Genomic DNA, 115,343 nt, shown 5'->3' with positions numbered 1-115,343 from the left:
TTGTTGTAAAAAATTGCTTATGTCACTTTGTAAGGCTGAACGTGCTTGCTTTAGATCGGCGATGGCATTATGGGTGTGAATATCGAGGTGTTTACTGTTCGATAACTGGCTACTCTTAGAACCTAATTGGCTTTGAAGTTGATGCGCCTTTTCTAAAGTGGGGGTATTGAGAAAGTCTTGATGCAAGTCTTTTAATTTAGCATCATAAGCCGACAAGCTGTCTTTCTTATTCCATTTCTCATAGTGATTTATTTGATTCGTATTTATTTTTTCCTGTCCGAAATGATCTAAAACAGAAGCATAGTATTTTTTGGCTTCTGCTTTACTGTTTTCATAAGCACCTTTAATAGACGCTGCTAATTTATTGGTAAAATGTTGAGGATTAATAAATTCTGCTGCGTGATGAATGCCTTTTAGGGCTAAAGGAATTGATTCACCTGCGCCTGCTAATAAAGCCCCGTTTTCAGCGCCTTGCATTCTATCGTTAGGCTTTTCTAAAGCGCCACCTAATGCTGTTCCAGATAACCTTCTGGCTATTCCCGCGGAACCTTCACCACTTAATGTCTTAGCTAATCGACCCATCAGAGGCAAGCTTTCACTCATCCCTCGTGCAGTATTGAGTACTTCACCACCACCTAAAAAACCTAATAGATTACCTGCAACATCACCTAATTGTCCTGACAGCCCTTGTGCTTCAGGCGCAGAAGGAATCGGGCTATAAGGTAAATTCGCTAAATTATTTTGTAGTGCACCACCGGCTCCTGCTAAAAAATTAAAGAGTGGATTGTGATGATTCATTACAGCATTTTGATTAAGTGGCTCACTTTCTAATTGTTTTAAAATTTCTGGATCAATGACGACTTTCATGATTCCACCCACTGTCCTTGAATTTTATGATAGGTTTTGCCATTGATGCTTTTAGTGGCTTCTGGGATAGCACTAAAATCCTTAATTCGATTTATCGAAGTTAATGGAGAAGCAGAGGATTGTACTGATCGCGCCACAAGATTTAAGGTTTTTCCTAATGCATTCAGTTGAATAATGAATTGCTGCGGATTAGACGTTAAGGCATTCGCTGTTTTACCGAGCATATTTTCTAATAATTGACGTTGCGTATCAGTCGCACCCATTTGGTCTAGCGTTTTAATTCGACTTTCTAATAAGGGCATGTTCTGATATTTAAACGCTAAATAATCTTCATAGGCTTTAGGATTGGTTTGCGAGAGTGCGGTTGAAGCCGCTTTACCTTTTCCTAATACCCCTGCATAAACAGCCGCATTTTGTGCTTGTAATTGGAAGCCTTTATCATTAAAAATGCTTTCTACTTGCAGTGCGCCTTCGTATTGACGTCGAGTGGCTGTCGTGGTTAACGCATTATTCGCTGAAATTTGATTGGCTAATTGGGTTTGTTGCACATGATCCGATGTTGGAGAATTAAAATGTGCTTTTTGATTTAATGCAGAACCCAATGTGTACAGCTCTCTGTTAGATGGCATTTGTTCAGGACTTGGTTCAAGTTGTGGGAAGTATTTTTTTAAAATTTCAGGTGTTACAAAGTTAGCTCTTGTTTGATTGCCCAAATCCGCGATCATTTGATTGTATTGAGATTGATTTTGTGCAACCCAGAGTTGACGCGCTGCTGGTGACATGGCTTGTAATGCGCGCGCCATTTGATAGGCACCTCCAAAACGAGATCCTACCTGTGCAGCTTGTTGGGCTTTTATCAGTGCATCTAACGGAGCTAATTGTGTTGCTTGTTTGGTTTTTTCTGTTTGAGCTTGCACATAAGGTATTTGTGCTTGTTTATAGGCCATCGATGTTTGCATATTTTCTGGGGCAAACTGCAATTGAATGTGTGCCAAAGCATTGGCCAGTTGTTTTTTTTGTAGATGTTCTTGTTCATTGTTCTTTAAAAAATGATTTTGAATAAACTGTTGTACTAAATTTCCCCCAGCGGCTAACCCCGCTCCTAAGGGATTGGCTTGTTGCGGCGATAAGATGGGAAATTGTTGGACGGGTATGGCCATGTTTATTCCTATAAAAATCCACCCGCCAATCCCAATAACATGCCGAGCAATTGTTGATTGGATTGGTTTTGATTGTTTGCATTGGAATAAGCTAAGTTACCTTGAGACATCAATGCATTAGATAAGTTTTCGCCTAAGCTATGAGAGGCATTAGCACCATTGTTATAAATCCCTTGTTCGTTATTTAAACCTTGGCCATACAACCCAAGTACGTGACTTAAATATTGATTAAAGTCTTGCTGCGCTAATCCATTAGCGGTGCCTGCCATTTGTTGTTGTTGCATAGGACTGCCTAGCATCCCTTTTGATGCTGAAGCACGATTCGATGCTTGTTGTGCTTGATTAACTTGGAACTGATAACCAGGAGATTGCTGATAACCTTGACTTAAGTGATTTAATAATCCGCCGGGATCATTGAGTAGTTGATCGGTATGTTGCTGTAATGAGGGATAAACCGCATTGCCTCTGTCCGCATAAGGTTTTAAATATTGCTTTAAAATATCCGGTATTTGATTGTAGTAATCCATCGCTTGGTTACCAGCATTATTGCCGCCAAACAAATCACCGATACCACTTAAAAAACTCATGCGAACTTAATCCAGTTGAAATACCTTAAAGGTGCCATTCACATTTCCCTTAAATTGTTGTGTATCAGAATCATAAATAATGCTTCCTGTGTTATTTGTCTTATTTAATTGCGTAATAATATTTGTTGTTTGCTGAGGTATTCGCAAACCCTGATCAGACAGCTGTTTTTGTAATATTCCGTTCAGTTCTTGGAGCCACAAACTCCAGGCGGCTGTCCATTGGCCATTATCATCAATTGGTTTTTCATGCGGTAAGTTAGAGATCTTCATGCAGTTAGGCTTAAACATCCATTGCCAACAACAAAACGATCGAAGCTCCATAAGCGAAGTTGTAAGGTTAAATGGTTAGCACGACCTAATTGCCACCAGATCAAACGATTTTGTCGATGGGCTAAAGGATTTAAGATTTTAGGGATATTGGAGCCAAAACTAACCCCACCATCTTTTGATAAGGATAAATCGACGCGTTGTAAGGACGAACTATGGCCTTGTTCAATGGGAATCACTAATTTTTGTGTAATAAAAAAATCTGTATCCGGTGATCTAATCGGTGCCGTTATTCTAATACGAGGGATTTCTTTTTCATCACCGTCTGTATAGCGAGAATTCAATTCATAAATATGACCATCCATAAAGCTAATGAAATAATAACTGTTATGGTAAAACACCGCGCGTTTGGCAATATGCGCGCCCAATTGATGATTCGTTAATGTAAAAAAATGTTGGGTTGCAAAATCATACGCATAGGTAAGCTCGTCATCCGGAAAACTAAGCACATAGAGTAAATGCCCATCTTGCTTAAATAAAAAACCATAAGCATTATTTGGGTTCTTTAGCTGGGATAACTTAAAATTAATGCCTTCGGTAGAGATTTGCTTTGCTGATCCCCCATCGCTGAGCATAATGACAGGGCCTGATTTTTCGTTCGCGGCAAGCCAGACGATAAATTCATCACTACTTGCAATCGTGGCTGGATTTAAACAGCCATAATCGATGTTGAAGCTAGAAGCACGCTGATACGGAAATAAATTCATTCCGATATCCGTCCAACATTCAGTGACACTCGATCCCATCACAAAAAGACTGTTACCTCTTCCAGGCAAGGGAATAACCGCTAAGGGATTATCTGCTTTGGTTTGAAACTCTCCGACATGAGATGCATCCGCAGGCCAGACTAAACTGTTCTCTTCATTACATAATCGCCATTCGGCACGTTCACTATCACAAGAAAGAAATCGACCATTGTGGTAACTGACGTAACTCGGAATAAAATCTAAAACGGCTTTTTTAAAAGTCGATTCACGATAATTAAAAATAAAAATATCTTTATGATCGCAAATAGCGATTTCTTCTTTTTCATTTTCAGCAATGAGCACATCACCTTCAAAGGTTTCTAAGCTACCAATGCGTTGTGCATGCAAAGTCGATCCAATGATATAAACACCGTTATCTATGACTGCAATCAGATTACCAAAACGCACACTGTTAAATAATCCGCGGCCTGATCCTTTTTCTGAAATGGCTAAAACTTTCTTATAACCTGCAAACGGTACTAAAAAATCATCACTCACTATCATATTAAACGTTTCTTCTCGCGAGATAATCGGATAACGACCAAAACCATTGCCACCTACGATAGCGACAGGCAGCTGCTTCATATTGATCTTCCTAAATTGAACAGAGAGATTTTTCCCATACTAAGATCGAGGGGTGATTGATCACGCAGTTTAGTTTCTATTTCTTTTAATTTTCCTTTAGCTGAAAAGGGATGGTTATAGAAGTCACAAAGCGTGTCGGCTAAACCATAACGGAGGTAGAGAAGATAGTCGCGATCGTAAAATAGGCTTAAATCATCGTTATAGCTCACTTCGGTTAAGCCAAATTTTCCAACCAGTTTAAGTGGATAGGCTTTATCGGGTGTTGGGTTTAAAAACAGTAAGCTACCCCCTTTGATTTTTTCTAAATGATAAAACCGTGGCCGTAAAAAAAAAGGATAATCGTGCGTAAAATATTCTTTTCTTCCTAATAAAGGTAACGTTTGTAAAGCATAACTGCGTGGCTCTTCTACCCTCAGCGTCAATGCATCTATGTTAAGCAAATGTTTAACAAACAATTCTTCAGAATTAGGTATACAGGTTAGGTTTCCAACACGTATATAAGGGATCATTCGGGAATTAGCATTTTGCAAGGCAAGAAAATCATTCAGATGTTCAAGACCATCTTTTAATTGATCACCACTGACTGTCTCTGCTTGGGCTGCGACGATACCGGATAAAGTCCAAGCTTTAATAATTAATTCAGTTACCGTGGAAGGCATGCAGGATCCTTTTTATTATTTTTTAAACTGGAAACACAATTCTCATGGCATATTCATCCACTAAGGTGGATCCCCAAATCACATCATGCACAAAACCTCGTTGATTTTGACCGAACAGAGAGCCGTAATACATGCGAATGGATACACCTGTATCACTGTCTGACTTATTAGCCGTAGGAAAAGGAACTTCTTCTGGTAAACGGGGCATGCCCACATATAAGGCATTGCTGCCGACAATTAAACCTGCCCTGTGATTAGGTAAGGCTTTGATTTGCATACCTTTGACAATGTTAGTGGAGATATTTTGATGCGCAGTACTCGAGTCAGCCACTAAAGCAGGGAAAATATTAATGGTCACATTGCCTTTATCATCGGAAGCAGCATCTTTAATCACTCGACACTGCACAGGTTGTGCCGAAGGTTGATGGCCAATGAATGTTAAGTAACGCAGTTTAAATAAATCAGTATCTTGAAATTGAATCAGATCATTGGCTTTAAAGGCATTCACTGATTTTTTATCAACACCACTTAACGTTAACTGCGTGATATTTTTACCACTCGGATCATTGGTACTTTCTACCGTTAATATCGTACCGGCATTACCGCAATCTCCCGCTAAATGAATGGGTAATAAATTGGACTGATAAAATTGCGCACGTGCAAAATTACCGAGTTCCCAAGAATTTGCCGCTTCTTTATTTCGATCTAACACAAATTGGCTTAATCCACTATTAATAATTGAGGGTATTGCCATATCGGGTAAATAAACCTTTGGAGAGTCTTGTGACGCTCCGTAATTACGATAATTCGCTAACATCTGCGCCAAATCACCATAACTATTAAGCGCTTTTTTTCCATCACCATAAAAACGATAGGTATGGGTTAAGGCATTACAGGCAACATCGGCTTCTACTTTGGCTGATAATTCTGCAATGGCAGCTTTACCAAATTTTTCCATATAATCTCTGACATTAAAAATAAACTGCTGCACATTAAAGGCATATGCGGTATTGGCGGCTTTATCAACAGTCAGTGTATGTTCACGATGTTCAGAGTCTTGAAATTTTGCAATCAAAGAATCGTTGGTGACATAGCGAGGCGGTTTATCAAAACTAATCGTATCGCCTAAATTTGCCTCAACCTTTTCAAAGTTTTTAAATTGAGTATTTGCGGTTGAAACAAAGCAATTTAGATTTAATAAATACGCTAAACTCGACGCTTGATAGGTAACAACTTGTTCTAGATTGTTATTGGGCAATGTCATGAAAAATAATCTCCGTACATTCGTATTATTATTGTGGAGATAATGGTTAAGTGAATCAGCAGTTAAGCGCGTAACCAAGCTTGATTACGATAATCACTGACGGTAACTGGACCATTATCTATTTTTGTTAATGAGGGTGAGAGTTGAGAAAGAGGTGGATGTGCGATTGGCCCTTGTTTTGCAGCTTGATTTTGTTTAATGGAATCCGATAAGCGCTGTATTTCTAAAGCACCCATTTTAGGATTCAATTGAGCTAATTGTTTTAATATCACCGCTTTACTAGGATTTTTACCTAATTCATACATAATATCCGCGGTATTATCGTAATTATTAGCTAATTGCACGACTTCAGGAAATTTGTGTACTTCGAGATTCGCTATTGTTTCTTCAAAATCAGGATATTTATCTTTAGCTGCCGTTAATTTACCTAAAAACTGCTGTGCGATTTGTTGAGCTTGCCATTCATTCGCTTGCTGCACCGTATGGTTTGCAATCAAATTTTGTACATCTTCGGTTGTTAATGACGTTGAAGCCTGTGTAGCAGGAGGATTAATTGGCTGTGGAGCTAGTTTATCTTGTTCATAGGTTTGATATTTTGTTTTTTCAACAACATTCTCAATGACTGGCGGTATTGTTTTTTCAATCGGTATTGAAGAATTACTTTCAATACTTTTTTCAGGTTTTGGATTGTTTTCTATTATTAGATTTTCACTCATTATTTTTATCTTTTTTGACTTATTAATCCTATAACTCTGTGATGTAGAGACTCTCAATAAATACTTTGTATTGATAGAGTTATTATCTAAACAATGAATAAAAATAGCGAGTCCATTATGTAGGGGTTGCTCGATAAAATTCATTTTTGGAGCAAACTGAAATTTTTTTTCATCAAAAAAATAGTAAGAACCTGTCTTTATGATTTGAATAAAAATCAAACTAGGTTATAAAGACAAGCTATGAAATAAAGGATAAGAAAAAGATGTTGTATCCAAGCGACGTAACAGACAAGCAATGGAAACTCATTAAAGGATATTTTGAAAACGGAAACTATGGAAATCATAGCAAGCATGAGAAAAGAGAACTTGTAAATGCAGTTTTTTACTTAACCAGAACGGGTTGTCAATGGCGCCAATTACCCAATAATTTCCCCCCCTGGAAAACGGTATATAGCTTTTTTAAACGCGCAAAAGACAAAGGGATTTGGGAAAGGATAATGGATAGTTTAGTGAAGAGGAGCCGAGTTGCTATGGGGAAACAAGCTAAACCAAGCTATAGTTTAATTGATTCACAAAGTGTTAAAACAACTTATGCTGCAAAAGAACGCGGGATAGATGGTGGAAAAAAAAGTGAAGGGACGAAAAAGGCATATTGTCACTGATACTCAAGGGCACATTTTACAGGTGACTGTGCATGCCGCTAATACACATGATACCGTAGCGGGATGTAAAGTTTTTGAAAAAGCGGTTCAAAAATATCCTAGTTTACTCGGTGTTTGTGCGGATGCAGGTTATCGAAAAACAATGGAAATTTTTGTTATAAATGTGCTAAAGAAAACTATTAAAATTTCAAAACGGATAGTAAAACAATGGTCTCTTTTACCAAAAAGATGGGTAGTAGAAAGAACTTTCTCATGGCTCAACCATCCTGCTATTTTTATCTTTTACTAATTGCTTTTCCTGTTCCTTCCTTCGTAGTCTCTTTCGGTAACCTATGACTCGTTGTAGTAATTTTTTTATGAACATACTCTTTATCTCCTTTTTTATTAATTCCAGACCAAATTATTATTTACTAAGCACCATTGGCAACAAAAGGTGTTATCAGGACGACCAGGCCAAGTTTGTATTTCGCCACACTGACGACAATTAACCGTTTTAGTGTAAGTAGGTGAAGGTATTGTGGGGTCTAATCCTTTTAGCATGAGATAGGTTTCTACCATGGCTTTTAACATGCTTGGATTATTTTCCACTTCATCCCAATCATCAGCCACTAGCGTTTTTAATTGTACAACCTCTAAACCAAAATAAGGTTGCTCAGGTCGCAACTTTTTGGGTGGTTTTTTTGGGGTTAAAGTTGCATTATTTATCCACAGCTTTGCAGAAAAAGTATCAGATGAGTTACGCTCTAAAGCCTTATAAGCTAAAGCTTTAACCGATATCAGTTGCATTTCTTGTTTCATGTTATTCTCCAAAATGAAAAGGAAATTGCGAGTTGCATTCCTTAAGAGGTGCAACCCGCAATTTTTTGCCTGATCTCATCGCGTTAAGCATGAGCAATACATCCCTGTTCTTTTGCTTTTTTAAAATAGCGACAAGCTTTTGATTTGCTAATGCCTAACTCAAGGACAATTTCGTGTTGTCTAAATCCTTGCTTAGCGAGTTCAACCACTTTCTCGAAAGTCGATTTCTCTAACGTTTTTAGCTCCCAAACTTGTTGATTATGTTCAGTATGTAGTTTGACCAATAAAGGTTGTGCGGAATCACCACAAAACGAACGTGCCTTTTCAAAATGAACTTCAAAACACGCCCCATCACTTGGGTCATAATCACTCGGGTGTTTTAAAACAATGACAGTATCTAATACATCTTCACGTTTGCTCGTTCCACGTGCATTACCATTTTTTGATGCGTGATGGACAAATAGAACAGAGCGACCTTCTGATCGCATGCGTAATGCCCAGGCTTGCACTAATATCCAACCCTCTGCTTCATTTTCCTTTCCACTACGACACAGTGTAGAAATGTTATCAACGACAATGAGTTCGACATCTTTTAGAAAGGGTTCAAGCGCGTGTTGTCCTTCTAGTGTAGATAAATCAGGCATACCACGATTTTGAATATCTGGTGTGAGAATAGTAAAAGGAGCTTTGGCTTCTTCGGTATGAGACATCACAATAGAGGCTAGTCTCTCTTGCATAGTCGCAGCGGGCATTTCTCCATCAAGATATAAAACCGAACAAGATTTATCTGCTTTCCAACCTAAAAAAGAACCTCCACTGGCCACTGCATATGCGATGTTCAAAGCCACATGAGTTTTACCTACGCCTCGTTTAGCATAGAGCATGGCTAATCCCTGCTTTGGCAGCCAAGGTGATAAAATAAGTTCACGTTGGGCAATATTCAGCGTTAGAAAGTCAATTAATGTTATTAATTGCAATTTACTTTCATGTGAAAGATTGTCATTTAATTGACGTAGTTTATTTTCTAACCAAACTAATGTTTCTTTCGTATTTTGATGAGTAGCATAATGATTTAATAAGTGGCCTATTTCAATTAACTGGCGACGATTCGAATGTTCCTTTATGATATCAACATAAGCTGCGATATTCGATGTGCCGGGTGTTTTTTTGATGAGTTCAAGTACATACATATCGCCTTTTATTTCTTTTAATTCCGGTATTTCTTTAACAGTCTCGCTTAAAGTTAAGGCATCAATTTTTTCTCCTTTCTTTAGTTTCTTTGAAATTTTATCAAATAAAATTTGGTGTTCTAATTGATAGAAATCCTTAGATACTAAATGATCACTAATACCTGACCAAGTTATGTTATCAAGTAGCAAACCACCTAAAACAGCTTGTTCTGCTTGTAAAGAAAAAATATTGCAATTATTCATATTTTTCTCCTTCTACCATTACTTTGAGAACGATGATCAATAGTAGCTTCAAAAAACATAGTGATTCTCCTTATTATTAATTATTAAAGTCAATTAGATGGTTATCTAAATGTCGGAATGCAGATTGCCGCAGCAGATATTGTTATCTGTTTAGCTCTTACTTTTTCAATGAGCTCATCACTACAGTGAAGAATTATTTTTTTAAGTTGTCGATATTGAGTTCTTGTTAAACCTAATAGATCAGCAATTATTTGATCGGTTCTTCCGGTAACTTCGTCCAATTTGAGACGAAGTTCATATTCAGATTGGTCTTTATTTCTAAATAAATCCGTTCTTCGCCCTTGGCGATTACCAATAAAATTACCTAAAGCTATTCCTATAGATCCTCGTTCAATCACGTCAAAAACATTGATTAAATCTGAAGTTTCATATTTATTGTTAAGCAAATCGAAAAAAGAAATTTGCCAAACAAGTATCTTCATTTTTTGATTTTGTATATGAAGAAAATAAGTAATAGGATTAGCGATGAGTTGATTATTCTGATCAATAATAATGTGTCTTGATTTATCTAAATCAGAAAGTTCATCGGATATCCAATCAGTTTTTGTATGGTGTTTCACATCATTTAAGAACATCTTTTTCAACTTAAAAGGTAAATAACTAAACCCTAATGGAACTCGTTTTAGTTTGTTTTTTTTCTCTGGAGAAAGAAATTCTGAAAAATGTACTTTTATATTAATATTTTGATTCATGTATTCAGCTATCTGTATCGCATAATCAGTTTTCATTTCAATGCGATCATTTCGAATTGCACTTAATGTTCCCCGCGGTATATCTATTAACATTGCTGCTTTTTCAATAGAACCGCAATGTTTAAAAAAAACTTCAAGTAAATCTCTTTCCATTTTTATTTCCTGTTTATTATTCTTTTTGTTCAATTATTTTACCTAAAACATTTGCTAAAAATTTACCGAAAAAAATTAGTAAAATTATTAATAGGAATAATTAATTATTTAAATAAGAAGAATAAATATGAATCAATTTAAACGATTACATTTTGTTTTAGATAATTGGAGGTTACAAAAATGAAAACTTTCAATTTGGAAGAAGCAGCTTTGTTTTTAAAGATGAGTTCGGGAGGCCTTAGAAGATTGGCAGCCAACAAAAAAATATCTGCTGCTAAGCCTGGAAGAAGTTGGTGCTTTCTAGAAGAAGACCTTGTTAATTATCTCAGATCACTTTACGATTCTCCCTGCAACCAAGTATCGCAGGGTGTCTCTAACAATAGGAGAAAAACAAAATGGCACTCTACGCGAGAAACAAAGTTTGGTGGATTGACCTTACCCACAACGGTAAGAGAATACAAAAATCGACTGGGACTACCCATAAAATAGCGGCGCAAGAACTACATGATCAACTAAAAGCTGATCTCTGGCGCCAAAATAAGTTAAACGAAAAACCAGAGCGTTTATGGCATGAGGCCGTAATCAAATGGTTAGGCGTTTTGCAAACGTAGAAGCAAACGCAGTATGGAAGAAGCTGAATTTCATCTTAGGTGGCTGGATCTTTACCTAAGCAACAAAAGATTAAGTGAAATCGATGACACACTAATAGATGAAATTATTGAAGCGAAAAAAGAAATAGGGGTAACTGCTGCTACTGTAAATAGAATGTTAGAAGTACTAAGAGCCGTTCTTAATAAGGCCACTAAGTGGGGTTGGATTGACAAAATTCATTCCATATCTTTGCTGGATGAAGGACATGAGCGTGAACGCTGGCTAACAAAAGAAGAGGCATGCCGATTGCTGAAGGAGTTACCTCCTCATTTATCGGATATGGCAGCTTTTGCTTTGTTAACAGGCTTAAGAAAAGCGAATGTTTTAGGATTAAAATGGAGAAATGTCGATTTAGTAAGACGACATGCCTTTGTGAGTGCATCACAATCAAAAACTAGAACGGCAATACCTGTACCTCTTAATGATGAAGCAGTCGATCTTATCCGAAAACAGATGGGTAAACACATTGAGTTTGTGTTCACTTATGAAGGTAAACCAGTTAAGCAATGTAATACGGCTGCTTGGCGCAAAGCACTGAAAAGAGCTGAAATAGAAAATTTTCATTGGCATGATTTGCGTCATACTTGGGCGTCTTGGCATGTGCAAAATGGGACGTCATTACAAGAGTTACAACAACTGGGTGGATGGTCTTCTTTTGAAATGGTTCTGCGCTATGCGCATTTAAATAGTGATCATCTTCAGAAAGCAGCAGGGAGAATTGTTACAAATTCCCTACATCACTATCAAATTGCTTAAGCAGGAGACTAGCTGGATGAAGGATAAACTGTTAGAATGCCGGGCTCTTTGGGAACATGCGCCCGTAGCTCAGCTGGATAGAGTACCAGGCTTCGAACCTGGGTGTCGGGGGTTCGAGTCCCTCCGGGCGCACCAAAATAATCAAACATTGACATCATTTCTTAATAAAGTGTAAATAGTCTTTACAGGAGTTTTCTGCGACCTAAAATACGCGACTCTTCTAAATACCGTAATTCCCCTAATACCTTTAACACAAGCTTACGACTACCGGAATTATAAATTTTACTCGCAGCACGTAAACAACACCAGCTGCACTTTCTTTAATCGACGTTGGGTGTGGATTGAAAACCTCATCAACTCCAAATCGCTGAACAAAGGACCTTAATTGAATAAGATGTGTCGTCAATTAAATAAAAGGTTTTTGATTAAAAAAAAGAGTGCCTAAAAAGCACTCTTAAAATTAAATAGATTAAATTTTTTAAGTATTATTTATTTTTTAGATTTTCCAGGCATATTAAATTCTTTACCTTTATTATATAGAGGGTCCATAGAAAAATTTTCCTTAATGACCTTATAGCCCATACCTTCTCTGCAAGCATTGGCTAATAACCCATCATCTTGATCGGCAGACCAACTAAAACAACCTGCTAAACCATGCTTTTTAACATAATCCCCTTTGTTCTTTGCTGTTCGGGGTGTATCAAGGGATATGTAATGTTTAGTATTAGGATTATATAAAACATCGGCATCGGCATCAGTATCGGTCATAAGATGGAAGTCATTCTTACCTTGAGCAGCTTTTCCTTCTAAATCAAAAACGTTTTTGATTAAATCAAAGAATTCATAAGCACCGTTTTCAAAACTTCCCAAAGCTTTACCTTGTATATTATATTTTAATGAACTCAAATCAGCTTCTGCTGCAGCACGAGCATAGTTTGCCACACCTAAATGAATCATATTGGTTGGAATGCCTTCACTTTCCAAATAATTCAATGCTTTGACCCCAGCAAAAGCAGAGAGTAGTGATTCCTGTAAATTGCTATGATGCGCTAAGCTGGGTGCCCAACCAGTACCAAAAAAGTCATAACTCATCAAAAAAATAAAATCTAGACCCGCATTTTTTAAACCTGCTATGTTACTAAACTTCATTTTTTCAGGATCAGCACTCATCGCAATCGTGATGGTTTTTGTTTTTTTACCAAATGTAACATCCAATGCCGAGCGTAATTCTTTAATTAGTAAGGCATAATTATTACCGTCGTTTTCGGGATCTACATGATTTCCTGCATTTCCTTCGGCGCCTGGATATTCCCAGTCGATATCAATACCATCAAACATCGGAAATCTTTTCATGAAATCAATGGCACTATCGATAAACTCTTTGCGCATGTTTTGATTTTTTACCATATCAGAGAAAAATCCTGATAAGGTCCAACCTCCTACGCTAAAAGAGTATTTTAAATCGGGATTTTTTTTCTTAAGCTCTCTCATTCCACCTAATAAACCTGCTGCTTTTTCTTGTTGATAAAAGTTGAGGTAATTGTCATAAGTTAAGTCCATATGTCCTTGGCTTAAACCTACATTGGTATAAGTTGCGAGATCCCCCCACGGATCCATTAGTACAATGTGTCCCTCTTTCATTGCAGTGGGTGCTTGCTTATTCCAGCCGTCAATTGATTTCTGCATTACTGGAGCTTTTTCTCCAAAATCTCCACAGATACCCATGAAAGAAAAGATAATTCGATCAAATGCATTTGGGTCGATTTTGTTTAGATCAAAACCACGTCCAGCTTGCGTAGGATCCGTTTCATTTTGCAATCTTGCATCATATTGACACCAGTCAGTGATATAAGCAGATAACTTAGGTTTTGTTTCAGACTTTTCGTAAATATTGTAAACAGACTTCGCGACACGCGCTGAAGTATACGAAAGATGGGTACCCGATCCATCTGCTTTATAACCTACTTGCTGATAGGTGGCTTCTGTTTTAGGATCCCTGCAGATTAATTTGCTGCAATCTTCGGTACTATCACAACTTGTTGGATTTCCTAAGGCTATTTCTTCGCTCGTTGCTGGGCGATCGCTACGCCAAGGATTATGATTCGGGTCTTCTTGCCATTTGCCTGGGCAATGTTCGGCTTCTACCCACCAACCATTTTTCCAAATCTGACTAGCAAAAACCACATAAAAAGGTCCAGCACCACTTTGATGATCCCAGGGGACTACTTGATCGTTATTCATACTCATAAACTTCCTTATAATTAAAATATTAAATGCACGCAAATTAGTTTACTCAGAAGCGTGGTGCATTCAATTGCTTTATATAGTAAGGTTGAACATAAGGTAAAAGGATGTAACGCCATAGTTTCGAGCTGCTAGCTACAGGACAATTACACTTCATTTGAATGGAACATATGGCTTAATGAAATGAAATTAGCCCTGCTGTTGGTAGGATATAATTAGAGACGATGCTAACCTTTGTCGGAATGTTGCTGTATTAGTTTTCCCGAATATTTATTTCAATACCATTAACTAATACTAAAATTATTGGAAGGATAACAAGATGAATCGGTTAAGTTATTTAATGTAGCATTCGAATTAGCTGGATTAATTGCAAATAACTGTGAATTATTATAAGTGTTATTGGTTATCCCCATACTTTTACTTTGATTTTGCTCAATTACTTGTTGTAAATTATTTGATGTAATCCCATTTCTCTGATTTGTATTTCTAATTTCTTCAAAAATATCGTTTTGCTTTTCCTCATAAATTTTTTGGCGTACTTCAGAACTATTTAATATAGATTCAGTCAAATTATTACAAATTAATTGCAGTCGCTGCAGACCTTCTTTGAAGAAACGGTTGGATTTGAAAAAATTAGAAGTACCATTGCATAAAAGATTTTTATCCTCTTCATCTATTTTTTTAGTATAAATTTCACATAAATCTATTTGTAAAGACTCATTTTTTTCTTGTCTTTTTTTGGCAAAACAAGTTTCATCTAATAATATATTTAACGGTTTACCTTTTGCATATGGATCATTATCTCGCTGCAAAGAAGTACAAGCTATTTTCTCTATGCGTCTATAATGCAATAATTTTACAAATAGAATAGAATCTCTGTTTAAAGAATAATTTCTTTGCAGACTTAATATTTTATAAAGGGTGTTTTGAGGAGATGCTCCATTTGAGTTAGCTATACTTAGTGGAAAATAATTATTTAGGTTCACTTGCAGAGTCGAAGCATCTGAACTCAATGCTTTTAAAATATTGTCACATAATTTTATCTTTTCACCAATGGGAAGATTATTAATTTTTTCAATACATATTGCCAAATTTTCTGGTTTTTCTAAATTAGCTCTCCTGCCATCTGGTAAACAAGCTCTTAATTCATTAATAAATTGGAGTTTTAATGATGATCCGCAACTATTTTTCTTCACCGACTCAAGACCCTGATTAATAGAGACTTCTAAAATTATTTCTTCAGAATCAATTGATTGGCAAGATTTTCTTTGTATAAAATGAATAAAATTAACGATTAATTGAGTTGCCAAATCACAACTTAGTTCATTAAAAGCTTTTTTTTTAAAAAAATTTTCGCCTAAGGTAAATATATTTTTTTCATTTAATAGCGCAGATAATGGATTTAAATAGCTTGTTACATAGAAACACGCAAGCTCGCTAAGGTTGATTCTACAGGGTGAGTTGGTAGTGTTTCTCCTGAAAAAAAAACCATTCATTTCCTCTAAAAAACGCCTTATAACTTGTCTTTTTAAGTCAACAGTTTCAGTTGTATTTTTCAAAAATAAAAATTCCTTTATTTAAATTTAATTTTCCAAATATTTTCTTAGTTTACATTAAAAAATATCAATTACAGACAACTCTTTTCCAGGAAAAAAATTTAAGAACAGAAAACGTCGTATATCGTCAACTGAAACGGGAAAATGATCTGTTGCGCCGTGAATGGGATAGCTTAAAAAGTTGTTTTAATTATCTACGTTGCAATCATCTAACTTCAAACCTGAGCGTGGGAGATTTGAGTACCTCCGGGGGCGCACCAGTAAAATCTCGACAGTCTTGTTATCTTGTTTTGCTCATAGGATTTTCCAAGCCAAAAACTACTTCAACTTGATCCTTAAAGTGGATGCTTTGTTGTTGATAAGTTTGCGATGGGGTGCTTATAGAGGCGTTTTCAGCGCGTAGAAACATAATCGGTAGTGGCGATTGGTCATTGTCTCCTCGATAATGAATGCTATAAATGGGCCCCAGTTTAACTTTAAACCCATCCGCTAATGACGTGGCGAGAAAGATTGCATTTTGAATGGCTTTTTTACGTACTTGCTCACGATAGTTACTAGGTTTTGCTACGCCTAATTTTATCGCTTGAATCTCATTTAAACCTAACTTGAGTGCTCCATCCAATAGTTGATTAAGTTTCCCGATCTCACGCACTGTAACTTGAACCTGACGTACTGCCCGAAATCCTTTTAGTTCGGATGAGCCATTCTGATAATCATATTCTGCTTGCGTGCTTAAATTAGCCGCATTAATATCTTTTTGCTCAATCCCATTTTTACGTAAAAAATCAAAATACTGCGTGACACGTTTATCAACCTTCTGTTTAGCATCAACTGCACGTTTAGCCGAATAGTTTACTTCAATTGTTATCGTTGCAATATCTGGGGTTGCATCAATACTGGCAGTGCCTATCGTGCTTAGATATGGAGCTGCTGGGAGCTCGTCAGCGTGGGTCAAAGACAAAACAGATGTTGTTATTCCTATGCTAATTGCTAAAATCAGCGTCTTTAATTTCATTGCGCCTCCAATAACGAAAGTACTTTTAAAATTTGATTTAGAAATTCTATGCATTGTCAGTAAGGAATAATAGCAATGAGACCCTTAAGTTAAAAGGTTCTGCGCCCTTGTGTTTGTCTAGAGAGATTTTTAAATTCTGAAACAAGGCGTAAACAAACTAAACTTTGATATCCTTGCAAACTAATCCAACTCTTCATTCTCCGCATCCTTAAATTATGCTTATTTCTGGCGCAAAATCAGTGCTTTCCACAGTCCAATTTTTCTATTTTATCACCCGAAGGTCTCAGGCGATTATTAGTAGGCATGAAGTTATCTCCTGATCATAGACTGTTACTTGAGTTTTGAAAAATCTATATATGCTTTTTATGGTATTAGCAACATTTTTCTGACGATATCAAAAGGCAAGTAGTTTTTTTCAACAAAAGATGCAAGGTAAGCTGCAAATTTTTTTCCCCAGGTTGCACCAACAACACTACATGACAAACTGTTTAAGGAAGCGTAGTGGATCCAGCTAAACCATTGTAATCAATGTTCATGGCACAGGAATATCGAGAGGGGTCCCCCATAGGCACATTTACTCCATTATGTGAGATAGGCGCTGTTACATATTGGCAGACCACATTGATTCCTTGCAAATATTGCTTACTCATTCCTGCATCGGGATGTACTTTAGGACCCGTCAGATAAGCAAATAATTTTTTAGCTTCCACACCTAGTATGACAACGTTCATTACATTAGGGAGTGCTAAGCAGTTATGAAACATGCATGTCAGCAATAAGAATGAAGCTGACATATGGATCATTCTAACTTTGCTTTTTGCTTGCATAATGTTTCCTCAAACGAGAAATTTTAAAAATAGTCGACAATTTTTAAAATTTCCAGTTAGTATTAAAGTGATTTAAAAGCTTTAATTGTTGCCATACGTGAGTCTTTAAAGTCAATGATTGGTTTGGGGTAACCACTTTTTAAAGCCAATGCGGGTGCACGCTGATGGGGATCATGAATTGTTCGCGCATTAAATGAACGCAATTCAGGGCAATACTGGCGAATAAAATCTCCATGTGGATCAAAACGTTCGCTTTGTCGTAATGGATTAAATATTCGAAAATAAGGTGCAGCATCGGTCCCCGTAGACGCGCTCCATTGCCAGCCGCCATTATTCGCCGCTAAATCTCCATCAATCAAATGGCGAATAAAAAAATCCTCGCCTATGCGCCAATCAAAAAATAAGTTTTTGGTTAAAAACATTGCAACTATCATGCGTAAGCGATTATGCATCCACCCGATTTGTTTTAATTGTCGCATCCCGGCATCAACAATAGGATAACCGGTATTACCCTGTTGCCAAGCGTGTAATTGTTTTTCATTATAATGCCAATTTAATTTTTCAGTTTCCAATCGGTAAGGCTGATGCATCGACAGACGCGGTACCGCATCTAATAAATGTTTGTAAAAATCTCTCCAGATTAATTCATTGATCCATGTCGTTGCGCCTTTATTTCTGCCATCATATTCACCTTCGTTGGCCATTAAGGCGGCCAGTAAACATTGACGCGGTGAAATCATTCCCGCTGCCAAATAGGGAGATAATAAACTTGTACCTTCCAATGCGGGAAAATCACGAGTTTTGTGATAGTTAAACAAATCATTTTTTATAAATTTTTTAAAACGGCGCTGCGCTTCTTTCTCGCCCGACGGCCAAACGATAGTTGTATAAAAATTAGGTAGCTTGAGTGGAACTTTACTGGATCGAATATCTAATGTGTGTTGTGATTTAGGTAGTGAGTAATGCGGAACGATATTTTGATTATTCAATAGCAATTGCAGATAGGCTCGTTTATAGGGTGTAAAGATACCAAAAGTTTTTCCTTGCTTAGTTTGCACAGTGCCCGGTGGTAATATAACTTGATCATCATATGTATTACATTTAATAGCATATTGACTTAAATAATTACAAACAATTTTATCGCGTTGCTTTTCATCTACTTCATATTGTTTATTAAAAAATAACTCTTTCAGTTTATATTTTTTCATGGACTGATATATTATTTTAGGAATATCTACAGTTTTCTTTACCTGTTTGATTAATAGGGCAATACCTCGTAATTGCAGACTTTGACTTAATTCAAATAGTCCAGTGAGTAAAAACTGAACTCGGCAGGCCGCCATATGATGTTTTTTCCAAAAATGAGTATCGATGATATAAATACCTAGAATCCCATCTTTACATTGCTGAGCAGCATGATACAGCGCTGTATTATCATGCAAGCGTAGATCTTCACGAAACCAGACCAGACCTTTCATAAAGAAATTTCCAAGTTGTTGATACTTATAGTGTATGATATGGTTTTATTATAAGTATAATAAATAAGGTGGGTTATGCCAAAAACTGATTTTTGTTTAATTTTTTCTGAAAATTCTTATGCTATTTTCGACAATCAATCCATCCAAATTTTAAATGTCACCGATTCAAAGGATAAAAATTTTCAATTGCAATTTAGATGTATCCATGAAAAATCCAAAAAAATTGATTTTTCAATACTAAAAGACTATTTAGAAGAAAACGTCAAAAATATATCTCAAACACGAATATTGCAGTATCCAGGCTATAAGCCAACGCAGATGGATAAAATTACACGTGCCCAAGAACTTTTTAAGTTATTTCCAGAAATTCAACATGCAGAATTCATTTATAATAAAGTTCTTTTTAGAAAAGATGGAGAAGAAATAAAAGATAAAAACATTATAAATTTTTTTAAAATTTTTTCTTATCAAACAAATACTAAAAACACTCAATTGGGTTATGAAATTCCTGAAACTTATACTGAAAACGTCATCCCTAATTGCTGTATCTATTCTATTAATAATGAAAAAACACTTAGTAATAAAATCTATCTTTTTCCTTATAGATCTACATCCATCCAAAATCTAGCTAGTGAAAAAGCTCTGAAAGAATTCCCAGATAATGCTCAGAAATTAAAAATTCTACATTTTGAAGGAGATACACACCCTTATCGCGATATCTATCTAATACTACAACAAAGCATTGGTGAAGTCTTTGAGCATTTAGAAAGGCCAAAATTTTTTGGGAAAACTGCCACTGATAAAATCGAAATATTCTTAGAGCTCTCTAAAATGATTAGTAACAAGGAATCATTGGAAAGTATTAAAGATTTTTTGAATAGATATGATAAAGTTGAAATCCTTTCAAAACACAGAGATCCCTGGGGATTTTTTGCTTTCTTTAAAGGTGAAACTTATTCAGCCTGCAGGTGGAAAGAATTAGGAAAAATGCTTCAAAATCCAGATCAAATAACAGAAACTCCTTTATCACGCCCATCCAGATAAAATTATTTGACAACACTATTAGGTTTTTAGAAATTTTTTAAAGCCTAATAGTATTCTATAGTTACTAGTCGCATTATTCTTTTGCTTTACCAATTAAATTTATCCAGCTACACTTTTAATAGGAGCTGTGAACTTTGATCTTCTCACATAAGTAAAGCTTTATGAATAACTATAAATTACTTATTCTCGATTTTGATGGCACACTTTGCGCTACACACAATGCCATACTTTTCTGCATTAAGCGTACCTATGAAACATTACATATGACGATACCAAATCATGATTTCATCGATGAAACCATCCGTGCAGGTTTAGGTATGGAAAAAAGCTTAGAGACTCTTAGCCCCGATCTTACCCAGCAACAAATCCATCACTTATTAAGTACCTACGAAACCATTTATTTAGCTGAAGGTGAAGAAAAAAGTGCGCCATTTCCTAAAACCGCCGAAGTATTAGCCAAACTTTTTGCAGCGGGTTACATTCTAATTGTGGTCAGCAACAAAGCAGTTGCCGCAGTGAACACGGCACTCGAACGTTTTCAATTAAAGCAATATATTGTCATGGTCATTGGCGACACTAAAACACTGAGAAAAAAACCCGATCCTATGGCATATATCGATTTTATTAAACCCAAATATGCAAATATAAGCCCGAGACAGATCTTAATGATAGGCGATACACCAGCCGATTTACTATTTGCGCAAAATATTGGCGCTGACTCTTGTTGGGCTGAATATGGATATGGTGATAAAAAATCCTGCTTAGCCATTCATCCAACTTATACAATTAAACAATTAACTGATATTTTGGCTATTTTATTTTAAATTTAATGCCTGCTTGTTAAGAAATGCTCTAACTTTTTTTCTATCGCTGTTAATCGGTCATCAATATTGGAAAAATAATGTTGCACGGTTTCAACCAGCAACATAGTTTTCATATCAGGTTCGATATTAACCTTATCCCCAATATTTTTATTGCCAAAATTGGTCTTACGTAAGGTTTCGGGAATCAAATGCACTTCAAAACTATGTTGTTTTTTATCCGTCAAACCTACAGTTAAACTGGAACCATCCACTGCTATATAAACTTTCGGCTTGATAAAGGCAAAACACGTTTCAGAAGTTTGAATAGATAAACATACGCTCTCACCATTGATTTTTTTATCGATTATCGTCCCTGTCTCAAAAATATGACCGCTCAGTTCATGTCCTCCAATTTCATCACCAAAACCTATGCTTCTTTCCACACTGACTTTTCTCCCAATAAAAAGTTCATTCAACGTGGTTTTGGCTAAAGTTTCTTGCATCGCATCAAAGCTGACTTCATATCCACGTATCGCAACTACGGTTTGACAAACACCATCAATAGAAACACTAGAACCTATTTTTAAATCTTTTGCCAACTCTTCATTTAAAGCGACACTATAATGGAATAATCCAGGTCGCTTGATAAGTGACTTGACAACAAATAAACCTTGTGTAATTCCAGAGTACATAAAAAAATCAACTTAAATCAATAAATTTTCAATTAATTGCATTTGCTTTAACACAGAACCTTTATTCTCTGCCACAAACTTTTTAGCTTCATGAGACATTTGCTGGCGTCGCTCTGGATCAGATAATAAAGCAATAACTTGCTCTGCCAACTCTTTAGCATTAGTCACCTGAATTTCCACATGTCGCAGTTTCAGCTGTTCAGTAATCGTTGCAAAATTAAAAGTATAAGGACCGGTTAATATAGGTAAGCCAATGGCAGCGGGCTCAAGAGGGTTTTGCCCGCCTTTTTCCACTAAACTTCCACCTACAAAAGCAAGATCGGCTGCTGCATAAAAAATAAGTAATTCTCCCATGGTATCGCCGATAAAAATATCAACATCACTCATCTTAGACTGATTATGATCGCTGCGTTTGATAATCTTATAAGTTTGGCTATTATATAGCTGTTCCAATTGAGGAACACGATCCACATGTCGTGGTATAGAAACTAATAGTAAGTCAGGAAAAAAACGACGCGCTTCGGTAAAAGCTTGAAGAATAAGCTCTTCCTCACCAGGATGAGTGCTTGCAGCAATCCAAACTGGCCGGTTTTCTCCCCAGATTTTCCGCCAGTGCTGTGCCTGTTCAGTCAGATTTAGGGGAAGTGTCAAATCAAATTTAAGACTTCCCGTAACCCGCATCTTTTCAGCTGGAAAACCTAAAGCGATAAAGCGATCGGCATCCGCTTGAAACTGTGCAGCAATGATATTAATGCTGTTTAACATCTTATGCATGAGCGGTAAAATACGTCGATAGGATTTAGCGGAACGCTCAGATAATCGAGCATTGACAAGGACTACTGGCACTTGGTACAACTGGCAGCTTACTAGAAGGTTAGGCCAAAGTTCTGTTTCTATTAGAATCAGCAATTTTGGTTGCAGGGCCTTAAAGAACCTCCTTAAGACCAGGGGTAAATCATAAGGAAAATAAAGCTGCGTGACGCTATCGCCTAATTCAACGCGAATACGTTCAGCCCCAGTTTTAGTTTCATTAGTCACAATAATGGGAGTAACTGGATAACGTTGCTGTAAAAGCTTGATTAGTGGTATCGCAGCCAAGGATTCACCTACTGAAACGGCATGTACCCAAATCCCACCTGGTAAGAAAGGACGTAAACCGAACCCTAAACGTTCATGCCAAAATTGTAAACCATTGGGAATTTGACGATTTTTTATCCATAAACGCAATAAAATAAATGGCAACAATAAATAAAAAATTATTGTATATAAGAATCGCATGACTTAATAAAATTATAATTAAATATTCTCACGGCGAGCTTATCGTTTATTCAACTTTAAGACAAGATAATATCCTGTTAATCTTATACGCAAAATTTTATGAATTTAGGTTTTAGCATGAATATATGGGGCAAGCTCATCGGCGGGTTTTTTGGTTTCCTTCTTGGAGGGCCATTTGGGCTTATATTGGGCGTCATCATTGGGCACCTCTTTGATCGTGGCCTTAATCAAAACCAGGGTTGGACTTTCTCTTCTGTCAACCCAAGCGCAGCACAACAAGTTTTTTTTGATAGCACGTTCTTAGTAATGGGGCATATCGCAAAACTAGATGGTCGAGTTTCGGAGGCAGAAATTCAAGCTGCCAGGGCCATAATGAACCGCCTAGGTCTTACTGAAACCATGCGCCAAAAGGCTATCGACCTTTTTAATCAGGGTAAACAAGCTTCCTTTAATTTAGAAGAAACCTTAAAAAAACTGGTCCAAGCTTGTCATCGCAATAAGGTGTTACTTAAGCTTTTCGTAGAAATACAAATGCAAACCGCCTTGGCTGAAGGTCATCTCACAACGGATAAACAAAGAGTATTGCAGAAAATCTGCCAATATTTAGGTTTTGCACCACTCAATTTCAGCTTTTTTGAACATCTATTCAATTTTGAGCAAGCTTTCCGGCAGCAGTCTTCTGGTCAGAGGCAACAAGGCTATTACCAATCCTCGCATTCTTCTCATCAGCTGAATCTAAGAGACGCCTATGCTATCTTAGGCATCTCTGAACAAGCATCGCCGGCCGAAATTAAAAAAGCCTATCGAAAACAAATGAGTCAACATCATCCTGATAAATTATTAGCTAAGGGTTTACCTGAAGAAATGATAAAAATAGCGACTGAGAAAACTCAAAATATCAAGGCTGCTTACGATCGTATTTGTGCTGCTAAGGGGATATAATGCACGATTTAACTATTTCCGCCTCTATTTTATCTGCAGATATGGGGTGCTTAGCAAAGGAATCGGTTGCGGTATTGCAAGCAGGTGCAAATAGTTTGCATATCGATGTTATGGATAATCATTTTGTACCCAACTTAACCTTCGGTCCATTAGTCTGTAGTGCTTTACGCAAGCATCTCCCTCAGGCTTTTCTAGATGTGCATTTAATGGTAAATCCGGTCGATCATTTAATTAACGCTTTTGCTGCAGCCGGTGCTAATCAAATTATTTTTCATCCTGAAGCCAGTACCGATGTCGTAAAAAACTTGAAACAAATTTGTCGCTTAGGTTGTAAAGCCGGTTTAGCTATTAATCCACAAACTTCATTAAATTGTTTAGATGATAAATGGGAAAATTTAGATTCGATATTGATGATGTCTGTTAATCCTGGTTTCGCTGAACAACATTTTATTCCAGAAGTTTTAAACAAAATTTCATCCGCCAAAGAATTAATTTCAACTCACAAACCTACTATTCGATTAGGTGTAGATGGAGGAATTAAAAAAAATAATATTGCTGAAATCGCCAAAGCCGGTGCAGATACTTTTATTTTAGGCTCTGGTATTTTTAATACTGAAAATTATACCTTCGCCTTAACTGAGCTACGATCAGAATTGAATTTATAAGGAAAAATAATATGCGTTACTTCTTAGCCTCTTGCGTACTCTTTTTTTTGTTAAGTGCTTGTGCTAGTACAGCAAACTATCAAAAGCAAATCGATAAATGGCAAGGGAAAAATATTCAAAGTCTTATGTCCAAATGGGGTGCGCCGGATGCAGGGATCCAATTACCAAATGGTCATAAAATCTATCAGTACACTCAAAAAACAATGTATTCTATCCCTGATCCTAAACGCTCTCCTTTGCGTACCAATAATGGAAACCTTTTCTCTAGCTATGATGAGCCTTGGAATACACACCAAACGATCGTTCGCTCTTGTCGAACTTCATTTGAAACAACCCCTGACGGCCGTATTATCCATATAAGTTTTAAAGGAGATAATTGTGTCTCAAGCAATTTTCTCCCTTAAAACTCTCGGCTAAGTTCGATCCAGGGAGCTAAAAAAAATAAATGAACAATAGGAAAAAAAGGAAGCTGACTCCTCAAAAAGAAGATTCCATAACCCTTCAATGGCTATTTTATTTTGCTTTTTTTTGTTTTGCCTCACCTGGTTTGACGGCAGAATTGACTATGTCACAACAACTGGGTTGGATACCTAGTAAACTAGGTATTTGCAAAGGGCAATACTTAGATCCCTTGCAGGCTTATGCGAAAACACCTTTAAGTAAAGTCCAGCAAGCTCTTACGCATATTGATGCCGCACAATCCCATTTTTCATTTGAAGGAACTTCTACATTAAGTGGGAATGTTATTATCACGCAACCAGGCCGTTTATTATATGCCGATCAAGTTTATTTTTATCGTGATCCAAAAACAGGGAAGATTACGAATATGGATCTACTCGGTGAAATTAAACTTCAAGAACCTAATCTTTTAATCAAAGCTAAAAAAGCCCATTTAAATTTAAATAACCAAAGTGGTTATCTTACTGATATTATTTATCGAATTTTATTAAGAAATACCACTATATTAATGGGTACCAACGAAGGTATGCCGATTAATGCTTGGGGCTCGGCAAGTAGCGTGGAGCAAACCTATCCTGGATTAATAATATTACATAATAGTACTTATTCAACGTGTTCACCCATTAATCCAACTTGGAAACTGTCCGCTAAAAAAATAATATTGAATCGTGATACTGGTCGCGGCAAAGCTTATAATACCTGGTTAGATATTCGGGGGACGCCTATTTTATATAGTCCCTATCTTGCTTTTCCAATTGATGACAGACGTGAATCTGGCTTCTTATTTCCAAATTTTGGAACTTCTTCGCAATCAGGAATAGGAGTTGGTTTCCCTTATTATTGGAATATGGCAAGTAATTATGACTTTTTATTTACACCCACTGTTTTAAGCAAGCGTGGAGTACAATTAGTCGGTCAATTTCGTTACCTCACCCATCAGAGTCGCGGGAATATCATTGCCAATTATCTTCCCTATGACCGAGCTGCGGCTCGGCTTGCAGACCAGATCCCTTTACTTTATCCCAACACCAACCCCCTGATCTATCCAAGTACCGCTAGAAAGTCTTTTACATGGCAAGAACAACGTTCATGGACACCCCGTTGGACAAGTACGGTAAACTTTAATTGGGTCGGGGATGATTATTATTTACAGGACTTTAACCAGCCACCGAGTATCGCTATTAATCAACTTGCACAACAGGCACAATTAAATTATACCGGCGATATTTGGAATTTTACGACGAGTATTAACCGTTATCAAACATTACACCCTTTAAATCAATCGCCCGTTAACAACCCTTATAATAGTTTACCTGAGATCGATTTAAATAGTATCACGCAAAATGTTCATGGGTTTAATGTTCAAATTAGCAATCAACTTACTTATTTTCAACGTTTAAATGATCCAGGTGAGTTAATTAAACCGCCGCAAGCACTCCGTCTTAATCTTTTTCCTTCCATCAGTTATCCAATGCGAAGTAAAGATGCTTATCTTATTCCACGCGTTCAATTGAGTCTGACTCACTATAATATAATGAATCAAGTTACAGGCTATAAAAGCGAAATCCAACGCACAACGCCTCTATTTAGTGTAGATAGTGGTTTGTATTTTGATCGCAAGACTCATTGGGGCGAACTTTCTTATTTACAAACATTAGAACCTCGTCTTTTTTATCTAAATGTTCCTTATCGTGATCAAAATAATATTCCTATTTTTGATAGCGCACTTATTCCATTTAGTTATGACAGCCTTTTCATGACAAATCGTTTCAGTGGTTATGATCGTATCGGTGATGCTAACCAAATTAGTTATGCACTCACTACTCGATTATTGGATCAATACACGGGTGAAGAAAAACTAAGAGCCAGTATCGGTCAAATATATTATTTTAAAGACAGGCGCGTTTTTTTATGTAGTCCCTTAGAAAGACAATTAAGCGTACCTGGAACTTTATGTGCTAATCCTATTGCAGTTCCTGGCGCCACTTCACCTACCGAAAAATTTTCTCCTATTGCAGGCCAGATCAATTACAATGTCAATCCACAATGGAGCACTACCGCCAATGTTGCCTGGGATCCAACCAGTCATGACATTATTAATGCTGCCGCTAACGTACAGTATCATCCTCGTCCTAATCAGTTATTTAATATAAATTATGGGCGTATCCGTTATGGCGATTTGTTTGTCACTACACCGCCAACACCCCCGAATAGTCATCAAAATGATTTTAATAGATTGGGTTTTTCTTTCTCAACACCACTTAAACGTCAGTGGAGCACGGTCGGCGGGTGGAACTATAATTTTAGTCATAAATATTCGCAAAGCTTTTTCTATGGATTACAATATGATAGTTGTTGTTGGGCATTTCGAATTGTCGCTGGCCGAACTTTTTTTGCCCTAAATCAAAATAGCAGTCCAATATTTAATAATGTTGTTTATTTCCAATTTCAGCTCAAAGGCTTGAGTACCGTAGGCATCAGTGATATAACCAGCTTTTTAACTAGTAATATCCCCGGCTATACTGATAATTTTCAGTCTAGTGCAACCCACTTTTAGTAATGAGCGATTATGGACTTCCTTAAAAAAATTTTTCCATTCATTATCTTACTCAGTAGTGTGTTTTCTCCTAAGCCTTTATATGCCATTGAACCCTTAGATCGTATCGTCGCGGTTGTTAACAACCATGTCATCACGCAGCAGCAGCTAAGTGAACAAATTGAAATGACACGACAACAATGGCTATCTGAAAATAAACCCATCCCAAATTCTGCAAGCTTTCGCAAGCAAGTACTCAATCAAATGATAGACAATGAATTACAATTGCAATTAGCCGCTAGTTCAGGATTAAAAATTAATGAAGCTGCGTTAGATAAAACCATTATGGATATTGCGCAACGCAATGGTTTTACGCTGCAACAATTACGAGAAAAGTTGCAACAAGAAAATATACCTTATGCCAAATACCGACAACAAATCCGTCAACAACTTATTATTAGTCGGCTGCAACAAGATGAAGTCGCTGCGAAGATTACCGTTACGGATCAAGAAATCAAAGACATGTTAATGCATATGCCAAAATCAACTCCGCAAAAAGCAGCTTACCATGTTGAAGATTTGCTTGTTCCGTTTCCCACCAAGCCCTCCACCGCTGAAATAACTCGCATAAAAACAACTGCTTTATCTCTACTGCAACAAGCAAAAAACGGGACTTCCTTTCAAGAATTGATAGAAAAAGCTAAGCAATTTAATCCTCCATTAACCGGGGGAGATTTAGGTTGGCGCCTGCTTAATGATTTACCTGATATTTTTCAAACACCAGTGCAAAAACTTAAACCTGGCGAAATAACTGGCCCCATCCAAGCTGACAATGGCTTTCATCTCGTTCGCCTATTAGAAATGCGAGGCGATAATTCAACCCCCCATTATGTGACTTCCACACATTCTCGACATATTTTAATTAAAACCTCTCCATTAGTTAACAATCAGCAAGCAGAATTACGCCTTAAAGAAATTCGTGCAGACATTTTGCGCGGTGGTAGTTTTGCTGAGCTGGCAAAAAAATACTCACAAGATCCAGGATCTGCCTACAAAGGTGGTGATTTAGGTTGGACTTTACCGGGTCTATTCGATCCTACTTTTGAAGCACAAATCAATAAATTGGCTATCAATCAGATTAGTTTACCTTTTCAAACACAGTTTGGTTGGCATATCGTACAAGTCTTAGGTAGAGCGCAAAAATTACAAACATCACAGAACGTTACACGTGAGCAAGCTGCACAGTTAGTTTATCAACGTAAATTTCAGCAAGCTTTAAAAAACTGGTTCCGCCAAATACGTAACCAATCTTATGTGAAAATTATCTAAATTTAGCTATATATAATTATTGGTAACGCGGTGTAAGGTGAAATTGGCAGACATCTGCTTTAGTAATTTCATCATCCCCGCAAACGTAGGAACCAGAATTTCGAAATGTTCGCCAATTATTGTTGACATCGTTTATAATCGTTCCCTTCTTAACACGTTTTACTTCTTCTTTTTCCATAGCCAAAAGAAAATATCTGTTGCCTTTCTTTTTATAAGTACACGTTAAAGAGCCTGATTTTTTTTTACTAGACGGATAGTAATATGCTCCTATAAATTCATCTACTGTACTATTTTCATCGTAAAATCTTTCTATTTTATTATTCTTAGGAGTTCTATAAAGAAAAAAAGTTTCCTTCCCCGTATGAACATCTTCTTCGCCGAGCGGAAATATCATTGTGCCATTTTCAGCAATTCTTGCATTAATAGTTGAGACATTTGGACAAGAATATCCTGCCACCGCTTGCAAAATGGTCGTAAATAATAGGCTCAAGGTTGAATACTTAAATATTTTCATAAATCTAAAAATCCTTTTAAATTGTTTCTGTGATTCTATCAATACAGTAAAAAACAGATTAAGCCGCAAACTCTAAACTTTACAGAATAATATTTTAAAATTTCATGGCTTATCTTTTTAAAAAAAGCCAAGGAAATTTACCATATTAAAAAAATATTTACATAAATTTTTTTAATAAATTGTAAAGATTTTTTATTCTTAATTCAGGCAAGGATTGCTCGAAATTAAAGCGTAGGTGCGTGGGCCCATCCAGTTTATACAAGGTTGGATAATTTTGAATTAATTGGATGATATCTTGGGGATTGATATTAGGGTTTTCATTGAATTCGATGCGTCCTCCCTGAGGTCCGGACACAATCTTTTTAATGCCAATTTTGTTGGCGATTAATTTCAACTCGCTTAGTTGAAATAGATTTTTCAACGCTTTTGGGAATAAACCAAAGCGATCAATCATTTCAACTTGGAGCTGCTCTAATTCTTGTACATCTTTTGCATGAGCGATACGTTTATACAGCACTAAACGCGTATGAACGTCCGGCAAATAATTTTCTGGGATTAATGCGGAAATTTGTAAATCAATTTCTACTGCATGATTAGTTGGTTTTAGCGCAAGCTCGTTACCTGATTTTAGTGCAGCTACTGTTTGTTCGAGTAATTCCATATACAGCGAAAAACCTATGGATTGCATATTTCCACTTTGCTGTTCACCTAAAACTTCACCTGCACCTCGAATTTCTAAATCATGCATGGCTAAAGTAAACCCGGCGCCAAGATCTTCTAAAGAGGTGAAAGCTTCTAAACGTTTTTTCGCATCGGCTGTCACCATTTCTTTAGGGGGTGTCATTAAATAGGCATAAGCTTGATGATGAGAGCGACCTACCCGACCACGTAATTGATGAAGTTGTGCTAAACCAAATTTGTCCGCACGATCAATGATAATGGTATTAGCAGACGGGACATCAATTCCGGTTTCGATGATCGTTGTACAAACCAATACATTAAAACGTTGATGATAAAAATCGGCCATCACGCGCTCAAGTTGAGTTTCACGTAATTGACCATGTGCCACTTGAATGCGTGCTTCTGGGACTAATGCTTCTAATTCTCTGGCTGTTTTTTCAATACTGTCTACTTGATTATGTAAAAAATAGACTTGGCCTCCTCGAAGCAATTCGCGCAATATGGCTTCACGGATCAAACTGGTATTACGCATCTGTACAAAGGTTTTAATCGACAAACGTCGCGCTGGCGGCGTAGCAATAATTGATAACTCTCGCAAACCGGATAAAGCCATATTTAAAGTACGCGGTATAGGTGTTGCGGTTAAGCTTAAAATATCTACTTCTGCGCGTAAGGCTTTTAAGCGCTCTTTCTGTTGCACGCCAAAACGATGTTCTTCATCAATGATCAATAGACCTAAGCGTGGAAACTGTAATTCTTTACTTAATAATTTGTGTGTACCTATCAAAATATCAATTTTTCCCATTTGCAAACGTTCTAGAATTTTTTTCTGTAACGTAGCACTACGAAAACGCGAAATCATTTCAATCTGTACTGGCCACTCAGCAAAACGATCACTAAAGTTTTGATAGTGTTGTTGGGCTAATAATGTGGTCGGGACAAGTATGGCGACCTGCTTATTGGATTGTACCGCTAAAAATGCAGCACGCATCGCAACTTCTGTTTTGCCAAAACCGACATCACCGCAAATTAATCTATCCATAGTTCGTTCTGAAGTCATATCATTGATAACTTGTTGAATAGCTTGCTCCTGATCCAGTGTTTCAGTAAAAGGAAATTGAGCGGTAAATGCTTGATAATCATGCTCTGGTAGGTGAAAAGCATAACCCTTATGCGCAGCGCGATGGGCATAGATATCGAGTAATTCAGCAGCAACGTCGCGCATTTGTTCAACAGCTTTACGTTTTGCTTTTTCCCATTGGTCAGAACCTAATGGATGCAAAGGAGCATGCTCACTATCATTTCCACCGTACCGACTAATCAAATTAAGCGACGATACAGGAACATATAATTTTGCTTTAGCAGCATATTCTACTATCAAAAATTCATTTTCTTGACCATCTATTTTTAAATGCTGTAATCCTCGATAACGTCCCACACCATGATCAACATGAACCACTGGATTACCCTCGGCTAACTCCGCTAAATTTCGAATAATCGTGCGAGCATCTAAACCTTTAGTTTTAATTTGCCGTTTTTGGATAATCTGATTACCAAATAATTGAGCTTCACTAATTAATACCAAAGGCGGTTTTTCTAAATAGAATCCTTCTTCTAATGGGGCAATAATGATATAAATACGTTCAGAAGCCTGCAGAAATTCTTGCCAAGTTTCGCAACGATGGACTTCAATAGAAAATTTATTGAGTAAATCCAACAACACTTCTCTGCGACCTGCGCTTTCCACGCAAAATAAAACTCGAGCTTGTGGATCTTTTAAAAATTCATTTAAAAAGACATTTAAATGTTGTAAAGGGTATTCAAGCTTATGATCAACCGATAAATTAGGAAAGTTTTTAACGCGGGAATGATAAGTATCATCAGCTGCTGCTGAAGCTTGCTGTAGCAAAATCCTCGGAAACTCTTTTAAGCGCGTAAATAATGTATCCACGTCTAGATATAATTGTTTAGGCGCTAATATTGGTCGTTCTATATCATACCTAAGTTGTTCATAGCGCTCATTAACTTCCTTCCAAAAATTTTCTGCCGCTAACTGGACATTATTAACTTGCAAAATTAACGCTTTTTTTGGAAGATAATCAATCAATAATTGTGTTTGTGGAAAAAATAACGGTAGATAATATTCTATTCCGGCTGGCGCGCGCCCTTCACTCACTGCTTCATATAGGGGGCAGTTTAGAGGATTACCGACAAAATTTTCGCGCCATTGTTGACGAAAAAAATTGATTGCAGATTCGGATAAAGGAAACTCACGTGCCGGAAGCAAATTTATTTTTTCTATTTTTTCTATAGAACGCTGTGTGTCGGGATCAAAATAACGAATACTATCAATTTCATCATCAGCAAAGTCTATACGAAAAGGCAAATCGCTGCCCATAGGAAAAACATCTAAAATGGATCCCCGCACAGCAAATTCACCACGCGTTAAAACTTGTGATACACAATGGTAACCACCTAACTGTAAATTTTTTCTTATAACCTCGATAGATCTTTTTTCACCACTTGAAACATTCAGGCTGGTTGCTAGTATGTAACTAAGTGGAGCAATACGTTGTAATAAGGTGGTGATTGGAACCAACAATAAACCCTGCTTTATTTGATGCAATTGAGCTAAGGTCGAAAGTCGTTGCGAAATTATATCCTGATGCGGCGAGAAATGATCATAAGGTAAAGTTTCCCAGTCAGGGAAATTCATGATGGTTAAATACGGTGAAAAAAACTTTAACGCAGCTTCTAGTCGATTTGCCATTAGATTATCTGGCGTAACCACTAAAATTGCGCCTTCATAGCTATTCGCTAGCTGGTTTAAAGCTAATGCAAGACTATCTTGTTGTAGGTTGCTTAAACGTAAACGCTGCCCTGCTATTGTGGGAATGGATAAATTTAAAAAGTCAGAAATAGGCATAGTTGCTTAGTTTATTTTACTTTTTTATAGAGACCAACAACAAGGAAATTGCTGCAGGTGTAATCCCAGGAATACGTGAAGCCTGGCCTAAAGTTAGTGGTTTATGTTGAATCAACTTTTCTCTCACTTCATTAGAAAGGCCTTTCACTGCGTTATAGTCTAAACTCAGTGGTAGCGTAATATTTTCATAACGCGCTTGGCGTTGAATTTCCACTATTTGACGATCAATATATCCTTGATATTTAGCTTGAATTTCGATTTGCTCTGCAATCGCTAAATCGGCAATTCCTGGCCCTAAACCTTCCAGTTTCATTAAACTCTTGTAATTTAACTCTGGTCGAGTCAATAATTCAGAAACTCGATAATCTCGCGTTAAAGCTTGTCCTAGATGAGCTTCTATAGCTGTACTTAAAGATGTATTAGGTTTGATTGAAAGTTGTTTTAAACGTTGTTGTTCTTGTTCTAAGGTGTAGCGCTTAACATTGACACTTTGCCAACGAGCTTCATTGATGAGCCCTAATCGATACGCCGATTCACTTAAACGTAGATCCGCATTATCTTCACGCAATAGCAAACGATATTCAGCACGACTAGTAAACATCCGATAAGGCTCGAGCGTACCCTGCGTAATCAAATCATCAATTAATACACCGATATAAGCCTCATCACGACGCGGGCACCACGCTGATTTTTCTTGCGCTTTTAAAGCGGCATTTAAACCTGCAATGATTCCTTGCGCAGCCGCTTCCTCATACCCCGTTGTCCCATTTATCTGCCCCGCAAGAAATAAATTTTCTAGCAATCTCGATTCTAAAGAGGGAAAAAGATCGCGTGGATCAAAAAAATCATATTCGATTGCATAACCCGGACGTGTAATATGCGCTTGTTCTAATCCTTTAATACTATGAATCAAATCAGACTGTACATCGAAAGGCAGGCTTGTTGAAATGCCATTAGGATAAACTTCATGAGTATTGAGTCCTTCAGGTTCAAGAAAAATCTGATGGGATAATTTATCCGCAAAGCGTACTACTTTATCTTCAATAGAAGGACAATAACGAGGGCCTATTCCATCTATGACACCACTATAAATAGGCGAACGATCTAATCCTGAACGAATAATCGCATGGGTTTTTTCATTAGTATAAGTAATAAAACAACTTATTTGTGTGGGATGTTGCTCTATCTTTCCTAAATACGAAAATACCGGTAAAGGATTATCACTGGGCTGCTCCAATAAAACTTTAAAATTGATGCTACGGCCATCTAAACGCGGAGGTGTTCCTGTTTTTAAACGTTTAATCCGCAGCGGTAATTGACGCAACTTTTCAGCTAAGAAATTAGCCGCCGGATCACCTGCGCGTCCTCCTTGTGCTTGTTGCAAACCTATATGAATTTTTCCTGCTAAAAAAGTACCGGCAGTCAATACCACGGCCTTTGCATAGAAACGTAATCCCATTTGCGTTACCACACCCACAATACGATTAGACTGCAGGATTACATCATCGACACCTTGTTGAAAAATAAATAAATTAGCTTGATTTTCTAGAGTTTTACGAATTGCTTGTTTATATAAACTACGATCCATTTGCGCTCTTGTTGCACGCACTGCCGGCCCTTTACTGGCATTCAATGTACGCCATTGTATTCCTGCCAGATCAGCAGCATGAGCCATGATGCCACCTAAAGCGTCAACCTCTTTCACTAAATGACTTTTTCCAATTCCTCCTATAGAGGGATTACATGATAATTGCCCTAGCGTTTCAATATTATGTGTTAACAATAAAGTAGACGCGCCTAATCGCGCTGCTGCCAACGCCGCTTCTGTGCCAGCATGACCTCCGCCGACAATAATGACATCATAGTCTGTTGAAAATGGCATAATTTTAAATTTTTATTAATTAACTATAGTTTTCTAACGAAAGTTAGGGCAATATATCGGTTTTTAATACCGTCTCTCAAGAGGAAATCCAATGATAAGATTACCTGTATTGACTGCCCTGGCTAGTTTACTCATCAGTTCAAACATACTGGCTGCACAGAGTACCTCTCCAGTTACGGTTAATCAACTCAAAACCACAGCTACTTTTCCAAAAATAGTCAGTAATTCCCCTGTTCTTAAGACTACCAAAGGTCAAATAAGCTATAGTATTGGTGCCGATTTAGCTGAAAATTTTAAAGAACAAGGCATCGATGTCGATCCAGTTGCTTTAGGAAAAGGATTGGCGGATGGTTCTCACGGAAAAACATTATTAACCCAAGCACAAATGGCGGATATTTTGAAAAACTTTCAACAAGAATTGATTAACAAAAAACAAGCTGAATTTAAAGATATTAGTCTTAAAAATAAAGAACAAGGTGATTCTTTCTTAGCTGATAACAAAACAAAACCAGGTGTTATAACTACTAAAAGTGGAATTCAATATAAAGTAATAAGTGCCGGCAATGGCGAAAGCCCAACAGACACTTCCATGGTTAAAGTTGAATATACCGGAAGTTATACTAATGGTACTGTTTTTGAGAAATCAAAAGAACCTGTAACTTTTCCTCTAAATAATGTGATTCCTGGTTGGATAGAAGTTCTAAAGATCATGAAACCAGGCGCAACCTATCAAGTCGTAATTCCACCTCAATTGGCTTATGGTGAGCATGGGGTTGATAAAGCGATTGGGCCTAATCAAACACTCGTATTTACTATTCATCTTATTGAAGTAAAGAAGAGCGCGTAAATTTAATCTAAATCCATTGTATTGATAAAAATTCAGCAAATTATTTGTACGATGGATTTTAAAAAATAAACCCCCTTTGTTAGCTTGAATGTCCTTAAACTTAAGCTATACTGGTTTAAATAAAAATTAAAGGGAAAATTTTTTAATGTATTTTCATTAACTCAAGGAGATAGGCATGGATTCAGAAGATCTAAAAGGAAAGTGGGAACAAATTAAAGGTAAATTTCACGAAAAATGGGGAAAGTTAACGGATAACGATTGGATGGAAGCCAAGGGAAATAAAGAAAAAATCATCGGTAAAATTAAAGAGCGATATGGTATTGCAAGAGAAGAAGCTCAGAAACAATATGATGATTTTTGTAGAGAACACAAAGATAAATTTTCCAATCATGACCATGACAAGGACCGCCATTAAATTAAAATCAGTAAAATTTTTAATTCTCATCCCACATCAATCTATTGAAGTGGGATTGTCTAATTGATCTCTTTTAACCACAAAATTAGCTAATTTAACATAATCACTAACCGCCAATTGTTCAGGTCGCAGTGTCGAATTAATTTTTAATTGTTTGAATTCATGTTCTTGTAAGTAATTAGCCAAATTGTTACGTAGCATTTTACGTCGATGATTAAATGCATTCCTGACTATTTGAGCAAAAAGGATGCAATCATTGGCTTTATAAGGTAATTCTCTATAAGGATTAAGCCGGATCACGGCCGAATCTACTTTTGGAGGTGGTTGGAAAGCACCTGATTTCACATTAAATAGTTTTTCTACCTGACAATAATACTGAATCATCACACTCAGACGACCGTAACTGGCTTTCCCAGGGGAGGATGTTATTCTATCGACTACTTCCTTCTGCAGCATAAAATGCATATCTTGAATGATATTAGCTTGCTCAAGACAATGGAACAATAAAGGGGTAGAAATATTATAAGGAAGATTTCCCACTAAACGCCAAACTTGTTCAGTCTTATTCAGGGTATGAAAATCAATTTTTAAAACATCTCCTTGGTAAACCATTAATTCTCCAAGTGCAGCACATTTTTTTTGTAAGAGGGGAATGAGATCTTTATCAAGCTCTATTACAGTTAAGCTTTTAAGATGTGGTAACAGTCGCTCGGTTAGCGCCCCCAAACCCGGGCCAATCTCAATCATATGATCGGTTTTTTGAGGCGCGATGGCTTGTACCATTTTATCGATAACAAAACTTTCATGCAGAAAATGTTGACCGAAGCGTTTACGTGCCAGAATGGGTAACATTATTTATTTTCACGCTGCTTGTAAATCAATAATTAAAGCGGATAAAAATCGAGCCGCTTCACCACCGGTAATGACCCGATGATCCACGGTTAAAGATAAAGGTAATTGCTTATGTACACTTATTTTTCCTTCTTCGACAACAACTTTCTCATTAATCCGTCCAACTGCTAAAATCGCAACCATAGGTGGAACAATGATAGGTGTAGCATAACGACCAGCAAAAATCCCTATATTGGATAGTACAAAAGTTGCTCCTAATAAATCATCAGGTGAAATACTTCGATTTTTTACTTCTAGTTTAAATTTATCGATTGCTTTTCTTAAATTAACAGCACTTTCTTGAGCAACATTTTTTAAGACGGGAACAAATAAGCCTTCGGGAGCATCCATCGCTAGACCTAAATCAATCTGACTATGTCTACACAAAGCTAACCTTGATTCGTCAAACCATGCATTAAGTCGTGGTTCACGCTGACAAGCAGACATAACCGCACGAATAAGGCGTAAGGTAATATCTGTTTTTTCTGGCCAAGCATGGATATCCGCATCATCAACCAGAGTAACTGGGACAATGGATAATTGCGTTTGTTTCATTGTGCTTGCCATCACTCGGCGAACGCCGCGCAATGGTTCATAACCTGATGCAAGTGAAGATAAGGAATTTGATATAGATCCCGTTTCTTTGCTGGACTTTTGCTGCATCATTTTTTCGATATCCGCGACAAGAATTTGTCCATCAGGACCTGTTCCTTTACAATCGTTTAAGTTAATTTGGAATTTTTTTGCTAATGCTCGAATTGCTGGTGTAGCTTTAATTCCATTTTGATGCGGCGTCGATGCTTGCTTTTGTTGGATTCCTAGCGGAGATTCATCAATAATTCTATTCCCTAATAGCAAATTTCCAACGACAGTCGCTTGATCAATGTTTTTTTTAGTTGAAATTTCTTCTTCAATATCAATTAAAGCTTGTCCGGTTTTAATGATATCACCCGATTTCCCATAAAGCTTAGTTATTTTGCCGCTGAAAGGTGCAGGAATATCTACCAATGCTTTTGCGGTTTCCATAGCAACCATAGGCTGATCCACTTTAATAACATCATCTACCTGGACATACCATTCTCGAATTTCAGCATCTGGCAAGCCTTCACCTAAATCAGGTAAGTTAAATGTCGTCATGTAAACTCCAATGTTTGCTCAATCACATTGTAAATCCTGGTAACACTGGGTAAATATTGTTTTTCTAATTGCGCATAAGGAACCGTAACATCATATCCGGTAACACGCTGTAGTGGTGCTTGTAAAAAAAGAAATGCCTTTTCACTTAATTGAGCTACAATTTCTGCGCCAACGCCACAATAACGAGCTGCCTCATGAATAATGACGCATCGGCCTGTTTTTTCTACAGAGCTTAACAGCGTATTAATATCTAAAGGTTTAATCGTGGCAACATCAATGACTTCAGCATACTTTCCTTTTTCTTGTAACAATTTATCCGCAGCTAATAAAGTTTCATACAACATCGAACCCCAGCTAATCAAAGTGATATCGATGCCTTCTCTTATAATAAAACTTTGATCTAAAGGTAATGCGTCACCCGTATCTACTACTTTTTGCTTATTTAAACGATAAAGGCGTGTGGGCTCTAAAAAAATAACGGGATCAGGATTACGGATCGAAGCCAGCAATAAACCATAAGCCCGTGCCGGCGATGAAGGAATCACCACACGTAAACCTGGTATATGTGCAAAAAGAGTTTCGGTGCTTTCAGAATGATGCTCAGGGGCATGAATCCCTGCTCCATATGGCATGCGAAACACTAAAGGACAATGTAAACGTCCACGAGTACGATTACGAAAACGCGCCGCATGATTGATAATTTGATCTAATGCTGGATAACTAAAGCCCATAAATTGAAATTCAGCAACTGGTTTTAAGCCTTGTGTAGCCATACCGATAGTAAGGCCGGCTATCATAGACTCTGCTAACGGTGTATCTAATACCCGATCAGCACCAAATTTTTTGAATAATTCAGATGTTGCTCGGAAGACCCCCCCATTAACACCAATATCTTCACCCAGTAAAACTACTTCTTCATCAACACCCATTTCATAGGCTAATGCTTGCGTAATTGCTTCTATCAATGTTATTTCAGCCATTGCCATGATCCTTACTTAACATAAACATTGCTTCAGCTTCGATACGTTGTTCAATTAAATCATGAGGTAATTTTGCAAACTGATAATCAAATATGTCAGTCACTGCAGGTTTAGCTAAGGAAAGATATTCAGTCACGGCGAGCTCTATCTTTTTTTCACATTCTTTTTTAAAATTTTCCTCTTCCTCATTCGACCAGCTTTTTTGGTTAATTAAATAATTTTTCAAGCGTCTTAAGGGTTCTTTTTGCCAGGCTTGTTGCAATTCTTCCTCACGACGATAGCGGCTTGCATCATCGGCAGTGGTATGATCACATAATCGGTAGCTTAAAGCTTCTATGAGACTAGGGCCATGCCCGTCACGTGCTTTGGCAATCGCTTTATCCATCACAAATTTCATGGCAATAACATCATTTCCATCAACCTGTTCTCCATGAATTCCTGCAGCAATGGCCTTTTGCGCTAAAGTTTGTGCATGAGATTGATGTTTACGAGGTACAGAAATTGCCCATTGATTATTATCAATAACAAACACAACAGGTAGTTGCCAAACGCCCGCGATATTTAAGGCTTCATAAAAATCACCTTCCGATGTGGCACCATCACCGCAGGTTGATACAACAACCTTTGCTTGTTTACGAAGTTTAAAAGCCGTCGCAACGCCTGCAGCATGTAAAAGCTGAGTTGCAATCGGTACACAAATAGGAAAGTCTAAAGGACATTCACTAAAATGGTTACCCCATTCATTCCCTTTCCAAAAACTAAGAATTTCACTCATTTTTACACCACGCATTAGTTGCGCGGCATAATCACGATAGAAAGGACAAAAGACATCCTCTCTTTGCATACTCGCACCTATCCCAACAGAAATGGCTTCTTGTCCAAGTGTAGAAGCATAAGTATTGAGCATACCTGTTCTTTGTAAAGCCACCGCTTTGTAATCAAAAAGACGCGTGAGCATCATTTGCTGATACAATTTTAATAATTCATGAACGTTGTGCGCAAATATTGGCAAATCTTGTTGAGCTTCGCCCTTAGAATCCAGAAAACGAGTATACTCAATAGAGAATCTCGCAACCTCGCTCATATTAACCTCTTTTAAAAAGTGCTATCTGAATAATCTTCGCAATTGAATTTTTGTCAGCATTACCGCTGGATTCGCAATCCTCATGTATCTTAATTACATTCCGGTTGCTTCATTATCGCGACATCTTGCCAAAAATCCCATGCTATGAATATAAATTTTTATTAAATACTATTTAATCGTGATTCAGCCAAACTATCAGCAATTATACTAGGAGGTTTATTTTCCTCATATGCACTCTTAAATATTTTTAAGAGTGTACTATAAATTGTTGATATATGTTGCACCACATGTTCTCGATTCAATCGATTTTGGTATTCAGCATAAGCATAAATCAAGCCCCCAGCATTAATTACAAAATCCGGAGCATATAAAATCCCTTTTTGATGTAATACTTCTGCATGTCGTGGCTCGGCTAATTGATTATTAGCTGAACCCGCTACAATCGCTGTATGCAATTGAGAAATTGATTTATCATTCAGAACAGCTCCTAAAGCACACGGGGAAAAAACATCGCATTCCACTGCATAAATTTCCTCAGGTTCGACAATTTTAACCTGTAAATCTTTTATATTTCGTTGCATTAGCTCGGTGTTATTGTCGCAAACCGTTAAACGAGCACCTTTTTTTTGCAATGCATTCGCTAAGGCAAAACCTACATGTCCCATACCTTGGATGGCAACGTGAACACCTTCTAAATGATCAAGATGCAATTTAAATTTAACCGCTGCTTCAATACCATATAACACACTTAAAGCAGTATAAGGTGCAGGATTACCTTTATGTTTAGAAGTAGTAACGACATAAGGCGTTTCAAGTGCAATACTATCCATATCTTCAATCACCACGCCACTATCCATCGCAATAATATAACGCCCCTTAAATTCATTCACAAAACGTCCCAGCGCGCGAAAGTAAGCACTACGATCTGACAATTCTTTAGGGCGCATTAACACAGTTTTACCCCCACCCAAAGGTAAATTAGCTAATGCGGCTTTGTAACTCATTCCCTGTGCTAAACGTAAGGCATCATGAATAGCATGATCTATCGAGACATATTCAATAAAACGACATCCACCTAAGGCGGGACCTAAGCGTGTGCTATGTATCGCTACAATGGCACAAAGTTGATTAATCTGATCAATTTTAAAAAAAAGTTCGCCAAAACCGAGTTTTTTTGCATAACTTAGTAGCTCATCACTTAACATAAATAAATGTTGGGTCCTTAAAATATCAACCTATTCTTTAAGTAATACTGTATCCATCGCAAATGAAAGCACTCACAGGTGAGTGCACATTCTAAGAGACTCTGCAATTGCTTGCAATGACTTGATTCGTAAAAAAAGGATGGGCTATTGTCTGACGCTATTTAGCAGAAAATGGTTTAGGTTTTTTGTAAAAAATCAGATATCGCTTTAATACGATGTTCAACTAGTTTTTTTCCTAAGGCTGCACCACTAACACCCAAATTTTTTATCTTATTAGCAGATACTTTCTTAGCAGCGCCAAAAGCTGATAATATTCTATCTTTTTGTAAATAAATTGCTTTTCCCAATCCAGAATAAGCTTGAAAGTCCGCCTCACAAACTAATAAAAACTGATTTAAACGTGAGGATTGTCTAAATGCATCAGTTTTTTCTAGTAAAATGTACAGAGATTGTGCATCTAGTTCTAATGCACGATGACAAAGCAGATGATAAGCCGCTGCTGTGACGGCAAGAGATACATAAGCATGAGGTATGCGATAACGCTGACACAATGCTTTTATCTTATGAACTCCTGTTTGTGTTTCTTCTTTTGCTACTCCCTTACCAAAATCACAAAGTATTGCTGCAAATCGTACTTGTGGATCATCAGTCAGCGCCACTGCTTTTTCTAAAACAGATAAATAGTTATGTTGGCCTAGCGAACGTTGGTCGGTTATCCGTTCGTATTTCGTAAATAATTCTTGTAGTTCAGGAAACAACCCTGCTAATGCACCACAATCATACAAGGTTTTAATAAAAGCGTGTGGTGCAGGTTCGTTGAGCGCAGTTGAAAATTCTTGCCACACTCTCTCAGGCACCAGCGCTTGCACTTCACCAACAGATACCATTGCTTTCATTAACTCCATTGTTTCTTTAGCCACTCGAAAGCCTAATGGAGCAAATCGCGCCATAAAACGTGCAACCCTTAAAATTCGAACTGGATCTTCACTAAAGGCTGAAGAAACATGGTGTAATAACTTATTTTCTATATCTTTTTGCCCTTGAAAAGGATCAATAATATCGCCGCTACTATTTTGTGCCATCGCATTAATGGTCAGATCCCTACGTTTTAAATCATCCTCGAGCGACACATCAGGCGCTGCATAGCAAGCAAACCCTTTATATCCAGGCCCTATTTTGCGTTCTGTACGTGCTAAAGCATATTCTTCGTGAGTTTTAGGATGAAGAAATACCGGAAAATCTTTACCGATTAAACGGAATCCTTGCTTTAACATTTCCTTAGGACTTGCGCCTACGACGACAAAATCACGTTCTTTTACTGGATAACCCAATAATTGATCACGTACTGCCCCGCCCACTAAATAAATTTCCAAAACACATCCTTCAACATATAACTTTTTATGCCCATAATACTTAAAGAAAGTTATAAACTAAATTGTCAAGTTTGCCAAATTTGTTGATTTTTTTCTTTACATTAACTTAAAAGAAAAATAATAGATAATTTGAATTTATATTGAAGTATAGGTTTAACATGATCCCTAGTAAATTGGCTCCTTCTCTAGCCGGCAATGAATTATCATAATTACTAAATAACGGTGAATTTTTTCCATCTGCGAAAAATAACGTATGAATTTGCGTTTTTTCAAGGGCCTCGCAAGATGCTTTATTTAACTCATGTTTCAACAAGCTAGGATTAGCAGCTAATTTATTTCCTAGTAATTGTAATGCTTCTACTTTTGCTTCTGCATTAATGCAAGTAGTTTCCTTATCAAGTTCAGCAACATTTCTTTTATTTTCGGCTAAAATTAAATTAGTTTCTGCGTTTTGTTGGGCATTAAGTCGCGCCACTACAGAGTCACTGTGGGCTTTTTGCAAAGCAACTTCTCTTTGCATTTTTATAGCAGCGAGATCCGCATTGGCTTGGCAACCTCAACTGCCTGTTTACCCATCTCATTTTCAACATCTTTATTGAGAATATTGATTTCTTCAATATTTAATCTGACTAATTGGAAACCATATTCCTTTAAATCCTTCTCCAGTTGTTTTTTTACTGATTCTTGCCAAGTGCTAAGATAAATTTGATGATATGCAGGAGGGTTGTCATTTGCCGACTCTGATGTGCTCGCTGCAGCATCAATTTTTAAAATCACTAGAAGACTGATTCCCTGCAAAGCGGTTTCTTGACCTGCTCTGGCCATATCTTCGTGCGTGACATGTTCAATATGCTTATCTATTCCTGTTGGACCCAACTTTTCGATCGCAATTTAGGATCGATAATCCGATAAGCAACAAATAATTTCACACCAACTTGTACAGAATCTTTTGTATAATAAGTAAACTGTTCTTTTTCAGTAGGATAATTCTTATTGATCAAATTGGTATCCAAAAAAGTGACAAATTTAGCATTCGGATTTCTAATTTCTAAACCCTCATCTTTTTCAGCTATCCCCAATTGATCCTCTTCTTATTTCTTGAATTTGAAGCTGCATTATCAGGAAAAGTAAATTGTTTAGAGCCAATATTGTAAACCGCTACGGTATTGGGGGGCGGCATTAGTATTAATAAATCACCATGTTAAATATAAGACGTCGATTTCGCAACTTTTGCAGTATAAGAAAAATTATTAGTTTTAAAAACGTGCACCTTCATCGAATAACACTGTCTTTCCGTCGTTACCTTTGCATAATCAGTTGAATTAACAACGACAAGATGCCTATCACCATAACCAATATGACCTCTATTTATAATCTGTTCAATGCTATAAATGCCTAAGGTTGACGAATAATCTCGAAAAACCCTAAAGCATGTCCACGGTTTCCATAATGACCATATTTTAATTCGTCGTTGAAAATGGCCAGAGTGGCCTGCTATCTCAGCAGCACCGTTACGCTGACCTAAACGGACTTGATCTGTAGCTAGCATGCGATGTTTAAATATGGAAAACCCTGAAAATTAAGCTTCTTCAAGATAGACGAGCGTGATGATGTCGAATCAATTTCTTGGTTAAATTGAGTAATAATTTCTGAAGAGAAGCAGGGGTAATCGGCCCAAGAACTGATTAAATAATATTATTTTCAGATGGAATAATAGTTGGATCAATACGCATTAAAATCTCCTTTTTTTTTATTTATTTAATAATATTAGTAAGTTTTATATAAGGCAAGCATTGCTTAAAAATATTAAAATTTTTTAATTTAAGTCTTAGAAATATTTATCATAGAAGTTGATTTATTTCCATTTTCAATTGTATCTATTTCCTGAGGGTTCTTTTTGAAAAAATAAAAATGATCAGTTTGCTTTAAAGAAGCACTTTTAGTGGGCAACAATAAATCTGATTGCGCTTCTGGATGTGTATTTAGGTGAACAGTCTGGTCGGATGAATGTTTAAGCTCTAAACTTAAAAGAGTTGCTAAAAATAAAAGTTTTTTATTAGTTTGTTCTAAAACTTCCAGTCTACTATCTAAATTCTTTGCCATTTCAAAACGACTTCGTTGTCGACTATGCAAATGATAAGTAATGAAATTAGCAATACCATTTATAATAACCAAAGGAATAAAAATTAGCGCTATGGGTAAAGTGAGTATCTTAACCAGAGTATGTATGCCTAGATTACTTTTCCATACGATTTGTTGTGTTAAATTATATCCATAAAAACCACCCCCAAAAAAAGCAAAGGATCGATTCAAAAATTTTTTAAACTTTTTAAAACGTGCAGTCGAATCACCTAATAGCTTATCTTGATCATAAGAGGTATAAACATTTTTTTTAAGCACATAGCTATCAAACAAACTATAAAATTTTTTATCTAAATTACCTAGTTTGTTTTTCTCAAAAAAAATCTTAAATTCACATTCCAAAAATTCAATATTATCTTGTAAGTATTCAAATTTTTTCCATTTTGCTATTTGAATAATTTGCTGCTTACCATTATTATCTTTAAAATAATATTCACATTTTTCGTTAATTCTATGTAGAATAGTACGTTCATAAAAATCTTCTCTAGCACGAAATTCACAAAGGTGACTTGTTAAAAAAAAAGTTGCCGCAATTAAAATTAATATGCCTACTGCTAAAGGTGAAGCGACAAGTGTCGCTACACTAAGCATGCCAATAAACAATAAAACACTATGTACGGCCCATGTTAACAAGTAAGTATAAAGTATTATGCTAGTTAAATTAATGGTTAATGAAGCTATAAACTGTGTCTTCGGGTAAACCTCTGTTAAATATTGATAAAGTTTCGATTCTTGTATATTTAAGGATGACAAATGAGGATATAAATTTTTTTGAATGCTTGAAATAGAGCTTATAAAATCATTTATATTTAGTTTTTTTTTTGATAAATCGAAAAATATTTCTTGAATTAATTTAAATTCATTTTTGTTTTTTTCTTTGTTGAATATTTCAATTTTTAAAATTTCGAGAAGTTCTTCCGCTTCTTTGGTAGCTAAATTTGGAAAGATAACAGAATCTTTTTTAACTAAATAAAAAAGCCGTAAAATTAAATAACTTGTTAAGGATATACCCAACATTAAGAAAACAATTGGAAAGCTATACAATGAAAAAGAAAAAAAAAGCAATAAAAAACTAATCCAATTTAACAAATTGGCGTGGCTACTCAATCCATACCAAAACACTGAAAAAAACTGCATGGATTTGTTTTTAATAACAAATTTGTTTATTTTCTCCCAAATAGAAATAATTGAGTAAATCCGCAAAGTTTCTGTTTTTTTTAAAAAATGAACATGTAATTCTTTATTTAATTTTTTTTGTTGTTTTTTTATTTTTTTTATTTCAATTTGAATGGAAGTAGAGTTCATTTCTTGAGCAATAAGATTTCTAAATTGATCAATCGCAACTTGGCTGTCCAAACAACTTATCGCTGATGAGATTTCTTCTAAACATTCTTCTTTGAGTGTTTTTAACAAGGCTAGTTTTGCTAATTGCGAAAGACGTTTTTTTTCTAACTGAATATATTTTTCTGTTACGGTATTACTAGCAATTTTCTTTTCTATTTCTTCATCAATTATAAATGCTAACTTATTTTCAAATTCAAAATAATTTTTTTTATGTAGGACTACACAGGTTTCATCTCTATCGTCAATAATCCAGGGGTTAGCTTTATCTTTGGAGTAAAAAAATAATCGTTCATTATACTTGTTTATTAAAGAGAATCTTTTATAAACCGGATCGCTTTCAACTGAAGTGTCACACTCATTGGAATTTTCGAAATCGTGAATAGAAATTAAATAATCCCATCGATTACTTTTGCATTTTCTATAATCCGCGGAAAAATTTTTGGAAAAATTTAAAAACCAAGGAAACGCCGTGGTATCATTTAAATGATCCACTGCGATTGTCTTACCCATAAACCCAGGAAATTTCTTTATTTCATTCCAAATTGAAATAAATTTTTTAAGAAAAGCCACTCAGTATTTTTTTATTATTTTTATTAATAACTGCAGTGGCTTAGATTAAATTAGATGCTTGAAAAGATCTAGTACAAAAATTATTATCTTTTTGGACAAAATAAAGATGTGCTACCATCTTCTTTCCATTCCGCTCGTATACAATGTGGCTCTATATCTTCATAGGACCTATCAGAAAAATTAGCCGTTAAGATAAGCCGGTTACCAAATTGGGTTTGTTGCACTAAATGATCATCCGTTAGCCAATCAAATGTAGTTAATGCTTCTATACCTGTCATTTGATGCAAGGGTGAGAAAAAATTATAGTAATCAACAAAATATTTTTTATTTTTTTGTAAAGTTTTTTGGTCTAACACCCAAATTGGTGGAACATTATAAAGATTTTGCAATAAAGCTTTGGCTTTTCTAATAGCGGGAATCTTTAATTCATTCAACTCCCAACGATCAGTACTAATCACTGAGTCATGAAATACCGCTTCATAAAGTGGCAGTCTATAGCGTGGATTATAAGAAGCATTGATAAATTCAGCGGGTGCTTCATAAGCTTGGAATAGTACTTTTGGAGCAGAGTTAGGCCACCAAACACCAAAATGTTTCTTGTCTTGTAAAGCAGGCCAAAAAGCTGCTGGGAATGCAAAAAAGGCACCGTTATTATAGGCGATAGTCGGGTTAGCCCAGGCTAATCCAGTTTCTGAACCTAATACTATCTTCTGCCCGCTACCAATAAATCGCATCCGCTCTAAACGATTATTTAAATCTTGTTCGCGAGTCATGGGATGATGTTTTGAGTAATCATCATAAAGTGGATAAGCTGCATCACAATCAAGGAAAAGAGTATTGTCTCCGTTACTCAACATTTTTTCGATTTGGTTTGCGATATTTTTTTGCTTAGATTCTCTTAATCGGAAGGCTTCTGAACTTAAATAACAACCTCGGTTTGCAAAGCCAATTAAAAGCGATCCATTAGGGTTTCGAATACAAGCTTCTGGCCATAAATTATTAGACCAAGTTGAAGTTATGCTATCTGAAGTTTTTGGGTTTTGCGCATTATCAAAACTATCATAAGGCCCTATTAAATAACCCAAGCTTTCGGCTTTACGAATATAGTCCTTTTCGATATTTGCGCTATCGAGAACTGGACTAGCGTCATAATTTATCAGTGCATGTTTAATGCCTAATTTTTCCAGTTCATCCAACATAACCACGCTTTTACCATCCCCCCAAACCCAAATATGGAAAGCGCCTAATAATTTATTTACATTGGCATTTTCTAGTATTTTTTGTTTGAGTGAAACAAATTTATTTTCATTGATTAGTAAATTACGATAGTCCAATGCGGGACTTATGGGTGAATTCCCTGCCAGATGAATTAATAAAGTATATTCTGGAAAATGTGATCTTTTTAAAAAATGATGTTCATTCACTAAGTAAAGTTCAGTTGATTTTTCACGGACTTTTGCATCGGTATCGACATCATGGTCGCCCCAAATATAATTAACAAAATTCTCATCTGCGTATTCTATTGCCCAGAAAGGAATGCTCAAGGATAAATTTGGATATTTATTAAACTCTTTGTGCCAGAAAGCATCATGATTTGGAATACATAAACCTTCGCCATCTGGAAGAACTAATGCTTTAGCCTCTGGGGTCAAACCAGCAACAGGCCATTGAAATGTTTGTTCTTTGTTAGTATTAAAAGAAAATTTCAGACCTTGATCATCGACAATTACTTTCACTTGCATTTTGAGATGAGGATAGAACCATTGCGCAGTTTTATTATTAACTTTTAGATCTTTTACCTCATCAAACCAAGTTCCTTCTTGTGTCAAATTAATCGCTGCTGAATCGTCACTCGGGGCAACTGAGATAGCCAAATTTGCTGGGTTAATACTAAATTCACCCGTTTTAGTTTTTAAAGTAAAACTTTCTTTAGCGGATACTAATCCAGCAGTTAACAATAAGCCTAGAAAAATGGGATAGAATTTTTTAAACATCGTTTAAAATTCCAAGTAGGAGGTTTAACTGCACTAATTATATAGTGTAGTGAAAAGATGGTCAAAATATTTACAACGTTGTAAGCTTTCTATTAGCAAGAGCTTATGTTCCTTTCACTTTTATTCGAAAAAATTCTTTATATATTTTTTTAATAATAAGTAATTATCTGAATTAATTCTAAATCCTACATAACCATCCGGCCTGATGACATAGATTGCAGAGGATATTACTCCGTATCGTTTAAAAAGTATTTTATTGATTGGAGACAAAACAAAGCTGTGAATTTCCAGCCAATCTTTATAGTTTTCTACGTAGACATTTATTTTTTCAATAAAATTATCTGGTTGCTCCTTTTTAGCATTAAAGTAAAGTATATTAATAGGCTTTTGGGCTAGTAATATAAATAGACTGGACGAGTTAACCGGGGCATTAGGTGCACGATACCCTGGGCATGGACCTCCTTTAAATCCTTGAAAAGATTTCTCTATGATTTCATAGTTAAATTGATTTTTAGGATAATGAATATTTAGCTGAGACATAAACCAAAAAAGACGTTTTTCTATATTTTTCTTTGAAAAAAGAAAAGAAATAACAAAAGGTAATAACAAATTTCGTAATTTGGAAATAAAAAAACCTTTTTCTGTGAGCAAGGAAAAAAACTGATCCGTCGTTTTTAATAATATTTTTCCCACCGGGTGTCGTTCTGTCTCATAACTATCTAATAATTTTACATTAGTTCCTTTTTTTAATACCAGAGCAAGTTTCCAAGCGAGATTGGTAGAATCTTGTATTCCGGTATTCATACCCTGACCTCCTACCGGGCTATGAATATGGGCAGCATCTCCGGCAAGAAAGGCTCGATTTTGATAATATTTGTTTACACCTCGATGATGTAAACGAAACGTTGACATCCAAATAGGATTAATAAGTTTCACAGAGCCTTGGGTCAACAAACTCGCTAAGTTTTCTAGCTCAGTTAAGCTCGGTGTTGATTTTTTTTCTTCTGAGTCATTCGAACGTTTTGCTAACATAACTCGGCTAATTTTCTCTGTGAGTGGAATATGCACGAATACGCCCTCTTTTCCCAGAAAAAAAAGGAATTTATTTCGCGAGTAAGCCCATTCAATACTTGCATCGACCAAATTAAAGATTTGTGGATAAGCATTTCCTTCAAACGTAAGATTAAGCGTATGCCGAATGTTACTGTGAGCTCCATCACAACCTATGATATAGTCACATATGATTTTTTCGGAGCTTTCGGTGATATTGTTTTTAATAGTTGCTTGCACGCCGTTCATATCTTGAGAAAAAGTAATTAATTCTTTTTGCCGCTCAATATAAACACCTTGCTTTTCTAAAAATTCGATAAAGATACGTTCTGTTTCTGTTTGTGGAAGAAAATAAACCGAAGGAAAGGGCGTATCTTGGTGCTTAAAATGCTTAAATTTTATTTCAATTTGCTTCTTACCATTAATAAAAAAAGCAAAATCCACGTTAGAACGTGCTAACTTAAGAAATTCTTCAGCAATACCTAAATTCTGAAATATTTCCATCGATTTCGCTTGAATCGCAAAAGCTCGCGATTCATGTGCCCTATCCTTTTGTTTATCAAGAATTCTAAACTTAACGCCATAACGCAGCAAATGACAGGCCAATATCAGACCCGTAGGCCCTGCTCCAATAATCAATATTTCTGTGTCCTTGCTTTTAGTATCCATAAAAAAAACTATAGTTCAGACTTTCACGAAGTAAAATGACCGCGCTATAATGGTCAAATATTTCGCTTGCTTAAATTCTTAAGGAGAATTAATTGCACATCCGTTATCAATCGTTACTACCACAACATAGTCTATCCCGCTTTGCCGGGTGGATAGCTAACTGCAAACAAACTTGGATTAAAAATAGATTAATCTTTGGATTTATACGTCATTATAATGTCGATATGACCTTAGCATTGGAAGAAAATCCTGAACATTATATTAACTTTAATCATTTTTTCACGCGATCTTTAAAACCTGAAAAGCGCCCAATTTCCACTAATGATAGAGACATCATCTCCCCTGTTGATGGCACTATTAGTCAAATTGGCGATATCAAAGAGAATCAACTTATCCAAGCCAAAAAAATAAACTATAACCTACAAGCTTTATTAGGCGGTTCTGCTAAATTAGCTAACCAGTTTCAAGGAGGACAATTCGCAACTTTTTATCTAGCTCCGCAAGATTATCATCGCGTACATATTCCATACAGTGGCGAATTGAAAGAAATGCTTTATGTTCCAGGGCGTTTATTTTCAGTAAATGCTGAAACTACCACTGAACTTCCAAATTTATTTGTTCGAAATGAACGCGTTATTACCTTATTTTCTACACCTATAGGTCCGATGGCGGTCATTTTAGTGGGCGCAATGCTTGTTGGCAGCATCAATACCCCATGGGAAGGAATTATCGCACCTGCTCCCAATCGACATGTTTATCATTGGCATTACCTAGATAACAAAGTTTCATTACGCAAAGGGGAAGAGGTTGGACAATTTCAATTAGGTTCCACGGTTATTATTTTATTCACACCCAATCGTATAAAGTGGTTGGCTGAATTATCTGAAAAAAAGGTGAAATTTGGAGAATGTATTGGTCAGACAATATGAGATGTGTTTATATATATTAAGTTATAATAGATTTTCGATGATAAAAGACTGGGTGCCTAATGTCTATACCACAAGAAAAAACCGTTTCAGCGTCAGCTGTACATGATCATACTTATAAAATATTTCCTAATGATTTAAACTCAACTGAAACCGTGTTTGGTGGTTTAGTTATGTCTACACTTGATAGAGTCGCTTCTGTCGTTGCAGAGAGGCATAGTCAAAGACCCTGTGTGACTGCTTCTGTAGATGCTATGCATTTTTTGCAGCCAGCAACTCGGGGAGATATTTTAATTTTCCAAGCCGCTATTAATCGAAGCTGGACCAGTTCAATGGAAATCGGGGTACGTGTTCTTGCAGAAGATTATCGTACCGGTATACGGCGCCATATAGTGTCTGCGTATTTTACTTTTGTAGGTACTGATGAGTATGGTCGTCCTGCACATGTTCCTAAGGTTATTCCCGAAACGAATGATGAAATAAGACGTTATGAAGAAGCAGGCAAGCGACGTGAACAGCGACATCAAGCTTCACGAAAACGCACTGATAAATAAAAACTAAATCATTAATTTAAATCCTCTCGAACTGACTTTGTGCTGAACGGTTTCAAGGATGGCAGTTAACAAAAACAAAAGAACTTTGTGGAGAAACTATGACTATACAAATATTACCTATTTTGGCGTTTAAGGATAATTATATTTGGTGTCTTATCAATGAAGAAACAAAACATTGTATTATTGTGGATCCAGGTGAAGCAAAACCTGTTTTGGCGCAATTAAAACAGTTAAATCTTCAACTCGATGCAATATTAATCACACACCATCATTGGGATCATACGAACGGTATTCGTTCTATTTTAACATTTCATCATGTTCCTGTATTCGGACCTGCAAAAGAAAAAATAGCTGGAGTAAGCAATCCAGTTAATGAAGGTGATAAAATTGAATTGCCTAATTGGCCTACTTTTGAAGTGCTTGCTATACCTGGCCATACATTGGGACATATTGCTTATTATGGAAACCATCTTTTATTCTGTGGAGATACTTTATTTACAGCAGGTTGCGGCCGATTATTTGAAGGGACAGCTGATCAAATGTTGAATTCTTTGAATAAACTGATGCAGCTTCCTGACGAAACCCAGATTTATTGTGGCCATGAATATACACTGGCTAACTTACATTTTGCTCAGACTATAGAGCCTAATAATACCCATATTAAAGAACGATTAGAAAAAACTAGAGAATTGCGTCAAAAAAACTTAGCCAGTGTCCCAAGTCATTTATCTGAAGAGCGCTTGAGCAATCCTTTTTTACGTTGCGATAATCCCCAAATAAAGATGTGCGTAGAAAAAAGAACGGGGAAAAAACTTGTTAACCCCATCGAAATATTCGCTTATCTTCGACAATGGAAAAATAATTTTAAGTAAATTATTTAGCCTTTTTTTGCCGTTCAATTTCTTCTAATACTTTATACCGAAATCTAAATGGATGGCGTACAGCAGAAAATAATTCATTGGTCCCACTGACACCACGAATACGAATTGATCCATAATCAAAAATTCGGCCCATAATACTTTGACTAATCTCTACCCCTTCAATACGATCCAAGGAATTTTCAAAAGCATATCGGCTAATAAACCCTGATTTCATAATAACCCGTTTATCAGTAATTCCAAACTCAGAAGAATAATAAACAATCAGCCCAGGTAAGCAAGCAACTAAGCCTAATAAAGAAAAAAAACTAATGAACAATAGCGAATAGGGACCTCTGATCAACAAAAAAGCCGCTATTAAAATTAAAACCATCAACGATCTAAAAACAACAATCCAATGTGGATGGCTGAGATAGATGATTTTTTCATCTGGCAAGAGCGTTTTATTGATATAACCCATATGACCTCTATTATTATTTTACTTAATACTCATTTACTATGAGCAAGAATGTGGCTATAGTAGCCAAATTATCGCTTGTTTGCTATGTTTTTTGCATATGAACTCTCAATTAACACTAGAAAAACTTAATTTACTGGTTAAATTAGGCAACTCGATCGAAGAACGTAGCTTACCTCAATGGGTTTCAGTACAAATAAAGTTTAATTTTAGCAGTCTACCCACTGCCTGTATCAATGATCAATTAAATGATACGATCTGCTACGCTACCCTAGCGAATGAATTGCAACAATTCTGTGATAAGCATTGTTTTAAACTTATCGAAGCCTTAGCTTATCAGCTCTATCAGGTCCTTAAACAGAAACTATCTAAAATAATACATAATCAAATTAATATTTTCTTATGTATTACTAAAAATCCTCAATTAACTAAAGTTGAACAATCTAGTTTTTCAATTAGTGATTAGCAATATAGGCAAAAATACAAGTGCTGAGAGTATAATTAAATTTTTATTTTAGTTACACTGTCTTATTAATTAAGCAAAAAGAGAAATTTATCAAAAATATTAATAAAGCTTTTAAAAGCTTTATTTTCCGAAAACTTTAATATTGCGTAAGTTTAATGGAAGCATCTAATAAGAAGCAATGGTATTGCAAGAGGGCTTATGAAGAATAACATCGATTTAACTCAACACACACCGATGATTCGTCAATATCTACAACTAAAAGCTCAGCATAAGGATAAATTATTATTTTATCGTATGGGTGATTTTTACGAATTGTTTTATGAAGACGCCATTAAAGCCGCAAAATTATTAAACATTACCTTAACTAAAAGAGGTCAATCGGCTAATCAAGACATCCCCATGGCAGGTGTACCCTTTCATAGCGTCGAAAGTTATTTAGCCAAACTGGTAAAGCTCGGTGAATCGATTGCTATTTGCGAACAGATAGGGGATGCGAATCTATGCAAAGGTCCTATGGAAAGACAGGTAACACGTATCATTACGCCAGGAACACTTAGCGATGAAGCATTACTAGAAAATCATCAAAGCCTCTTATTAGCCCTGTATAGTAACAATGATCAATTTGGACTTTCTTATTTTGATATGGGAAGCGGTCAAATTCATATTTTACAGGTTAGCGGTGAAGAAGCTCTTGCCAGTGAATTAGCACGACTCAACCCCAGCGAACTTTTAATCAGTGAAGAACATAAAGGAGAACGACTATTAATTCCTTATAAAACAATTCGACGGCGCCCGCCTTGGGAATTTGATTTTAATACCGCAACTCATTTATTAACACAACAATTTCAAACTCGTGACCTCAGTGGTTTTGGCTGTCATGACTTGCCCTTAGCGATACAAGCGACAGGTTGTTTATTAAATTATGTTAAAGACACGCAACGTGTTCAATTACAACATGTTCAGCCGATTTGTATAGAAAGACGTGAAGAAAGTATTATATTAGACGCCACAACCCGGCGTAATTTAGAGTTAACGCTTAATTTACAAGGCGAAAAAAATAATACTTTAATGTCTATTTTAGATAAAACAGCAACGCCGATGGGAAGTCGTTTACTCAATCGTTGGCTGCATCGACCTTTACGTAAAATAGCTAGCTTAGAAGCAAGACAAATAGCCATTAAACAATTGTTAGCTGCACAATCCTGTACAAGTTTACACATTCTGTTAAAGCAATTAGGGGATCTCGAACGTATTATTACGCGCGTTGGATTAAAATCGGCGAGGCCACGCGATTTAAGTCAATTACGTTTCGGCTTAGCAATTCTGCCAGATATTCATAATAAACTTGATCCCTATTTAAACATTCAAGCTGATGATAAAAAATTAGAGTTACTTATTTCATTAAGTCAGCAGATAAAAACCTTCCCACAATTATTTTGTTTACTACAGCAAGCTATTGTGGAAAACCCTCCAGCTGTTATTCGTGAAGGAGGGATGATCGCTAAAGGCTATCATGCTGAGCTTGATGAGTTACAAAACCTCAGTGATCATGCTGGGCAATATCTGCTTGACTTAGAAATACGTGAACGAGAACTTACAGGCATTAGTACGCTAAAGGTTGGTTTCAATCGCGTGCATGGTTATCACATCGAAATAAGTCGCGGACAAGCCAAACATGTACCCTCACATTATATTCGTCGACAAACGTTAACTAATGCCGAACGTTTTATTACTCCTGAATTAAAAGAATTCGAGGATAAAGCCTTAAGCTCCCGGTCTAAAGCTTTAAGCTTGGAAAAAAAACTTTATGATGAATTACTCGATAAATTAGTCATTTATTTAACTGACTTACAAAAAACTGTTAATGCGATCGCCCAGCTAGATGTGCTAGTCTGCTTTGCAGAACGTGCAACAACACTCAATTTAACCTGCCCTGAATTAAACAAAACTTCAGGCATCCTTATAGAAGGAGGCCGACATTTAGTAATCGAGCAAACTTTAGATACTTCTTTTATTGCAAATAATTGTCATTTGATTCCTGAAAAGCGTTTGTTAATTATCACTGGTCCGAACATGGGTGGAAAATCAACCTACATGCGTCAAACTGCTTTAATTTGTTTATTAGCAATGATAGGTTGTTTTGTTCCTGCAAAAAGCGCTACGATAGGCCCCATTGATCGTATTTTCACCCGGATCGGAGCAGCTGATGATCTTGCTAGTGGTCGTTCAACCTTTATGGTAGAAATGACAGAAACCGCCTCAATTTTACATAATGCAACTGAGCAAAGCTTAGTTATTATGGATGAAATTGGACGCGGTACCAGTACTTTTGACGGACTTGCTTTAGCTTTTTCTTGTGCTGAATATTTAGCAAAACAGGTTAAAGCCTACACCCTATTCGCTACTCATTATTTTGAGTTGACTGGCTTATCTGAAGAAAACACAGTAATAAGCAACTGTCATGTCGATGCAAAAGAACATGATGATAGCATTATATTTCTATATACCGTCAAGGACGGGCCAGCGAATCAAAGTTATGGCTTACAAGTAGCAAAGTTAGCTGGTGTTCCTAAACCAGTTATTCAACGCGCTAAAGAAAAGCTTACTGAGCTTGAGGGTAAATCTGCGCAAACTACCCCTAACAAAAGAAATCCATCCTCAACTACATCAAAAATTTCAGTTAACCCTGGTATTATGACCTTATTAGAGCAAGTGGATCCCGATCAGTTAGCTCCAAAAGAAGCACTTGAGATCATTTATCGATTAAAATCCTTGCAAGGAATTCCTGTATGAATAACCCAAATGACGAAAAATTTTCACCTCAGAAAATTGAAGAAAAATTAACTGTTTCTGAGCATAAAGATATTAACTCTGGCGATCATGAAGAGGGAGAAAGGTTAGCTTACCGCCGCCGTGGGATTTACCTATTGCCAAACTTGTTTACCATTGCCGGTTTATTCGCGGGTTTTTATGCCATCGTCACTGCAATGGAAGGTTACTTTAACTATGCGGCGGTTGCTATTTTTGTTGCTATGATTATGGATTTTTTTGACGGTCGTGTTGCACGCCTAACCAATACGCAAAGCGCTTTCGGTGCAGAATTGGATAGTTTATCAGATATGGTTTCTTTTGGTGTTGCACCCGCCTTAGTTATTTATAGTTGGTCTTTAGAAGGCTTAGGTAAATTAGGCTGGTTAGCAGCGTTTATATTTGCTGCAGCGGGTGCATTACGTTTGGCACGTTTTAATACTCAAGTGTTGGTTGCTGATAAACGTTATTTTCAAGGATTACCTATTCCTGCGGCAGCCGGTGTTTTAGCCAGTATGGTATGGTTGTGCGTGGATTCAGAAATTCTTGGTGATGTCGTTAGCATGATGACTGCTGTATTAGCAATTATCATTGCTATTTTAATGGTAAGTAATGTCCGTTATTACTCTTTTAAAGAAATTGACCTCAAAGGCCGGGTGCCTTTTGTGGCTATTTTATTGGTGGTATTGGCTTTTGTTGGTATTTCCCTTGATCCACCTAAAATATTATTTTTGATCTTTTTCTGTTATGCCCTTTCCGGACCCATTTTGACACTGTATAGCTTGCACAAAAAGCGAGCTTTACGAAAAAAAAGCTAGGATTTGTAGACTATATTTTTTGTCATAAAGATTCAGAAAAACTGCACCTTGCAAACATAAAAAGCACTATAAATGTGACTCTATAGCCTCCATAAAATTAATTTTTGCTCGATTTTTTTATATTGTTTGAATGAGTATGCTTATTTTTCTGAGCCTAAATCTAATAACTATCGACATCTTATCTTAAAACCATATCGATAAAATAGTTGAAAACGCTTTCCACATTCATAAAATATCAATTATGGGTTCATTGCTGTCAATATTGTATATAATAAGATATGGATAATCCTTGAAAATAGATCATGTAAAAATGAATTTAAGCCTTTTAGAGAAAATTACTGCATTATGGAGCAATGAGATAGCTTCGCTGAAATTAATCAATGAAGGGGTCAATTTTGTTTATCGTTTTGAAATAAATGGCAAAGGAAAAATATTGAAGCTTACCTGTCAAACCAATCGAAATTATAAAGAACTTACTTCAGCAGTCGATTATCAAAGATATCTATTCGAAAATAAAGCGCCTATCGATCAACCCGTAAAATCGCTACAACATCGTTATATTGAAGAAATAAACTATAAATCTGAGATATTTTTTGCACGTGTAAGTGAAGAAATACTTGGTCAAATACTACAGTTTGAGAATGACGATAAAAATATTTATAAGAATTGGGGAATTGCTCTAGCAAAGTTACACAAAACAGCTAAATTTTATCAGCCTAATAAACAATTTAAATTTCTAAGCTGGAAAGAAATATGGAATGAGGTTTATGGTTATGTCCAGCTGGAAGAACCTAAAATAAAAAATGAATATTCTCTTATTACCGATTGGTTTAATCACTTAGAGTGCGATGAAAACAATTTTGGTCTAAATCATGGAGATCATCGTCTTGGGAATGTAATTTATAACGATAAAAATGTTTATCTAATTGATTTTGACGAGCCAGTTTACCACTGGTTTATTGCTGATATTTCCAGACCTTTTCTCGAGTTATGTGAATTTCCTGTTTTTACCTGGAGAAAAAAGTTACTCTGGTATCTTGAAGGATATCGCTCAATATTGCCAATTGAGATCAAAGAATTTAATCAAATTCCCTGGTTTATTCGTATGAAGAATTTAGAGTTGTATCTATGGACAAAAAATAATTGGCATCATCCTATTGCTCCAGGAGGTGAAAGAACTGATCAATGGCTAAATAATCGCAAAAAAATGATTCTTAATCCTTTTTTTAGTGATTGGTTTATTTTTTAGTACTCTGGCGATGGATTGTCTACCAAGAGTGAATAAATCCTTAATTGAGGTTTTTGTGAATCTTTTTTAATTTCTTTATTAGGCGATTTGATAGTATTGAATGAAATCACAGCTAAATCTTGTTTAGCTAACACCTCATTTGGAATCACTAAGAAGTAATGTTTTGCTTCTTTATTCAAATTCCAGGTTGCGAGCGGTATACCATTCACACTAACCCACACTGCTTTCATTAATTCATTGTTTAAAAGTCTATCCGCGCTCATCACTACCGTTAAATGTACATTAAGCCCACTGGGAACACCAATTAATAATAATTGAGAAGACTCACCTTTTGTTTGAGCAAATGATTTTCTGTCATTGGACCATCCTGACATAAGAAATTTAGCCGCATCACCTGCAAATCCAAACTTATAAAGGTGTCCAAGTCCTTGGAATTCAGAAAATGAATAAAATTTGGTTAATTTGTTTGTATTAGCCGTACTATCTGTTATTTTAACTTTAAAATACGCTAGTATATCTGACCAGGCTGAATTCCCATCACGAAAATTATCTATCTTTAAACTAGGTGTTAAATCTTGCCAAAGCGGATCTGAATTTAAACATTGCCTAGAATCGGTAAATATCGAATGCACTGCTATTGCTTGACCAGACAAATAAGTATCCGTATGAAACCTAGAATCTCTACAAATATCAACTTGTTTTGTTTTTAATGGCGCAAGTACTTTTTTAATTAGTGTAGTTAAACGCCAGTTTTCTTCAAAATAAACTTCCCCAACTAATATATTATTGATAAGTAACAAAAACAGAACAAAATATGCCAAATAGCTCAACAATTTATGTTTTTGAATAAATACCACTGCGACGCCCATCAAAGGCAAAAAATAAATCATAGGCGAGTAACGCGCCCACCAAGGTGCTGGAAATATTAATATCATTAAAAACAAAGTTATGAATGGGCGCCGTAAATTTTTTTGATTTAAACCAAATATAATTAGCGGCAAACTGAAGAAAAAAATCTCCATAAAAATTGGGCCCCACCCAGAAAGACGAACGTCTGTAGTGGAAAATATTGGCAGGCCAGCAGGAAGCAAAAAAGTTTTTGCTGGCGGATAATTAGGTGGGATAATTTGATTAGCGGGTACCGACGTTAAAGAAATAACAAGTTGTGTTAGTTTGTTAAACCCGCTTATATTTAATTTATTTGTTTGGTCTGTCAAAATATCGACAGAACCAATGCCCAATAGTGGAAATAGAGGGCTTTTACCTTGCAAAAGGTTAGTAATGTAGGGTGAAGCCCCCATAACAATGATTAGACAAATAATTGCAATTACAGATTTAATCCATTGTTTAAATTCTTTTTCCCGGCAATAAGACCCCCAAATTGCAACAAAACCGATCACTATTCCAAACACTATTCCCGAAGCTTTCATCGTTGCTAATAACGCAGTCGCAAATATGAAACAAATTTTATCTACGTACTGTTGTGGCTTCTTCACCTCACTTGAGGATAATAATGCAATTAGAAATAAGCTATATATAGCGCTATCAACATAATTGCTTGCCCATTGCGTTAAAAAAATTGGATTAAAAATAATTAAAATACTTATTAGGAAGGAGGGTAGATTCTTTACGTTGTATCGATGTAACCAACTAAATGCATAAAACCCAGCCGAACAACTTAATATAAAATGACCGCTTTTGACACTATTAATATCTTGAAAAAATTTAAGTATTAAGCTGCTGAAGTACCAAGAAGATTTAGCAAAATAATTAGTCCATAAATCGGTATTATCAGGATTTTTAAAAACATGAAGATACTGATAAATAGGATTCCATCCATCCTTTAATGCAAAAATTGCATCCATATGATAGGAAGTTCCATCCCACGAGGTATCAAAGAAAAAGCGTGCTAAACAAACGCTTAAACCAATAATAATAATATTAGCTAGAATTAATAGGAAAAAACTAACTTTAAGTTGTCGATGAGCTGTAAAAGCGGCTAAAATAAATGAAATGACTAAAATATATTTACTAATATAAATTTTTAAAAGTAAATGCAACGAAAAAATAACGACAGAAAATCCATAAAATAATAACAAGGATAAAGAAAGCGCTTGTAAAAAAATTGGGATAGAAACTGGCTTTTTTTTACACAATATTTATCGCCCATGTTAACCCTTCTTTATTATTTATTACAAAAATCTAGGGAGTTTTTAATGCTTGAAAAATAATCTCTAAATGTTTAACTGATAATGACAGTGGTAAAATAGGTTTTTGTTTTCCTAAGATACATTGAACAAAATGGGCATCTAAAGCATAAAAATCTTCAAGGTAAGTTTTGTGTTTGCCCATCTCTAGAGGAATCAGGTTTTTTTTTGACATTCCCTTTCGAGTTAACCGATAATAAATAATTTTACTTGAACCCCAAGTGAGATAATTAAATTTTAACCCCCCTTTACTACCATAAATTCTAGTTTCATTTAAAGCTTCATTGTGTGCATTACTTGCTCGTTCCCAATAATAGATAAGTTTATTATCAAACTCCATCATCACAATCCCATGCTCTTCAACACTAAATTTATCATTAGCACTTTTCTGATCCAGTCCGTTTACATGGAAAGATTTTAAATATTTTAAATTAACGTTATCATTTAAAATACCTAAATGAAATGATAAATCATAAACACCCCAGTCAATTAGAGGTCCGCCACCAGCCAGCTTTTTATCATAAAACCATTTGGCATCGGCATGATATTCAATACCTGGCCTGGACTTCCTAAAAACAGCATTATGATGTATAGCATAAATATCCCCTAAGTCACCTGAGGAAATTAAATTTTTAATATAGTTAAATTTTGGTTGTAAACGGGAATGTCTAGCAGAAGATTCCATCACAACAAGATGAGGATTATTAGCCGCTTTATGCTGCAAACTATACATTTCAGATTTGGTAATAACGAATGGCTTTTCAATTAGGACATGTTTGTGTGCATTTATGACTTCCATCGCAAGCTGATAATGACTATGTGGTGGAGTACAAATTATTACAGCATTAATATTCTCATCAGCTAATATACACGCATAATCCGTTTCACCTCTTCCTATTTTATATTTGTTGAGCATTCTTGCTAATACACTTGAGGAACTATCACATAAGGCAACTATTTCAGCATCCCCTGTTTCCAATACTCCTTTAATATGATAGTCCGCTACCATTCCACAGCCAAGAATGGCCAACTTTAGTTTTTTTCCATATAGCATTATATTTTCTGTAAAAATAATCTGAGGCGGAATAAAATAACTAAACTACCTATGATCATTGCCGCTAACATGCCGTACCAAACACCAATTACTTCTAAATCTAAAATAAAACCTAAAAAATATGATAGTGTTAAGCCTATCAACCAATAAATAAATAGTGTGATATACATAGGAATTTTCGTGTCTTCCATTCCTCGTAAAGAAGCCATAGCTATTAAACGAATACAATCAAATATTTGGAATATAGCCACGATAATTAAAAGATTTTTTGCTAAAAAAACCACATGGTTATTTTGAATTTGTGTAATATCAATATCAAAAGCAATTAAATTTTTTGCAAATATACTATAGAGTAGAGCAATAATTAACATTAAACTAACTCCTGTAATAAGACTTACATAAGCAGAAAGTTGCACTGCTGAAGCATTTTTAGAGCCGACAGCTTGCCCCACACGTACAACTGTAGCTTGTGCTAATGCAAGTCCAATAGTAATAGCTAAATCAAAATATTGCCGTGTAATTTGATGTGCCGCAAGTGCATCGGCGCCAAAGCGTCCAATAAGCAATACGAGTGTAGGAAATAATAAATATTCGATGAGGTTTGTTGCTCCTATTGGTACACCTAATTGGAATAAACGTAATAAAAATTGCTTGTTTATTCTTCCCAAATAACTAAATATAGAGTATTTTTTTGTAACATTTAATCGCGTTATTAAAACAGCAATAAGAATAATCGTAAGTAAAAGAATTAACGTAAAACCATAACCTATTCCAGAAATACCAATTGCTGGAAAACCAAATTTACCAAATATAAATACATAGGTAACTAAAATCTCTGCAGGAACTTGTATCAAACTAATCAGAAAAACTAACCGTGTTAATGATAAGCCAATCAAAAATTGTTCCATAACCACTTGAATTAGCCAAGGAAAAATACTAAAAGATAATGCATGTAAATAGGGAATAGATAATAGAATCGCTTTTGGATCTTGACCGGTCCAAGACAATATAAAAGGTACATGCCACATTATTATTATAAAGGGAATACTACAAATTACCGCCAAAACAAAACCTTGAGATACTATTAGCTGTATATTTTTATCATTTTTAGCTCCAAAATTTTGTGAAACCAATACGCTAATACTAACAAAAATTCCATAAAAAAATGCGCATAAAGCACTATATATACTAGAAACCAAGGCTAGAGCCGCTAAGGCATCTTTGCCCAAATGTCCAACCATCAAAATAGCTGCAAAAAGACTTATAGCGTAAGTAATTTGAGAAAGTAATAATGGTAAAAAAAGTTTTATAAGCGCTTTGGCTTCTAAAAAAAAATTATTACGTGGTTCAGCGATTAAATTAGTAGCAGGCTCTATTGATTCAAATAAATTTTCTGTTGACATAGCTTAAGAAGATTTTTTAAAATTTAATAGTCGATATGTTTCGATTCTTCATAACAAGAAAATGATTTATTACTAAACTATCGATATCTGATTCTAAAAAAGCCTGAATAGCCTCCTCTGGGGTTTCTACAATGGGTTGACCTTTAATATTTAAAGAAGTATTAAGTAAAATAGGTACATTAGTAACTCTATAAAAATTTTCTATTAACGAATAAAATAATGGATTGTCTTTTTTCGTAATAGTTTGTACTCGTGCACTACCATCAATATGTGTAATACCAGGCAATCTAGCTTTATAATTACTTTTTATAGGCCAAACAAATTGCATCCACGGAGAAAAAGCAGGCGATTCAAAATAATCGGGCATAGCAAAATCAAGAATTACAGGAGCAAGTGGTCTAAACCACTCTCGTTGTTTGATATGTAAATTAATATGATCGCGCATTCCCGGATTACATGGATCGGCAAGAATACTCCGATTACCTAAAGCTCGCGGACCAAACTCACTACCCCCTTGATACCAAGCAATAACATTACCTTGCGATAACAAAACAGCCACTTGCATTTGTAAATTATCAGGTATTGTGTAAATTAAACCATATTTTTTTAATGCCTTTTCCGATTCTTCTATAGAATAAGTACGTCCTAAGAAAGGAGCTAAATTTAAACGTATAGAGTGTGAGGTTGGTATGTTTATTTTTTGATTAACATAGCCATAAATTGCTGCCCCAACAGCTGTTCCACTATCTCCGGGGGAAAAAAAAACATGAACATTTTTAAATGAACTAATCCTTGCAATCTTTCCATTTGCTATGGAATTGAGCGCAGCTCCTCCCGCTAAACAAAGATTATGGGAGCGAGTCTTTGTCCATAAATAATCCAATAAATGCGAAAGTATTTTTTCAAATACAATCTGACCACTGTATGCAATTGCAGCATCAATCTTGAAACTGTCCTCCTTTTTATGATATTTCTGCCTGAGTAAAAAAAGTTTATCGATTAAACCCTCTTTTCCATTAATTTTTACAGTAAATTGACCTTCTGATAACAACGTCACATAATCCATTATTTCATCAACAAACCTATCATCTTGGTGGTACGCACCATAAGAAGACAAGCCCATTACTTTACCTGGTCCCACTAACCAGCCTAGCTGCAAGGTTTCAGCTATGACACGATAAAACTCTCCTAATGAATTTGACATCACAGTCTGCGACTTAGTAACAGGATTATATCCGGTTAAATCACCATATATTTTTTTGATAGTTTTTACAGAATTTTTATTTCCATAGGCATATGTTGTTGTTTCTCGCTCCTCATTATCCTCATTTATAAATTTCTTGCTACCTGCTCCATCAATAATCAAAATAGCTGACTCTTCGAAGGAGCTTGTAAAAAAAGTACTATAGGCATGCGTCAAATGGTGATTAATAATTTCTTGATTAGGAAAGTTGGTTGTATTTATTATTGATTTAAGATCATCATTGATGATTAATGTGTCTATTTCTTGAATCGTTAAACCAGAATATTTCAAACAGTAATTTAAAGAAACTTGGCAAGGATTGGCTGATCCAAATGCATATCGCACACGAGTAAGCCTTTCATCTTCTATAGCAATTATCTTTTCATTTTCTAAGAGACAAGCGGCATAGTCGTGTATTGAACCTCCCAATCCTAAGATGTTAGCCATTTCTTCAATTACCTCGAGTAGTTAATTACAACTCATACTCATATCTGAAGTCTGTTTGTCCAGAGTAGGAAAATACGATTGCAACGTACCACGTCGTCTAATATCTGATGTGCAACAATGAAAACTACCACCAAATTTATATACTTCATTGAAGGGACAAGTAATAACTTTGCAACCTAAAGACTCTAATAACTTAATCATAGGCTCTTCTTTTTCGTCAACAATCACTCTCTGTTCATCTAGCAACAAAATATTCATTGATATCCAATTACTAATTTCGGGTGAATGGAATCCCACTCCATATACAGATGGTACTGCTTCAATAATTTTCCAACCATTTTTTAAAAACAAATTGAGCGTATCACCGAGACAAGGTCTTTCAGGATTAATCAAAATAACTCCAGGCCTTATAGGGACTAAAGTTGTATCAATGTGTTGGGGAGGATGTTTATCAGCGAATTTAATACGATGTAATCTAAATTTTGATCCAAGATGTCTTTTTAACCATTGCGCACCAAAATCATTAGTCACCAAATCCGGCTGATAAAAAATATCTTTACCAAATCGAACAAAACTTGCAGCATCAAAACAGGGTTCAAAATTTGTTAAACTTGAATTAGTATCCGCATCAAAAGCATCATTTTCGATACTAAAGTTTGATTTATACAACTTATCTGACATGAGTGGTTTAGGGGCTGTCGTCCATGTGGCTCCCCTGTGAAAATATTCTTTGATGAGTGTACGGTAAGCACGATATTCAAAAAACCTGGCCCGTTGCGCCATCGGTGCTTCAATTATCTCATTACCAATGATCAGTAAGATATCCCTTGGACAAGCGCTACAGTTCTCGCAAGAAACTTCAAAATCGGGTGTTTTAATAGGCTTAAAAAAATCAAGTATATCTGGCCTTCTAACAATTACTCCTTCACGTATTAAAATCTCTGCAAAATTATCCAGCTGGTTTTGAGCTTTTTCAATTTCTATTTCTGAATAACGAGCACCTTTAAAGCTTCTTTTTTTACTTCTTAATGGGTAATAAGCGCTAATAGCCGGTTCGAAACCCATTTGAGCTGCACCGATCACAGAACCTACTATCACTTCTTCTAAAAGATCCCATTCATTATAAGAGCAGACTACTGAAGTAGATTTAGATATACCCATTTTCCCTCCTTGTTCTTAAATTAATTTAGTTCCTTCACTATTCCAATAGGTAAAAAATTATAAGATACTGAAACTGCCAAAAAAATTTAGTATTTACTCAACACCGGCTTTTTAATTTTATACGCTTTAAAAGCATTCTTCCAAACCGGCGACACAATAGATTCTAGCAAAACACTATCTTTTTGTGTTTCTAAAAATTTTTCTTTATGTAAATTTTCAAATTTACTACGCTCTTCTTTATTACTTATATCGTTAACTGCTAGATTATTTATTTTGTCATAATAATGCCCGCATAATTTACAAAAATTTGCAAACATTTCTTCGAGCGTAGCGTATTGTAAGGTAGGTAATTCTTTTTTTCCAAGATCAAAACCAAATACCCTGTCAATTGCAGCAGCAGCACTGCAGGGATAGTAACCATGCATATCTAACGTGATTCCACAAAGCGCAGGGATCCAGCATGCTTTGGTAAAGTCGCTATTACTGTATTCTGGCATATCAATAGGTGCTTGATTGATAGGTGAGAAAGTCGGTTGTAAATTCGAAGATTTTTCGCTATTTTCTATTTCAACTTGTTTAGGAATTTTTAACAATATTTTTTTTACTATTTTTCCATAACCATTTGTAACTAGCTGTATTTTGGTATTTGGTGAATGAAATTCTTTGTATTTTATAAGCGCCGCTAGTATTTCAAGTATATTTTTGTGTAAAGTGGGTTCGCCTCCTAACACTCTAATATGTTGCCAAAATATACGTTTTTCTATAGATTCTTGTATAAAGCGTTCAATTTGCTCTAAGGTCATGCTTTCTTTAGATAAAGCTTGCGGCACCATAGCATCACAATTCAAACATTGCATATTACAAATATAACTAATCACTAATTCTATTCTGTCGTAACTACATAAAAATCTTTTGCGCACTTTAATCCTCCTTGATTTAAATCTTTTTTTTTCTTTAAAATATAGCGATCTATAATCAAAATGTCTAACGCGTCCACATTCAAAAAAAACAAAACTACCTCTCTAGGGGTTTCAATGATAGGCATGGAGTGACCATTAAGTGAAGTATTTAACAAGATAGATATATTTGTTAATTTTTTAAATTCTTCAAGCAAGGCATAATATTTTGGGTTTAATTTTCTATTGACTGTTTGAATACGAGCCGATCCATCTTTATGTACTATCCCTGGAAGGTAATCCTTCCAGGCTGTTTTAGTTTGTGCAACCAAAATCATATATGGGCTTTCATAGTCACAATTAAAATAACAACCTACATCCTCTTGAATAACTGAAGGAGCAAAAGGTCTAAAATCTTCGCGAAATTTTATTTTTCTATTGATAAGATTTTTTATTTCTTTTCTACGAGGATCAGCGAGAATACTCCTATTACCTAAAGCTCGCGGACCAAATTCGCTACCATTTTGATACCATGCTACGACTTTACCATCAGCCAAATAAGTTGCAGTATCATATATATAATTTTCACTGCTTACGATAGTTAAATGATTACGAAATTCCTGTAATACAGTTTGGATTTCAAAGTCATTATACATTTTTCCAAAGTAAGTAGATTGATTGTGATTAATTTTTTCCTGCTTTAATACTTCTAGCCACCCATAATAAGCACAGCCGATTGCCAGACCATTATCTCCTGCAGCAGGTTGGAAATAGAAATTTTTAAACGGAGTATTTTTAAATAATTTTGCATTAGCTACAGCGTTTAATGCCAGACCTCCCGCATATCCAACATTTTCCTGTGGAGCTAAACTATGATAAGCATTAAATAAATAAAAAATAGCTTTTTCTATCTGTGTTTGAGCAAAATAAGCTAAATCAGCATAATATTGGAAATATTCATAAAAACTTTGATATTTACCACCTAAATGAGGATCAATTTCTTTCATCCATTCATAATTTAAAAAAACGCGTCCGTTTTGATATTGAAAAACATCGAAGTTAAACCTATCAGGCCGCCCAAAAGGAGCTAACCCCATCAATTTACCTTCACAAAACTCCTCATCAAATACATAGTAACTTACTCCACCATAAAATTCTGCGATAGAGTGCTCCATATCAAAAGGTGCTATAGGGTATTCATGTCGATTCCATTTAATATATTTAGAAAAATCCTTAAATACAGGTGTTAATTTACCATTTCGATAAATATAGTAGCTTTCTTTTTCCCAATAAAGATATCTTTCTTCTTTGGTTAGACTCCTAATGTTTTGAGGTAAAACCTGAGAGTTTGCTACATCAATGCAACTATCTAAACTACTACCTTGCCCATCCATGACAATTACACCCATTTCCGAAAAAGGTGAAGTGCCTACAGCACTATAAGCATGTGCCAAATGATGAGAAATACCTAAAATTGGAATTTCTTTAGGTATAATTCTATTGCCTCTTTTTATAATTTCATCAGGTTTTAATAAACTGCTTGTGGTATTTTCTTCTACTATCAACGTAATATCTTGCCAGGTGATATTCGCCGCATTTAAGCAATATTGAATGGTTAAATTATCATTAAATCCATCATGTTTTTTTTTGCTAAGCCTCTCTTTTTCAATTGCAACCAAGATTTTGCCGTTTTTTAATAAACAAGATGAGCCATCATGTGAAAGTGCTGTACCAAGCACATAGATTGGTTTTGTCATAAATAAGTTATCTCTTTTTGCAAACAAAAGGAACTCTTGTTTGAAATATCATTAAGTTTTTTTGTCAATTGTTCCACTAAACTTAATTCTCGCTCACGCTCCATAGTTCGAATCAGCCGCCTATAAAATCTTGCTTTCAAATCAGCAATTTCTTCCCGTTTTATTTTATTTCTGGCAACAGCGAGTTCTATAGCTTTGAAGAAACCATCACTATCGACGCATACTTTTATCTTATTAAAATTATTTGAACCCAATCTAAGTCGTGAAGCCTGATATTTCATAAAACGCGGTACTCGGTACTGTATGGGTATTGATGTTAAATACTTAAAACACACGCCCTGCGCGGATAGACGCAACCAGGTATGAAAATCTTCTGATGCGCGTGCGCTTGGAAAAGGACATTGATAAGCAAACGCTGAACGTACAGATGTAGCCGATGTTTTATTAATATACCCCGTATCTGTGCCCATTGTTATCCAAACATCTTCGCCTTCAGGCTGGCTTTTTGTCAGCGACTCTAAAATTTCTAAAATAGAGCTGGGAATTTGTTTTCCTAAGATAGGCTGATTATTTTCATCAATAACAGTGAAAAAAGAATAGACTAAACCAATGCGGGGATATCGTGTAAAAACATTTTTCACTATTCTTACTCGTTCTGGATGCGAGATATCATCTGCATCATTGAAATGAATTATTTGGCAGCGTTGCTTCAATGCAACTGACACACCAATATTTCTACATACCCCTGCTCCTTGATTCTTATCAAGAAAAATAACTTGTATTTTTGGAAAATATTTTTCCCTTAGTTTTTTAAGATAATTTCTGACTGTAATTTTTTTTGAGGCATCATCTATGATAATTGCTAACCAATCTGAATCAGTTTGCTTTAGTAATCCGTTTATAGTATCCCCGATAAACATTCGATCCATATCTTCAGAATAATGTGGAATTATAAAAGCAGAAGATGCATTACTATAACTAGAAGGTAAAAGTTTCATTATTAGGTCTTTCCAATATACGAATTATATTTTCTATTAATTTATCCAATTCAATTTTAGAACGATCCACTCTCATTGAAATACCTACTGTCCGGCGCAGAAGTGAGATTGTTATTGGACATACATCCGAAGTTAAAGAAGAAATATTTTGTATGGAGCTTGATCCTTCTTGTTTGGAAATTCGTTTATTGCTTGAAAAAATAGGCTGCCAATCCACATATACGTGTCCTTTAGTATCTGCAGACCAAACCTTAATTTTATTTTGCTGAGCGTGTTTTATAAAAATTTGTGCATCCTTAGAAGAGTAAAATGTTAAAAATAAAACTCTTCCACAATCTCCTTCTTCATCATGTATAGGGGCAAAATTGAATTTATCTAATTTGTTACTTAATTTTGTTATAAATTCTTTTTTTTCTTGACGAAGTCTACTCAAAATATTATCAAGCCTGGAAAGTTGAACCTGTAAAATTGCACTTAATATTTCAGATATGCGAAAATTCCAACCGGCAAAAAAATCAATGTCGAAGTCAGAGAGACTAGGTTCAAAAATGCACCCGCCATGATGTTGCAGCAATGCCCGTTGATAAACATTTTGATTCTTAGTAATTAAAGCACCGCCTTCCCCGCAGGTAATAATCTTATAATGATTAAAAGAAAAGGCGCCACTATCTCCTATACTACCTAATTTTTTGCCTTGATAAGACCCCCCGCAAGCTTGTGCTACATCTTCCAAAACTAAAAGATTATGTTGTTTAGCTAGATCCATTATTTCATTCATACTACAAGGTAAACCATGCATATGCACAGGAATAATAGCTTTAGTCTTAGAAGTAACTTTCTTTGCAATATCAATCGGAGAGATTGTCAGAGAGGAATCAATTTCAGCAATAATAGGGACTGCTCTTACTGCAAATACAGCTAGCGCTGTTGCTATATAAGTAAAAGCAGGAATAATAACTTCATCACCCGGCCCTACTCCCAAACCTTTCAAAGCGCATATAAGTGCTCCTGTACCGCTACTAACAACTAGTGCATATTTAGAGTCCATTTTACGAGAAAAACTTCTTTCAAACTGAACTGAAGCACCATTTTCACTATTAATGTACCTATCTAAACAGCCAGTTTCCAGAATTTCACGAGCAGCGTCCGCTTCTTCTTTCCCTATGATGTAAGGCATTTTACCTTTTCCCTTTTACCTGTAATCCTTCTCTTTCTCTTATAAATCTCTGTTAGTTAACAAAGCTAATTTCTCAGATGATATATAATGAAAACTCATTGTATCAATGCTATTAATTTTAGAATATAGTTAAAATCTTAATTTTTCTTTTATTATTACTGCCTATAATCTTAACCTACTAGAGTCTACTTTTTTAATTTCAATAAATATTTAGAATTATTCAATCAATGGAGAAAGATTTTGAATGAAAAATTGAAAGAAAAAACTAAGGATATTATTCGACTGAGTATCCCCTATACAGGAGCTAACCTTTTACAAGCCGTGTCAGAACAAGTCACTATTGTGCTTTTAGGTAAAACAAGTAGTAATACCTTAGCTGCTTATGGACTTTTTACTCTCTTAGACCCTATTAATTTATTATTTAATGCACCATTAACTGCATTGCCCGCAATAATTGGTACACTTCATGGTGAAAATGACAGACCGTCTATTGCAACTATTTTACAACAAGGATGGGTAGCGGGGCTGATACTTTGTATTCCTCAGGCTATCCTTCTATGCTACGCCAAACCTTTACTTAAATTACTCGGACAACCTAATCACCTTATTAAACTCGCTGAATCTAGCTTTTACTTCAGTATTATTAACTTACCCACTGCGTCTTTATTACTTACCAGTACGAGTTATGCTTATGGTGCAAACAAAACTTTAGCAATATTTTCCCTAAGTATTTTAAATTTACTTAGCAATTTGAGTCTAACAATTTTGTTTGTGCTTAGGCCACTTCAACTTAGCTTAAAAGGTTACATTTTCTCTACTATTGGACAAAGCTTATTAGCCAATATAGCGTTCACCGCTTACTTAAAACATATAAGTTCGCGTGAAGGATATCCTCTTTTTACTTTTAGAATACATAATTATAAATCCTTAGCAAAAAGGTTTCTAAAATTAGGAAGCTCTACTGCCGCTAAAACTTTGATCATTGTAATATCTATGGTTTACAAACAAACACTTATCGGTTTAAACGGCGAAAAAGCAATGCTGGCCACGCAAGCCATTAATGTTTACACTGGGTATCCTACCTATATTAATGATTCTATTTCCATGGCTATTTGTACCTTGATAGGTCAATCGATTGGAAAAAAAGATCTCGAATCCATTAGCTATTACTATAAAATTGCTTTGGTTTGTGCACTAGGAACTTCTTTAACATTTGCTCTCCCCTGTTTTATTATTCCTCGTCGAGTCATGCAATTATCTCTTAAAATTGAGAAAGACGAAGATTTCAGTTTTCTAGAAAATTTACTGTATATCAATGCTATACAATTAATAATAGATTCTATCAGTCAGATATTAACGGGAACATTTTTTGGAACCGAAGACTCTACCAGACCCGCGCTAATATCATTATTAACTTTTCTCACTATTATCCTACCTCTATCCTTAAGTTTTCATTTTTACACAGACTTAGGAGTTTTAGGAATAGAATGGGGCTATCTTGCTGGTAGTTTAGTTCAAGCTGGTGCTATGGCAATACTTTGGAATAAAAAAAACAATGGCTTGACTCTAGAGACTGAAAATTTAAATCTAGCTTCTCAAGAAAACGAAGTTGCTAACAATTTTGATGGTATTATAGAAGAAACCTTTGTAGTCGAGACTGCAACAAAAAAAAAAGAAAAAAATACTAATCTACTTTTGGTAACTGAAAGTACAAGCTTACTCTCTATGGAAAATAATACATCCCCTGTAAATTCCTGTAATTTTGAACGCGCTAGCACTAGCTTAAAGCAATTTGGTATTTTTAAATTAGACCAACTACATACTCCATCTTCTATAATACCTAATACAGTGAAGGAAATTAAATCACAGATTTAAGGTCCCTATTTCTCACTAGCTCACATTCAATTTTTTCCAACAAAATTCCCTTGGTCTCTGGGATCAAATAAAATACAAACAAAAAGCATAATAAACACATTATCCCATAAAACCAAAAAGTATTCGCAAATCCAATTGCGGCAATAAGATTTAAAAAAGTTATGGATACTAAAAAATTTGCTGACCATTGTAAAGTTGCAGCTATGCTCATCCCTAATCCCCTAACATTGAGAGGAAAGATCTCAGCAATTATTAACCAAAATAATGAACCTACGCTAATACAATAACCTACCACATAAGTCAGCAGGCTAATAACAGTTAACCATCCCCAAATAGGAGAAGTAGTATTACAGTTAAATATTAATCCAACTATTCCTAGACTTATCGCAGCAAGAACACAACCACTAAGTAATAAAAATCGGCGCCCAATTCGATCAACAATCACTACAGCAAGTGCACTTACAATGGTATTGACGATACCCAGACCCAATGTCGCTAAAATTTGAGACTCAGTATTATGAAAACCTGTTGCTTTAAAAATTAAAGGTCCATAATACATAACAGTATTAATACCAAAGAATTGCTGAAATATTCCCAATCCGATTCCAATAAGCAAGATTGACCGATTTTTTTTCGATAATAATTCTTTCCAATTACTCGATTTTAAAATAATATTTTTTTTAATCTGTTCCAATTCAAAGTCAATTACGTGGGGCTCACGAATTTTAGATAAAGTAACACGAGCCTTGTTAATAGACCCTTTTAAGACCAGCCAACGTGGTGTTTCTGGAAGAAGCCACATCCCAACAAACAATAAAATTGCTGGAATCAACCCAGCTGCAAACATGATGCGCCAAGCTTTCATGGGTGCCAATAAATAATCTATCAAAAATGAAAGCGTTTCGCCTCCTGTAATGGCGATTGCATTTAATAATACTAAGCCTCCACGTTTTTCAGATGGCGCTATTTCAGCAATAAATAACGGCGTAATATAAGAAGAAATACCAACAGCAATACCCGTAATTAGACGACCAATAATTAAAGATGTCACGTTAGGCGCAACAACCAAAATACTAGTCCCTAACAGAAAAATTATGGCCGTGCCGATAAGCATCCGACGTCGCCCAAAATAATCAGCTAAACAACCGCTTAAGGGGCAACCAATTAGTGCGCCTAATAGTAAACTACTTACTAGGATTTCTTGAGCTATTAAATCTGGTTTGAATATTTGATTAATAAAAATTAGCGCCCCAGATATGACACCCATATGGAATCCGAATAGAAAACCAGCCAAAGTTCCTATACTAACTACAAATAACATGGTATTTCTTGGAGTATTAAATTCCATAGCAGCAAAAATTTGCAAAATTAGTTTAACGTAAAGATAAATTCACCAGCGATAAAAACTGAATGTGGGTTAGCATCATATTAACTATATTTTTATTGGAAGTCATGATTTAGGTTCATAACTAGATAGCCCTATCAAACTAAAAAACCCCGGTAACACAAACAGTAGGTAAAAAAATTATTAAATTTCCTTCAAGAATATAAAATTGAGAATAGCTTGCCATTACGTTGGAATACTTCTGGATAAATTAATCAATAAGCTTAAGGCTTCTAAAAGCAGACTCATTATACTAATAAAATTTTTTCATTATAATCATTCAATGAGATAAATTTATAATATAACTCAACTCAACATTAAATGCTCAAGGGAAGATTTCTAATGAAAAGAAAATTTTCGATAATAAAAAATTTAAGTCTTGCAGTGAAATAAATTATTTACAAACAATTTTTTATATTTGCAAAACTAGAAAATGAAACATTTCGTGGTTAAAAGTCTAAGCAGAATAAAAGCTGTCAATTAAAAAAGTGGCCTTTAACACTCAGGTACATTAACCGCGAGTGTCTTTGCCAAACCACCTAGAGATGTTTCCTTGTAAATTGCCATCATATCTTTTCCGGTAGCAAACATGGTTTCAATAACTTTATCTAAGGATACTTTTTTATTTTTCCCATCTTCCATTAAAGCTAAATAAGTTAATTTAATGGCTTTTTCTGCTGCAACTCCATTGCGTTCGATACAAGGGATTTGAACTAATCCTGCAACGGGATCGCAGGTTAATCCCAGATGATGTTCCATTGCCATTTCTGCGGCATTTTCTATTTGTTCTAATGTTCCGCCTAATACTGCAGTCAGTGCTCCCGCGGCCATAGAACACGCCACACCGACTTCACCCTGACAACCCACTTCTGCACCTGAAATTGATGCATTCATTTTATATAGTAAAGCGATAGCGCCAGCAGTCAATAAAAAATCAGTGACTGATTGCTCACTCACATCGTTATAGAAACGGCGATAATAGGTTAATACTGCCGGAATAATACCTGCCGCACCATTCGTTGGTGCAGTCACCACGCGACCTCCCGCAGCGTTTTCTTCATTAACTGCCATTGCGTAAATGGTTGGCCATAATAATGAGCCGGGAAAAGTCGCTAATTTTGGAATTGCTTTGTTACTCATTTTGCTAAAAAGTTCCGGGGCCCGGCGCTTGACTTGAAGCTCGCCGGGTAATATTCCTTGGGTATGACAACCCCTATCCACACAATCTTGCATAATATCGGCTATTTTCAATAAATCCGTGTGTATTTCCCTATCAGGCGCTAATTGTCTTTCATTAGCGAACATAAGCTCTGAAATGCTTAAGTTGTTTTTTTTACAGGCACAAAACAGCTCAGTGGCAGTAGAGAAAGGATAAGGCACTGGAATAGCATCCTTATGCTGCAGACCAAACTCTTGTTCAGTGACAATAAAGCCACCGCCAATGGAGTAATAAATTTGAGGGTTTAAGAGAAGACCTTGTGTATTAAAGGCACTAAAACGTATACCATTGGTATGCAATGGCAATAATTCTTTTTGTAAAAAAATTAAATCAGTTTTCTCAGAAAAAAAAATCTTTTTTTTTCCTGCCAACTGTAGTTCACAACTCTCAATAATTGTCTTTGCGCGTGAAGCAGCTTCCTGGGGATTAACTGTTTCAGGCAGTTGTCCTTCTAAGCCATTTAAAACTGCTAAATCGGTACCATGACCCCGGCCAGTTAAAGCGAGTGAACCAAACAACTCAACCCTTACACAGCTAACCTCATTAAATATTTCATTATCTAACGCTAGATTTTCTGCAAAAGCGCAGGCAGCTTTCATAGGACCTACGGTATGCGAGCTCGATGGGCCTATACCAATGGAAAACAAATCAAACACACTAATTGTCATAAAAGAAATACTTTTTAGTTCATTATTTGTTAGTATTCTAGACCTTTAATGAAGGCAAAAGAAGTATTAAAGTCAAAAAAGCTCGATAGGGTCGACATCCAGTGACCAACGAACTCGTCGACTACTGCCAAGCTGACTGATGGGTTTAATAATCTGCTCCAGTAAGCTTTGCAAAACGTTCCGTCGTTTTGCCTGTAACAGTAATTGACATCGAAAATAACCCGCCCGACGCGGGCGTAAGGAAGGAACAGGCCCTAATATACTGATTTCTTCCGCAACTAATTCAGTCTGATTTTTTACTTCATTTAAAAAATCCATCGGATAAGCTGAACTTAAGGCTTCAGCATGCAAAAGTGCCAAATAGCTGTAAGGAGGTAACGCAGAGGCGCATCTTTCTTTTAATAAGATATCGCTGAAACTGAGATAACCTTGCTCTAACAAATGGTTTAACAAGGGATGATCTGGATGATAGGTTTGAATCCATACCTCTCCAGGTTTATCAGCCCGTCCAGATCGCCCTGCTACTTGAGTGAGTAATTGACCGGTATGTTCCAAGGCTCGAAAATCTGCACTAAATAGCCCGCTGTCTGCTTCTAAAATACCCACTAAAGTAACATTTGGAAAATGATGTCCTTTCGCTAACATTTGTGTTCCAATTAAAATCTGACTTTCCCCTTCATGAATATTTTTTAATAATTTATCCAAACTCCCTTTACGTTGAGTACTATCTCGATCAATCCGAACTATTCCGATATCAGGAAAGTATTTTTGCAAGGTTTGTTCTAGACGTTGTGTACCTTGACCTAAAGCAAGTAATTGTTGGCCTTGGCATTCAGGACAACGGTCATCTAAAGGACGTCGATAGCCGCAGTAATGACATTGTAAATGAGCCGGCTTTTTATGAAAATTCATTTTTTGCTCACAATGTTGGCAGTCTGCTGTCCAACCACAATCATGACAAAGGGTAACTGGAGAAAAGCCTCGTCGGTTTAAAAATAAAAGTACTTGTCCTTGTTTTTGCAAATGATTTTCCATGCTTTGTAATAATGCGGGAGAAAAACCTTGATCAAGTTTTTGATGGCGTAAATCAATAAAATGAAAAGTGGGTGGTATGGCGGATCCTGCTCTGTGAGGTAAATGCAGTATTTGATAACGATTTTGTTTTGCATTAAAAATGCTTTCTAAAGATGCAGTTGCGGAACCCAATATAACAGGTATATTTTCTAAACGTCCTCGTACTAACGCTAAATCTCGAGCGTGATAACGCAAGCCCGTTTGTTGCTTAAAAGAACTATCATGTTCTTCATCGATGATGATAACCCCAGGACACAATAAAGGTGTAAATAAAGCGGAACGTGTACCAATGATAATAGATGCTTTACCTGATTTAGAAAGTAACCAATTTTCTAAACGCTGCTTATCGGTTAATTTAGAATGAAATAATACTAAAGGCACTGAAAAGCGATTTCGAAATCGCGTTAACATTTGCGGGGTTAAACCAATTTCTGGAACTAATACTAATGCTTGCTTACCCCGATCAAGTACAGCTTGTATCACTTCCAAATAGACTTCTGTTTTTCCACTTCCTGTCACGCCATTTAAAAGAAAAGCTTGAAATTTATCTAATGAATTTAAAATACTCTCAACAGCCTGTTGCTGATGACTATTTAATTGAATTTGTTCGGATAAATTTAAATTATTTTTAGTAGCAGTAAATTCTTCTCCTTTATTAATTTCTTCAGTAATATTTTTAACAGGGTCGTTAAGTTTTTTGACAGTTTTTTGCGTGCGTAGTGCACGTGGCATAGCATTAGCAAATACCTCGCCAATAGGACAATGATAGTAACGGCTTGTCCATTCTAGTAACTGCTGGATAGAAACCGGTAAAAGCGGAGTTTTATCTAAGATTGCCAACGCCTGTTTGAGCTGAGATTTTGGCCAAACTGATGATTCACTTACTTCCATTAAAAAACCAATTTTTTTCTGCTTCCCAAACGGTACCAATACACGTAAACCTTTTTTTAATTGCATTAAGGGAAAGTCGGTTGGTGCTAAATACTCAAAATATTGGTGTAAGGGAGCCGGAATGGCAATTTGTAAAATATTCTTTGCATTTAAATTTTTGTCTATATTATCGCTCAACTCGCAATCCTCATGGTTACATAAAATTAAAGTCTCACTGTTTTGCTCGGAAAATAAACACTAAAAAATAAATATTGTGTAACGTAAATCAACTAAAGTGTCAAAATACGCCGCAAATTGTCGGTTATTTTTTTTAAGACAACCGTATTGTTATCTTGCATAATATCTCCATTAACTCCCATTTTGATATGGAACTGGGAAGGCCCTATTGTTCCTATCCATGCAGGGTTAGTAGAACCATATAGAACAATCGTAGGAATTCCCAAAGCCGCGGATAAATGACTTAATCCTGTGTCTACAGCAACAACCGCTTTTGCGTTTGCTAAAACAGCTGCCATTTCATTGAGATTTAAGTAAGGTAACACCTGGCCTGTAGGATTTTTATTAATCAGTCGATTAGCATTTTTTCTTTCATTTTCATTCCCCCAAGGAATAAAAACACTTACCCCATGGTGAGTCATTTCCTTTATAAGTAAAGACCAGCAATAATTTGACCAATGTTTAGTTGCGCAACTAGTATTGGGTATAAAAATTAGATAGTCTTTTGGTAGTTGTATTTTTGCTTGGCTTAAATTTTCTTTGTTAATACCATATTCAGGTAGCGTCTCAGGCAGATTGTATTTTAAAGCTTTAGCGAATAATTGACGTAAACGCTCAATCGCATGTTGTTGCCAAGGTACAGAAAAAGTTTGCTGATAAGCAAGATCGGCTAAACTTTCCCGCACTGAGTGTTTATCCATGCCAAGGCGGAAACCTCGACTTAAATAGGTTGTAATTGCACTTTTGATAGAACCTTGTGCATCTAAAACAAAATCATATTCTTGTGCACGCAATTGTGAATAGAATTGTTTTAATTCTCCATTTTGAATCGTCCGACATATATTCGTTCGCCAGCGTCTTAAGGCGATGGGAATGATTTGTTGGACTTGCTGATGCCATTTAGGAATTTCAGTAAATGCTTCTTCCACTACCCAATCAAATTGAATATTCGAAATAGCCTTAGTCGCATCAGTCACTGCAGGTAAGGTATGAATAATATCGCCCATTGATGACATTTTTATGATTAAAACACGCATAAATAACAGGTTACTAGTAAGGAATAATGATTAGTCGAACTATACCCATTGGACATCAAGATGTGAACCACCCTATTAACTGTCTAATGTAAACCACCTTTTGTAGCTATGTCTTAAGGTCTAAGCCAATAGTCCGGGTAAGGATTTCACATCAGATAAATTATTTTTAAAAAACAGTTCATTATCCGCATTCACCTCCTGGGTGGATTTATAAAGATGAAAAAAAGCGGGGCTACTTTGTGTACGTTTTAATTTAAATTTAATTTCGTTGTCATTGAGGTCTCGATCTTTAGCTGAATTACTTATTGATACGGGCAAAGAAACTAACGAGGCGTTTCTTATTGAAGTCAAATAACTAACGTCGATAAAGCTAAATTTGTTTTGCAAGAGCTCTTGTTTATAAAATTCTTTTTTTGGCGTTTTAGAAATACATACAATTCCATCCATAAGGCGACCTAACCTCGTAAAAAGTGCTGCTAATACGTTATTACACATAATAATGATAGCGAAAATAGTAGCCGCAATAACTATGGGCGTCGCAACTAAACTTCCTGCTAAGGATAAGCCTATGATGATACCTGAAGCCAACAAACAACCAAAAGTATTACCTAAAAAAGCACTCTGATATTCATAATAATGCGATCCTATGCGCTCATTAACAAATGCATCTTTCGTATTCCAAATATATTTTAAAAAGCAATACGCTTTGGCAAAATAATCGAAACAAGATGTTGTTATACCCGTCAAACTTAATACGAACGGTAGTGCAAAAAGAAATTTATGTAATAGTAAAAGATCAATGAACGGTTTACTAATACCTATCACTGCAACAAAAGGCATGACTCCTGTCAGGATTAATACAGTAAATAAACTTAATGCAACCAATAGACCTAACACAAGCCCTAAAAAAATCGCTACTTTTTCCTGTTTTAAGCGTGTTCCATCCAACGAGCTAGCCAGACGGTTGAATAAACCGCCTAAAGTGGAAGCATAACCTAAAATAAACAAAATATACGCAAAATAGGAAAACACATCCCAGAAAGGAATAATTGCATGTAAAGAAAGACAAAAAATTCCTAAACTGACCCCTAACAACATGCCAATAGGAGTAAATATTTTTTCAGCACGCCCTATTTGTCGATTTATTATGATTTCTTGATTGAGGAAGTTTCTAATCTTTGTCTTTTTACCGTTTTCGTAAGGATGGGCTGTAAGCAAATTCCATAATCGACCTAAATAGGCTGCATGAGCTACGAAGCTTCCATACTCGGAGGGGATAGTGAATAAATTTAAAAACCATTCCGACTCAAACAGACCTGGAGCAATAACAACTAATGGAAATAATAACCCCAAGCCTAGTATGGAAATAAAACCAATCGCTAAACGTTCATTATCTAAGTTAGCTATTTTTTTTTTAGTCTTTTCTATAAATAGACTATTTAACAAAAAACAGAGAGAAAAAAACTTTTGCATATCGATGTTAATCTAAGGTTAAAAATTTAAATCTTAAGCCATAGGTAATGTCGAGTTACTCGGATGAGATAAATAATTAGCCAATAATCGATATACTTCAGAAACTTTGATTTGATAATTCTGATTCAAACGACCGGAATGTGAATGATAACTGCCTACTCCTCGCCAAGGGTTCGCTGCATCATTTGCAATCTGCTGACTAAGTATCCAAGTCCCAACCCTAACATTGACACAAGGATCATATTGTAATTGATGCTGAGTATAACCATACAGTCGAATTTTCGATATCCAAATTGAATTAATTTGCATTGGACCATAATCGAAAGTCCCATTTCTATTAGGCAACGCCGAACCGTTCGCGCCATTTTCTATTGCTAAAACTGAAAGAATTAAAGTAGCTGGAACATGATAGGTTATCGCCGCTTGATTAATACACTCGATAGGGACGCCATGAATTTCTAATGCGCTTATCATATGGATCCTACCTCCATCTCACTAATTATTCTCTAAATGATACCACTCAATGCACTCGTAGCCATAGAAGGCACTGCCCTGAGTAAAAAATCATCTATTGATTCTTTGGAATAGGTACGTATCATAGCCATTGTGCGTATTGCAATGCCACGAAGCATTTTTGCGATGGCTACTGATCCTTATAAAATGCTTTCGAAACACAAACTCTAGCTTTTTTAGTGGTGCAAATGTAATTTCTATTGGTGAGCGTATTTAACAACTCCTACCCTAATTTAAAATTCAGATCTAAACATGCTAAAAAAAACCTAAAATGAAATACATATGAATACAATATTAATATCAGGCAATGATACAGAAATTGGTAAAACATGGGTATGTCGAGCCCTAGCCAACTATCTTGCATCGCATAACCAAACTGTTCAAGTAGTCAAAATTGTTGAAACCGGTATAACAGGTAATCAAAAAGGCGATGCGGAAACGGCTATTGAGAATTGCTATCATCTCAACCAAAAGAAATGCCAAGCTTTTACTTTATATTCATTTACTAAACCTCTTGCCCCCGTTACTGCGGCGCATAAAGATGACTGCAAGCTAAATCTAGAAAATATTCTTTGTAAAATTAGAAGCTTGCCTAAAACCAATTGGCGTATTCTTGAAGCTGCAGGAGGGCTAGCTGTTCCCTTAGATGAGACAGGACTAGATGCTGTTGATTTAGCTTTAAATTTACCAATAGATTATTTATTACTTGTCGTTCAAAATCGGCTTGGCGCTATACATCAAGCACGTATGTTAACTAATTATGCACCACATTCAAAAATACCAACAGGTATTTGGTTTAACGATAGAATATCAGTTGACAATGATGTCACATCTTCAAATTATTTAGAACTTGCCAATCTCTCGATACCCATATGGGGACATCAGCTTTATCAATCTCGAGAGCTTCATTTTTTTGATTCTTTCCCAATAGCTCATTACGTTAAAAATTATTGTCAAGTACCACTGTAAAGCAAGTTACATCGAGTTAAATAGCATAATCCACATTTTGCAAAAATTTATCCATGCGTATTTGCAAGCAAGAGAAAAAAATTACAGATTACTTAGAAAATTAAACCCATATCTTGTTAAAAATAATTTAAAGAGCCTATACGTAAATTTTAAAGTTTAAACCCTATTAGACATATATAGAAAACAATAGGTCCGGGATAGGTAAATGGACTAACTAAACACGTCACTACTCTTTAAAACTATTCTTATTCTCAGTTCTTTTTAAAGCTAAAGCCCAACCGGCGCAGATAATAGGTGGCAAGCAAAATAACAGCAACCCGCCTAGCAAAATCATATCAAATTTAAATAGATTACTCACTTCGATACCATTCGGAGGAAAGAATCCGAGTATAAATGTAATAAAACAGCCTATTAATCCTGCTGTACTGACTATCCAAATCCCCCATGTGCCTCCTGGAATATGATAGGCACGAGTTCTAGTATCCTCTTTATATCGCAATCGTAATGCGCTTAAAAATAAAAAAATATAAAATAACACCGCCAATTGGGCTGTCATTACGCTTAATAACCAATAGGTTTCATTTACACTAGGAATCAATATAAAGAGACTGGTTAATAGGGATACAAGAATCCCTTGAAATAGTAATAAGCTGACCGGCGCCCCAAATCGATTGACCTTAAGCAACCAGTTTAACCCTGCTATTTGACTCTCGAATGTTGCAATGAGTAAGCCTCGCGTAGGACCTATTACCCAGGTTGAAATACTACACAAACTTCCAATAATAATTAAAGAAATAATAATCGGTATAAAAAAAGGTAAATGATAACTATTAAAAAAAGCAACATAAGCCTCGGTTAAACCAGATAATATATTAAGCTGATTTACTGGAATAATAAGGGCTATGGCTAAAGAGCCCATTATCAAGGTTATCAATATTAAACTTGCCGACCAAAATAAAGCTCGTGGAAAATCTTTTTGGGGATTATGTACATCACCAGCGTGTACAGCTGACATTTCTAAGCCCATCAGACCAAAAATAATAGTCGTTAAAAAAGCCAAATTATTAAAATTATTCAGACTGGGGAAAAAAGAATAGGAAGATAAATGTATCGCTAGAGGACGTGCGCTTTTAATCCAAATGATAGCTAACACGATCATAAAGAGCATAGGAATTAAAGTACCTACTAAAGCTCCGATACTACTCAGCCAACTCGAAACTCGTAAGCCTAAACAACTTAAAGCGGTAACTGACCACCAAATAATTAATATCGTACTTAAAAGATATATTTTATGTTGTACCAAATGTGGATCAATTAAATAGGCAAATGCAGCTATTACAAAAGACAATATCGTTGGATACCAAACCACGTTGTATATCCACTGCAACCAAATCGCAAACCAACCCCATCGCACACCAAACGCAGTACGGATCCATATATATGCGCCACCTGTGCTCGGCCAAGTGGTGGCTAATTCAGCAGTCACTAAAGCTGTCGGAATAAAAAAAAGCAACGCAGCAAGTAAATAAAAAAATATTAATGCATAACCAAATTGAGCAGCGATAGGTAATGAACGCAAACTATCAACAGCAATAACATTCATCATGGCTAAACTAAACACGCCCAGGGGTTTTTTGATAATCCTATTTTTAGTAACCGCTATCATTATTTTTTACCGGATTTATAGCTAGCAATTATCCATATAACAGCACCTATAGAAATGGCCGTATCAGCCAAATTAAAGGTAGCAAAATGCCAATAACCAATACAAAAATCAATAAAATCTATGACGTAACCCAAGCTTAGTCGGTCATACAAATTACCTATAGCACCCCCTAATATCAGTGCAATGGCACAAGCTACCCAATTATTCAATCCACTTCGATAAAGCATACGCACTAAATAAACGCTCACAAGCGCACTAATAGCCGCAAAAAACCACCGTTGCCAACCATCAGCTTGACCTAAAAAACTAAACGCGGCACCAAAATTGCGTGACAAAATAAAGTTTAAGCAAGGAAATACTGGGATGATACTCGTTTGATCTAACCAATGTGTCATCCATACTTTGCTTGTATAATCGAGAACAATAATGAATGCACTTAACCAAAGCCATGATAGTTGAGATGTTTTTCTTTCTTGCATATTTTAAATAGGTTGGAAAAAATTGTAGTTTTTAAACATACATTCGTTGTTCGCCTTTTCCATTGGGAAGATTTTCCACACAGCGTAAACAAATCTCAGGATGTTCCGGGTCTTGCCCTATATCAGCACGTCGATGCCAACAACGCGCACATTTTGTTTTTTTTCCTACCGTAGAAGTAACATTTATTCCTAATTCTTCACCATTAATTTTCAATAATAAAGCCTGTTGTGGAGGCATAGTAGTCAAGAGCTTTGCATCCGAAGTTATTAATACAAATCTAAGTTCACCCTTTAAAGCAGTAAGAATTTTATAAAGTTGAGAATTTTCTTTAACATAAAGTTCAACCTCAGCTTCCAACGAAGAGCCTAAATCACCACTAATGCGTAATTTTTCTATAACTTTATTAACTTCATTGCGTACCTGTATCAGTTCATTCCAGTAGGTTTGCCGATCAGTTTCTTGATAAATTGTTTGTAATGGATCTTCCGCAAACGAAAAAGATAAAGAATACCATTCATTTAAAAAAACACTCTCTTCGCGCTCCCCTGGAAGATAGTGCCAAATTTCTTCTGCAGTAAAACTTAAAATAGGAGCTAACCAACGTACCATGGCTTCAGCAATATAAAAAAGTGCAGTTTGGGCAGAACGTCGCGCAATACTATTTTTTTGTAAGGTATATTGACGATCTTTGATAATATCTAAATAGAACCCACCTAAATCACTAATACAAAAATGTTGTAATTTTTGATAAATCGTATGGAATTGAAAAGTCTCATAAGCATCGATAATCTCATGCTGTAAAAGTTTCGCCCGTTCTAATATCCAAATGTCTAAAGACAACATTTTATTAGTTTGCACAGCATCCGAGGAATCGAAATCATGTAAATTGGCTAATAAAAAACGAATAGTATTTCGAATCCGTCGGTAGGCTTCTGCCGTACGTTTTAAAATTTCATCCGAAACAGCCATTTCTTTTCGATAATCCGTTGAAGAAATCCATAAGCGTAAAATATCCGCACCTAAACTTTGTATAATCTTTTCTGGTGCAATCACATTTCCCAAAGATTTAGACATTTTGTGGCCTTTTTCATCCACAGTAAATCCATGTGTTAACGCAGATTTATAAGGCGCTTGGCCGTTCATCGCTACTGATGTTAATAAGGAAGATTGGAACCATCCCCGATGCTGATCCGAACCTTCTAAATAAAGATCCGCAGGCCAAGTCAATGCAGGGTTTTTCATTAAAACGGCATAATGACTTACACCTGAATCAAACCATACATCCAGACAATCAGTTAATTTTTCATAATCTTCTGCTTCCTTACCTAATATTTCTTCTGGATTTAAATCATACCAAGCATCTATTCCTATTTCTGCCACACGATGTGCAATCTGTTCTAATAAATTAAGGCTGTTGGGATGCAGATCACGAGATAAACGATGTACAAATAAAGGAATAGGAACTCCCCAACTTCTCTGTCTTGAAATACACCAGTCAGGTCGATTGCTAATCATGGAATCAATTCGCGCTTCTCCCCATTGTGGAATCCAATTAACCTCCTTAATTGCTGCTAAACTATCCTCCTTTAAGCCTTGCTGCTCCATGGAAATAAACCATTGTGGTGTCGCTCGAAAAATTAAAGGTGTCTTATGGCGCCAACAATGCGGGTAACTATGCTTAATATTTTCTTCTTTCAATAAATTTTTGGATTCCCTTAGTTTATCGATCACTAAAGGGTTGACTTTAAAAACATGCTCTCCTTCAAATAGTGCTGTACCCGGTAAGAAACAACCATTGCCACCCACAGGATTAATTAATGGCAATCCATAATGTTGTGCCACACTATAATCTTCTATACCATGCGCAGGCGCAGTATGCACAGCACCAGTACCTGCTTCTGTGGTGACATGTTCGCCTAAGATAATAGGAACTTGTCGCTGATAAAAAGGATGTTGCAATATAATCCCTGCAAAAACCTTTCCTGTCGCACTACCTAAGCGTTTATAATCCGATATTTGGTAACGCTGCATACAACTTGCTAATAATGACTCAGCGATTAATAAACGTTCTGTATCGGTTTGCACCAACACATATTCAACATCTGGATTGAGTGCGACCGCTTCATTTGCAGGTAAAGTCCAAGGCGTTGTGGTCCATATCGGTATGACTATAAGTCCATGACCCATTTCGCTAGGAATTCGACTTAAAAATTCAGCCTCATCAATGACTCTAAACCGCACATCAATCGCAGGTGAAATTTTATCGGCATATTCAACTTCCGCTTCAGCCAAAGCCGATCCGCAATTAACACACCAGTGCACAGGTTTAAATCCTTGTTGCAAATGTCCTCGACTAATAATTTGACCTAAGGCGCGAATAATATTCGCTTCAAATTGAAAATCCATAGTCAGATAAGGATGTTGCCAATCACCGATCACGCCTAAACGTTTAAATTCCTCACGCTGTATGGAGATTTGTTGGCTAGCATATTCACGACAAGCTTGTCGAAAAGCTTTGGCTGTTAATTTATCATTGACCTTCCCGACTTTTTTTTCTACATTTAACTCGATAGGTAAGCCATGACAATCCCAGCCTGGAATAAACGGAGCATCGAAGCCACTCATAGTTTTTGCTTTTACAACGATGTCTTTTAAAATCTTATTTACCGCATGCCCAATATGAATATGACCATTCGCATAAGGGGGGCCATCATGAAGAATGTACTTGGCTTTACCATGATTTTTTTCACGTAACTTTTTATATAGCAACAAAGAAGACCATTGCTTTAAAATAGCAGGCTCTGCCTGCGGCAAATTGGCCTTCATTGGAAATTGAGTATGAGGAAGATTTAAAGTGTTCTTATAGTCAGTCATGTTATTTACGCCTCAAATAAGGCTCTGTTTGGTCTTAATTTAAATAGTCTTAGAATAACATGCTTGAAGGACCTACAATATAGTCAAAATCAAAAAGAAACTTCTTAAATTCTAATTAATCTGCTTTACACAAACCCGACTGTATACAAGTACCACCAACATCCCAGCGTAATTGACCATCTGTTTGATAAATAGGCGTCAAGATATAGGTGAAATGATCAATTTTATTCATACGAATCCGTTGCGATGTCGCAATAATTTGCGCGTTTTTACCTATTTCTACACTTGTTACATAGCCTTTAGTTTGATTTTCAGCTTTAAAATTATCAGGAATTCCATTTTGGCCAGGCGTACCACAAGCGACTAAATTATCATGCTCATGCATACAAGTAATAACTGCTAATTTGAAAGGTGCTGTTGATTGAATAACTTCAGCAAATTTAGCTCGATTACTGTAATTTTGATAGCTAGGTATGGCTATCGCAGCCAAGATACCAATAATCGCAATAACGATCATGAGCTCAAGTAAAGTAAGACCGCTTTGCTTTCCCTTCATTAAATACATAAACCTTGCGCCTTTATAAAAATTGATGCTCTATTTTAACAAGCTGACGTTCTTTAGACCAGTACCAATTACATTAGAGCGTGTCCTCATTTCAGTTTAAGCCAAGTAAAGGTATTGCGATAAAAACTATGGTCTTAAAATTCCGAGCTAATTTTTCAAATCGAGTACCAATGCTGCGAAAATGCTTCAGCTGCAAACAAATTTTCAACTAAATGTCTAATTTTGTGGAGATGCTTATCAAATTCCGGATTATTTTTAAGGCTATTGGAACGTTGGGAAATTATGGGTGTCATACCTTTTTTTCTAGCACATTCACGATTCCGATCTATAAATTCAAACAAATATATGAAGGAACTCTTCATATATTTGTTTGAATACAAATTTTAATTATTTTTAATAAAGCTAAAGGGACAATCATTAACATCATTAGATTCAGATTTACAATCAAAGCGATCATCTTTTCCTTTATTTTGTTTCCAATTTGATGATGAGATCGTTGCATTATCTTTATCATAAAAAAAACGTAAATTCTGCTCCTGATTTTGCTTTAAAATTACAACCGATGGTTCCGTATTCTTGAGTATTTCCCATTAGGTTATCTTTGACAAATTGAGCCTCAGTAAAATTTAAAGGTTTAGATGCTATGGCTATCTCTGAAGTTGGAATTGAATGATCTTTGTTTAATAATTTATTTTCTATTAAAAGAGCGAGAAAATTCCCTAAGTCATACCCAATTGCAATATCAAACATATCTCTTATGTTATCTTTTATTAAAGCTTTATTTTCTTTTATAAAGGGTTTTAGATAATTTTTTCCTTTATGAGTGATAATTTCTTTTATTATTTCGCCCACTTCTCCACCAATAATTTCAAATCCCTGCCTGCTTGAGACAATTTTTCTGTAATTAGCAGGTTTAAAGAAGTTAGCGCCGCGTTCCATGTATTTTTTTTCTTTCAATATAATCCCAGCATTCATCTTATTTTCAACGCCTAAAAAAATTCTTGATCGGCTATTTTTCATAATACGTTGATCCAGAGTTTGATTCTCATTAATAAAGCTATTTTTTAATGAGTCAGGTAATTTATCTAATCCTTTAAAGGATTGCATGTTTTTAAAAATAAAGGCTAAAGAACTAGGAGATGAGTTATGATCAAAATAAATAATATTCTCTCGTGCAGGAAGATTTAAATTGAGCAAATCATTCCAATGTTGATCTCTATTCGATAAGTGAAAAAGATGATCTAAAGTAAAAAATGAGCAATGCTTAAAATCATACTGTATTTGGATCCCTCTATAAGCAAGAATTATAGGGTTTAAGTCTAAAGCTGCTTTTTTTATTATCTCAGCGCTACTATCATTGACTGCAGCATCAAGAACGAGTAAATAAAGCTGATTATTTTTAATATAACAATCTACACTAAACCAATGGCCTTGATTTTCTATTGCCAGTTGAAAACGAGAGGGAATTTTAGAATCATTAATATTTTTAGAAAGTAATTTAAAGAAAAAACTGAGTTCACTATTAAAGTTTTTTATTCCAAAATATTCAGCAGAAAGTACAAAAATATTTAAGTTCTCTCTACGTAACTTTTTCTCTTCGATCAAGCCATGCATTTCTTCTGAATATAAAAAAGGAGTTATAGGCGGTAATGGTAATCTAGGCATTTTTTTACTCTTTATAAAAACTTGCCTAAAGTTTACTCATGCAATATTAAAAAAAAGTTAAATCCTAGATCTATTGTTTATGTATCATGCTGGCTTTCATCGCCCATTCGATCTCCTTTGCTAAACGTTCAGTCTGAGCTTTCTCAAGCTGTACAAGATTGTGATTATGAGCCATTTGTACATCTGCCATGAGCTTCATGCGATTAGTATCGATAGATTCTTTGGTTAAGCCTAATTCCATGGTTTTATGTGTATGCTGTAATTGATTGTGTTGCAATTCTGCTGCAAGCTTGGTTTTTTCTAAATTGATTTTTTCTTGCAGAGGATTGGGTTGATTCATTTGTTGCTGTTGCTGCTGTTTTATTTGCTCAACGAAGGCTTTAGTTTGCGATTTAAGTTGATCAATTCCTCGTATTTCTAAATTATCCAATAAGATGGGTAACCCTTCTGTATTGCGACAAAGTAAATTAGGTGAAAAACCAGAACATACTTGGCGGGAAGCAGTAGTGAGATGGCTAAAAGAATCAGCTCATAAACGTAGCCTTAAAAATGATAAGTGTCAGCTTAAATGGGTAAACTCTTATCTCAGCAATAAAAAACTCAGTGAAATTGATAACTTTATGATCGAAGAAATAGCTAAAAAAAAAGCAAGCGAGTGGGGTTACACGTGCCATGATAAATCGATTATTAGCCTTGCTTAGATCTATTTTAAGAAAAGCAGAGCTAAAATGGAAATGGATCGATAAAACTCCTTCAATAGAGTTACGTCATGAAGGAGAAAAACGTGAACGATGGCTAACTCAAGAAGAGATACAGCGGTTACTTAAAGAGCTACCGCTACATTTACCTGAGTTGGTTATTTTTTCCTTAGCAACGGGCTTAAGACAAGCAAATGTTTTAGGTTTACGTTGGAAAGATGTTAATTTAGAGAAGCGACATGCTATGGTTCATGCTAACCAATCTAAAACTAAAACATCTATCCCTGTACCTTTAAATTCTGATGCTGTTTCAGTCATACGAAGGCAACTAGGAAAGCACTTAGAGTTCGTGTTTACTTACAAAGGAATCCGATTAGGCAGTGTAATACAAAAGCTTGGCATAAAGCCCTAAAGCGCGCAAAGATAGAAAATTTCCGTTGGCATGATTTGCGTCATACTTGGGCATCTTGGCATGTACAAAATGGAACTTCATTACAAGAATTACAAATGCTCGGTGGCTGGTCATCTTTTGATATTGTACTGCGCTATGCACATTTAAATAGTGACCATCTTAAAACAGCAGCTGAACGGGTAGCTGGTACAAAATTGGTACATGCAGCATGAATCGCGTAAAAATGAAATTGCTAATAATGCCCAAATTGACTACAATTCGGCTTTTTTAGAATATTGCCAACGTAGCTCAGTCGGTAGAGCAACTGATTCGTAATCAGTAGGTCGGACGTTCGATTCGTCTCGTTGGCACCAATTAAATCAAACACTTACACTATTTTCCATTAACCCTTAAATTCCCCTGCGGGACTTTTGCGGGAGCTACTGATGCATTTCGCTTTAGAACAACTAATTGATTTATCGAGTCACAGGCTTTATTAGCTGCTAGAATTAAATTGGCTAATTCCGCAGCTGAATAGTGGGTCGTCATTCGTCCACTCTTATGCCCAAGAAGATCTTGTCGATCTTCGAAACTGACTTCAGCGGCACGTAAACGACGCCCAAAGGTATGTTTCAAATCATGTACTCTTACCTGAGGCAACCCCGCTCTAATTCGAGCTTTCTTCCAAGCTGAATTTAACATCCGTGTTATTGGATGATCTTTAAAAGTAAAAACATATTCTGAATGAATATTTCGCACCTCTTCTATAACACGATTTGCTTTTTTATTGAGTACAACTAACCGTTCTTCGCGATTTTTAACTTGCCATTCAGGAATAAGAAATACCGATCCTTCAGGTATTTTTATTTCCCAATCCCATTTTAATTGGCAAATCTCCTGATCTCTGCATCCAGTATTAACTGCAAATATTGCCATTCTACGTAAATGAACAGGCAGTTCTTTAAATAGCCGTGCTTGCTCTTCTGGTGATAAAGGATAAGGTTTACGCCTGTCCCTTTCTACCTCTAATTTTATCTTCGGTGCAATTGATAACCAACTTAAACCATATTCATCCTTCCATTCTTCAGCCGATAAATTCAAAATGCGGCGAACTACTTGTAAAGAATAATTGATAGTCCGCATTTTTACTTTTTCCCTTTTTCTTTTAGAAATGTATTCTTGTAAAATCGTCATATGAATAGATTCTAAAGGCAAGTGTCCTATAAAGGGATCAAGATACTTTAGCCATCGTGCATCTTCTTTAATACTCGCCTTATGTTGATTTTCCTCTAAATATTTAGTAGCCGCCTCGCGGAAAATCCTTTTTACCCTAACGCCATAAATCTTAGCTTGTCTTATTTCTTCGGTACGTTTTGCAAGGTACAGTTCGGCTTCTTCGAGAGAACTTGATCCAGTACTTTCACAAACGCGTTGTCCGAGTATTTTTTTGTCGATATGCCAGATCCCCTTACGGTTGAGCAGGCCCGACGTTCTTTTTCGCCCCATAGTGTTTTACTCCTCTTATCAGCGGGGCGCCCATTACATTCTTTATAATGCTCAACCCACTCATCTAAATCAAGTCGATCAAAAGCAATTCCTCTTTTGCCTATCGGAATAATTGATAACAATGGTTTCACTTCTTTATTAAATCTATTTTTGTCCATTCCTAAATAACTCGGCGCATCACGTAAACGTATGAGTCTTGGCTGCATATTCTTATCCTTATTTTTAACCTATCTGCTAATCAGATTACTAAAATTATTCGCAACACGGGTTGCAAGAATATTAGATAAACTTACTTTGTTCATATTCATAAAAAAAATAAATGGAGTGGATAAGTATGGAGATAAACGCTTTTGAGATATTTATTCAGTGTTGTGGAACAGTAGAAAAGGCGGCCAGTATTTTGAAAACGTCACATCAAAATGTCAGTTCTATGCGAAATGGTCGTACTTGGATAAATCATAAGTTTGCACGAAGAGTTGTAAAATATTTGTGGGAACAAGCGAAATATAAGGTAGATCCTTTAGATTTAATCTCGCCGATAGAACGAAATGAATTGAAGTCGTTATCGCTGCCTTTTACGCATCACCCTATTAAACTCATGAATGTTTCTATAACTCATGTGAAATGTGATTTTTCAGTTTCTAGTTTAGCCTATCCAAAGCAACGTCCTTTAAACCAGTTCAGACCGATTATTATCGATGAAAATCAACAACTCATAGCTAATCCAAGCACTTATTTGGTTTATCAACAACAGAATAAAAAAACGATTCCTGCTTGGCACCTTTCTTTATCCGATCTGTTGGAAAAAAAGTACGAGCCCGCCGTGCTCGTGCAAACTTTTTTAGTCTGCGAACGCGCGTCTATCGGAATTGCTACAAAAAAAATTCTAGGAAACCGCCAAGGTCCTCGTTTTCACAAACCTTTTCGTCGAAATTTCGACGAAATAAAAGGAAGAACAGATGAATTGATAGCTGCTTTACTTGGATTTGGTTGTAAAGATAGTTATCGCCATGCAGAAAAAATTCAATTATTCGGCAGTACTGAACTGGTAAAAGCAGTTGATGAAGGAACGCTAAGAACTTCCGCAGCAGCACTTCTAACTCGCTTCACTCATAGAAAAAAACAAAAAATATTAACACATGATAAAAAAGAAATTTCTTCTTTTATTTATCAATCTAAAAAAAGGAAATAAGACGATGAGAGAATACGGTTCTGTACAAACCCAATTTTGGTCTGATTTAACATTACAAAATTTATCTACGCACGCAAAATTATTAGCCGTTTATTTATTGACTGGACCACATACTAATATGTTGGGTTGTTTCCGATTACCCATTGGCTATGTAGCAGAAGATCTGAAGTGGGATGAGAAAACAGTTTACAAAACATTTTCAGAACTCGATCAAATTAACTTTTTAATCAGAGATCCAGAATCAAACTGGATTTTGATCTACAACTTTCTAGATTGGAACCCCATTGAAAATCCAAATCAAGGTAAGAGCTTAAGTAAACTTTTCAAACGAGTTCCACACCAATCAACTGTTTTCAAAGCCTTAATAACAATCTTATTAGCTCAAACGAAATACTTAGATGAAGGGTTTCAAAACCATTTAGCAACTCTATCCCAACCCTTTCAAAACCAGGAACAGAATCAGGAACAGAAACAGTATCAGGAGAAGGATCAGGAACAGGATGTTGTGGGCAAGCCGTCGTTTATCGACGGCTTGCCCAGCAGCAACTCAAAAATTCCCTTATTAATTAATAAAAAAAGTGTAATAGATATCATTCCTGACGAAGAAATCATCGGTATTCCACTTCAAAATAACGATGTGTTTATTGCGGCGAAAATAGATATCAACACATGGAAAAAAACCTATCCCAATATCGATGTTTTGCAAGAGTTACGTCAAATACAAGCTTGGAATGAAGCTAATCCGAGTGCACGCAAAACACGATCCCAGATCTTACGTCACATCAATACATGGCTTGCTAAAGAGCAACGTGAGTCTCTACAACGACAGCAGGCTCCTCCAATGGAGCATGATCATGTTACTCGCTTAGCAACACGCGGACTAAGTCCTACCTTAGCCCACAACCTCGTCGTTGGAGAACAATGGTTGAATCACTCAAAAAATTGAAAAATAAAATAGGAGATTTTATGTTAACAGATGATAAAAAGTCCTTTCTAGAATGGTTGACATTATTAGCGGAATCTTTTAATCGCAAAGTTTCAAGTTTGTTACTAGAGACTTATTGGCAATGTCTTAAAGCTTATCCGTTTGCCCAAGTAAAGCAAGCGATACTACATACCTTACAAAGCCCTGATCGCCAAAAATGGGGCATGCCAACGCCGGCCGATTTAATAGTTTTAATTCAAGGTGATAGTCATAGTCATGCACTTAATGCTTGGGGTCAAGTAGTCACGGCTATTCGCACAGTAGGTCGCTATGACAGCGTCGTTTTTGACAATCCAATCATTCATTGTGTCATTCGAGATATGGGCGGTTGGATCTACTTGTGCCAACAGCCAGAAAAGGAGTTACCATTTCTTCGTCATGAATTTGAGAAACGTTATCGTGAATACCAAAGTAAACCTCTTCCTAGCTACCCACGATCACTCAAAGGCAGCTTAGAACATGATAATCAAGTTCAAGGTTTTTCACACACTCCACCCGATCCTATTTTAATAGGTGATGCTAAAAAAGCATTGGCCATATATGCCAACGGTATTAAACCATCACCTATTCTCCCATTAACACTTTCGCAAGCTACCGAGCAGTTTTCGCAATTACAAATTGATACGGATACATCTGAAGAAGAAAATTGAAGGATCTTTATGCAAAATAACCTAGCAAATAAAACTTTATTTCAAATTATTCATGGTGATTGCGAAAAAGAATTAGGTGCTTTCTCTAATCAAGTGGATTTGATTATTACCTCACCACCCTATGCTGATGCACGGAAACAACATTATAACAGCATTGCTCCTAGCGATTATGCCGATTGGTTCATATCTTTTCACAGCGCTTTTTTGGCAAGCTCTAAAACCAACAGGAAGTTTAGTGCTGAATATGAAAGATAAAATTGTTAACGGTGTCCGTCAGCATTATGTCTGGGAAACGATAGAAAAACTTATTGGTTTAGGTTGGTATTGCATTGACGATTACATCTGGCATAAAAAAACCAGTATGCCCGGGTATTGGCCCACCCGATTAAGAGATGCCTGGGAATACGTGTTCCATCTAGCAAAAGTAAAAACACCTTATATTAATCAGGAAGCGGTTAAAGTTCCAATCGCCTTGTCTACTAAACAACGGTTAGCAAACTTTGAGAATTTAAAGTCTTACTTTGTTCGTTCTAGTACAGGTAGTGGCTTTCAGCGTGATTTAGCCAACTGGCCTAACAAAAAAACAGTATTACCAACAAATGTTTTACATCTTAGTCCTGAAAATCGCAATCAAGGTCATCCAGCTGTTTTTCCGGTTGCACTACCTCAATTTTTTATCCAATTACTATCAAAACCCAATGATCTGATTGTTGATCCATTTGCCGGCAGCGGTACTACAGGTTTAGCAGCACTTTGTTTAGGAAGACGCTGTGTACTGATTGATAACCAACTTGTCTACTGTCAAGTTGCTGAGAAAAGGATAAATAGCTTTATGAATTAGATTAAAAAATATTTAAAAACTTTTTAGTCTAAATTATTATTGGCAATAATAGTGACCTTTTCTCAATCGATAACTCCTGTCATTTGGATATCATGCTTTATATGATAAATCCAAATTGAGGAAATTAGGAAAAAGATTAGTTCAAACCACTATCCCAAGCTGCTTTTTAAGCATAGCAGCTTCTTGTAAAGCTGTTTTACGTTCTTCTTGATTATGTGCATTAAAAAAATTTACTCCAAATTTTACCCATTTATTTTCCATCTTTAAGGCTTCTTCTTTACCAAACAATTCCTCCATGCGTTGATGAGAAACGCTTGTTTGTGCGCCCATTCCAATACGCTTAGCAAGCTCCCTTCGTTCTTCTGCTAACCTTTCATAATCTATTCGAGCTTTTTCTTGAGCTAGTAATCTATTATTTTTTATTTCTCTAACTGAATGAGAATCTAACAACCCATAAATAAATTGAAATAATTTTTGGATAAAATTAATTCTGTCTTTATTTGGTTCGCTTATAAACTTAGGTAATTGTAAAATTATTAAATCTAGTTCTTTTACGGAATTTGTACCCGGGTTCTGATGATTATCTATATAAAAATTATGGAATTTTCTACGAATCCCTCCATTACGAGTAGGAGGTTCTTGGATTTTTTCAATGAAATCCTGTTGTATCAAATCTTTAAGCGCTTTAATTCTATTTTCAGCTAAACATTCTTGTAACTCAAGAGAAAATTTTTCTTTAAATTTTGACTCCAATGAAAATTTGTTTATTTCTTCCAAATCGATTGGTAATTTCAGCAATGCAGTAATTGAAAGAAATTGCATAATATCAATAGGATAATTTTCATTAGATTCTTTATAGATAGCTAGAACATAACTTAAAATCTGGAAGTGAAAATCTTTTTCTTCTAAATCCTTTGTTAAACAAGTTCCTTCAGTTTTTAAAAGCCTATACAAATACTCAATTAGATTATTTATCAAAACTGACCATTGTTCATTCGGGATATTTTTTAGGAAAATTTTTGTCGCATTAATATCTTTATCTTTTAAAATTTCTTTTAAATAGTTAAATTCTGTATCAGCATCAAATTCTTTTGTTTTTTCTATTGTCGTAAAAATATCATTTTCAATTTCATTTCTACTTTCGTTCGCATAAACAAATTCTGACAATTTCTTAAATAATTCATTTAAAACTGGAGTTTGATTATTATTTTCTAGCTTATGCTTGGATAATGACTGTTTTAATAGGTTAGGGTTAATGGCTTGGAGCTGTTGCTTTTCCAATTTACCTATGATTTTTTTAGAAAACTTAACTAATTCAGAGTTATTTTTAGAACAAGATTCTAAAATAACAAGTAATTCAGGTAATTTATCTAAAGGAAAATTTTGTGTATTGTTTCTTTTTTTTAAATCATTAACAAATTCCCGACACTGAAAATAAAAGGGCTCGGGATTTTTAAAAAAAGGTAGATAATAACGAAGAAGTAAACTCCAACGCTTGGGTAACATTTCATCTAATGTTGATATTTTCATTAGCAATCTCAGTATAGTTCTAGACTTTACCCATATTTTACAGGTAAATTCTTAATTTATTCTTAAAATAACCATTAAATTTGTAAGCAAATACATGACAAATGAATTATAAATGGGTAAAAAAGATGGATCAATTTAAAATTCTTGAAGATCTTCTATCGTAATTACTAAAATTTACAGATCAAGCTAACTATCAAAATAAATCTCGGCTATCTCTACAAATCGTTTTGAGTTAGTACTGCGTTTTAACTGGATAATGATTGGAATAATAGATTGAATATAAGACCGTAATTTTTCCTCTGTTGAATTTAATCCTGCTTGTTGCATCATGAATACGAGTTGATCAAAGCAACCTTCTGGTGTATCGGCATGCACTGTGCTGATACACCCAGGATGACCACTGTTTGCTGCTCTCAGAAACGACCATACCTCAGCACCACGCAATTCAGACAGAAGAATTCTATCCGGCCTTAAACGTAAACAGGCCTTGAATAATTTTGCTGCGGTAATATTTTTATCGTCTTCATTAAACAATAAATGGACTTTGTTTTTCTGGGCTACTCTAACCTCTCGTGTATCTTCTACCGTAATCAAACGTTCTGTATCTGAAATAAGTTTTAAACACGCATTAAGAAAGGTTGTTTTACCGGTACCCGTTCCACCGCTGATGATCATGTTTTTTTTAGTACTTATTGCTAACTTCAGAAATCCGGCAATATTTCGTTGCTCATGCAATACTTTTAAAGAAGATGCTATCTCTTCGTTTACATCTTTGTTTACAGCAGCAAACTCATCAAAAACCCCAGCTTTTTGATAATCCTCCAGACTCATTTCATGACGTGAGTGGCAACGAATAGAATAAATCGCATTATTTTTTTCACACGCAGGTGGCATAATACATTGTACGCGTTCACCCGTCGGTAAATAACCTGAAAGTAAAGGATGCGGAAATGTTTTATGGTTAAATTCTGCAATCAGGTTAGATAATGCTTCAAGAAAGCTAAACTCTAAAATTTGTACTTCATGGCGAGTAAAATACCCATTGTTTTCAACAAATACTAAACCAGGCTGATTAATGCAAACTTCCGTTACACCCGCTGTTTGTAAGAAAGGTTTTAGTGGTTCTATATGTTTTTCTAACGCTTTTATGGACATTTTTTCTGCATAATTTTAGAAGACATTCACTTTTTCCTTTGTTTCTTGACGAACCGATCGAAAATCTAAGTCATGCGCTACAAACACTTGGATAGGAGACCCTTGATTGACCCATAAGGTTGGTGGAATCGTCGTTTGTTGTTGCAGTGTTTGTTGTGCGGTTTGATTCAAACTATTCGCTATAGCCAATCGATAGGCTTGGGTTGCATTATAGGATGCGTTATTAGCAACACCGACATTAGATGTACCCGCACCCAAAATCGAAAGAAGTGTAGCCGTTCCAAATCGTTGCCAAAAATGTCGATCGGCAACATCAGCCGCCATTCCTGCCATACCTAATGAATCGACACCCGGCGAATCTAAATCCAGACTTAAGCCATCCAGCGCAGTTACAACACAATCAATTACAACGCGCACATAAAACCATGAAATTACGTTAAACCAAATATCTATGGATACCGAACGAATGAAACTCGTGGCGGATGTACAGATGTCTCATAATCAATCTTGTACCGTTAGAGAAATCACAAACAGAGCGATTGGCAAAAGGCCATTAATCTAGCTTTAAAAACAAAAATTTAATTCTAAACTTTGAGTTTATATCTTTTAAAGTTATAAAATTTTAATACAATACAACCTAATAAAAATTAAAGACTTGTAAAAAGGTTGGTAGGTATATCTAAAGAGTTAGTTTGATCATCATAAATTGAATCAAAATTAATACGACTATCTTTGTGATGTATCAATTTAAACTGATTTTCAATCACCCATTTAAATTGTTCCTTTTCCTGTACATCTATTATTTTTACTAAATGTTCATTTATAAGATTATTCATTTTTGCTTTTAAAAAAGCAATATGCTTACGTTGTGACATGGTCAGTGAATTTTTCATAAAGAAAAACAAGCAATTAATGCGTGCATGTCTTCGAGAATAGCGAGTTTGGATTATTTCTTTATAGGAATGCTCAAGTAGTGTAAGTTTATCGAATAAAGAATTTAGATTATTACATACATCGTCAATTTTAACATTCGTTAACTGACTACCGTCGTAAATACTTTTAAATTCATTTGATAGTAATGAAAATTGACAGTCTAGCTCATCGCTATTTGTTTTAAATTTTGAAATAAGATAACTACGAAGTACTACTTGTAATGCACTACTTCTATTGATTACTTCTTTTTTATTGTATTTAAGGACTGTTCTATTTTTAAATTCTTTATAATTAACATTTTCAAATTTCAAATTATCAGTTAATGTATTTTCTATGGTATTAATAATCTCGCTTATTTTTTGATAAGTTACTTCTGAAGAGTCACAAAAAATACGGTATTTTAAACTAAATAATTTAGCATTATAAGCGTTATTTTTTTCTGTTTTGATAAAAGCTCGCATTTGCTGAATAGCTTTGTCATAAGGATAATCTAAATAATTAATATCGATTTTATAAAGATTTTTCCATTTCTCACTTTCGTTAACCATATCTCGAATAATAGCTATCCCATCATCGCTTAAATTATGAAAGCTATAGTCATTAAATAAAGAAGGAAGTTCCTGAACAAACCCTTTAGGAAAAAGTATTTTTGCAAAATATTTCGCTCCTTTCTTTGAATCAAAATTTTTACTTTTTCCTTTAAAATCAGGAAACTCGCGATCAGTTAAAGTCCATTGCAGCAACGATGATTTAACTTTAGTAAAATTAGAGATGATTTGTTTCATATGATTAAATGCCATATGAAACTCAGCAGGAATCGTATTGTGTAGTTGTGCATGATAAATATCGTGTTTTGTAACTGCAAGCCTTGTACTTACAGGGAAATGATGTATGTTCTGTATTGTTGGAGCAACGCCGCTGTTGTTAATACTAATTGCGGTTGGACGATAATTATCTGCGACACCTTCTTTAATTTCAGCAGTGCTTATTACGCCTATTTTGCTACGATTAGCGGCAGCACCATGAACTCCATTTAATGCGATTTGTCTTGCTTCAATTGCACCAAAAGACAAATGGAGATCATATAAATTATTCTTATATTTTGTTCGTTCCCAACTTCCTACATTTCTCAAGTCATTTCCAAGCTGTGTAACACCTTCTATGGATATGTTTTTAGGATCACATTCTGTAACATAAAAAATTCGTTCTGATTTTGGAAGCGCTTGTATGAGTAGCCGAAAGCGTTCTAAATGCCAGTTTCTCAATTTAGTAAATCTACTTGTTTTAAGGACAGAAATAAGCATTTTCTTTGCATCTTTAGTAAACTCACCTCTATCATCCAGAATAGGAAAGGTCTTCACGATAGGATAATCTTTTGGAATCTGTTCTCTGGCAAGTAATGTACTTAATTGCTGACGGCTTATTTTATCCTGCCTAAATAGCCATAAAGCATAAAAAACATGGTTCTCATTCTTAAATACACTAGCCTCATAATCTCCCTGGAGAATAGCTTCTTTAACACAGTCAAAATCAATTTCACTAAGTTCAATATTATCAGGAATTCTGACTGTATAACCATTTAAAAAATCATCGAAATCATCTGAATGATCAGTTCTTCCACCTATGTCTAAAGGACTTTTATTTTTTGCATTTTTTTCTTTTCTTGGAAGAAAATTGCGTTGCTCAATATCAAATTCTACATTGGCGTTTTCAGGAACTTTCGGTGAGTAGAAACGATTAAAAAAAATTTTCCAAGCGTCTTGCGCATCTTGTAAATTCTCAATTGCGAATAACCCGTGATTTGCCATATAAATACCTGTGCTTTTATACAGCTAGGATATTGAACAAAACTTAAACAAATATTAAATTGGGTTATAAACATATTTCGAAATCAATCTCCATAATAGACTCGCAATTATATTTAGTAGCTAGATAATAGATAAATAAGGATATATAAATACTTATTGATATTTCCTGCATCGGAAATCTTTACAGGATTTTCATCCGTCAGAGAAAATAAAAATAAATGAATGAAAATATAACAATAGAAAACTTATCCTGGAAACAAATATTGAAGCTGACTCCTCAGTACCGATTGAAAAAACAATACCTCAGTCAGTTGTTGAGGATGTCGTAGAAAAAAATACCAAGCTATGACCAAGATAAGAAAGCTGCTAAAGAAGAATTAGCTCAATTATGGCTGCTTTGAGCAACGCGATTTTGCAAGAGAAATAGGGTTTAAACCCTTTGAATGATTGATGTAACTATTCTATCGGATGAGAAAATCAATTCACATGGTTTATTAGGTCTTATGGAAATGCCCTTTGAGCACCCTAGGGATAAAAATTTCTTTTCTATCATGAGAAAACTACTTGAAAGCCAGTTTGTACAAAATGTAATCAAACCGCTAATATTTCCTACCTACGGATATGTTAAACTATACAGTAAAAAGTTACTAAACTATCTGATCTAGTTTTAACTCAACCCGAAGATGCCTAAATCCTTCATAAATCATTTTGGACTTATAAGAAAAGGGAACAGGAGTTTATTAATAATTTAATTAATCCTCACAATTAAGCATTAAACTTAAGAAGGAATACTAAAAAATTGAATTAGGAGTCATATATGTCAAAATCAGTAAAAAACTCAATTTTGCTTACCATAAGTTTAGTACTATTCGCTAAATTAAGCTTGGCTTTAACTAAACCCACAATATTCAATAACGAACCCCCAACTCAAACTAAGCCAAACAATAAAATGAACTCCTCTATTCCAGTTGATGATTGGTTTCAACAGGGATTGAACACATTTTTGCAATTAGATTCGGCCATGACTAAGCAGCAATTTTTTGGCAATCAAGTGCATTTCCATTATTTTACTTTACAAGAGAATCCTAAACATTTTTTAATTTCATTCGAATTACCGGGTGTCGATCCCCAAAAAATTCATGTATCGGTTTCACAAGGGGTATTATATGTACAAGCTAAAAATGATAATAAATCTAAACAAAAACAAACTAACTCATATTATTTCTCTTATCATGTTGCTTTGCCAGAAAATGCCAACACTCAAAAAATGGGTGCGATTTTGAAGCGGGGTATTTTGCAAATTACTATTGAAAAAACAAATAAATTGGCGTCTTTGATCGATATCCCTGTTAAAGAAATAGCTTAATCAAATCTAGATTAATTAGGGTTACAAATAATACTGTAATATGAAATGTTCAGAACTTTCGCTTTTAGTTTCATACTATAATTAAAAAATGACCGCCCATTGTTGTCTATAAATAGGCGGTCATTTGTAAAGTTAGCTATTCTTCCTTAATTGTTATTTTTTTAAGTAATGCCTTTTCCTTTTTGGGGATTTCGATTTCGATAACCCCATTTTTGCTTCGTGCTTTTATTTTAGCAGCATCAGCTGTATCCGGTAAGGAAAAACGTCTATAAAATTGTCCCTGTAATCTCTCCAATCGAGTATATCCATCTTTTTCTTCCCTATTAAAGGTATTTCGTTCACCTTTTATACTGAGAATGCTATTTTCCATATTAATCTCAATATCTTTGGGGTCAACTCCAGGAATATCTGCTTTGATTAGGAATCGATTAGATTCTTCCTTAATATCGACGTAGGGTTTCCAACTACTTGTTTCCACAAACGAACCATCATTGTTAGTTGATATATCCGCTGACTGTTCGCCTAACACCCGATTCATATAATCAAATATGGAAGGTACTTTATATTCATAACGTGCTAAATTAGTCATATTAAGCCTCCTTTGGCTAAGTTGTAAATTATCTCTATCGCTTTATGGGGATTTTCTAGTAAAAAATCAATATCAATTAAAGAAGGATTGGACAATCAATGGGAATAAAAGCCTCACAAAGGTTTTTCTGAAAATATTAAACATGAATTTAAGGGCGGCAACAAAACAAACTGAGGTTTTAGCTTATGATAGATCGGAAATCTGAAAAAAGAATCAGATTCGTGCGCGACTTTTGCACGACTGAGCATGACACATAGCCATTATTATACTTTGTAAGGATCGTCGGGTTTATAATAATTTTTTTTCAATAAGTTATAACGGAAGCTTCCGATCGTAAGCAGTAGGTCGGACGTTCGATTCGCCTCGTTGGCACCAATTAAATCAAGCGCTTACAAGCTTCCATGCATTTTATTAGAGTATTGATGAGCACCGTTCTTAATTCTTTTGTATTTTTCTAATACACTAAAAACTTAATGTTCCAATCGTCTTAGTTTGTTCATTTCAGGATCTTCATTACTGGACTCATCTTGCTTTCGTTTGCGATTAGCGAATAACCCTGAGCTACTTGGTGAGCCCATCACATTACTAATAGATTCTATATTATCTTTTGATATTTCTAACATAGAAGTATTTTCTTTAGCTTGCTCTTCTAAGCTTTGGGGGGAGTGTTTATTGTCTTCTTGTTCAAGAGAAGAAGATTTAATGTGCGAGGAATCTATAGCGTGATTTTGAATCATGGAATCAGTCATGATGGATTCTGATTCAGGTGGAATTAAGCTTAATAGCGCTTGAATATCGCGCGTGGATAAATAACGTGATATTTCCAAAATCGGTATATGAGGTATAAAAGGTAAAAAAATAAATTCTTTTCCATTTTTTAAAGAAGTAATTGGCCATTTATCTAACAAATTATTTAAGAGCTTTTGCCTTTCTACCAGTTTTTCTAGTCTAGTTTTTATCAAAAGAGCATAGGATAGGTTTTCTACCTCACCTACAGCTGCTTCTGGATTGGGAATTTTTTTTTCTTCTTGTTCCACTGCTTGAACAATCTCATTTAAGCTTTTCAAAGTGAGTCTTTTAGTTAATTTATTTACATTTTCAGATAAAAACTCAACGATAGAACAACTAGGAATTTTGGGAAAATATTTGAGAACATTACTGCGTTCACTTACCGTAGTATCCCAAAAATCTGATAAGGAGTCAGTAATGTATTCAGGTTTTTCTCTAGGATTGTTCAATAATACATATAGAATAAGTTGTTTTGCTATTTCAATACGATTTTCCCTAACAGCTTTATTTAATGGTGTTACTTCAATTCGATTATATTCTTCTATTTCATCGTCGCTTTCATCCTCACTTTCATCCTCATAATAAATTACATTCACATCAGCTCCATTCTCAGTAAGTAATTTAACGATTTCAATATGATCATTGTCAACAGCACAATATAATGGTGTTTCCCCATTAGATTCAGTTTTATCAATATCTGCCCCATTTTCTATCAATAACTTAACCGCTTCAATAAAGCCAGCGCTAGTAGCATAAAATAATGGGGTTCTTTTACTATAATCCAAGAAGTCAATATCAGCTCCTTTTTTTATTAGTAAATTTATAATTTTCATTACTGCTTCGGTAAATTCATTTACCGAACATAGTTCGTGCAATGGAACTCGTCCACTTCTTTTATCCTCTATATTAAGATCGGCACCTTTTTCTATTAATAGTTCTGCTATCTCAATATATCTATTCTTGCATGCTTCATGCAGATAGCTATTTCCTTCCGCGAGTCTGTAATTAACATCCGCTCCTTTTTCCAGCAGTAACTTAGCAAGTTCAATATTGTTTGTTTTACAAGCAAGAAACAAGGGTGTTTCGGTTTTATAAGTTTTGTTGGCATCCGCTCCTTTTTCCAGTAATAACTTAGCAAGTTCAACATTGTTTGTTTTACAAGCAAGAAACAAAGGTGTTTCGGTTTTATAAGTTTTGTTGGCATCCGCTCCTTTTTCCAGCAGTAACTTAGCAAGTTCAACATTGTTTGTTTTACAAGCAAGAAATAAGGGTGTTTCAGTTTTTTTAATGTGAGAATAACGATCCTTATAAATATAATTTTTGTTGGCATCCGCTCCTTTTTTTAGCAGTTTTTCAACAAGTTCAATATTGTTTGTTTTACAAGCAAAAATTAACGGCGTTCCTGTGAAATCATTAAGAAAAAAGATTTGGTTGATATTATCGTTATCACCTTTCTCAGCAATTTCATTAAATTTCTCATTATGAAGTTCTAATGGCATATTCATCTCCCATTTTTTAGCACTATGTTAAATAGTATCTATTCAAAACCTTAACAATATATTAAATAGAATTATTATGGCCTATTTATCCAGGTAACACCTTAAAAATTATAAAAAAACTGATAGAAAAATTAGAATGTGCAAGGACTAATACGGCTTGTTGATCTGTACATTCGAAAAAAACCAAGAAAAATATACACAACCGATTTTAAACAAAAAAAGTCAGAGCAAAAACGGTAGAGAAACAAACGCGGGCTTTTAAGCTGTTTTAGTGAATTGGCGTGTTAAAAATAATTAATAATCAATCCTATTAGATTAGATTAGGTAATCTAAGGTAGCTTCAATACTTGTCTTATTAATTTACTTCCTAAGCGCTTTTGCTAGGTATTCGTCTGCTAGGCAACAAATTCAATTTACCAAAATAAATAGCGTGCACTTAGAAAAACACTACTCGCATGCAAATTAGCATTTTCTAATGTACCCACAGGCGTAAAAGTGTTATTTGTGTAGACAGTACCTACTTTATTTTTTCCAAAATTATCATAAAAATAACCTAGCGTTAGCCAAAAATCATCTTGGACCTGATAATCAATTCCAGCACCCACATTATAACTAAAATCACCTGTTAGATTAGTAGAGCCTCCCAGTTGGTTGGCAAAGCTTGACGAATTAACAAAGAGTTGACTAATTCTATTAAAGGAGGCACCTAAACCTAGCGCAACATAAGGCATAAATCTTTGCCATTTATAGATATCTGCTTTGGTCATCAGCAGCCAACTTTCCTGCTGCAATCGATAGTTATAACTAGTGGGTGCTGGATCGACACTCGGCGTCTGTGAGACACCAAACACATTGATAGGTGACGTATAGCGGTGTTGTAATCCCATATTGACACTAGGAAACCATGGATTGTTATCCTGAGCCCATCGATAACCTATTCCCACAAAGAAAAAAGGTGTACTGTAAGAATTCCCTGTTTTCAGATTTCCTAATACATTCCCATTTGAACCGATCAAAAAACTATTACTACTTGCATAATCGTAGGTTTTACCAACGCCTAGGTCAAAATATAATCGGTGCGGATAATGACAATGCAATTTAGAATAAGGCGTAGATGCTGCGTGGAGAATATTCGAAACCAAGCATAGTATTGAGATCCAGCCGGTTATTACTTTCCTAGAAAAATTCATTCGACCCTCCTTAGTAATCTACTGCAATGAGTTCAAATATAGGCTTAAAGCACTATAAATAAGTTAATAGTCTTTAAAATTTTTTAATATAAAAATGGCAGTAAGGTTGTTTTTGGTTTTTTTTATAGTAATTTTGATGATAATCTTCAGCTTTCCAAAATGTAGTTGCTGGTGTAACTTTAGTCACTATTTTAAAACCCTTTTCTTTTAAAATATTAATCAATTTTATAGCGATTTCTTTTTGTTCAGGAGTTGTATAAAAAATTTCAGAACGATATTGCTCTCCTGCATCGGGTCCTTGTCGATTCAATTGTTCTGGGTCATGAATTTCAAAAAACCGCTTAGCTAAGGTTTCGTAATTAATTTTGTGAGGATCAAAAATTATTTCTACCGCTTCGGCATGTCCGGTAGGTTGAGTACAAACTTGTTTATAGGTCGGATTAGACGTTTTTCCGCCAATATATCCAGATCTGACTGAAATAACTCCTGGAAATTGCTCCATTAAATGTTCTACCCCCCAAAAACACCCTCCGGCAAAAATAGCTGTTTCAGTCTGAGGATTAATTTTGGCTGGAATTTTCTGCAAATCTTTGGCAAGTTCATTTTTAGGAGTAAATTCTAGCGATATTGAATTAACACAATGTCGAACATTCTTTGACGTCAGGCCTTCACCAGTAAATACATGGCCAAGATGTGCTCCGCATTTTGCACAGGTAATTTCAGTACGATGTCCATCTGGATCAGGAACTCGTTTAATCGCGTCGGGTATTTCATCATCAAAGCTAGGCCAGCCACATCCAGAATCAAATTTGGCAGAAGAATGATATAGCAATGCGCCACACTGTTTACAGGTATAGTCTCCTTTTTCATTAAATCGGCAATATTTCCCTGAAAAAGCAGGTTCAGTACCTTTTAATAAAATAACATTTTCTTCCTCAGGCGTAAGTTTTTTCATAATAATTTTAGGAAACTCTTCAACAAATACTTTCGTAAGTATAGATCAAATTTAACACATTACACTTTGTTTAATCTTATTTTTGAAAAGCATAAAAAAACCCGCTAATGAAGCGGGTCTCATTGAACTAATTTTACTAATTTAAGCCACTTCAGCCAGGTTAATGGTACGTTGACCTTTTTGCCAATTACAAGGACAGAGTCCTCCGTCTTGTAAAGCATGAAGTATACGTAAGACCTCTTCAGGATTACGCCCAACACTCAAATCAGTCACCATATTAAAGCGAATAACACCTTCCGGATCGATAATAAAGGTCGCTCGTTGGGCAACACCCGCATCGTTATCTAATATTCCTAAATCATTACATAATTCACGTTTAATATCACTCAACATAGGGAATGACAGATCACGTAAATCATCGTTGTATTGTCGCCATGCGCGATGCACAAATTCACTGTCTGTACTACCACCTAATAACACGGCATTACTTTCATTAAACTTAGCATTGAGATCATTAAATGCCACAATTTCAGTAGGGCATACAAATGTAAAGTCTTTAGGCCAAAAAAACAGCACTAACCACTTGCCGGGATAAGATGCATGGGTAATCTCAGTAAAAGCCTTGCTGATATCAATATCAACCGTAGCTGTGAGCTTAAATTCAGGTAATTTATCCCCTACTTTTAGCATTGACATATCGTTATTTTCCTCTCATTTCATTTATTGAGAACGCCGGCAATTAGTTTTTTGCAGGCCATCTATTGATAATTTCTAGAATTAGTTCAGGTCAAACAATAAATCCATATTTACTATATACACCTGAATATTGAAACTACCTGACCGATTATAACAGTCCCATCTCCATTAAAGAAATGATTTTTCTCTATCTAATTGATAGTTATTTTCAATGGATTCATTTCTAATAGAGCTATTATTAATTTAATAAGAGGTTGATTTTCTTCAGGTGAAATTATCTCAATAGATACTAAATCCGCTATAATTTGCTCTTTAAGGTTTTTTAGGTGATTTTCTCTTTCAATTGAATCCTGCCAAAATTCGATATTTTCATTATCGCAGACATCATCTTGGATCTGGAAAGCTAAACCTACATTATTACCTACTTTTTTTAAGGTCAAAAGACTATTTGCTGGCAAATCAGCGACTATAGCAGGTAACTGAAAAGCAGCTTCGAATAACGCCCCGGTTTTTAAGGAATGGATATTTTCGGTACTCCATTTATCTGAACAGCCAGCGCCATTAAAATCCATCGCCTGACCCGCCACCATACCCCATGGTCCAGCCGCTTTTACCAATACATTAAGCATTTTTACAATTTTAGCCGGCTGTAATGGGGCTTTTAGAAGCACATCGAAAGCCAAAGCTTGTAACGCATCACCTGCCAATAAAGCCATAGCTTCGCCAAATTGTTTATGACAGCTAGGCTTTCCTCGACGCCAATCATCATTGTCCATGCTCGGCAGGTCATCATGAATCAATGAATAGGCGTGAATTAATTCAATCGCACAGGCTGCATGATCTAAATCCTGCAAGGATAGTCCCAAAGTAGTGCCTAAAGTATAGATAAATAAAGGTCTTAAACGCTTTCCGCCATTTAAAACTGCATAATACATCGATTCATATAAGGGTTTGGAAAGCGGAGAAGGATTTGACAAACAATCCGTTAATAAGCGATTAAGGCGCTCTTGATAACTTAAAAAATCAGTTTTTAGGTTCACTAGGCTAATTCTTCATTTATTTCAAAAGGTAGCAATTCTTTTTTCTGGGTGGTATCTACGTTAGTCAAAATTTGTATTTTTTGCTCTGCATTTTTTAAAGTCAATTGACAGTCTTTTAATAAACTCACGGCCCGACTAAATTGCTCGAGAGAATCTTCTAAGGTTGAATTGCCTCGTTCCATTTGCTCAACAATTTTTTCAAGTTCTTGCAACCCTTTTTCGAACTGAGAAACTGTATTTTTTTTTATCTTTGGCATGAAAGTAACCTCATTTTTTATCGATGCTTAAATAGCTGTATTACGCTACAAACTTCTAAACAGGCAAAATAATACTGATAATTATGAGAGGCCTATAAAGTGATGTCAAATAAAGACAATAATTGTTACCATATCGATGGTATTATAAGTTAGGACAGCCGCTTGAATATTTCAGAAGATGATCATTTGCGTCCCTCATGGGTAAACTCCAATATCAGCTTGAGCTAGACACGAGTCAGGGAAAGAACACTATAGTTCTGTAGGAAATTAATCGATGTTTTTAAAAAAAATACTAGTTTATTTGGGTCTAATATTCTTATCCTCATTGTGCTGGGCAGAGGATGTGCACGAATATCATTTAAAAAATGGGTTAACTGTATTGGTTGAAGAAGATCATCGAGCTCCGATAGTGATCTCAGAAATATGGTACAAAGTGGGTAGTAGTTATGAACCCAATGGAATAACAGGGATCTCACATGCTTTAGAGCATATGATGTTTCGAGGAACAAAAAAATTTGGACCCGGTGTGCTTGAAAAAATTGTCTCTGAAAACGGAGGAGAACAAAATGCATTCACCGATTCAGATTTTACTGCTTATTATCAAAAATTTTCTGCGGATAAATTAGCCGTTAGCTTTGAATTAGAAGCCGATAGAATGCGAAATTTATTATTGCGTCCACAAGATTTTGTTAAAGAAATTCAGGTTGTGATGGAAGAAAGACGAATGAGAATCGACGATAACCCTCAAGAAATCTTGTTAGAACGTCTTAACGCTGCTGCTTTTGTTGCAAGTCCTTACCATCATCCTGTCATCGGCTGGAAAAACGATCTACAAAATATGACCGTTGAAGATTTACGTAAATGGTATGAAACCTGGTATGCGCCTAATAATGCAATACTCGTCGTCGTCGGTGATGTAAAACCTAATTTAGTTTATCAATTAGCACAAACTTACTTTTCTAATTTGAAACCTATCAAGCTTCCTAAAATAAAACCTGGAAAAGACTTACCCCCGTTAGGAGAAAAGCGCCTCATCATTCATACTCCTGCTCAGTTGCCTTGGTTGGTTATGGCTTATCCGGTACCCGTTATTAAACACGGTTTGAATAGTCAGGATTCTTATGTTTTACATCTTATTGCCACATTATTATCCGGGGGAAATAGTGCTCGTTTTGCCAAAAATCTTGTCCGAGATCAGCAAATAGCAGCAGATGCTAATGCATTTTATAATCCAATAAGTCGCTTAAACAGCTTGTTTTTGTTGCAAGCCACACCAACGTCTGGTCATAATTTATCTGAACTTGAATCAAGCTTATTACAGCAAATCAAGCAATTACAAACCTTTAGTGTAAATACTGAAGAACTGGCACGCGCAAAAGCACAAATAGCTGCTGACAAAATATACCGAGAAGATTCTATAACTGCAAAAGCGAATGAACTTGGAAGTTTAGCAGCAATTAATTTGCCCTGGCAAATCGAGCGCGATTATCTAAAACATATTAATGCTATCACTCCACGTCAAATACAAGCGGTTGCGAATAAGTATTTGCTTGCTTCGCATTTGACTATAGCTTACTTACTTCCTTTATCCATCAACACAACTGTTCCCGATTCAAATTCTTTATCCGTTATAGGATCTATGCATGCGCGTTAAACCTTTCTTTAATTTTTTTATTTTCATATCGATATTTATTCTGGGTTCTGCACAAGCTGAAATTTCACCCGTTATTCTAAAAATTGAACATTGGTCTACTAAAAATGGCGTACCTGTTTATTTTGTTGCTAAAAATGAAATACCTATTATAGATATTGGTGTATTGTTTCATGCTGGTTCTGCCAAAGATAATAATTCGCCAGGAATAGCGCTATTTACAGCTCAAATGCTCGATCAAGGCATACAAAATTTAAATGCAGATCAAATTGCTAATCGTTTTGAAGCGGTTGGTGCTCATTATAGTGCGAATACTAATCAAGATATGACCGCTTTAAATTTACGCTCACTCAGCGCCCCACAATTCTTCAATCCAGCATTGAACAACTTTTCAGCTTTACTTAAGGATGCTACTTTCCCTGACCTTGCAATAAATCGAATAAAAAAACAAATGTTAATCGCCCTGCAACAAGAAGCACAGACACCTAGCGCGATTGCCGCTAAAACCTTCTATAAAAATTTATATGGGCTGCACCCTTATGCTTCACCTATATTGGGAAATAAAATGAGTATTGAGCAACTATCCCAAAAAAAATTATTAAATTTTTACAATGACAACTATGTTGCACAGAATGCCATGATCGCTATCGTTGGAAATACCACCAAAACTAAAGCAATAGCTATAGCTGAACAGCTTTCTGCCATGCTAGCGAAAGGAAAAACTGCTATCTCTACCAATCCACCCATCTCTCCGCATTTAAAAAATCATATTATAAAAGTTCCATATCCGTCCAAACAAACGACTATTTTTTTAGGTCAAATCGGTATTGCTGTAAACGATCCAGATTATTTTCCACTTCTTGTGGGTAATCAAATTTTAGGTGGCGGGATCCTGACCTCAAAACTTTTTAATGAGGTTAGAAATAAAAGAGGTTTATGTTATGGCATAAACAGTGGATTCAAGCCCTTACAAGCCGCTGGCCCTTTTTTTATCGTATTACAAACACGCCGAGATCAAGCGCCTAAGGCACTCACTTTAACTCAACAAACTTTAAAAAATTTTCTAGCTAAAGGACCTACTTCACAAGAAGTACAAGGGGCCAAACAAGCTTTAATAGGTAGTTTTCCAACTTCTATTGCAAGTAATGAGGATATTTTAGCCGCCACCGAAAAAATTGGTTTTTATAAGCTACCTCTAAACTATTTAGATTCTTATCAACAAAAAATTAATTCTGTTAGCTTAACGCAAATTAGACATGCTTTCCAAAGGATTAAACCTGAAAGAATGATTGTCGTCATGCTGGGTCAGTAATAGCTATATCGGGTAAAAAACCGTGCTACTTTCAAGACGGTAGGTATCTACTACTATCGTTGGTGGTGCAGGAAAAAACATGATTGGAGCGCTATTTGCATAAACAACGGGATCTGGCTGAGAATGATCAACAGCAGGTGAGATACTAACGTTTAGTGGATCTATACGGCTTATAAGAAAGTTATACCTTGTGTCAGTTGTAATCGCTTTTAAATCAGCTTTAGCCCGCTCTTTATTTGCAAACTCTCCTTCTAAACGTGTCCTAATCTTGTTGCATTCATTGGTCGATTTTAAAACTTCAGTGATTAAACTAAGTTCTGTGTCATTAGCACCTTGCGATAGTAAAGATTTTTCATTACCAGGATTGGATTTTGCCGGTTGTTCCTCTTTCAAATTTTCTTCAGGAATTGTTTCTATATCTTCTTCAGTAGATTGTAGAGAATGGGGTGAAGCTTTTTTATCGCTGTTCTCAAATTGTTTTTCTTTCCGGTAATGAGTCTTAATTTTTTTATTTAAAAGTTCATTTAATTTTTGATATTTATCATCTAGTTTTTTGATTATATTATATGATTTAAGCGTTTCGTCTGTATTGCATTTAAACAAGTTAATTATTTTTTTTAAGCAGTATAATTGTTCTTTTATATGCTTATAATCGCTAGATAGTTTTATAATTTTTGAGTTAATTTCTTTATCTATTGAATTTGAAAAGAATTGTGATGGCGGATTTGAAATTGAAAGCGAGTTTAACATTTTTTCAACTTCAAAATTGCAATTACGATATTTTTTTATGATTAATTTAATTTGTTCAAACAGGTTTCTAGTCAATAAATGAAAATTACCAATCAATCCTAAAGAGTTATTTTTAAAATCCTCATTAATCAAGATATTTTCAGCTACAAATTTCTCGACCAAATTTAATAATTCAAATAAATTTAAATTTTTAAATTCTTGTGTTTTATTATTGTTAAAGATATTTAAATTTGAAAAACATTCAAATATCGATGATAAATTCCGATCCATTTTCAAAGTTATTTTTTGGAAAAAAAGATTAATATCTTGACTAGTTTCTTCTACATACATTACGCCTTCAGATAAATGTTTTGACATACGACTTAATGTCTCATTAAGCGTTTCCAAAGACTTATTTTCTGTTGCTAATTTCTCCTTAAACTCGGCTTCCTTATTTTTATTTATTTTTTCAAATTCAGATTTAGACTTATTATTAAATTTATATTTATCAATTCTGAGATACTCAGCTTCACAATCTTTCTGTTTTTCATCTAAAGATTTTAATGATTCAAGTAGAGTATTTTTTTCCGGCATGGGAATAGAACTATCGTTCAATTTTGGAATGAGAGAAGTTTCTAAAGATTTTATCTCAGACAAACTCTGATTTAGATCTTGAATTGTCTCTAAATTTAATTTAATTTCTTCAAGAATATTTTTTCTATGCAGATTATATTCTGCTCTATTTTTAAATATTTTACTAAGAAATTTCTTTATTTCTTTTTTTCTTTTTACTACTAGAATTTCTAAAGATTGGATTTTTATATTGAAAAATACATTCGATGCAACCATTTCAGAATAAGATAATTTCGTATTAAACCCTGATAAACTGGCATAAAAATCTGCATAAAGTAAACTAAATATATAATAAAAACTAAATTCCACCAAATCTTCAAGTTCTAAGCTATCTAATATAGAAGAATCCTCTTTTGAATAAATTTCAGTTGAACCTTTAATCAAGGGGCTAATTTTTTCATTTAATGAAGTATAAAATTTATCCCTACATAGGACATGAAATAAATAGCTTAATGCTTCTTTATTAGTCCCAATAATATCAGGATTTTCTACAGTATTTAATGAAAAATCATTACCAATTTTCCTATTAAATACTTCTAAAAACTTCGGAAGATTCGCTTCATTAATAATGATTGCTAACAAGCGTTGCATCTTTTCAAACTTGAAATATTTATTATCAATTAATGATTTTGATTTTTTGTTAATTATTTCAATTTCATCTTCTAATCTTTTATAAAAACCTAAGGCGTAATTAACATCAGCTTCTTTATCTAATACTGATGTCCTTCTAAGAAAACTATCATGTTTATTATCTATTTTTTGCAATGCTTCTTTTAAATTATTTAAGCTAGAAATAAGCGTGTTCTTTGTATTAGCCTTGTAATCAACCACCGATAAGTCTAAGATAATTGCTTTCTTTAAATGATCAAAATTATTTTTAATTGGCTTTAATTTTAAAAACTTAAATAAAAGCTCATAGAAAAAAAAACAGCGTAATACTACTAACTCATTATTATCTTCTGGCAAAGGGATATTAATAGGTATATTTCTCGATAAAAAAAATTTTATATCGGTTAAATTAAAAGTATCTATATAAAAATAGTTACATTCATAAAATACAGCTTTTAAAATTAAAAGCGTATTTACATAAGGATCACTTGAATATTGAATATTCTCAAAGAAATTTTTTGTATATTCTTTGAAGTAGGATTCATAGGGTTCGAGAGATAAGGCTAGCCGTACTTTAGAAAAA

At 35.3% G+C, this 115,343-nt stretch carries 100 protein-coding genes, 2 tRNA genes and 3 pseudogenes (2 of these 105 running past the window's edge); 36 read left to right on the top strand and 69 right to left on the bottom strand.

Translation table 11 applies throughout. From position 1 onward, the window contains the following. The 8 genes from AACL18_RS01065 to AACL18_RS01030 all read right to left on the bottom strand — a co-directional run. Positions 1 to 867: the 5' portion of a hypothetical protein gene (locus tag AACL18_RS01065; RefSeq protein WP_339050797.1), read on the bottom strand. The gene continues 477 nt to the left of window position 1, outside the view; the window shows 867 of its 1,344 coding nt (coding positions 1–867); it begins with the start codon at positions 865 to 867; its stop codon lies off the left edge, out of view. Further along, positions 864 to 2,027 carry a hypothetical protein gene (locus AACL18_RS01060; RefSeq protein WP_339050795.1) on the bottom strand — a complete coding sequence of 388 codons (1,164 nt, stop codon included), beginning with the start codon at positions 2,025 to 2,027 and terminating at the stop codon, positions 864 to 866. Before AACL18_RS01060 ends, AACL18_RS01065 begins: the two co-directional genes overlap by 4 nt. A gap of 8 nt (positions 2,028 to 2,035) precedes the next feature. Continuing rightward, positions 2,036 to 2,614, bottom strand: a complete 579-nt coding sequence (locus tag AACL18_RS01055) for a hypothetical protein (protein ID WP_339050794.1) — start codon at positions 2,612 to 2,614, stop codon at positions 2,036 to 2,038. A gap of 6 nt (positions 2,615 to 2,620) precedes the next feature. Next, entirely contained in the window at positions 2,621 to 2,884 is a 264-nt protein-coding gene (locus tag AACL18_RS01050; protein WP_339050792.1) for a hypothetical protein, read from the bottom strand. Beyond that, positions 2,881 to 4,272, bottom strand: coding sequence for a hypothetical protein (locus AACL18_RS01045; protein ID WP_339050790.1), 1,392 nt, complete (start codon positions 4,270 to 4,272; stop codon positions 2,881 to 2,883). The genes AACL18_RS01050 and AACL18_RS01045 overlap by 4 nt, the downstream gene beginning before the upstream one ends. After that, positions 4,269 to 4,931, bottom strand: coding sequence for a hypothetical protein (locus tag AACL18_RS01040; protein ID WP_339050788.1), 663 nt, complete (start codon positions 4,929 to 4,931; stop codon positions 4,269 to 4,271). The genes AACL18_RS01045 and AACL18_RS01040 overlap by 4 nt, the downstream gene beginning before the upstream one ends. Before the next feature lie 22 nt (positions 4,932 to 4,953). Further along, the gene (locus tag AACL18_RS01035; RefSeq protein WP_339050785.1) at positions 4,954 to 6,195 is read right to left on the bottom strand and encodes a hypothetical protein; all 1,242 of its coding nucleotides are present in this window, start codon (positions 6,193 to 6,195) and stop codon (positions 4,954 to 4,956) included. A gap of 62 nt (positions 6,196 to 6,257) precedes the next feature. Further along, on the bottom strand, positions 6,258 to 6,911 hold the full coding sequence (locus AACL18_RS01030) for a hypothetical protein (RefSeq protein ID WP_339050784.1): 654 nt from the start codon (positions 6,909 to 6,911) through the stop codon (positions 6,258 to 6,260). Positions 6,912 to 7,174: 263 nt separating this feature from the next. Between AACL18_RS01030 and AACL18_RS08105 the strand changes: the two are divergent. From AACL18_RS08105 to AACL18_RS01020, 3 genes and pseudogenes are all read left to right on the top strand, one after another. After that, positions 7,175 to 7,373, top strand: a pseudogene (locus tag AACL18_RS08105) (transposase); the annotation flags it as partial. Positions 7,374 to 7,477: 104 nt separating this feature from the next. Continuing rightward, a pseudogene (locus AACL18_RS08100) lies at positions 7,478 to 7,587 on the top strand (transposase); the annotation flags it as partial. Positions 7,588 to 7,595: 8 nt separating this feature from the next. Continuing rightward, on the top strand, positions 7,596 to 7,862 hold the full coding sequence (locus tag AACL18_RS01020; RefSeq protein WP_422395909.1) for a hypothetical protein: 267 nt from the start codon (positions 7,596 to 7,598) through the stop codon (positions 7,860 to 7,862). 95 nt (positions 7,863 to 7,957) lie between these two features. Here the strand turns inward: AACL18_RS01020 and AACL18_RS01015 are convergent, their stop codons facing one another. From AACL18_RS01015 to AACL18_RS01005, 3 genes are all read right to left on the bottom strand, one after another. After that, entirely contained in the window at positions 7,958 to 8,371 is a 414-nt protein-coding gene (locus tag AACL18_RS01015; protein WP_339050777.1) for a hypothetical protein, read from the bottom strand. Positions 8,372 to 8,454: 83 nt separating this feature from the next. Next, a complete protein-coding gene (locus AACL18_RS01010; protein ID WP_339050776.1) occupies positions 8,455 to 9,804 on the bottom strand; it encodes an AAA family ATPase in 1,350 nt (449 codons plus the stop codon). A gap of 101 nt (positions 9,805 to 9,905) precedes the next feature. Continuing rightward, positions 9,906 to 10,709, bottom strand: coding sequence for a hypothetical protein (locus AACL18_RS01005; protein WP_339050774.1), 804 nt, complete (start codon positions 10,707 to 10,709; stop codon positions 9,906 to 9,908). 180 nt (positions 10,710 to 10,889) lie between these two features. On the opposite strand from AACL18_RS01005, the gene AACL18_RS01000 reads away from it, so the two are divergent. The 3 genes and pseudogenes from AACL18_RS01000 to AACL18_RS00990 all read left to right on the top strand — a co-directional run bounded on the left by AACL18_RS01000 (position 10,890) and on the right by AACL18_RS00990 (position 12,251). Further along, positions 10,890 to 11,198: a helix-turn-helix domain-containing protein gene (locus AACL18_RS01000; RefSeq protein ID WP_339050773.1), complete on the top strand. Its 309-nt coding sequence runs from the start codon at positions 10,890 to 10,892 to the stop codon at positions 11,196 to 11,198. Then, positions 11,105 to 12,116, top strand: a pseudogene (locus AACL18_RS00995) (tyrosine-type recombinase/integrase). Before AACL18_RS01000 ends, AACL18_RS00995 begins: the two are co-directional and overlap by 94 nt. 58 nt (positions 12,117 to 12,174) lie before the next feature. Further along, positions 12,175 to 12,251 (top strand) — tRNA-Arg (locus tag AACL18_RS00990). A gap of 354 nt (positions 12,252 to 12,605) precedes the next feature. Here AACL18_RS00990 and AACL18_RS00985 read toward each other — a convergent pair. The 5 genes from AACL18_RS00985 to phrB form a co-directional block, all read right to left on the bottom strand. After that, a complete protein-coding gene (locus AACL18_RS00985) occupies positions 12,606 to 14,357 on the bottom strand; it encodes a glycoside hydrolase family 18 protein (RefSeq protein WP_339050771.1) in 1,752 nt (583 codons plus the stop codon). A gap of 287 nt (positions 14,358 to 14,644) precedes the next feature. After that, the gene (locus AACL18_RS00980) at positions 14,645 to 15,919 is read right to left on the bottom strand and encodes a hypothetical protein (RefSeq protein ID WP_339050770.1); all 1,275 of its coding nucleotides are present in this window, start codon (positions 15,917 to 15,919) and stop codon (positions 14,645 to 14,647) included. Between the two features lie 277 nt (positions 15,920 to 16,196). After that, a complete protein-coding gene (locus tag AACL18_RS00975) occupies positions 16,197 to 16,931 on the bottom strand; it encodes an oxidative stress defense protein (RefSeq protein ID WP_339050768.1) in 735 nt (244 codons plus the stop codon). A 488-nt stretch (positions 16,932 to 17,419) separates the two neighbouring features. Beyond that, positions 17,420 to 17,758, bottom strand: a complete 339-nt coding sequence (locus tag AACL18_RS00970) for a hypothetical protein (protein WP_339050766.1) — start codon at positions 17,756 to 17,758, stop codon at positions 17,420 to 17,422. A gap of 62 nt (positions 17,759 to 17,820) precedes the next feature. After that, a complete protein-coding gene (gene phrB, locus AACL18_RS00965; protein ID WP_339050764.1) occupies positions 17,821 to 19,236 on the bottom strand; it encodes a deoxyribodipyrimidine photo-lyase in 1,416 nt (471 codons plus the stop codon). A gap of 75 nt (positions 19,237 to 19,311) precedes the next feature. On the opposite strand from phrB, the gene AACL18_RS00960 reads away from it, so the two are divergent. Both AACL18_RS00960 and AACL18_RS00955 read left to right on the top strand, forming a co-directional pair. Beyond that, a complete protein-coding gene (locus AACL18_RS00960) occupies positions 19,312 to 20,280 on the top strand; it encodes a hypothetical protein (protein WP_339050762.1) in 969 nt (322 codons plus the stop codon). Positions 20,281 to 20,441: 161 nt separating this feature from the next. Then, positions 20,442 to 21,104 (top strand): HAD family hydrolase, encoded by a 663-nt coding sequence (locus tag AACL18_RS00955; protein WP_339050761.1) that lies wholly within the window; start codon positions 20,442 to 20,444, stop codon positions 21,102 to 21,104. A 2-nt stretch (positions 21,105 to 21,106) separates the two neighbouring features. Here AACL18_RS00955 and AACL18_RS00950 read toward each other — a convergent pair whose 3' ends face one another. Together AACL18_RS00950 and waaA are read right to left on the bottom strand one after the other, a co-directional pair. Further along, a complete protein-coding gene (locus AACL18_RS00950; RefSeq protein WP_339050759.1) occupies positions 21,107 to 21,775 on the bottom strand; it encodes a riboflavin synthase subunit alpha in 669 nt (222 codons plus the stop codon). A gap of 12 nt (positions 21,776 to 21,787) precedes the next feature. After that, complete coding sequence (gene waaA / locus AACL18_RS00945; protein WP_339050758.1) at positions 21,788 to 23,053, bottom strand: lipid IV(A) 3-deoxy-D-manno-octulosonic acid transferase; 1,266 nt, start codon at positions 23,051 to 23,053, stop codon at positions 21,788 to 21,790. Positions 23,054 to 23,170: 117 nt separating this feature from the next. Here waaA and djlA point away from each other — a divergent pair, with 117 nt between their 5' ends. The 5 genes from djlA to AACL18_RS00920 all read left to right on the top strand — a co-directional run bounded on the left by djlA (position 23,171) and on the right by AACL18_RS00920 (position 28,984). After that, positions 23,171 to 23,995: a co-chaperone DjlA gene (gene djlA / locus AACL18_RS00940; RefSeq protein WP_339051659.1), complete on the top strand. Its 825-nt coding sequence runs from the start codon at positions 23,171 to 23,173 to the stop codon at positions 23,993 to 23,995. Beyond that, on the top strand, positions 23,995 to 24,660 hold the full coding sequence (gene rpe, locus AACL18_RS00935; protein WP_339050757.1) for a ribulose-phosphate 3-epimerase: 666 nt from the start codon (positions 23,995 to 23,997) through the stop codon (positions 24,658 to 24,660). Before djlA ends, rpe begins: the two co-directional genes overlap by 1 nt. Before the next feature lie 11 nt (positions 24,661 to 24,671). Beyond that, positions 24,672 to 25,064, top strand: a complete 393-nt coding sequence (locus tag AACL18_RS00930) for a hypothetical protein (protein WP_339050756.1) — start codon at positions 24,672 to 24,674, stop codon at positions 25,062 to 25,064. A 161-nt stretch (positions 25,065 to 25,225) separates the two neighbouring features. Next, positions 25,226 to 27,676, top strand: coding sequence for an LPS-assembly protein LptD (locus AACL18_RS00925; protein WP_339050755.1), 2,451 nt, complete (start codon positions 25,226 to 25,228; stop codon positions 27,674 to 27,676). A gap of 12 nt (positions 27,677 to 27,688) precedes the next feature. Then, positions 27,689 to 28,984, top strand: a complete 1,296-nt coding sequence (locus tag AACL18_RS00920) for a peptidylprolyl isomerase (RefSeq protein WP_339050754.1) — start codon at positions 27,689 to 27,691, stop codon at positions 28,982 to 28,984. Positions 28,985 to 29,000: 16 nt separating this feature from the next. Here AACL18_RS00920 and AACL18_RS00915 read toward each other — a convergent pair whose 3' ends face one another. The 3 genes from AACL18_RS00915 to mnmG form a co-directional block, all read right to left on the bottom strand. Next, positions 29,001 to 29,498: a hypothetical protein gene (locus AACL18_RS00915; RefSeq protein ID WP_339050753.1), complete on the bottom strand. Its 498-nt coding sequence runs from the start codon at positions 29,496 to 29,498 to the stop codon at positions 29,001 to 29,003. A 157-nt stretch (positions 29,499 to 29,655) separates the two neighbouring features. Next, positions 29,656 to 33,105: a transcription-repair coupling factor gene (mfd, locus tag AACL18_RS00910; protein ID WP_339050752.1), complete on the bottom strand. Its 3,450-nt coding sequence runs from the start codon at positions 33,103 to 33,105 to the stop codon at positions 29,656 to 29,658. A gap of 16 nt (positions 33,106 to 33,121) precedes the next feature. After that, positions 33,122 to 34,990 (bottom strand): tRNA uridine-5-carboxymethylaminomethyl(34) synthesis enzyme MnmG, encoded by a 1,869-nt coding sequence (mnmG, locus tag AACL18_RS00905; RefSeq protein ID WP_422395908.1) that lies wholly within the window; start codon positions 34,988 to 34,990, stop codon positions 33,122 to 33,124. 88 nt (positions 34,991 to 35,078) lie between these two features. On the opposite strand from mnmG, the gene AACL18_RS00900 reads away from it, so the two are divergent. Both AACL18_RS00900 and AACL18_RS00895 read left to right on the top strand, forming a co-directional pair. Then, a complete protein-coding gene (locus tag AACL18_RS00900; RefSeq protein ID WP_339050750.1) occupies positions 35,079 to 35,834 on the top strand; it encodes an FKBP-type peptidyl-prolyl cis-trans isomerase in 756 nt (251 codons plus the stop codon). 175 nt (positions 35,835 to 36,009) lie between these two features. Further along, positions 36,010 to 36,249, top strand: a complete 240-nt coding sequence (locus tag AACL18_RS00895) for a CsbD family protein (protein WP_339050749.1) — start codon at positions 36,010 to 36,012, stop codon at positions 36,247 to 36,249. A gap of 36 nt (positions 36,250 to 36,285) precedes the next feature. Here AACL18_RS00895 and rsmA read toward each other — a convergent pair whose 3' ends face one another. From rsmA to AACL18_RS00830, 13 genes are all read right to left on the bottom strand, one after another. Then, complete coding sequence (gene rsmA, locus AACL18_RS00890) at positions 36,286 to 37,101, bottom strand: 16S rRNA (adenine(1518)-N(6)/adenine(1519)-N(6))-dimethyltransferase RsmA (protein ID WP_339050748.1); 816 nt, start codon at positions 37,099 to 37,101, stop codon at positions 36,286 to 36,288. Between the two features lie 9 nt (positions 37,102 to 37,110). After that, on the bottom strand, positions 37,111 to 38,277 hold the full coding sequence (locus AACL18_RS00885) for a dihydrolipoamide acetyltransferase family protein (RefSeq protein ID WP_339050746.1): 1,167 nt from the start codon (positions 38,275 to 38,277) through the stop codon (positions 37,111 to 37,113). Next, on the bottom strand, positions 38,274 to 39,257 hold the full coding sequence (locus tag AACL18_RS00880; protein WP_339050745.1) for an alpha-ketoacid dehydrogenase subunit beta: 984 nt from the start codon (positions 39,255 to 39,257) through the stop codon (positions 38,274 to 38,276). Before AACL18_RS00880 ends, AACL18_RS00885 begins: the two co-directional genes overlap by 4 nt. Beyond that, positions 39,250 to 40,341: a pyruvate dehydrogenase (acetyl-transferring) E1 component subunit alpha gene (pdhA, locus tag AACL18_RS00875; protein ID WP_339050744.1), complete on the bottom strand. Its 1,092-nt coding sequence runs from the start codon at positions 40,339 to 40,341 to the stop codon at positions 39,250 to 39,252. Before pdhA ends, AACL18_RS00880 begins: the two co-directional genes overlap by 8 nt. Before the next feature lie 161 nt (positions 40,342 to 40,502). Beyond that, positions 40,503 to 41,546 carry a Leu/Phe/Val dehydrogenase gene (locus AACL18_RS00870; protein WP_339050742.1) on the bottom strand — a complete coding sequence of 348 codons (1,044 nt, stop codon included), beginning with the start codon at positions 41,544 to 41,546 and terminating at the stop codon, positions 40,503 to 40,505. 176 nt (positions 41,547 to 41,722) lie between these two features. Beyond that, positions 41,723 to 42,919 carry a multifunctional CCA addition/repair protein gene (locus AACL18_RS00865; protein WP_339050741.1) on the bottom strand — a complete coding sequence of 399 codons (1,197 nt, stop codon included), beginning with the start codon at positions 42,917 to 42,919 and terminating at the stop codon, positions 41,723 to 41,725. A gap of 106 nt (positions 42,920 to 43,025) precedes the next feature. Further along, positions 43,026 to 43,439, bottom strand: a complete 414-nt coding sequence (locus tag AACL18_RS00860; RefSeq protein WP_339050739.1) for a hypothetical protein — start codon at positions 43,437 to 43,439, stop codon at positions 43,026 to 43,028. Positions 43,440 to 43,441: 2 nt separating this feature from the next. Next, positions 43,442 to 43,744, bottom strand: a complete 303-nt coding sequence (locus tag AACL18_RS00855) for a hypothetical protein (RefSeq protein ID WP_339050737.1) — start codon at positions 43,742 to 43,744, stop codon at positions 43,442 to 43,444. A gap of 32 nt (positions 43,745 to 43,776) precedes the next feature. Then, positions 43,777 to 43,998: a hypothetical protein gene (locus tag AACL18_RS00850; protein ID WP_339050735.1), complete on the bottom strand. Its 222-nt coding sequence runs from the start codon at positions 43,996 to 43,998 to the stop codon at positions 43,777 to 43,779. A 122-nt stretch (positions 43,999 to 44,120) separates the two neighbouring features. Beyond that, the gene (locus AACL18_RS00845) at positions 44,121 to 44,468 is read right to left on the bottom strand and encodes a hypothetical protein (RefSeq protein ID WP_339050733.1); all 348 of its coding nucleotides are present in this window, start codon (positions 44,466 to 44,468) and stop codon (positions 44,121 to 44,123) included. A 272-nt stretch (positions 44,469 to 44,740) separates the two neighbouring features. Continuing rightward, on the bottom strand, positions 44,741 to 46,915 hold the full coding sequence (locus AACL18_RS00840; protein WP_339050731.1) for a hypothetical protein: 2,175 nt from the start codon (positions 46,913 to 46,915) through the stop codon (positions 44,741 to 44,743). 143 nt (positions 46,916 to 47,058) lie between these two features. Continuing rightward, positions 47,059 to 48,969 (bottom strand): glycoside hydrolase, encoded by a 1,911-nt coding sequence (locus AACL18_RS00835; RefSeq protein WP_339050729.1) that lies wholly within the window; start codon positions 48,967 to 48,969, stop codon positions 47,059 to 47,061. Between the two features lie 120 nt (positions 48,970 to 49,089). Continuing rightward, positions 49,090 to 50,688, bottom strand: coding sequence for an FAD-dependent monooxygenase (locus tag AACL18_RS00830; protein ID WP_339050728.1), 1,599 nt, complete (start codon positions 50,686 to 50,688; stop codon positions 49,090 to 49,092). A gap of 92 nt (positions 50,689 to 50,780) precedes the next feature. Between AACL18_RS00830 and asd the strand changes: the two genes are divergently transcribed. The 3 genes from asd to gloB all read left to right on the top strand — a co-directional run bounded on the left by asd (position 50,781) and on the right by gloB (position 53,040). After that, entirely contained in the window at positions 50,781 to 51,617 is an 837-nt protein-coding gene (gene asd, locus AACL18_RS00825) for an archaetidylserine decarboxylase (protein ID WP_339050727.1), read from the top strand. 59 nt (positions 51,618 to 51,676) lie between these two features. Next, positions 51,677 to 52,168: an acyl-CoA thioesterase gene (locus tag AACL18_RS00820; protein WP_339050726.1), complete on the top strand. Its 492-nt coding sequence runs from the start codon at positions 51,677 to 51,679 to the stop codon at positions 52,166 to 52,168. A 98-nt stretch (positions 52,169 to 52,266) separates the two neighbouring features. After that, positions 52,267 to 53,040 (top strand): hydroxyacylglutathione hydrolase, encoded by a 774-nt coding sequence (gloB, locus tag AACL18_RS00815; protein ID WP_339050725.1) that lies wholly within the window; start codon positions 52,267 to 52,269, stop codon positions 53,038 to 53,040. A gap of 1 nt (position 53,041) precedes the next feature. Here gloB and AACL18_RS00810 read toward each other — a convergent pair whose 3' ends face one another. Next, positions 53,042 to 53,506 carry a PH domain-containing protein gene (locus tag AACL18_RS00810; RefSeq protein ID WP_339050723.1) on the bottom strand — a complete coding sequence of 155 codons (465 nt, stop codon included), beginning with the start codon at positions 53,504 to 53,506 and terminating at the stop codon, positions 53,042 to 53,044. Between the two features lie 97 nt (positions 53,507 to 53,603). Here AACL18_RS00810 and AACL18_RS00805 point away from each other — a divergent pair, with 97 nt between their 5' ends. The 4 genes from AACL18_RS00805 to AACL18_RS00790 all read left to right on the top strand — a co-directional run bounded on the left by AACL18_RS00805 (position 53,604) and on the right by AACL18_RS00790 (position 58,844). After that, complete coding sequence (locus tag AACL18_RS00805) at positions 53,604 to 53,969, top strand: dihydroneopterin aldolase (RefSeq protein WP_339050721.1); 366 nt, start codon at positions 53,604 to 53,606, stop codon at positions 53,967 to 53,969. Between the two features lie 198 nt (positions 53,970 to 54,167). Then, positions 54,168 to 56,762 carry a DNA mismatch repair protein MutS gene (mutS, locus tag AACL18_RS00800; RefSeq protein ID WP_339050719.1) on the top strand — a complete coding sequence of 865 codons (2,595 nt, stop codon included), beginning with the start codon at positions 54,168 to 54,170 and terminating at the stop codon, positions 56,760 to 56,762. Beyond that, positions 56,759 to 57,595: a CDP-diacylglycerol--serine O-phosphatidyltransferase gene (gene pssA, locus AACL18_RS00795; protein WP_339050718.1), complete on the top strand. Its 837-nt coding sequence runs from the start codon at positions 56,759 to 56,761 to the stop codon at positions 57,593 to 57,595. The genes mutS and pssA overlap by 4 nt, the downstream gene beginning before the upstream one ends. A 289-nt stretch (positions 57,596 to 57,884) precedes the next feature. Continuing rightward, entirely contained in the window at positions 57,885 to 58,844 is a 960-nt protein-coding gene (locus AACL18_RS00790; RefSeq protein ID WP_339050716.1) for a phosphotransferase enzyme family protein, read from the top strand. On the opposite strand, the gene AACL18_RS00785 is transcribed toward AACL18_RS00790, so the two are convergent. The 9 genes from AACL18_RS00785 to AACL18_RS00745 all read right to left on the bottom strand — a co-directional run bounded on the left by AACL18_RS00785 (position 58,841) and on the right by AACL18_RS00745 (position 71,187). After that, positions 58,841 to 61,000 carry a hypothetical protein gene (locus AACL18_RS00785; RefSeq protein WP_339050714.1) on the bottom strand — a complete coding sequence of 720 codons (2,160 nt, stop codon included), beginning with the start codon at positions 60,998 to 61,000 and terminating at the stop codon, positions 58,841 to 58,843. The two genes, AACL18_RS00790 and AACL18_RS00785, sit on opposite strands and share 4 nt — an antisense overlap. A gap of 46 nt (positions 61,001 to 61,046) precedes the next feature. Then, positions 61,047 to 62,105: a Gfo/Idh/MocA family oxidoreductase gene (locus AACL18_RS00780; protein WP_339050712.1), complete on the bottom strand. Its 1,059-nt coding sequence runs from the start codon at positions 62,103 to 62,105 to the stop codon at positions 61,047 to 61,049. Beyond that, positions 62,105 to 63,508 carry an MATE family efflux transporter gene (locus AACL18_RS00775; protein WP_339050710.1) on the bottom strand — a complete coding sequence of 468 codons (1,404 nt, stop codon included), beginning with the start codon at positions 63,506 to 63,508 and terminating at the stop codon, positions 62,105 to 62,107. The genes AACL18_RS00780 and AACL18_RS00775 overlap by 1 nt, the downstream gene beginning before the upstream one ends. 16 nt (positions 63,509 to 63,524) lie before the next feature. After that, a complete protein-coding gene (locus tag AACL18_RS00770; RefSeq protein WP_339050708.1) occupies positions 63,525 to 65,198 on the bottom strand; it encodes a carbamoyltransferase family protein in 1,674 nt (557 codons plus the stop codon). Positions 65,199 to 65,219: 21 nt separating this feature from the next. Continuing rightward, on the bottom strand, positions 65,220 to 66,359 hold the full coding sequence (locus AACL18_RS00765) for a hypothetical protein (protein ID WP_339050707.1): 1,140 nt from the start codon (positions 66,357 to 66,359) through the stop codon (positions 65,220 to 65,222). An 86-nt stretch (positions 66,360 to 66,445) separates the two neighbouring features. Further along, positions 66,446 to 67,279: a radical SAM protein gene (locus AACL18_RS00760; protein ID WP_339050705.1), complete on the bottom strand. Its 834-nt coding sequence runs from the start codon at positions 67,277 to 67,279 to the stop codon at positions 66,446 to 66,448. Next, the gene (locus AACL18_RS00755; RefSeq protein WP_339050703.1) at positions 67,243 to 69,039 is read right to left on the bottom strand and encodes a carbamoyltransferase family protein; all 1,797 of its coding nucleotides are present in this window, start codon (positions 69,037 to 69,039) and stop codon (positions 67,243 to 67,245) included. The genes AACL18_RS00760 and AACL18_RS00755 overlap by 37 nt, the downstream gene beginning before the upstream one ends. Then, the gene (locus AACL18_RS00750; RefSeq protein ID WP_339050701.1) at positions 69,009 to 70,010 is read right to left on the bottom strand and encodes a glycosyltransferase family A protein; all 1,002 of its coding nucleotides are present in this window, start codon (positions 70,008 to 70,010) and stop codon (positions 69,009 to 69,011) included. Before AACL18_RS00750 ends, AACL18_RS00755 begins: the two co-directional genes overlap by 31 nt. Continuing rightward, positions 69,991 to 71,187: a DegT/DnrJ/EryC1/StrS family aminotransferase gene (locus tag AACL18_RS00745; RefSeq protein ID WP_339050699.1), complete on the bottom strand. Its 1,197-nt coding sequence runs from the start codon at positions 71,185 to 71,187 to the stop codon at positions 69,991 to 69,993. The genes AACL18_RS00750 and AACL18_RS00745 overlap by 20 nt, the downstream gene beginning before the upstream one ends. A gap of 240 nt (positions 71,188 to 71,427) precedes the next feature. Here AACL18_RS00745 and AACL18_RS00740 point away from each other — a divergent pair, with 240 nt between their 5' ends. Then, positions 71,428 to 73,062, top strand: a complete 1,635-nt coding sequence (locus tag AACL18_RS00740; RefSeq protein WP_339050698.1) for an MATE family efflux transporter — start codon at positions 71,428 to 71,430, stop codon at positions 73,060 to 73,062. Here AACL18_RS00740 and AACL18_RS00735 read toward each other — a convergent pair. The 6 genes from AACL18_RS00735 to AACL18_RS00710 all read right to left on the bottom strand — a co-directional run bounded on the left by AACL18_RS00735 (position 73,046) and on the right by AACL18_RS00710 (position 81,498). Then, positions 73,046 to 74,383 carry a sugar porter family MFS transporter gene (locus tag AACL18_RS00735; RefSeq protein ID WP_339050697.1) on the bottom strand — a complete coding sequence of 446 codons (1,338 nt, stop codon included), beginning with the start codon at positions 74,381 to 74,383 and terminating at the stop codon, positions 73,046 to 73,048. The genes AACL18_RS00740 and AACL18_RS00735 overlap by 17 nt on opposite strands. Before the next feature lie 558 nt (positions 74,384 to 74,941). After that, positions 74,942 to 76,333, bottom strand: coding sequence for an L-serine ammonia-lyase (locus tag AACL18_RS00730; protein WP_339050695.1), 1,392 nt, complete (start codon positions 76,331 to 76,333; stop codon positions 74,942 to 74,944). 72 nt (positions 76,334 to 76,405) lie between these two features. Beyond that, the gene (locus tag AACL18_RS00725) at positions 76,406 to 78,475 is read right to left on the bottom strand and encodes a primosomal protein N' (protein ID WP_339050694.1); all 2,070 of its coding nucleotides are present in this window, start codon (positions 78,473 to 78,475) and stop codon (positions 76,406 to 76,408) included. A 92-nt stretch (positions 78,476 to 78,567) separates the two neighbouring features. Next, positions 78,568 to 79,551, bottom strand: a complete 984-nt coding sequence (gene waaC / locus AACL18_RS00720; protein WP_339050693.1) for a lipopolysaccharide heptosyltransferase I — start codon at positions 79,549 to 79,551, stop codon at positions 78,568 to 78,570. 120 nt (positions 79,552 to 79,671) lie between these two features. Next, positions 79,672 to 81,024, bottom strand: a complete 1,353-nt coding sequence (locus tag AACL18_RS00715; protein WP_339050692.1) for a hypothetical protein — start codon at positions 81,022 to 81,024, stop codon at positions 79,672 to 79,674. A gap of 33 nt (positions 81,025 to 81,057) precedes the next feature. Continuing rightward, entirely contained in the window at positions 81,058 to 81,498 is a 441-nt protein-coding gene (locus tag AACL18_RS00710) for a lytic transglycosylase domain-containing protein (RefSeq protein ID WP_339050690.1), read from the bottom strand. Positions 81,499 to 81,819: 321 nt separating this feature from the next. Between AACL18_RS00710 and bioD the strand changes: the two genes are divergently transcribed. Continuing rightward, entirely contained in the window at positions 81,820 to 82,506 is a 687-nt protein-coding gene (gene bioD / locus AACL18_RS00705; RefSeq protein ID WP_339050688.1) for a dethiobiotin synthase, read from the top strand. Between the two features lie 226 nt (positions 82,507 to 82,732). On the opposite strand, the gene AACL18_RS00700 is transcribed toward bioD, so the two are convergent. From AACL18_RS00700 to AACL18_RS00675, 6 genes are all read right to left on the bottom strand, one after another. Continuing rightward, the gene (locus AACL18_RS00700; RefSeq protein WP_339050686.1) at positions 82,733 to 84,172 is read right to left on the bottom strand and encodes an amino acid permease; all 1,440 of its coding nucleotides are present in this window, start codon (positions 84,170 to 84,172) and stop codon (positions 82,733 to 82,735) included. Then, positions 84,172 to 84,651, bottom strand: coding sequence for a signal peptidase II (gene lspA, locus AACL18_RS00695; protein ID WP_339050685.1), 480 nt, complete (start codon positions 84,649 to 84,651; stop codon positions 84,172 to 84,174). The genes AACL18_RS00700 and lspA overlap by 1 nt, the downstream gene beginning before the upstream one ends. A gap of 31 nt (positions 84,652 to 84,682) precedes the next feature. Continuing rightward, on the bottom strand, positions 84,683 to 87,526 hold the full coding sequence (ileS, locus tag AACL18_RS00690) for an isoleucine--tRNA ligase (protein ID WP_339050683.1): 2,844 nt from the start codon (positions 87,524 to 87,526) through the stop codon (positions 84,683 to 84,685). A 115-nt stretch (positions 87,527 to 87,641) separates the two neighbouring features. Further along, positions 87,642 to 88,082 carry a pilin gene (locus tag AACL18_RS00685; protein WP_339050681.1) on the bottom strand — a complete coding sequence of 147 codons (441 nt, stop codon included), beginning with the start codon at positions 88,080 to 88,082 and terminating at the stop codon, positions 87,642 to 87,644. Between the two features lie 519 nt (positions 88,083 to 88,601). After that, the gene (locus tag AACL18_RS00680; protein WP_339050680.1) at positions 88,602 to 89,696 is read right to left on the bottom strand and encodes a hypothetical protein; all 1,095 of its coding nucleotides are present in this window, start codon (positions 89,694 to 89,696) and stop codon (positions 88,602 to 88,604) included. Positions 89,697 to 89,826: 130 nt separating this feature from the next. Beyond that, positions 89,827 to 90,186 (bottom strand): hypothetical protein, encoded by a 360-nt coding sequence (locus tag AACL18_RS00675; protein WP_339050679.1) that lies wholly within the window; start codon positions 90,184 to 90,186, stop codon positions 89,827 to 89,829. A gap of 4 nt (positions 90,187 to 90,190) precedes the next feature. On the opposite strand from AACL18_RS00675, the gene AACL18_RS00670 reads away from it, so the two are divergent. The 4 genes from AACL18_RS00670 (at position 90,191) to AACL18_RS00655 (ending at position 91,219) form a co-directional block, all read left to right on the top strand. Next, complete coding sequence (locus AACL18_RS00670) at positions 90,191 to 90,457, top strand: hypothetical protein (RefSeq protein ID WP_339050678.1); 267 nt, start codon at positions 90,191 to 90,193, stop codon at positions 90,455 to 90,457. After that, entirely contained in the window at positions 90,429 to 90,866 is a 438-nt protein-coding gene (locus AACL18_RS00665; protein WP_339050677.1) for a tyrosine-type recombinase/integrase, read from the top strand. Before AACL18_RS00670 ends, AACL18_RS00665 begins: the two co-directional genes overlap by 29 nt. Next, positions 90,827 to 91,078 (top strand): tyrosine-type recombinase/integrase, encoded by a 252-nt coding sequence (locus AACL18_RS00660; RefSeq protein ID WP_339051658.1) that lies wholly within the window; start codon positions 90,827 to 90,829, stop codon positions 91,076 to 91,078. The genes AACL18_RS00665 and AACL18_RS00660 overlap by 40 nt, the downstream gene beginning before the upstream one ends. A gap of 65 nt (positions 91,079 to 91,143) precedes the next feature. Next, a tRNA-Thr gene (locus AACL18_RS00655) sits at positions 91,144 to 91,219 on the top strand. A 19-nt stretch (positions 91,220 to 91,238) separates the two neighbouring features. Here the strand turns inward: AACL18_RS00655 and AACL18_RS00650 are convergent. Then, complete coding sequence (locus AACL18_RS00650) at positions 91,239 to 92,351, bottom strand: site-specific integrase (protein WP_339050675.1); 1,113 nt, start codon at positions 92,349 to 92,351, stop codon at positions 91,239 to 91,241. A gap of 334 nt (positions 92,352 to 92,685) precedes the next feature. On the opposite strand from AACL18_RS00650, the gene AACL18_RS00645 reads away from it, so the two are divergent. Genes AACL18_RS00645 through AACL18_RS00625 form a run of 5 tightly spaced genes read left to right on the top strand, consistent with a single transcriptional unit; the run spans position 92,686 to position 96,019 of the window. Beyond that, complete coding sequence (locus tag AACL18_RS00645; RefSeq protein ID WP_339050673.1) at positions 92,686 to 93,543, top strand: hypothetical protein; 858 nt, start codon at positions 92,686 to 92,688, stop codon at positions 93,541 to 93,543. Positions 93,544 to 93,547: 4 nt separating this feature from the next. Further along, entirely contained in the window at positions 93,548 to 94,489 is a 942-nt protein-coding gene (locus AACL18_RS08095) for a hypothetical protein (RefSeq protein WP_422395888.1), read from the top strand. 20 nt (positions 94,490 to 94,509) lie between these two features. Further along, positions 94,510 to 95,178 (top strand): DUF6475 domain-containing protein, encoded by a 669-nt coding sequence (locus tag AACL18_RS00635; protein ID WP_339050672.1) that lies wholly within the window; start codon positions 94,510 to 94,512, stop codon positions 95,176 to 95,178. A 9-nt stretch (positions 95,179 to 95,187) separates the two neighbouring features. Then, positions 95,188 to 95,433 (top strand): hypothetical protein, encoded by a 246-nt coding sequence (locus AACL18_RS00630; RefSeq protein WP_339050671.1) that lies wholly within the window; start codon positions 95,188 to 95,190, stop codon positions 95,431 to 95,433. Then, positions 95,423 to 96,019, top strand: a complete 597-nt coding sequence (locus AACL18_RS00625) for a site-specific DNA-methyltransferase (protein WP_339050669.1) — start codon at positions 95,423 to 95,425, stop codon at positions 96,017 to 96,019. Before AACL18_RS00630 ends, AACL18_RS00625 begins: the two co-directional genes overlap by 11 nt. A 141-nt stretch (positions 96,020 to 96,160) precedes the next feature. Here AACL18_RS00625 and AACL18_RS00620 read toward each other — a convergent pair whose 3' ends face one another. From AACL18_RS00620 to AACL18_RS00605, 4 genes are all read right to left on the bottom strand, one after another. Next, on the bottom strand, positions 96,161 to 97,300 hold the full coding sequence (locus AACL18_RS00620) for a hypothetical protein (RefSeq protein WP_339050668.1): 1,140 nt from the start codon (positions 97,298 to 97,300) through the stop codon (positions 96,161 to 96,163). 435 nt (positions 97,301 to 97,735) lie between these two features. Then, positions 97,736 to 98,704, bottom strand: a complete 969-nt coding sequence (virB11, locus tag AACL18_RS00615) for a P-type DNA transfer ATPase VirB11 (RefSeq protein ID WP_339050667.1) — start codon at positions 98,702 to 98,704, stop codon at positions 97,736 to 97,738. 15 nt (positions 98,705 to 98,719) lie between these two features. Then, complete coding sequence (locus AACL18_RS00610; protein WP_339050665.1) at positions 98,720 to 99,121, bottom strand: TrbI/VirB10 family protein; 402 nt, start codon at positions 99,119 to 99,121, stop codon at positions 98,720 to 98,722. 230 nt (positions 99,122 to 99,351) lie between these two features. After that, on the bottom strand, positions 99,352 to 101,445 hold the full coding sequence (locus tag AACL18_RS00605; protein ID WP_339050664.1) for a hypothetical protein: 2,094 nt from the start codon (positions 101,443 to 101,445) through the stop codon (positions 99,352 to 99,354). Between the two features lie 817 nt (positions 101,446 to 102,262). Here AACL18_RS00605 and AACL18_RS00600 point away from each other — a divergent pair. Beyond that, the gene (locus AACL18_RS00600) at positions 102,263 to 102,811 is read left to right on the top strand and encodes an Hsp20/alpha crystallin family protein (protein WP_339050662.1); all 549 of its coding nucleotides are present in this window, start codon (positions 102,263 to 102,265) and stop codon (positions 102,809 to 102,811) included. A gap of 136 nt (positions 102,812 to 102,947) precedes the next feature. Here AACL18_RS00600 and AACL18_RS00595 read toward each other — a convergent pair whose 3' ends face one another. The 7 genes from AACL18_RS00595 to AACL18_RS00565 all read right to left on the bottom strand — a co-directional run bounded on the left by AACL18_RS00595 (position 102,948) and on the right by AACL18_RS00565 (position 109,826). Beyond that, a complete protein-coding gene (locus AACL18_RS00595) occupies positions 102,948 to 103,400 on the bottom strand; it encodes an Hsp20/alpha crystallin family protein (protein WP_339050661.1) in 453 nt (150 codons plus the stop codon). A 470-nt stretch (positions 103,401 to 103,870) separates the two neighbouring features. Then, entirely contained in the window at positions 103,871 to 105,688 is a 1,818-nt protein-coding gene (locus AACL18_RS00590; RefSeq protein ID WP_339050659.1) for an ankyrin repeat domain-containing protein, read from the bottom strand. A gap of 413 nt (positions 105,689 to 106,101) precedes the next feature. Then, positions 106,102 to 106,878 (bottom strand): outer membrane protein, encoded by a 777-nt coding sequence (locus tag AACL18_RS00585; RefSeq protein ID WP_339050658.1) that lies wholly within the window; start codon positions 106,876 to 106,878, stop codon positions 106,102 to 106,104. A gap of 73 nt (positions 106,879 to 106,951) precedes the next feature. Further along, the gene (locus AACL18_RS00580) at positions 106,952 to 107,833 is read right to left on the bottom strand and encodes a bifunctional methionine sulfoxide reductase B/A protein (protein WP_339050657.1); all 882 of its coding nucleotides are present in this window, start codon (positions 107,831 to 107,833) and stop codon (positions 106,952 to 106,954) included. A 141-nt stretch (positions 107,834 to 107,974) separates the two neighbouring features. After that, positions 107,975 to 108,523, bottom strand: coding sequence for a peroxiredoxin (locus tag AACL18_RS00575; RefSeq protein ID WP_339051657.1), 549 nt, complete (start codon positions 108,521 to 108,523; stop codon positions 107,975 to 107,977). Positions 108,524 to 108,720: 197 nt separating this feature from the next. After that, positions 108,721 to 109,569 (bottom strand): polyprenyl synthetase family protein, encoded by an 849-nt coding sequence (locus AACL18_RS00570; protein WP_339050656.1) that lies wholly within the window; start codon positions 109,567 to 109,569, stop codon positions 108,721 to 108,723. Continuing rightward, positions 109,569 to 109,826 (bottom strand): exodeoxyribonuclease VII small subunit, encoded by a 258-nt coding sequence (locus tag AACL18_RS00565; RefSeq protein WP_339050655.1) that lies wholly within the window; start codon positions 109,824 to 109,826, stop codon positions 109,569 to 109,571. Before AACL18_RS00565 ends, AACL18_RS00570 begins: the two co-directional genes overlap by 1 nt. 343 nt (positions 109,827 to 110,169) lie before the next feature. On the opposite strand from AACL18_RS00565, the gene AACL18_RS00560 reads away from it, so the two are divergent. After that, positions 110,170 to 111,480 carry a pitrilysin family protein gene (locus AACL18_RS00560; RefSeq protein ID WP_339050654.1) on the top strand — a complete coding sequence of 437 codons (1,311 nt, stop codon included), beginning with the start codon at positions 110,170 to 110,172 and terminating at the stop codon, positions 111,478 to 111,480. Beyond that, positions 111,470 to 112,789 (top strand): pitrilysin family protein, encoded by a 1,320-nt coding sequence (locus AACL18_RS00555; RefSeq protein WP_339050653.1) that lies wholly within the window; start codon positions 111,470 to 111,472, stop codon positions 112,787 to 112,789. The genes AACL18_RS00560 and AACL18_RS00555 overlap by 11 nt, the downstream gene beginning before the upstream one ends. 3 nt (positions 112,790 to 112,792) lie before the next feature. On the opposite strand, the gene AACL18_RS00550 is transcribed toward AACL18_RS00555, so the two are convergent. Next, a protein-coding gene (locus AACL18_RS00550) for a hypothetical protein (protein ID WP_339050652.1) crosses the window boundary here: on the bottom strand, positions 112,793 to 115,343 show its 3' portion. 443 nt of this gene lie beyond the right edge of the window; the window shows 2,551 of its 2,994 coding nt (coding positions 444–2,994); its start codon lies off the right edge, out of view — the gene reads right to left on this strand; its stop codon occupies positions 112,793 to 112,795.

Origin of the sequence: Rickettsiella endosymbiont of Xylota segnis, from assembly GCF_964019545.1 — a bacterium.
GTDB lineage: Bacteria > Pseudomonadota > Gammaproteobacteria > Diplorickettsiales > Diplorickettsiaceae > Aquirickettsiella.
Note: the sequence above shows the minus strand (reverse complement) of the source record. Positions and strands in the feature narration are given on the sequence as shown.

Excerpts from the sequence above, each read along its gene's own strand:
- AACL18_RS01050 (WP_339050792.1), bottom strand. The coding sequence starts at position 2,884 with ATGAAGATCTCTAACTTACCGCATGAAAAACCAATTGATGATAATGGC.
- AACL18_RS00595 (WP_339050661.1), bottom strand. The coding sequence starts at position 103,400 with ATGACTAATTTAGCACGTTATGAATATAAAGTACCTTCCATATTTGAT.
- AACL18_RS01035 (WP_339050785.1), bottom strand. The coding sequence starts at position 6,195 with ATGACATTGCCCAATAACAATCTAGAACAAGTTGTTACCTATCAAGCG.
- AACL18_RS00840 (WP_339050731.1), bottom strand. The coding sequence starts at position 46,915 with ATGGGTAAGACAATCGCAGTGGATCATTTAAATGATACCACGGCGTTT.
- phrB (WP_339050764.1), bottom strand. The coding sequence starts at position 19,236 with ATGAAAGGTCTGGTCTGGTTTCGTGAAGATCTACGCTTGCATGATAAT.
- waaA (WP_339050758.1), bottom strand. The coding sequence starts at position 23,053 with ATGCGATTCTTATATACAATAATTTTTTATTTATTGTTGCCATTTATT.
- AACL18_RS00730 (WP_339050695.1), bottom strand. The coding sequence starts at position 76,333 with ATGACAATTAGTGTGTTTGATTTGTTTTCCATTGGTATAGGCCCATCG.
- AACL18_RS00580 (WP_339050657.1), bottom strand. The coding sequence starts at position 107,833 with ATGAAAAAACTTACGCCTGAGGAAGAAAATGTTATTTTATTAAAAGGT.
- AACL18_RS00920 (WP_339050754.1), top strand. The coding sequence starts at position 27,689 with ATGGACTTCCTTAAAAAAATTTTTCCATTCATTATCTTACTCAGTAGT.
- AACL18_RS01015 (WP_339050777.1), bottom strand. The coding sequence starts at position 8,371 with ATGAAACAAGAAATGCAACTGATATCGGTTAAAGCTTTAGCTTATAAG.
- virB11 (WP_339050667.1), bottom strand. The coding sequence starts at position 98,704 with ATGTCCATAAAAGCGTTAGAAAAACATATAGAACCACTAAAACCTTTC.
- AACL18_RS00625 (WP_339050669.1), top strand. The coding sequence starts at position 95,423 with ATGAAAGATAAAATTGTTAACGGTGTCCGTCAGCATTATGTCTGGGAA.
- lspA (WP_339050685.1), bottom strand. The coding sequence starts at position 84,651 with ATGCAAGAAAGAAAAACATCTCAACTATCATGGCTTTGGTTAAGTGCA.
- AACL18_RS00645 (WP_339050673.1), top strand. The coding sequence starts at position 92,686 with ATGGAGATAAACGCTTTTGAGATATTTATTCAGTGTTGTGGAACAGTA.
- AACL18_RS00885 (WP_339050746.1), bottom strand. The coding sequence starts at position 38,277 with ATGACGACATTTAACTTACCTGATTTAGGTGAAGGCTTGCCAGATGCT.
- AACL18_RS00805 (WP_339050721.1), top strand. The coding sequence starts at position 53,604 with ATGAACTCTCAATTAACACTAGAAAAACTTAATTTACTGGTTAAATTA.
- AACL18_RS00810 (WP_339050723.1), bottom strand. The coding sequence starts at position 53,506 with ATGGGTTATATCAATAAAACGCTCTTGCCAGATGAAAAAATCATCTAT.
- gloB (WP_339050725.1), top strand. The coding sequence starts at position 52,267 with ATGACTATACAAATATTACCTATTTTGGCGTTTAAGGATAATTATATT.
- AACL18_RS00955 (WP_339050761.1), top strand. The coding sequence starts at position 20,442 with ATGAATAACTATAAATTACTTATTCTCGATTTTGATGGCACACTTTGC.
- AACL18_RS00685 (WP_339050681.1), bottom strand. The coding sequence starts at position 88,082 with ATGAAGGGAAAGCAAAGCGGTCTTACTTTACTTGAGCTCATGATCGTT.
- bioD (WP_339050688.1), top strand. The coding sequence starts at position 81,820 with ATGAATACAATATTAATATCAGGCAATGATACAGAAATTGGTAAAACA.
- AACL18_RS00915 (WP_339050753.1), bottom strand. The coding sequence starts at position 29,498 with ATGAAAATATTTAAGTATTCAACCTTGAGCCTATTATTTACGACCATT.
- AACL18_RS00775 (WP_339050710.1), bottom strand. The coding sequence starts at position 63,508 with ATGTCAACAGAAAATTTATTTGAATCAATAGAGCCTGCTACTAATTTA.
- AACL18_RS00565 (WP_339050655.1), bottom strand. The coding sequence starts at position 109,826 with ATGCCAAAGATAAAAAAAAATACAGTTTCTCAGTTCGAAAAAGGGTTG.
- AACL18_RS00650 (WP_339050675.1), bottom strand. The coding sequence starts at position 92,351 with ATGGGGCGAAAAAGAACGTCGGGCCTGCTCAACCGTAAGGGGATCTGG.
- AACL18_RS00950 (WP_339050759.1), bottom strand. The coding sequence starts at position 21,775 with ATGTACTCTGGAATTACACAAGGTTTATTTGTTGTCAAGTCACTTATC.
- AACL18_RS00635 (WP_339050672.1), top strand. The coding sequence starts at position 94,510 with ATGTTAACAGATGATAAAAAGTCCTTTCTAGAATGGTTGACATTATTA.
- pssA (WP_339050718.1), top strand. The coding sequence starts at position 56,759 with ATGAATAACCCAAATGACGAAAAATTTTCACCTCAGAAAATTGAAGAA.
- AACL18_RS00585 (WP_339050658.1), bottom strand. The coding sequence starts at position 106,878 with ATGAATTTTTCTAGGAAAGTAATAACCGGCTGGATCTCAATACTATGC.
- AACL18_RS00600 (WP_339050662.1), top strand. The coding sequence starts at position 102,263 with ATGTCAAAATCAGTAAAAAACTCAATTTTGCTTACCATAAGTTTAGTA.
- AACL18_RS00630 (WP_339050671.1), top strand. The coding sequence starts at position 95,188 with ATGCAAAATAACCTAGCAAATAAAACTTTATTTCAAATTATTCATGGT.
- AACL18_RS00895 (WP_339050749.1), top strand. The coding sequence starts at position 36,010 with ATGGATTCAGAAGATCTAAAAGGAAAGTGGGAACAAATTAAAGGTAAA.
- AACL18_RS00970 (WP_339050766.1), bottom strand. The coding sequence starts at position 17,758 with ATGCAAGCAAAAAGCAAAGTTAGAATGATCCATATGTCAGCTTCATTC.
- AACL18_RS00960 (WP_339050762.1), top strand. The coding sequence starts at position 19,312 with ATGCCAAAAACTGATTTTTGTTTAATTTTTTCTGAAAATTCTTATGCT.
- rsmA (WP_339050748.1), bottom strand. The coding sequence starts at position 37,101 with ATGTTACCCATTCTGGCACGTAAACGCTTCGGTCAACATTTTCTGCAT.
- rpe (WP_339050757.1), top strand. The coding sequence starts at position 23,995 with ATGCACGATTTAACTATTTCCGCCTCTATTTTATCTGCAGATATGGGG.
- AACL18_RS00900 (WP_339050750.1), top strand. The coding sequence starts at position 35,079 with ATGATAAGATTACCTGTATTGACTGCCCTGGCTAGTTTACTCATCAGT.
- AACL18_RS00835 (WP_339050729.1), bottom strand. The coding sequence starts at position 48,969 with ATGTTTAAAAAATTCTATCCCATTTTTCTAGGCTTATTGTTAACTGCT.
- AACL18_RS00670 (WP_339050678.1), top strand. The coding sequence starts at position 90,191 with ATGGGTAACCCTTCTGTATTGCGACAAAGTAAATTAGGTGAAAAACCA.
- AACL18_RS00605 (WP_339050664.1), bottom strand. The coding sequence starts at position 101,445 with ATGGCAAATCACGGGTTATTCGCAATTGAGAATTTACAAGATGCGCAA.
- AACL18_RS00555 (WP_339050653.1), top strand. The coding sequence starts at position 111,470 with ATGCGCGTTAAACCTTTCTTTAATTTTTTTATTTTCATATCGATATTT.
- AACL18_RS00830 (WP_339050728.1), bottom strand. The coding sequence starts at position 50,688 with ATGGATACTAAAAGCAAGGACACAGAAATATTGATTATTGGAGCAGGG.
- AACL18_RS00710 (WP_339050690.1), bottom strand. The coding sequence starts at position 81,498 with ATGATAAGCGCATTAGAAATTCATGGCGTCCCTATCGAGTGTATTAAT.
- AACL18_RS00855 (WP_339050737.1), bottom strand. The coding sequence starts at position 43,744 with ATGGCCAGAGCAGGTCAAGAAACCGCTTTGCAGGGAATCAGTCTTCTA.
- AACL18_RS00590 (WP_339050659.1), bottom strand. The coding sequence starts at position 105,688 with ATGCCATTAGAACTTCATAATGAGAAATTTAATGAAATTGCTGAGAAA.
- AACL18_RS00975 (WP_339050768.1), bottom strand. The coding sequence starts at position 16,931 with ATGAAATTAAAGACGCTGATTTTAGCAATTAGCATAGGAATAACAACA.
- AACL18_RS00930 (WP_339050756.1), top strand. The coding sequence starts at position 24,672 with ATGCGTTACTTCTTAGCCTCTTGCGTACTCTTTTTTTTGTTAAGTGCT.
- AACL18_RS00985 (WP_339050771.1), bottom strand. The coding sequence starts at position 14,357 with ATGAATAACGATCAAGTAGTCCCCTGGGATCATCAAAGTGGTGCTGGA.
- AACL18_RS00715 (WP_339050692.1), bottom strand. The coding sequence starts at position 81,024 with ATGCAAAAGTTTTTTTCTCTCTGTTTTTTGTTAAATAGTCTATTTATA.
- AACL18_RS01030 (WP_339050784.1), bottom strand. The coding sequence starts at position 6,911 with ATGAGTGAAAATCTAATAATAGAAAACAATCCAAAACCTGAAAAAAGT.
- AACL18_RS00780 (WP_339050712.1), bottom strand. The coding sequence starts at position 62,105 with ATGCTATATGGAAAAAAACTAAAGTTGGCCATTCTTGGCTGTGGAATG.
- AACL18_RS00925 (WP_339050755.1), top strand. The coding sequence starts at position 25,226 with ATGTCACAACAACTGGGTTGGATACCTAGTAAACTAGGTATTTGCAAA.
- mutS (WP_339050719.1), top strand. The coding sequence starts at position 54,168 with ATGAAGAATAACATCGATTTAACTCAACACACACCGATGATTCGTCAA.
- waaC (WP_339050693.1), bottom strand. The coding sequence starts at position 79,551 with ATGCGTGTTTTAATCATAAAAATGTCATCAATGGGCGATATTATTCAT.
- AACL18_RS01000 (WP_339050773.1), top strand. The coding sequence starts at position 10,890 with ATGAAAACTTTCAATTTGGAAGAAGCAGCTTTGTTTTTAAAGATGAGT.
- AACL18_RS00765 (WP_339050707.1), bottom strand. The coding sequence starts at position 66,359 with ATGGGTATATCTAAATCTACTTCAGTAGTCTGCTCTTATAATGAATGG.
- AACL18_RS00665 (WP_339050677.1), top strand. The coding sequence starts at position 90,429 with ATGATAAATCGATTATTAGCCTTGCTTAGATCTATTTTAAGAAAAGCA.
- AACL18_RS00700 (WP_339050686.1), bottom strand. The coding sequence starts at position 84,172 with ATGATAGCGGTTACTAAAAATAGGATTATCAAAAAACCCCTGGGCGTG.
- AACL18_RS00860 (WP_339050739.1), bottom strand. The coding sequence starts at position 43,439 with ATGCAAAGAGAAGTTGCTTTGCAAAAAGCCCACAGTGACTCTGTAGTG.
- pdhA (WP_339050744.1), bottom strand. The coding sequence starts at position 40,341 with ATGAGCGAGGTTGCGAGATTCTCTATTGAGTATACTCGTTTTCTGGAT.
- AACL18_RS00820 (WP_339050726.1), top strand. The coding sequence starts at position 51,677 with ATGTCTATACCACAAGAAAAAACCGTTTCAGCGTCAGCTGTACATGAT.
- mfd (WP_339050752.1), bottom strand. The coding sequence starts at position 33,105 with ATGCCTATTTCTGACTTTTTAAATTTATCCATTCCCACAATAGCAGGG.
- AACL18_RS01045 (WP_339050790.1), bottom strand. The coding sequence starts at position 4,272 with ATGAAGCAGCTGCCTGTCGCTATCGTAGGTGGCAATGGTTTTGGTCGT.
- AACL18_RS00745 (WP_339050699.1), bottom strand. The coding sequence starts at position 71,187 with ATGCCTTACATCATAGGGAAAGAAGAAGCGGACGCTGCTCGTGAAATT.
- AACL18_RS00880 (WP_339050745.1), bottom strand. The coding sequence starts at position 39,257 with ATGGCTGAAATAACATTGATAGAAGCAATTACGCAAGCATTAGCCTAT.
- AACL18_RS01010 (WP_339050776.1), bottom strand. The coding sequence starts at position 9,804 with ATGAATAATTGCAATATTTTTTCTTTACAAGCAGAACAAGCTGTTTTA.
- AACL18_RS01040 (WP_339050788.1), bottom strand. The coding sequence starts at position 4,931 with ATGCCTTCCACGGTAACTGAATTAATTATTAAAGCTTGGACTTTATCC.
- AACL18_RS00770 (WP_339050708.1), bottom strand. The coding sequence starts at position 65,198 with ATGGCTAACATCTTAGGATTGGGAGGTTCAATACACGACTATGCCGCT.
- AACL18_RS00575 (WP_339051657.1), bottom strand. The coding sequence starts at position 108,523 with ATGCTAAAAGTAGGGGATAAATTACCTGAATTTAAGCTCACAGCTACG.
- AACL18_RS01060 (WP_339050795.1), bottom strand. The coding sequence starts at position 2,027 with ATGGCCATACCCGTCCAACAATTTCCCATCTTATCGCCGCAACAAGCC.
- AACL18_RS01005 (WP_339050774.1), bottom strand. The coding sequence starts at position 10,709 with ATGGAAAGAGATTTACTTGAAGTTTTTTTTAAACATTGCGGTTCTATT.
- AACL18_RS08095 (WP_422395888.1), top strand. The coding sequence starts at position 93,548 with ATGAGAGAATACGGTTCTGTACAAACCCAATTTTGGTCTGATTTAACA.
- AACL18_RS00735 (WP_339050697.1), bottom strand. The coding sequence starts at position 74,383 with ATGTTATTTGTAGTTAGTATAGGAACTTTGGCTGGTTTTCTATTCGGA.
- ileS (WP_339050683.1), bottom strand. The coding sequence starts at position 87,526 with ATGACTGACTATAAGAACACTTTAAATCTTCCTCATACTCAATTTCCA.
- djlA (WP_339051659.1), top strand. The coding sequence starts at position 23,171 with ATGAATATATGGGGCAAGCTCATCGGCGGGTTTTTTGGTTTCCTTCTT.
- AACL18_RS00870 (WP_339050742.1), bottom strand. The coding sequence starts at position 41,546 with ATGTTAAGTGATGAGCTACTAAGTTATGCAAAAAAACTCGGTTTTGGC.
- AACL18_RS00750 (WP_339050701.1), bottom strand. The coding sequence starts at position 70,010 with ATGAAACTTTTACCTTCTAGTTATAGTAATGCATCTTCTGCTTTTATA.
- AACL18_RS01055 (WP_339050794.1), bottom strand. The coding sequence starts at position 2,614 with ATGAGTTTTTTAAGTGGTATCGGTGATTTGTTTGGCGGCAATAATGCT.
- AACL18_RS00845 (WP_339050733.1), bottom strand. The coding sequence starts at position 44,468 with ATGCTAGCTACAGATCAAGTCCGTTTAGGTCAGCGTAACGGTGCTGCT.